Annotated in this window: 90 protein-coding genes and 1 pseudogene (2 of these 91 only partly in view); 41 read left to right on the top strand and 50 right to left on the bottom strand. The window is 48.0% G+C overall.

Going from position 1 to position 115,343, the window contains the following annotated elements; translation table 11 throughout:
* From QGP82_RS30570 to rpsU, 4 genes are all read left to right on the top strand, one after another.
* Positions 1 to 1,530, top strand: partial view of a DUF4231 domain-containing protein gene (locus QGP82_RS30570; RefSeq protein WP_163660855.1) — the 3' portion only. 6 nt of this gene lie to the left of the window's left edge; the window shows 1,530 of its 1,536 coding nt (coding positions 7-1,536); its start codon lies beyond the left edge, outside the window; the stop codon is at positions 1,528 to 1,530.
* A 278-nt stretch (positions 1,531 to 1,808) separates the two neighbouring features.
* Entirely contained in the window at positions 1,809 to 2,600 is a 792-nt protein-coding gene (locus QGP82_RS30565) for a hypothetical protein (protein WP_499061894.1), read from the top strand.
* 281 nt (positions 2,601 to 2,881) lie between these two features.
* Entirely contained in the window at positions 2,882 to 3,157 is a 276-nt protein-coding gene (gene rbp, locus QGP82_RS30560) for an RNA-binding regulator (RefSeq protein ID WP_163660851.1), read from the top strand.
* Positions 3,158 to 3,259: 102 nt separating this feature from the next.
* Complete coding sequence (gene rpsU, locus QGP82_RS30555) at positions 3,260 to 3,472, top strand: 30S ribosomal protein S21 (RefSeq protein ID WP_006515070.1); 213 nt, start codon at positions 3,260 to 3,262, stop codon at positions 3,470 to 3,472.
* A gap of 202 nt (positions 3,473 to 3,674) precedes the next feature.
* Here the strand turns inward: rpsU and carB are convergent, their stop codons facing one another.
* Together carB and QGP82_RS30545 are read right to left on the bottom strand one after the other, a co-directional pair.
* Positions 3,675 to 6,926, bottom strand: a complete 3,252-nt coding sequence (gene carB / locus QGP82_RS30550) for a carbamoyl-phosphate synthase large subunit (RefSeq protein WP_163660849.1) — start codon at positions 6,924 to 6,926, stop codon at positions 3,675 to 3,677.
* A 607-nt stretch (positions 6,927 to 7,533) separates the two neighbouring features.
* Positions 7,534 to 7,878 carry a hypothetical protein gene (locus QGP82_RS30545; protein WP_499061892.1) on the bottom strand — a complete coding sequence of 115 codons (345 nt, stop codon included), beginning with the start codon at positions 7,876 to 7,878 and terminating at the stop codon, positions 7,534 to 7,536.
* A 381-nt stretch (positions 7,879 to 8,259) separates the two neighbouring features.
* On the opposite strand from QGP82_RS30545, the gene QGP82_RS30540 reads away from it, so the two are divergent.
* Entirely contained in the window at positions 8,260 to 9,366 is a 1,107-nt protein-coding gene (locus QGP82_RS30540) for an ABC transporter ATP-binding protein (protein WP_163702498.1), read from the top strand.
* Positions 9,367 to 9,400: 34 nt separating this feature from the next.
* Here QGP82_RS30540 and QGP82_RS30535 read toward each other — a convergent pair whose 3' ends face one another.
* A complete protein-coding gene (locus QGP82_RS30535) occupies positions 9,401 to 10,276 on the bottom strand; it encodes a shikimate dehydrogenase (protein WP_163702497.1) in 876 nt (291 codons plus the stop codon).
* 147 nt (positions 10,277 to 10,423) lie between these two features.
* Between QGP82_RS30535 and trpB the strand changes: the two genes are divergently transcribed.
* From trpB to QGP82_RS30505, 6 genes are all read left to right on the top strand, one after another.
* Positions 10,424 to 11,680: a tryptophan synthase subunit beta gene (gene trpB / locus QGP82_RS30530; protein WP_499061890.1), complete on the top strand. Its 1,257-nt coding sequence runs from the start codon at positions 10,424 to 10,426 to the stop codon at positions 11,678 to 11,680.
* Positions 11,681 to 11,820: 140 nt separating this feature from the next.
* The gene (locus tag QGP82_RS30525; RefSeq protein WP_163660839.1) at positions 11,821 to 12,444 is read left to right on the top strand and encodes a ribonuclease H-like domain-containing protein; all 624 of its coding nucleotides are present in this window, start codon (positions 11,821 to 11,823) and stop codon (positions 12,442 to 12,444) included.
* A gap of 509 nt (positions 12,445 to 12,953) precedes the next feature.
* The gene (gene rfbF / locus QGP82_RS30520; RefSeq protein ID WP_036018417.1) at positions 12,954 to 13,727 is read left to right on the top strand and encodes a glucose-1-phosphate cytidylyltransferase; all 774 of its coding nucleotides are present in this window, start codon (positions 12,954 to 12,956) and stop codon (positions 13,725 to 13,727) included.
* 150 nt (positions 13,728 to 13,877) lie between these two features.
* Positions 13,878 to 14,954, top strand: a complete 1,077-nt coding sequence (gene rfbG, locus QGP82_RS30515; RefSeq protein WP_163660837.1) for a CDP-glucose 4,6-dehydratase — start codon at positions 13,878 to 13,880, stop codon at positions 14,952 to 14,954.
* 87 nt (positions 14,955 to 15,041) lie between these two features.
* Positions 15,042 to 15,611, top strand: coding sequence for a dTDP-4-dehydrorhamnose 3,5-epimerase (rfbC, locus tag QGP82_RS30510; RefSeq protein ID WP_163660835.1), 570 nt, complete (start codon positions 15,042 to 15,044; stop codon positions 15,609 to 15,611).
* Positions 15,608 to 16,906 carry an NAD(P)H-dependent oxidoreductase gene (locus tag QGP82_RS30505; protein WP_163660833.1) on the top strand — a complete coding sequence of 433 codons (1,299 nt, stop codon included), beginning with the start codon at positions 15,608 to 15,610 and terminating at the stop codon, positions 16,904 to 16,906. The genes rfbC and QGP82_RS30505 overlap by 4 nt, the downstream gene beginning before the upstream one ends.
* Positions 16,907 to 17,013: 107 nt before the next feature.
* Here the strand turns inward: QGP82_RS30505 and QGP82_RS30500 are convergent, their stop codons facing one another.
* From QGP82_RS30500 to QGP82_RS30470, 7 genes are all read right to left on the bottom strand, one after another.
* Positions 17,014 to 17,979, bottom strand: coding sequence for a DUF1822 family protein (locus QGP82_RS30500; RefSeq protein WP_163660831.1), 966 nt, complete (start codon positions 17,977 to 17,979; stop codon positions 17,014 to 17,016).
* 53 nt (positions 17,980 to 18,032) lie between these two features.
* Entirely contained in the window at positions 18,033 to 18,668 is a 636-nt protein-coding gene (locus tag QGP82_RS30495) for a sigma-70 family RNA polymerase sigma factor (protein ID WP_163660829.1), read from the bottom strand.
* 262 nt (positions 18,669 to 18,930) lie between these two features.
* The gene (locus tag QGP82_RS30490) at positions 18,931 to 21,099 is read right to left on the bottom strand and encodes a response regulator (protein WP_499061888.1); all 2,169 of its coding nucleotides are present in this window, start codon (positions 21,097 to 21,099) and stop codon (positions 18,931 to 18,933) included.
* A gap of 39 nt (positions 21,100 to 21,138) precedes the next feature.
* Complete coding sequence (locus tag QGP82_RS30485) at positions 21,139 to 24,012, bottom strand: response regulator (protein ID WP_499061887.1); 2,874 nt, start codon at positions 24,010 to 24,012, stop codon at positions 21,139 to 21,141.
* 568 nt (positions 24,013 to 24,580) lie between these two features.
* Positions 24,581 to 27,403 (bottom strand): response regulator, encoded by a 2,823-nt coding sequence (locus QGP82_RS30480; protein WP_499061886.1) that lies wholly within the window; start codon positions 27,401 to 27,403, stop codon positions 24,581 to 24,583.
* Positions 27,404 to 27,868: 465 nt separating this feature from the next.
* Positions 27,869 to 28,735, bottom strand: coding sequence for a 3-deoxy-7-phosphoheptulonate synthase (aroF, locus tag QGP82_RS30475; RefSeq protein WP_499061885.1), 867 nt, complete (start codon positions 28,733 to 28,735; stop codon positions 27,869 to 27,871).
* A gap of 411 nt (positions 28,736 to 29,146) precedes the next feature.
* Positions 29,147 to 29,536: a RidA family protein gene (locus QGP82_RS30470; RefSeq protein WP_163660819.1), complete on the bottom strand. Its 390-nt coding sequence runs from the start codon at positions 29,534 to 29,536 to the stop codon at positions 29,147 to 29,149.
* 120 nt (positions 29,537 to 29,656) lie between these two features.
* On the opposite strand from QGP82_RS30470, the gene QGP82_RS30465 reads away from it, so the two are divergent.
* Positions 29,657 to 30,148, top strand: coding sequence for a HugZ family pyridoxamine 5'-phosphate oxidase (locus QGP82_RS30465; RefSeq protein WP_499061884.1), 492 nt, complete (start codon positions 29,657 to 29,659; stop codon positions 30,146 to 30,148).
* Here the strand turns inward: QGP82_RS30465 and QGP82_RS30460 are convergent.
* Together QGP82_RS30460 and QGP82_RS30455 are read right to left on the bottom strand one after the other, a co-directional pair.
* A complete protein-coding gene (locus QGP82_RS30460; RefSeq protein WP_006515089.1) occupies positions 30,145 to 30,768 on the bottom strand; it encodes a TetR/AcrR family transcriptional regulator in 624 nt (207 codons plus the stop codon). The two genes, QGP82_RS30465 and QGP82_RS30460, sit on opposite strands and share 4 nt — an antisense overlap.
* A 212-nt stretch (positions 30,769 to 30,980) precedes the next feature.
* Entirely contained in the window at positions 30,981 to 32,114 is a 1,134-nt protein-coding gene (locus tag QGP82_RS30455) for an ATP-dependent 6-phosphofructokinase (protein ID WP_163660814.1), read from the bottom strand.
* A gap of 528 nt (positions 32,115 to 32,642) precedes the next feature.
* Between QGP82_RS30455 and QGP82_RS30450 the strand changes: the two genes are divergently transcribed.
* The gene (locus tag QGP82_RS30450) at positions 32,643 to 33,398 is read left to right on the top strand and encodes a hypothetical protein (protein WP_163660812.1); all 756 of its coding nucleotides are present in this window, start codon (positions 32,643 to 32,645) and stop codon (positions 33,396 to 33,398) included.
* A 45-nt stretch (positions 33,399 to 33,443) separates the two neighbouring features.
* Here QGP82_RS30450 and QGP82_RS30445 read toward each other — a convergent pair whose 3' ends face one another.
* Positions 33,444 to 34,676 (bottom strand): ABC transporter ATP-binding protein, encoded by a 1,233-nt coding sequence (locus QGP82_RS30445; RefSeq protein WP_490795491.1) that lies wholly within the window; start codon positions 34,674 to 34,676, stop codon positions 33,444 to 33,446.
* Between the two features lie 40 nt (positions 34,677 to 34,716).
* Positions 34,717 to 37,221 (bottom strand): DNA gyrase subunit A, encoded by a 2,505-nt coding sequence (gene gyrA, locus QGP82_RS30440; protein WP_499061883.1) that lies wholly within the window; start codon positions 37,219 to 37,221, stop codon positions 34,717 to 34,719.
* A gap of 241 nt (positions 37,222 to 37,462) precedes the next feature.
* Here gyrA and QGP82_RS30435 point away from each other — a divergent pair, with 241 nt between their 5' ends.
* Complete coding sequence (locus tag QGP82_RS30435) at positions 37,463 to 37,858, top strand: response regulator (protein WP_036020131.1); 396 nt, start codon at positions 37,463 to 37,465, stop codon at positions 37,856 to 37,858.
* A gap of 132 nt (positions 37,859 to 37,990) precedes the next feature.
* Here QGP82_RS30435 and QGP82_RS30430 read toward each other — a convergent pair whose 3' ends face one another.
* The 5 genes and pseudogenes from QGP82_RS30430 to malQ form a co-directional block, all read right to left on the bottom strand.
* Positions 37,991 to 38,860, bottom strand: a complete 870-nt coding sequence (locus tag QGP82_RS30430; protein WP_163660806.1) for a tetratricopeptide repeat protein — start codon at positions 38,858 to 38,860, stop codon at positions 37,991 to 37,993.
* A 211-nt stretch (positions 38,861 to 39,071) separates the two neighbouring features.
* Complete coding sequence (locus QGP82_RS30425; protein ID WP_499061881.1) at positions 39,072 to 44,456, bottom strand: translocation/assembly module TamB domain-containing protein; 5,385 nt, start codon at positions 44,454 to 44,456, stop codon at positions 39,072 to 39,074.
* Positions 44,457 to 44,696: 240 nt separating this feature from the next.
* A complete protein-coding gene (gene ggt, locus QGP82_RS30420) occupies positions 44,697 to 46,277 on the bottom strand; it encodes a gamma-glutamyltransferase (RefSeq protein WP_499061880.1) in 1,581 nt (526 codons plus the stop codon).
* 163 nt (positions 46,278 to 46,440) lie between these two features.
* The gene (locus QGP82_RS30415) at positions 46,441 to 47,205 is read right to left on the bottom strand and encodes a response regulator transcription factor (protein WP_163660800.1); all 765 of its coding nucleotides are present in this window, start codon (positions 47,203 to 47,205) and stop codon (positions 46,441 to 46,443) included.
* A gap of 329 nt (positions 47,206 to 47,534) precedes the next feature.
* Positions 47,535 to 49,052 (bottom strand): annotated as a pseudogene (malQ, locus tag QGP82_RS30410) (4-alpha-glucanotransferase); the annotation flags it as partial.
* Positions 49,053 to 49,258: 206 nt separating this feature from the next.
* Here malQ and QGP82_RS30405 point away from each other — a divergent pair.
* The 4 genes from QGP82_RS30405 to QGP82_RS30390 all read left to right on the top strand — a co-directional run bounded on the left by QGP82_RS30405 (position 49,259) and on the right by QGP82_RS30390 (position 52,986).
* A complete protein-coding gene (locus QGP82_RS30405) occupies positions 49,259 to 49,684 on the top strand; it encodes an NUDIX domain-containing protein (protein ID WP_163660796.1) in 426 nt (141 codons plus the stop codon).
* Positions 49,685 to 49,916: 232 nt separating this feature from the next.
* Positions 49,917 to 51,122: a sigma-70 family RNA polymerase sigma factor gene (locus tag QGP82_RS30400; RefSeq protein ID WP_499061878.1), complete on the top strand. Its 1,206-nt coding sequence runs from the start codon at positions 49,917 to 49,919 to the stop codon at positions 51,120 to 51,122.
* Complete coding sequence (locus tag QGP82_RS30395) at positions 51,119 to 52,252, top strand: DUF1822 family protein (protein WP_499061876.1); 1,134 nt, start codon at positions 51,119 to 51,121, stop codon at positions 52,250 to 52,252. Before QGP82_RS30400 ends, QGP82_RS30395 begins: the two co-directional genes overlap by 4 nt.
* Positions 52,253 to 52,443: 191 nt before the next feature.
* Complete coding sequence (locus QGP82_RS30390; protein WP_499061875.1) at positions 52,444 to 52,986, top strand: cold shock domain-containing protein; 543 nt, start codon at positions 52,444 to 52,446, stop codon at positions 52,984 to 52,986.
* Positions 52,987 to 53,009: 23 nt separating this feature from the next.
* On the opposite strand, the gene QGP82_RS30385 is transcribed toward QGP82_RS30390, so the two are convergent.
* On the bottom strand, positions 53,010 to 53,993 hold the full coding sequence (locus tag QGP82_RS30385) for a GlxA family transcriptional regulator (RefSeq protein ID WP_499061873.1): 984 nt from the start codon (positions 53,991 to 53,993) through the stop codon (positions 53,010 to 53,012).
* 101 nt (positions 53,994 to 54,094) lie between these two features.
* Here QGP82_RS30385 and QGP82_RS30380 point away from each other — a divergent pair, with 101 nt between their 5' ends.
* From QGP82_RS30380 to QGP82_RS30365, 4 genes are all read left to right on the top strand, one after another.
* Positions 54,095 to 54,475, top strand: a complete 381-nt coding sequence (locus QGP82_RS30380; RefSeq protein ID WP_163696896.1) for a Cif family virulence factor — start codon at positions 54,095 to 54,097, stop codon at positions 54,473 to 54,475.
* 72 nt (positions 54,476 to 54,547) lie between these two features.
* A complete protein-coding gene (locus QGP82_RS30375) occupies positions 54,548 to 54,688 on the top strand; it encodes a hypothetical protein (RefSeq protein ID WP_163696898.1) in 141 nt (46 codons plus the stop codon).
* Between the two features lie 73 nt (positions 54,689 to 54,761).
* A complete protein-coding gene (locus QGP82_RS30370) occupies positions 54,762 to 55,685 on the top strand; it encodes a formylglycine-generating enzyme family protein (protein WP_499061872.1) in 924 nt (307 codons plus the stop codon).
* A gap of 387 nt (positions 55,686 to 56,072) precedes the next feature.
* Positions 56,073 to 56,399, top strand: coding sequence for a hypothetical protein (locus QGP82_RS30365; protein ID WP_163660779.1), 327 nt, complete (start codon positions 56,073 to 56,075; stop codon positions 56,397 to 56,399).
* Between the two features lie 126 nt (positions 56,400 to 56,525).
* Here the strand turns inward: QGP82_RS30365 and QGP82_RS30360 are convergent, their stop codons facing one another.
* Entirely contained in the window at positions 56,526 to 57,560 is a 1,035-nt protein-coding gene (locus QGP82_RS30360; protein WP_499061871.1) for a hypothetical protein, read from the bottom strand.
* 124 nt (positions 57,561 to 57,684) lie between these two features.
* Positions 57,685 to 60,051, bottom strand: a complete 2,367-nt coding sequence (recJ, locus tag QGP82_RS30355) for a single-stranded-DNA-specific exonuclease RecJ (RefSeq protein WP_163660775.1) — start codon at positions 60,049 to 60,051, stop codon at positions 57,685 to 57,687.
* A gap of 163 nt (positions 60,052 to 60,214) precedes the next feature.
* Here recJ and QGP82_RS30350 point away from each other — a divergent pair, with 163 nt between their 5' ends.
* The 3 genes from QGP82_RS30350 (at position 60,215) to QGP82_RS30340 (ending at position 63,909) form a co-directional block, all read left to right on the top strand.
* The gene (locus QGP82_RS30350) at positions 60,215 to 61,408 is read left to right on the top strand and encodes an AI-2E family transporter (protein ID WP_163660773.1); all 1,194 of its coding nucleotides are present in this window, start codon (positions 60,215 to 60,217) and stop codon (positions 61,406 to 61,408) included.
* Between the two features lie 67 nt (positions 61,409 to 61,475).
* Positions 61,476 to 63,011, top strand: coding sequence for an AAA family ATPase (locus QGP82_RS30345; protein WP_499061870.1), 1,536 nt, complete (start codon positions 61,476 to 61,478; stop codon positions 63,009 to 63,011).
* A gap of 463 nt (positions 63,012 to 63,474) precedes the next feature.
* Positions 63,475 to 63,909 carry an FxLYD domain-containing protein gene (locus QGP82_RS30340; protein WP_163660769.1) on the top strand — a complete coding sequence of 145 codons (435 nt, stop codon included), beginning with the start codon at positions 63,475 to 63,477 and terminating at the stop codon, positions 63,907 to 63,909.
* Between the two features lie 101 nt (positions 63,910 to 64,010).
* Here the strand turns inward: QGP82_RS30340 and QGP82_RS30335 are convergent, their stop codons facing one another.
* From QGP82_RS30335 to QGP82_RS30315, 5 genes are all read right to left on the bottom strand, one after another.
* Positions 64,011 to 64,310: a YggT family protein gene (locus QGP82_RS30335; RefSeq protein WP_006515111.1), complete on the bottom strand. Its 300-nt coding sequence runs from the start codon at positions 64,308 to 64,310 to the stop codon at positions 64,011 to 64,013.
* A gap of 266 nt (positions 64,311 to 64,576) precedes the next feature.
* A complete protein-coding gene (locus tag QGP82_RS30330) occupies positions 64,577 to 64,894 on the bottom strand; it encodes a ssl2009 family thylakoid membrane protein (protein ID WP_163660767.1) in 318 nt (105 codons plus the stop codon).
* A 12-nt stretch (positions 64,895 to 64,906) separates the two neighbouring features.
* The gene (upp, locus tag QGP82_RS30325) at positions 64,907 to 65,563 is read right to left on the bottom strand and encodes a uracil phosphoribosyltransferase (RefSeq protein WP_006515113.1); all 657 of its coding nucleotides are present in this window, start codon (positions 65,561 to 65,563) and stop codon (positions 64,907 to 64,909) included.
* Positions 65,564 to 65,690: 127 nt separating this feature from the next.
* A complete protein-coding gene (locus QGP82_RS30320) occupies positions 65,691 to 66,059 on the bottom strand; it encodes a response regulator transcription factor (RefSeq protein ID WP_006515114.1) in 369 nt (122 codons plus the stop codon).
* Between the two features lie 242 nt (positions 66,060 to 66,301).
* Positions 66,302 to 67,534 carry a DUF790 family protein gene (locus QGP82_RS30315; RefSeq protein ID WP_499061869.1) on the bottom strand — a complete coding sequence of 411 codons (1,233 nt, stop codon included), beginning with the start codon at positions 67,532 to 67,534 and terminating at the stop codon, positions 66,302 to 66,304.
* A 181-nt stretch (positions 67,535 to 67,715) separates the two neighbouring features.
* On the opposite strand from QGP82_RS30315, the gene QGP82_RS30310 reads away from it, so the two are divergent.
* Positions 67,716 to 70,172 carry an endonuclease MutS2 gene (locus tag QGP82_RS30310; protein WP_499061868.1) on the top strand — a complete coding sequence of 819 codons (2,457 nt, stop codon included), beginning with the start codon at positions 67,716 to 67,718 and terminating at the stop codon, positions 70,170 to 70,172.
* 43 nt (positions 70,173 to 70,215) lie between these two features.
* Here the strand turns inward: QGP82_RS30310 and QGP82_RS30305 are convergent, their stop codons facing one another.
* Entirely contained in the window at positions 70,216 to 72,108 is a 1,893-nt protein-coding gene (locus tag QGP82_RS30305; protein ID WP_499061867.1) for a hypothetical protein, read from the bottom strand.
* Positions 72,109 to 72,181: 73 nt separating this feature from the next.
* Here QGP82_RS30305 and menA point away from each other — a divergent pair, with 73 nt between their 5' ends.
* Genes menA through QGP82_RS30290 form a run of 3 tightly spaced genes read left to right on the top strand, consistent with a single transcriptional unit; the run spans position 72,182 to position 75,610 of the window.
* A complete protein-coding gene (gene menA / locus QGP82_RS30300) occupies positions 72,182 to 73,141 on the top strand; it encodes a 2-carboxy-1,4-naphthoquinone phytyltransferase (protein WP_284681681.1) in 960 nt (319 codons plus the stop codon).
* 40 nt (positions 73,142 to 73,181) lie between these two features.
* Positions 73,182 to 74,165: an o-succinylbenzoate synthase gene (locus QGP82_RS30295; RefSeq protein ID WP_499061865.1), complete on the top strand. Its 984-nt coding sequence runs from the start codon at positions 73,182 to 73,184 to the stop codon at positions 74,163 to 74,165.
* A 41-nt stretch (positions 74,166 to 74,206) separates the two neighbouring features.
* Positions 74,207 to 75,610, top strand: coding sequence for an AMP-binding protein (locus QGP82_RS30290; RefSeq protein ID WP_163660753.1), 1,404 nt, complete (start codon positions 74,207 to 74,209; stop codon positions 75,608 to 75,610).
* Here the strand turns inward: QGP82_RS30290 and QGP82_RS30285 are convergent.
* The 3 genes from QGP82_RS30285 to QGP82_RS30275 all read right to left on the bottom strand — a co-directional run bounded on the left by QGP82_RS30285 (position 75,504) and on the right by QGP82_RS30275 (position 78,632).
* A complete protein-coding gene (locus QGP82_RS30285) occupies positions 75,504 to 75,959 on the bottom strand; it encodes an acyl-CoA thioesterase (RefSeq protein WP_163660751.1) in 456 nt (151 codons plus the stop codon). The genes QGP82_RS30290 and QGP82_RS30285 overlap by 107 nt on opposite strands.
* Positions 75,949 to 77,592 carry a M23 family metallopeptidase gene (locus QGP82_RS30280; protein ID WP_499061864.1) on the bottom strand — a complete coding sequence of 548 codons (1,644 nt, stop codon included), beginning with the start codon at positions 77,590 to 77,592 and terminating at the stop codon, positions 75,949 to 75,951. The genes QGP82_RS30285 and QGP82_RS30280 overlap by 11 nt, the downstream gene beginning before the upstream one ends.
* A 128-nt stretch (positions 77,593 to 77,720) precedes the next feature.
* On the bottom strand, positions 77,721 to 78,632 hold the full coding sequence (locus QGP82_RS30275; RefSeq protein ID WP_499061863.1) for a biotin--[acetyl-CoA-carboxylase] ligase: 912 nt from the start codon (positions 78,630 to 78,632) through the stop codon (positions 77,721 to 77,723).
* A 40-nt stretch (positions 78,633 to 78,672) separates the two neighbouring features.
* Here QGP82_RS30275 and QGP82_RS30270 point away from each other — a divergent pair, with 40 nt between their 5' ends.
* Together QGP82_RS30270 and QGP82_RS30265 are read left to right on the top strand one after the other, a co-directional pair.
* Positions 78,673 to 79,068: a DUF1823 family protein gene (locus QGP82_RS30270; RefSeq protein WP_163660747.1), complete on the top strand. Its 396-nt coding sequence runs from the start codon at positions 78,673 to 78,675 to the stop codon at positions 79,066 to 79,068.
* Between the two features lie 161 nt (positions 79,069 to 79,229).
* Positions 79,230 to 79,580: a cupin domain-containing protein gene (locus QGP82_RS30265; RefSeq protein ID WP_163660745.1), complete on the top strand. Its 351-nt coding sequence runs from the start codon at positions 79,230 to 79,232 to the stop codon at positions 79,578 to 79,580.
* Between the two features lie 78 nt (positions 79,581 to 79,658).
* Here QGP82_RS30265 and QGP82_RS30260 read toward each other — a convergent pair whose 3' ends face one another.
* Positions 79,659 to 80,099: a secondary thiamine-phosphate synthase enzyme YjbQ gene (locus QGP82_RS30260; protein WP_163660743.1), complete on the bottom strand. Its 441-nt coding sequence runs from the start codon at positions 80,097 to 80,099 to the stop codon at positions 79,659 to 79,661.
* 32 nt (positions 80,100 to 80,131) lie between these two features.
* Between QGP82_RS30260 and QGP82_RS30255 the strand changes: the two genes are divergently transcribed.
* Positions 80,132 to 80,581: a CoA-binding protein gene (locus QGP82_RS30255; protein WP_163699346.1), complete on the top strand. Its 450-nt coding sequence runs from the start codon at positions 80,132 to 80,134 to the stop codon at positions 80,579 to 80,581.
* On the opposite strand, the gene QGP82_RS30250 is transcribed toward QGP82_RS30255, so the two are convergent.
* Together QGP82_RS30250 and QGP82_RS30245 are read right to left on the bottom strand one after the other, a co-directional pair.
* On the bottom strand, positions 80,529 to 81,353 hold the full coding sequence (locus QGP82_RS30250) for a hypothetical protein (protein ID WP_499061862.1): 825 nt from the start codon (positions 81,351 to 81,353) through the stop codon (positions 80,529 to 80,531). The two genes, QGP82_RS30255 and QGP82_RS30250, sit on opposite strands and share 53 nt — an antisense overlap.
* A gap of 184 nt (positions 81,354 to 81,537) precedes the next feature.
* On the bottom strand, positions 81,538 to 83,307 hold the full coding sequence (locus tag QGP82_RS30245; RefSeq protein WP_163699343.1) for an ABC transporter ATP-binding protein: 1,770 nt from the start codon (positions 83,305 to 83,307) through the stop codon (positions 81,538 to 81,540).
* A 544-nt stretch (positions 83,308 to 83,851) separates the two neighbouring features.
* Between QGP82_RS30245 and QGP82_RS30240 the strand changes: the two genes are divergently transcribed.
* A complete protein-coding gene (locus QGP82_RS30240) occupies positions 83,852 to 84,625 on the top strand; it encodes a P-loop NTPase family protein (protein ID WP_499061861.1) in 774 nt (257 codons plus the stop codon).
* Here the strand turns inward: QGP82_RS30240 and mltA are convergent.
* Both mltA and QGP82_RS30230 read right to left on the bottom strand, forming a co-directional pair.
* Positions 84,582 to 85,733, bottom strand: coding sequence for a murein transglycosylase A (gene mltA / locus QGP82_RS30235; protein ID WP_499061860.1), 1,152 nt, complete (start codon positions 85,731 to 85,733; stop codon positions 84,582 to 84,584). The genes QGP82_RS30240 and mltA overlap by 44 nt on opposite strands.
* 13 nt (positions 85,734 to 85,746) lie before the next feature.
* Positions 85,747 to 86,001, bottom strand: a complete 255-nt coding sequence (locus QGP82_RS30230) for a hypothetical protein (RefSeq protein WP_006515131.1) — start codon at positions 85,999 to 86,001, stop codon at positions 85,747 to 85,749.
* 184 nt (positions 86,002 to 86,185) lie between these two features.
* Here QGP82_RS30230 and QGP82_RS30225 point away from each other — a divergent pair, with 184 nt between their 5' ends.
* Genes QGP82_RS30225 through QGP82_RS30215 form a run of 3 tightly spaced genes read left to right on the top strand, consistent with a single transcriptional unit; the run spans position 86,186 to position 88,006 of the window.
* On the top strand, positions 86,186 to 86,710 hold the full coding sequence (locus QGP82_RS30225; RefSeq protein ID WP_499061859.1) for a hypothetical protein: 525 nt from the start codon (positions 86,186 to 86,188) through the stop codon (positions 86,708 to 86,710).
* Positions 86,711 to 86,742: 32 nt separating this feature from the next.
* Positions 86,743 to 87,630: a hypothetical protein gene (locus QGP82_RS30220; protein ID WP_499061858.1), complete on the top strand. Its 888-nt coding sequence runs from the start codon at positions 86,743 to 86,745 to the stop codon at positions 87,628 to 87,630.
* A 10-nt stretch (positions 87,631 to 87,640) separates the two neighbouring features.
* Positions 87,641 to 88,006: a DUF2237 family protein gene (locus tag QGP82_RS30215; protein ID WP_163660728.1), complete on the top strand. Its 366-nt coding sequence runs from the start codon at positions 87,641 to 87,643 to the stop codon at positions 88,004 to 88,006.
* A 51-nt stretch (positions 88,007 to 88,057) separates the two neighbouring features.
* Here QGP82_RS30215 and QGP82_RS30210 read toward each other — a convergent pair whose 3' ends face one another.
* The 8 genes from QGP82_RS30210 to QGP82_RS30175 form a co-directional block, all read right to left on the bottom strand.
* Positions 88,058 to 88,306 (bottom strand): MoaD/ThiS family protein, encoded by a 249-nt coding sequence (locus QGP82_RS30210; RefSeq protein ID WP_163699339.1) that lies wholly within the window; start codon positions 88,304 to 88,306, stop codon positions 88,058 to 88,060.
* A gap of 105 nt (positions 88,307 to 88,411) precedes the next feature.
* A complete protein-coding gene (locus tag QGP82_RS30205; protein WP_163699337.1) occupies positions 88,412 to 91,591 on the bottom strand; it encodes a hybrid sensor histidine kinase/response regulator in 3,180 nt (1,059 codons plus the stop codon).
* A gap of 83 nt (positions 91,592 to 91,674) precedes the next feature.
* On the bottom strand, positions 91,675 to 94,887 hold the full coding sequence (locus QGP82_RS30200) for a methyl-accepting chemotaxis protein (RefSeq protein ID WP_499061857.1): 3,213 nt from the start codon (positions 94,885 to 94,887) through the stop codon (positions 91,675 to 91,677).
* 108 nt (positions 94,888 to 94,995) lie between these two features.
* On the bottom strand, positions 94,996 to 95,481 hold the full coding sequence (locus QGP82_RS30195) for a chemotaxis protein CheW (RefSeq protein ID WP_499061856.1): 486 nt from the start codon (positions 95,479 to 95,481) through the stop codon (positions 94,996 to 94,998).
* 43 nt (positions 95,482 to 95,524) lie between these two features.
* Positions 95,525 to 95,899 carry a response regulator transcription factor gene (locus QGP82_RS30190; protein WP_006515139.1) on the bottom strand — a complete coding sequence of 125 codons (375 nt, stop codon included), beginning with the start codon at positions 95,897 to 95,899 and terminating at the stop codon, positions 95,525 to 95,527.
* A gap of 104 nt (positions 95,900 to 96,003) precedes the next feature.
* Entirely contained in the window at positions 96,004 to 97,116 is a 1,113-nt protein-coding gene (locus QGP82_RS30185) for a response regulator (RefSeq protein ID WP_163660718.1), read from the bottom strand.
* A gap of 564 nt (positions 97,117 to 97,680) precedes the next feature.
* The gene (gene bcsA / locus QGP82_RS30180) at positions 97,681 to 100,347 is read right to left on the bottom strand and encodes a UDP-forming cellulose synthase catalytic subunit (RefSeq protein ID WP_163699332.1); all 2,667 of its coding nucleotides are present in this window, start codon (positions 100,345 to 100,347) and stop codon (positions 97,681 to 97,683) included.
* A 2-nt stretch (positions 100,348 to 100,349) separates the two neighbouring features.
* Positions 100,350 to 102,656 (bottom strand): cellulose biosynthesis cyclic di-GMP-binding regulatory protein BcsB, encoded by a 2,307-nt coding sequence (locus QGP82_RS30175; protein ID WP_250564717.1) that lies wholly within the window; start codon positions 102,654 to 102,656, stop codon positions 100,350 to 100,352.
* An 842-nt stretch (positions 102,657 to 103,498) separates the two neighbouring features.
* On the opposite strand from QGP82_RS30175, the gene QGP82_RS30170 reads away from it, so the two are divergent.
* Positions 103,499 to 104,254 carry a hypothetical protein gene (locus QGP82_RS30170; RefSeq protein WP_163667952.1) on the top strand — a complete coding sequence of 252 codons (756 nt, stop codon included), beginning with the start codon at positions 103,499 to 103,501 and terminating at the stop codon, positions 104,252 to 104,254.
* Positions 104,255 to 104,278: 24 nt separating this feature from the next.
* On the opposite strand, the gene QGP82_RS30165 is transcribed toward QGP82_RS30170, so the two are convergent.
* Entirely contained in the window at positions 104,279 to 105,262 is a 984-nt protein-coding gene (locus tag QGP82_RS30165) for a pentapeptide repeat-containing protein (RefSeq protein ID WP_163667950.1), read from the bottom strand.
* Positions 105,263 to 105,343: 81 nt separating this feature from the next.
* On the bottom strand, positions 105,344 to 106,048 hold the full coding sequence (locus QGP82_RS30160; RefSeq protein ID WP_163667948.1) for a hypothetical protein: 705 nt from the start codon (positions 106,046 to 106,048) through the stop codon (positions 105,344 to 105,346).
* 538 nt (positions 106,049 to 106,586) lie between these two features.
* Between QGP82_RS30160 and QGP82_RS30155 the strand changes: the two genes are divergently transcribed.
* Positions 106,587 to 107,294, top strand: coding sequence for a pentapeptide repeat-containing protein (locus QGP82_RS30155; RefSeq protein ID WP_163667946.1), 708 nt, complete (start codon positions 106,587 to 106,589; stop codon positions 107,292 to 107,294).
* A gap of 69 nt (positions 107,295 to 107,363) precedes the next feature.
* Here QGP82_RS30155 and QGP82_RS30150 read toward each other — a convergent pair whose 3' ends face one another.
* Entirely contained in the window at positions 107,364 to 108,548 is a 1,185-nt protein-coding gene (locus QGP82_RS30150; RefSeq protein WP_163667944.1) for an NAD(P)H-quinone oxidoreductase subunit H, read from the bottom strand.
* A 200-nt stretch (positions 108,549 to 108,748) separates the two neighbouring features.
* On the opposite strand from QGP82_RS30150, the gene rsmH reads away from it, so the two are divergent.
* Positions 108,749 to 109,642: a 16S rRNA (cytosine(1402)-N(4))-methyltransferase RsmH gene (gene rsmH / locus QGP82_RS30145; protein ID WP_499061855.1), complete on the top strand. Its 894-nt coding sequence runs from the start codon at positions 108,749 to 108,751 to the stop codon at positions 109,640 to 109,642.
* 56 nt (positions 109,643 to 109,698) lie between these two features.
* Here the strand turns inward: rsmH and QGP82_RS30140 are convergent, their stop codons facing one another.
* A complete protein-coding gene (locus QGP82_RS30140; RefSeq protein ID WP_499061854.1) occupies positions 109,699 to 110,535 on the bottom strand; it encodes a hypothetical protein in 837 nt (278 codons plus the stop codon).
* A 277-nt stretch (positions 110,536 to 110,812) separates the two neighbouring features.
* Here QGP82_RS30140 and QGP82_RS30135 point away from each other — a divergent pair, with 277 nt between their 5' ends.
* A complete protein-coding gene (locus tag QGP82_RS30135) occupies positions 110,813 to 112,447 on the top strand; it encodes a SpoIIE family protein phosphatase (protein ID WP_163667937.1) in 1,635 nt (544 codons plus the stop codon).
* Between the two features lie 2 nt (positions 112,448 to 112,449).
* Positions 112,450 to 112,893: an ATP-binding protein gene (locus QGP82_RS30130; RefSeq protein WP_163667934.1), complete on the top strand. Its 444-nt coding sequence runs from the start codon at positions 112,450 to 112,452 to the stop codon at positions 112,891 to 112,893.
* A gap of 13 nt (positions 112,894 to 112,906) precedes the next feature.
* Here QGP82_RS30130 and QGP82_RS30125 read toward each other — a convergent pair whose 3' ends face one another.
* Together QGP82_RS30125 and QGP82_RS30120 are read right to left on the bottom strand one after the other, a co-directional pair.
* Complete coding sequence (locus QGP82_RS30125; RefSeq protein ID WP_163667932.1) at positions 112,907 to 115,276, bottom strand: DNA methyltransferase family protein; 2,370 nt, start codon at positions 115,274 to 115,276, stop codon at positions 112,907 to 112,909.
* A 64-nt stretch (positions 115,277 to 115,340) separates the two neighbouring features.
* Positions 115,341 to 115,343 carry the final stretch of an SRPBCC family protein gene (locus tag QGP82_RS30120; RefSeq protein WP_006515154.1) on the bottom strand. 447 nt of this gene lie beyond the right edge of the window, so the window shows 3 of its 450 coding nt (coding positions 448-450); its start codon lies off the right edge, out of view — the gene reads right to left on this strand; its stop codon occupies positions 115,341 to 115,343.

Here is a 115,343-nt window from a genome sequence, read left to right as displayed (position 1 = left end):
AAGAAAAATGCTTACAATGATTATCTCAAGCAAACCCTGGGTGGATTGATAGATAAGCTTGAGATTTCAGACCTACGTAAGGAGTTTCTCAAAAATCGCTGGTTAGATCAGGTTATGTGGCTAGAAGGACGTGCCACTAAAGAGCGTAACCAACACTTCAGGCTCCGCATGATCACCATTATTGGGGGTGTACTTGTCCCAGCCATGGTGGGTTTTAGAAGTAATAATGATGATCTTCAGGTGGGAGTTGCTACAACTGCCTTTTTTGTTAGTCAAGCAGTAGCCATTTCTGCTGCTGTGGAAGAGTTTTTTGGGCACGGTGACAAGTATCGTAATTATCGTAGTACAGCAGAAAGCATGAAGATCGAGGGCTGGCAGTTTATGCAGCTAGCTGGCCCTTATCGCAAATATAAAGTACATTCAGACGCCTATAAAATATTTGCCCAACGGGTTGAGTCCTATATCCAGAAAGATGTAGAGGGATTCGTTGCTCGTTTAGAGGAGAAGCAAGATGAGGAGAAGCAAGACGCTGACGAGGCTGTTAACAATGCCGAGAAAGCACTAATGCGTCTCAATCAGGAGTTAGAAGAGCGAGCTCAGAAACTGGAATTAGAAAAAGTTCGCTTAGCTGAGCAACAGGTCAGCAGTCAGCCACAGGGTCTAGAAGATGGCGGTTATTCAGGATCATTGTTGGATATCCAAATGCCATCATCTTCCGAAGGAGAAACTTTTGAAGAAAGCAGTCCTGCTGAACCAATGACTGGCGTCCAGTCCCTGCTGTCCTCCTCAAACAAAACGTCTGGTCGACGTCCCGCCCGACAATCATCCAGCAAGACCATTACCTCCACCAGTAATCTACCGCCTTTAGGTCAAAATGCACTGGAATGGGAAGAGACTGTTGACTTTCAGGCTCTAAAAACAATTTTAACTGAACAAAACAGCGTTGTGGAAAGTCAGACCAATGGCGGTTCTGGTGGAACTGCGGTGGTCAGTGGACCTCAACTCACCACACCGGATGAAGTTTCCCAGATTTTGGAATGCCCGTTGGAAGACTGTAAAGTTTATCTGCCCGGGATCTTGGCTGCCATGAAAAAGTACGATATTTACGACAACTCCGTACTCATTGGTTTGCTAGCGACTATCCGCATTGAAACCGGCGGATTCAAACCAGTCCACGAGTGGGGAGGCGAGAGCTACTGGAAACGCTATGAAGAACGTGCAGACCTCGGTAACGTTAATCCTGGTGATGGCATTAAATATCATGGCCGTGGCTATATCCAACTAACCGGGCGCGCCAACTACAGCACCTACGGCAAAAAACTAGGTGTAGACCTAGAGGGCAATCCCGATTTAGCCATGGATCCCGAAATATCCGCCCAGGTACTCGCTTGCTACTTTAAAGAGCGTGGCGTGGCTACAGCTGCTCGCGAAGGCGACTGGCGTCGTGTTCGTAAGCTAGTGAATGGCGGTTACCATGGCTGGGATGTATTTTCGAAATATGTTGAGCGGGCCCGTGCTCAATTAGCATAGATGGCGTAGCAGGTCGATCTTGAGTTTTTTGCTGCTAAAAAATACAGTTCCAACTGTAACCAGAACTCACCCCAATTAAATAGAAGCATCGGGTCTACTCAGAGCTCATTGCAGTTTCAAGATCCGCGATTTTACGCATATACTTTGCTCGTATACCTAAAAATCAGGTCATTCTATAAGATCAAATTGCACAATTTTTACAGGATGGGGGTATTTTGGGGATGTAATTGGGTTAGAAGCACAGGCCATCTGGCCACCTTTGATAAGAGATATACAAAATGCCCAGAACTTCAGCTGACGAACTCGTTGAACATACGTTTTCCAATGGGCAGCTTGCGAAAATACTCAAGGTGGCAGACGACACTGATTACGAAAAAGCTTTATCGCTTGTAGGATTAGCAGGCCCAAGACCGACATTGCTAGTCATCGGCGGTGCCAGTAACATGACGGCTGAGAGTCAGGCAAAGCTGCTTCAATTTTTCAATGACACCTTAGCAACTCTGTCAGAACGAATCGGGATTACTGTATTGGACGGCGGCACCGATGCTGGCGTTATCCATATGATGGGCCAGGCACGCCACTATGTTAGTGGCCAATTTAATCTAATTGGCGTTGCGCCCTTAAACAGAGTCATTTTTCCAGTCGGCACAACTCCACCTCCGCCCTCAGATGATTCCAACTATCCTCCAGTCGAACTGGAACCCCATCACACCCATTTCTTCCTAGTACCCGGTGAAAATTGGGGGAGTGAATCCCGCTGGTTAGCCAGGTTCTCGTCGGTTTTAGCGGGACATTTTCCATCTATGACCTTATTGATTAATGGCGGTCAAGTATCGCTTCAAGATTTGAGGCTGAACCTTGAGTTGGGCAGACACGTAACGATTATTGCCGGCAGTGGCCGATTGGCAGATGCCGTAGCTAACACCATTAGCGGAGTCATGCCTTCTGAAGATGAAACAATTCAAAATCTCGTTGATAATTACTACCCTAAACAGCTATCAGTCTTTAACTTGTTATCCAGTTCATTAGATGACCTGAAGACTCAATTAGACACATATTTTGATTCCTAATAGACAAAGCTATCCTGCGGGCATGTAGTCAGCGCTAACCCTCATTTATTAGTAAGGTGTACCCCTTTGAAGCCAGGCCCAAAATCAATTCTTAAGAATTGAAATCAGCAATTGGCAAGGTATGCTAGAGTTCTATGGCAATGCGTTGCTATATTGGGTAACAATCAGTTTTCGGTACGATACGCTCACAGTTCAACTCGACCAGTTCAATCTCGACTTCGATTTGATTACTAGAGGGATCTCCGTATAACTCGTTGCATACTTAACCTAGGAGATTCTCTATGTCCATTTATGTTGGAAATCTGTCCTATGATGCTACTCAGGAGGACATTAATGCCGTCTTCGCCGAGTATGGAACAGTCCAGCGTGTCCATCTACCCACAGATCGTGAAACTGGTCGCCCTCGTGGTTTTGCCTTCGTAGAAATGTCTTCGGAAGACGAAGAAGCCTCTGCAATTGAGGCTTTAGATGGTGCAGAGTGGATGGGCAGAGACCTGCGGGTTAATAAGGCTCGTCCCCGTGAACAGCGTGGCGGCGGTGGTGGCGGTCGCTTCTAAATTAAAAAGTCTGCCTAACTTTGGGTTACGTGTTTTGCACACAACCCTGGTCTATCATGGGGCAGTTGGTCTGCCCCATTTTTGTCGTTAAAGGAGAATACTATGGCCCAGGTTATCCTTGGGGATGATGAAGGTATTGAATCAGCACTGCGAAGATTTAAACGGAAGGTTGTGCAAGCCGGTATTTTTTCGGATATGAAAAAGCACCGTTACTTTGAGACACCTGCTGAAAAACTTAAGCGTAAGGCGATCGCAAAACATCGTCAAAAGCGTTGGAGCCGCAATCGCAGTAATCGCAATAATAATAGAGACTAGGGCAAGCAATTGAAGCTCAAAGCCTGACTCTTAGTCACTGGCATAGTAACAAAGCGGCGTGGTTGAGTTCAACCACGCCGCTTTGCTGACCGACGCATTACAAGGCCTCACCCATAAAATGTTTCGCCCTGGGGATCAGCCCATGGCAAGTTTTTATTCGGGGTTAAGCGCTGTCTAAACAGGACTGCCTAAACAAGACTGCCTAAACAAGGTAGTCTTGCAAGGCTTTAACCGCTAGCGTTTGTTGCTGCAAGGAACGAATAGCTTCAATGGTTGCTCGCGCACCTGACAGGGTTGTAATCGTTGGGATCTTGTAATCAAGGGCTGTGCGACGAATCATTCGATCATCTTCCTGGGCAGTAGCCCCGGTGGGCGTGTTGATAATCAGCTGAATTTCCTGGTTTTTGATGGCATCAATCACATGGGGCCGACCCTCATGCACTTTGTAGACCAATCTCACATCTAATCCATGGGACTGTAGTACCCGCCGAGTGCCAGCTGTCGCCATCAGTTGAAAACCTAGTTCTGCAAGTTCCTTAGCAATGGGAACCACAGCTTCCTTCTCGCGATCGTTCATAGAAATGAAGGTTGTCCCTTGCAAAGGCAGCGCCTGACTAGCAGCTAGTTCGGCTTTGGCAAAAGAACGCCCGAAGTCTACGTCAATCCCCATGACTTCGCCGGTAGACCGCATTTCTGGCCCTAGCAACGTGTCAGTACCCGGAAATTTACTAAAGGGTAGTACGGCCTCTTTTACTGAAATATGGGTGGGGATAACTTCTGTCATCACCCCCACCTCAGTCAGGGTTCGTCCAGACATAATGAGAACCGCTGTCTTAGCTAAGGGCACCCCCGTTGCTTTAGAAACAAATGGCACTGTACGAGAAGCTCTGGGGTTGGCTTCTAAGATATAAACGTCATCATCTTTAACCGCAAATTGAATATTCATGAGGCCAATCACTTTTAGGGCCTTAGCTAATTTGACGGTCCAATCACGAATGATACCCAGGGCTTTATCACTAAGGGTGATGGTCGGTAATGAACAAGCCGAGTCACCCGAGTGGATACCCGCTTGCTCAATGTGCTCCATAATGCCACCAATGACAACTTGACCAGTGCGATCGCAAATGGCATCCACATCCACCTCAATGGCATTTTCCAAAAAGCGATCGATCAAAATTGGATGGTCCGGTTCTACCTGTACCGCTGTCGTCATGTAGCGCTCTAGATCCTGGTCGGAATAGACCACCTCCATAGCCCGACCACCTAACACGTAGCTGGGGCGCACAACCACTGGATAGTTAATTTTTTGAGCAATCTCCAGGGCTTCCTGATAACTACGGGCAATGCCATTGGGCGGCTGCGTGATCTCCAAATCCCAAAGGATTTTCTCAAACCGTTCACGGTCTTCAGCCGTATCGATAGAATCAGGTGACGTGCCCCAAATCTTTGTCTGGATCGGCTGACCATCAACCTCCGGTGCACTGCCCAAATAAGCTTGCAAAGGGACAGCCAACTTGAGGGGCGTCTGACCACCAAACTGAATAATGACCCCTTCTGGGTTCTCCGCCTCAATAATATTGAGCACGTCTTCCTTAGTGAGGGGCTCAAAATAAAGCCGGTCACTGGTGTCGTAGTCAGTGGAGACCGTCTCCGGGTTAGAGTTCACCATGATTGTCTCAAAATCATGGGCCTGTAACGCATAGGAGGCATGACAACAACAGTAGTCAAACTCAATACCCTGGCCAATGCGGTTGGGACCACCCCCCAAAATCATTACCTTTCGCCGATCAGAAGGTTTGACCTCGTTTTCAGCCTCATAGGTGGAGTAATAATAGGGAGTGTATGCCTCAAATTCTGCGGCACAGGTATCTACCGTTTTATAGACCGGTGTCACGCCCAAGGCCTTACGGTTTGCCCGCACCTGATCTTCATCGGTTTTGGTGGCATAGGCAATTTGGCGATCGCTAAAGCCCTGCTGCTTCACCGCCATCATTTGCTCGGCAGTAATAGCCCCTAAGGCTGTACGCTTCAACCATTTTTCAGTGATCAGCAAGTCCTGTAATTTATCAATAAACCAGGGATCGATGCCGGTGAGTTCATAGATATCCTGAGCGCTGAGCCCGAGTTGCAACGCATGGCGCAGCGCAAAGATGCGGTCTGGATTAGGGGATCGCAAACTGGAGCGCACCTTGGAAATGGTGGGAAGATTTTCGCTGCGATCGCAGCCCCAACCAGCACGCCCCGTTTCCAAGGAGCGCAAAGCCTTCTGGAACGATTCTTGAAAGGTACGGCCAATGGCCATCGCCTCTCCCACCGACTTCATCTGGGTAGTCAATAAGGGGGCACTTCCAGGAAACTTTTCAAAGGCAAACCGGGGAATCTTAGTTACCACATAGTCAATGGTGGGCTCAAAACTAGCAGGTGTTTTCTTCGTGATGTCATTGGAAATTTCATTCAGGGTGTAGCCCACCGCTAGTTTGGCCGCAAACTTTGCAATGGGAAACCCCGTGGCTTTAGAAGCAAGGGCAGAACTACGAGACACCCTGGGGTTCATCTCAATAACAATCACAGCCCCCGTATCTGGATTCACAGCAAACTGAATATTGGAACCGCCCGTTTCCACACCAATTTCACGAATAATTTTGATAGATGCATCCCGTAACCGCTGATATTCCTTATCAGTCAGAGTTTGAGCAGGCGCTACCGTGATCGAGTCTCCGGTATGAATTCCCATGGGATCCAAGTTCTCAATCGAGCAGATGATCACGACATTGTCAGCCAGGTCACGCATGACCTCCAGCTCATACTCTTTCCAGCCCAACAGCGACTTCTCAATCAAAATTTGTGATACCGGGCTGGCATCTAAACCGGACTTGGCAATGGTTTCAAACTCTTCCTGGTTGTAGGCGATCCCCCCACCGGTCCCACCCAAGGTAAATGCAGGTCGAATGATTAATGGGTAAGTACCAATCTCTTGAGCAATTGCCTGAGCTTCGTCCATGGTCTCAGCCAACCCAGACGGACAGATGCCCACACCAATCCGTTCCATGGCCTCCTTAAATAGGCGGCGGTCTTCAGCCATTTCAATGGCATCTAACTTGGCTCCAATCAGCTCCACATTGTGGGCCGCTAGAACACCCTCCTTGGCAAGACTAACAGCAATATTTAGAGCAGTCTGGCCGCCCATGGTCGGCAAGAGTGCATCTGGCTTTTCACGCTCAATCACCCGAGCCACCAACTCAGGGGTGAGGGGTTCAATGTAGGTGCGATCCGCCGTTTCTGGATCAGTCATGATGGTGGCCGGATTGGAATTAATCAGCACCACTTCATAGCCTTCTTCTCGCAGAGCCTTGCACGCTTGGGTGCCCGAATAGTCAAACTCACAAGCCTGACCAATCACAATCGGGCCAGAACCAATTAACAAAATCTTGCTGAGGTCGTTGCGGCGAGGCATAAGCGAGCGTTGGAAAAATCGAGGGTAACAAATTAGAGAGTCCTATCATTCAGGACTCGGATCAACAAATCCAAATCATTGTAGGGCTTTCTTTCACACCCAAGGCGGAGATTTTGCAGGAGTTTTCAACCATCTTTAGAGCAAACCACCCGCCATAATGGCCAATGTGCATCAATCATAGGCTGATATTTCCTAAAGTTAGGAGGCATCTAATCGCCACTGCTGTAAGGATCCATGCCAGGCATGCACTACAAAACGGACATGCAATATCCATCATTCTTTGCCCATGAAAAATGAAAGGGTGCCAACGCTAACGTCAGAACCCTTTCATTTTTATCAGAGTTAATTGGAGGCAACTGAGTAGGAATGTCCAGAGTTTTGTGTCAATCGCTAATTTTTAATAAAAAATCAAGGGCTTCAGCCCTCTCCAACACCGTTTGGTAGACACTCCCTAACAGCTATAGCAAACGGCTGAATGCATCTCTCCAAAGGAGAAGCCGCACCAACAGCCGTTTGCGGCACCCATAGCTGATGCTACTTATAGCGTTCAGTAATCATCACTAATATTGTGAACCATGGGCACCCAGCGATAAACTGGCGTCAACGCTTAACCTTCGCCGCCTTCGCCACCTTCGCCGCCTTCGCCGCCTTCGCCAGTAACAGCATCCTTGGCGTCTTCTACAGCACCCTCGACGGTTTCTTTAACTTCACCAGCGGCATCACCAGCAGCATCGACCGCATCGCCAGCGGCATCACCAGCAGCATCGACCGCATCACCGGCAGCATCTACGGCATCGCCAGCGGCATCGCCAGCAGCATCTACTGTTTCACCAGCAGCATCGACCGCATCGCCAGCGGCATCGCCAGCATCTTGCACAGTGCCACCACCACAGGCAGCAACTGTTGCAGCCACACCCAGGCTCAAAAATAACTGAATTGCACGAATCTTCATTTTGCTATCTCCGTTTTAATTGGGGTGAATAAACTCACCAAATGTAATTTTGCCTACAAACCAACATTTTCGATTCTTTGATAAAAAAAACTGTGGTTATTGCCCAGTTTGAATAAGCCAGTCATGCAATAAATAAATTTCAGGTATAGCGATTGCTAATTTAGGGAATGCACTGGTCTAAAGCGATTGCTATTTGACAGTGTTTCACAACTAATAGTCATACCGAGGCCCAGCAATGTCGGCATTCATTAATGGGGAATAAATAATAGGAAATAAGGCAGAAGTTATGCATAGCTATATGATGATTACCGGGGGTGTTATTGCGCTCTAATCTCAATAGTGCCTTCCGCCAATATCGCTAATTCTTTTGCTCTAGTCCTTATGCCCACGGCTTCACAGGTTTCTGATTTGACATCAACGGCTTTGTCCACCGTATTGCAACTGCATGAGGTCACAAAACAGTATCCACAGCAGACAATACCGGCTATCAATCAGGTCAGTTTAGAACTGTGCCAGGGAGAATTATTGGCCCTGTTAGGACCGTCAGGCTGTGGTAAAACCACCTTGTTGAGAACCATTGCAGGGTTTGAAGCATCTGATCAGGGGTGGATTAAGCTGGCAGAGCAACCGGTGTGTGGTCAAGGTGTAGTGGTGCCACCCGAACGTCGTGATGTGGGGATTGTCTTTCAGGACTATGCTCTATTTCCCCATCTATGCGTCCTGGACAATGTTGCCTTTGGACTTAAGCATCTCAGGCGTCATCGACGCATGCCTAAAAAACAAATGCAAACCTTGGCCCAAGAGGCCATCAGCCTCGTAGGCTTGAATGGGTTTGAGCGCCGTTATCCCCATGAACTATCTGGGGGACAGCAGCAGCGGGTGGCTTTGGCTCGCGCCTTGGCCCCTCGCCCCTCCTTGGTTTTACTAGATGAGCCCTTCAGCAACCTGGATGTACAGGTGCGGCTTTATTTGCGTCAGGAGGTCCGCAACATCCTTAAGGGGGTGGGCGCTTCGGGCATCTTTGTCACCCACGACCAACAAGAGGCCTTAGCCATTGCTGATCGGGTGGCTGTCATGCGATCTGGGCATATCGAGCAACTGGGAAGTCCTGAAGAAATTTACAGACAGCCTGCCTCTAGATTTGTTGCAGATTTTGTGACCCAGGCTAACTTTATCGAGGCCCATCGCTCAGCAGGCGGCTGGCAAACGGCCTTGGGGCTGGTGGACGAGTCCATGGTGCAACCGACTGAGGCTGACACAGGTACACTCATGTTGCGTCAAGAAGAGCTGCATCTCAGCTCGGTAGCGACGAATGAAACTGCTCTGATTATTTGCGATCGCGAGTTTCTGGGTCGTGAATACAAATACACCCTCACCCACCCTACCCAGGGCAATTTGCAAGCTCGCACCCCGTCCCGTTTTGCCGTCGGTAATTCAGTCCAAATCACAATCAAACCCAACCCTAGTGGGCTGCGTATCTTTATCTAGTGCCGAGGGCTAGTGCCGAGGGCTAGTGCCGAATTTAGAACACGTGCTCTAACAACGCCTGCCGCATCACATCCACAGGGGGGGATTGCTGAGTCCATATTTCTAGAGCTGCAGCCCCCTGCTGCACGAGCATTTCTAACCCATCGAAGGTGACCAGACCAGCCGCACTAGCCTGTTGTAAAAACCGTGTAGGCCGTGGCACATAGATTAAATCGTACGCAATGGTCTGACTGGGGAGTAAGGCCATCTGCCCGTCCGTTAGGGGAGAAGCTTCAATCTTAGGAGCCATACCGATGGGTGTGGCATTAACCACCAGACCGGCCATTGGCAAAAGCTCGTCTAATCGATCCCAAGTATGAACAGATAGATTGGGCTGTAGCGGAGACATCTCCCAACTTTGGGCAAATGCGGCCAGTTTATCGGCACTGCGCCCCACCACTAACACGTTGGAGCAACCGAGCTGATGACAAGCGGCCACAACGGCACGGGCAGCCCCACCATTACCCAGAATGAGGGCTGGTGCATGGCTCCAATCCCGACTCAGGGCTTTCAGCGGTGCAATAAAGCCAGCGGCGTCCGTATTGGTACCGCACCAACCTTGATCACTCCACCACACGGTATTGACCGCCCCAATGGCCTGGGCAACCTCTGAGACGTCGGTCAGCAAGGGCATGATGGTTTGCTTGTGAGGGATGGTGATGTTAAAGCCCTTTAAGCCAACGGCAGCAAAGCCATCGATTGCTGTTTTTAGCTGGTCGGGAGCAATGGGAAATGGCAGATAGACATAGTCTAAACCCAGGGTTGCGATCGCAGCATTATGCATAATTGGCGACATCGAATGTTTGACTGGATAGCCAATGACACCAAGTAGCTGAGTTGTCCCCTTAACAGTCAACGGTTTAATCACCACAGGTTTACGTTGTGAATCGTCTAAGATGCGTAGCGCTCCCAATTACTTATAATGAAACCTGCTGCCTGGCAAGAAATCTGACGTTTCCCAACGTTTTCACCAGGTTCAAGCCTGCTTACCAATCACCCGATTTAACTCGCAACCACCGTGACAGCCACTCCGCTTTCTTCTTCCGTTTCTGCCGAACTGACCGCACCTGAGGTGCGCCCCGATAAATTAGGCCGCTTTGGCCGCTTTGGCGGTAAGTATGTTCCTGAAACTCTGATGCCTGCCCTAGTGGAGCTGGAGGAAGCGTTTTATGCCTACCGCGATGAAGCTGGCTTTCAGGCAGAGCTCAACGGACTTCTAAAGGATTACGTCGGTCGAGCCAATCCCCTATATTTTGCAGAGCGCCTCACCGAATACTATGCCCGCCCCGACGGCAGCGGCCCGCAGATCTATCTCAAGCGCGAAGACCTGAACCACACTGGAGCTCACAAAATCAACAACGCCCTTGGCCAGGTTTTGCTAGCCAAGCGTATGGGCAAAAAGCGCATTATTGCTGAAACCGGTGCCGGTCAGCATGGTGTGGCCACAGCCACCGTCTGCGCCCGGTTTGGCATCGAATGTGTGATTTATATGGGCGTTCATGACATGGAACGCCAAGCCCTAAACGTATTCCGTATGCGCCTGATGGGAGCCACGGTACAGCCCGTTAGCTCCGGCACCGGCACCCTCAAAGATGCCACCTCTGAAGCGATTCGCGACTGGGTTACCAACGTGGAGAGCACCCACTACATTTTGGGCTCGGTGGCTGGCCCCCACCCTTACCCCATGATTGTGCGCGAATTCCACGCCATCATCGGCCAAGAAACCCGGACCCAGTGCCAGGAAAAATGGGGGGGGCTACCCGATATTTTGGTTGCCTGTGTCGGTGGTGGCTCCAATGCCATGGGGCTATTCCATGATTTCATCAATGAGCCCTCTGTACGCATGATTGGCATAGAAGCCTCCGGTGAAGGGTTGAGCACAGGTAAACATGCAGCCACCCTCACCGCAGGGCGGGTGGGTGTGCTCCATGGAGCCATGAGCTTCCTACTGCAAGATAGCGATGGCCAGGTGATCGAACCCCACTCCATCAGCGCCGGTCTTGACTACCCCGGTGTTGGTCCTGAGCACAGCTATCTGAAGGAAATTGGCCGTGCAGAATACTACGGAGTCACCGATCAAGAAGCCCTGGATGCTTTTCAGCTGCTGTCGCAACGGGAAGGCATTATTCCAGCCCTGGAAACAGCCCACGCCTTTGCCTATCTTGAAAAGCTCTGCCCTCAGTTAGACGGCAGTCCAAAAATTGTGCTTAATTGCTCTGGACGAGGCGATAAGGATGTGCAGACTGTCGCTAAAGTGCTGAAGTTTGATAGTTAGAGAACGTTTGAGTGTTGAGTGGTGGATTTTGAATGTTAGGGGTTTAGCTGGCTAACACCTTAGCGGCGCACCGTAACGCAAATCTATCACTCAACACTCCAGTACTCTAAATGCTGATGTAATCACAGGAAATTCTTAACTTGGAAAACTTTGAGGTTTGCGATCGCGACATTCCCAAGTCGCTACTGGAACGTTATTTATCATCCGATGCCATCGCTATCGATACTGAAACCATGGGGCTTAACCCCCTACGCGATCGGCTATGTCTAGTGCAACTCTGTGATACTACCGGGTACACATCAGCGGTGCGCATCGAACGGGGACAAACCAGCGCCCCCAACCTAAAATTACTGCTCGAAACCTCCAGTATTCTCAAGATTTTTCATTTCGCTCGGTTTGACATGGCCACACTCAAACACCATCTATGCATTGATGTGAGCCCAGTATTCTGCACCAAAATTGCCAGCAAACTAGCTCGCACCTACAGTCCTCGACACGGCTTGAAGGAACTCGTCAAAGAAATCGCTGGTGTAGAACTTGATAAGAGTGCCCAAAGCTCTGACTGGGGAAATGTGCAGGATCTAAGCGATGAGCAGTTAGCCTATGCCGCTAACGACGTTCGTTATCTCCATGAACTGTCAAAGCAACTCACGCTAATGCTCCAGCGGGAAGGACGGTGGCACCTGGCCGAGGCCTGTTTCCAGTGTTTGCCCACCTTTATCCAGTTGGATCTACACCAGTATCCAAATATTTTTGAGCACTAGTAAAAAACAAGTGCACGAGGCGTGGGCGGTGACTGAGTCACCGCCCACGCCTCGTGGGTGTTTAAACAACTATTCTTTATACGTTCTTGCTTTATTAAAGAATCAAGAATTCTTTGATTTTCGGGGAACCCTTGAATTAGGCGTATCAGTGTAGTGAACAATACATCGGAGATACATTGATTTTTTCTTGACCAAGTCTTCAGGGATAGTTGGTCAGACAATCAGAACCCAAGTCTTGATAAAAGTACATATCGAGCAGCTCATCAGTCAATACATTTACCCACCTAGGGAAAGTGAGGGACTGGTAAAGCTACATAAGGTTCCGGACGAGACAGGACTTCAGGAGTTAAACATAAAGTGCTGAACAGGCATTTTTCTATCACTCCTTTATGGATGATCTGTTGTATGTGGAGTTTCGTTAAAGAAGCCCACTTGCCAATGGTGTTTGTTATGTCAGTACGCCATTAATGTCATCAAAGGTGTTCGTTAATTTATTAACTATTAACTATATGAAAGCTGTCATTCTAGCTGGTGGTTTGGGGACTCGTCTCAGCGAAGAAACCGCTATTAAACCGAAACCTATGGTCGAGATTGGTGGTAAGCCCATTCTTTGGCACATCATGAAGATCTATTCCCAACACGGGATTAATGACTTTATTGTCTGCTGTGGTTATAAGGGCTATGTCATCAAGGAATATTTTGCTAATTATTTCCTCCACATGTCAGATGTCACCTTTGACATGCGGTTTAACCAAATGAATGTTCATGCAGGTAAAGCAGAGCCCTGGCGTGTAACTCTAGTGGACACGGGTGATTCCACCATGACCGGTGGTCGTCTCAAGCGGGTAAGAGAGCATCTTGGCAGTGAAGATTTCTGCTTTACCTACGGGGACGGCGTTTCCAGTGTGAACGTGACTGAGCTCATCGAATTCCACAAGCAACAGGGAACATTGGCGACATTGACAGCTGTTCAGCCTCCTGGCAGATTTGGTGCTATTTCCCTAGGTCAAGAGCAAACTAAAATCACCAAGTTCCATGAGAAGCCTGAAGGCGACGGTGCCTGGATCAACGGTGGCTTTTTTGTCCTTAATCCTCAAGTCATTGACTACATTGACGATGACTCAATCTCTTGGGAGAAGGAGCCCCTGCAAAAGCTAGCCCACATGGAAGAGCTTTCGGCCTATAAGCATGATGGTTTCTGGCAGCCCATGGATACCCTGCGGGACAAGCGCTACCTAGAAAAGCTTTGGCAGGCTAATGAAGCACCTTGGAAGAGCTGGTAACCCATAAATATCTAAGACTGATATCTACACCAGATATCAGTCTTTCTTACCTAGGAGCCTAAGTCTACTAACGACTTAGCGCTCCTGCACGAGTTTTTCATTGTCGTATGTCGGCAACATTAGATTTTTTACTGTATTGAAGGAACAGTTATGAATGCTGATTTTTGGCGCGGTAAGCGAGTTTTTGTAACTGGTCACACAGGATTTAAGGGTAGTTGGTTATCTCTCTGGTTGCAACAACTCGGTGCTGAAGTTGTTGGCTATGCGTTGAATCCTCCTACCTCACCGAGTCTGTTTGAGGTGGCGAAGGTGGGCAATGGCATGATGTCCATTGAAGGCGATGTGAGAGATCTGGTGAGTTTGCAAGATGCGATCGCATCCCACAAACCCGAGATTATTTTCCATATGGCGGCTCAGCCACTGGTGCGCTACTCCTACAAAAATCCTGTAGAGACCTATGCCACCAATGTCATGGGCACCGTTCACCTGCTAGAAGCTGTACGGCAAACCGATAGTACCCGTGTAGTCGTAAACATTACCAGCGACAAATGCTACGAAAACCGAGAATGGGTTTGGGGTTATCGCGAAAATGAAGCCATGGGAGGGCACGATCCTTATTCCAACAGTAAGGGATGTGCTGAGTTAGTTGCCTCTGCTTATCGCAATTCCTACTTCAACAAAGACAACTACGCTGAGCACGGCGTCGGTTTGTCCAGCGTCAGAGCGGGTAATGTCATTGGTGGTGGAGACTGGGCCGGTGACCGCCTAATTCCTGATATTATTCGCGCCATTATTGCCGGTGAGCCTGTCCTGATCCGTAGCCCAAATGCAATTCGTCCCTGGCAGCATGTGCTAGAGCCCCTCAACGGCTACATGACTTTAGCGGAGCAGATGTGGGACAGTGGCACTGACTTAGCAGAAGGCTGGAACTTTGGCCCTAACGACAGCGATGCCCGCCCCGTATCCTGGATTACAGAACAGTTAACTCAACTGTGGGGAGATGGTGCTAGTTGGCAACTAGACACCAAAGTTAATCCCCACGAAGCAACGTATCTTAAGTTAGACTGCTCCAAAGCGAAAAGTCGTCTCAAGTGGGCACCAAAACTAGATCTAGCAACAACTCTAGATTGGATCGTTGAATGGTATCACGGATACATCAGGGAAGATGACATGCATCAGATGACCATAGCGCAGATTCAACGCTATGAAGCACTGAAAGCAGGTTAAATAAATCTGGAGGGTGGGCCACAGCCATCCTCCCATGCATTGCTCTAACCTTTTTTATAAGTATCTGTTCACAGATAGTCGACACCTATGATTTTTAACGAAACCTCCATTCAGGGGGTCTATATTATTGACCTTGAGCTCCTCAAAGATGATCGAGGATTTTTTGCCCGCACCTTCTGTGCACAAGAGTTTGAAGAGCGGGGTCTCAAACCAGTCGTAGCCCAGTGCAATATGTCTTTTAACTACAAAAAAGGCACCTTGCGGGGCATGCACTTCCAGATTCCCCCTGCTACGGAAACCAAACTGGTACGCTGCACTCAAGGCGCAATCTATGACGTTATCGTTGATCTGCGCAAAGATTCACCCACATACCTATGCCATGTCGGTGTGGAGCTAACTGCCGACAACAGACGTGCGCTATACGTCCCCGAAATGTTCGCCCACGGCTACCAAACCCTGACCGACAATGCGGAAGTGACCTACCAGGTTACCGAATTTTATACCCCCGGCTACGAGCGAGGCTTACGTTACAGCGATCCCAAACTAGCCATTGACTGGCCCTTACCAGTAACAACTATTTCTAACAAAGATGCCAACTGGCCGCTGTTAACCGACCAGCAAAGTGATCAACCCGTTTCAGTAGGAGCCCCATCATGATTATTGTCGATACAGCCCTAAAAGCCCGTGCAGAAGCAGGCAATCCTGTCCGCGTGGGCATGATCGGTGCAGGCTTTATGGGACGCGGCATTGCCAACCAAATTATCCACTCCGTTCCTGGCATGGAACTAGTAGCTGTTTATAACCGCAGTCTAGACGGTGCTAAGCGCGCTTACGAAGAAGCTGGCCTTGATCATTTTCAGACCGTTAAAACGGTAGCCGAGCTAGAAGACGCCATCAACAAAGGCAAGCCCGCCGTCACCGAAGATGCATCTCTGCTGTGCAAAGCAGAAAACATCGATGCATTGGTAGAAGTCACCGGCACAATTGAGTTTGGTGCTCAGATTGTGATGGAAGCCATCAACAACAAAAAGCATGTTGTTCTAATGAACGCAGAGCTTGATGGTACTGTGGGCCCAATGCTTAAGGTTTACGCTGACCGAGCTGGTGTTGTGCTATCTAACTGTGATGGAGACCAGCCAGGTGTAGAGATGAACCTCTATCGCTATGTCAAGAGCATTGGCTTTACGCCTCTCCTCTGTGGCAATATTAAAGGCCTCCAAGACCGCTATCGGAACCCTACGACTCAGGCGAGTTTTGCCGCCAAGTGGAAGCAGGCAGCCTACATGGTAACCAGCTTTGCAGACGGTACTAAAATCTCTTTTGAGCAGGCAATTGTAGCCAACGCTACCGGCATGAAAGTCGCCCAGCGTGGAATGTTAGGCTATGACTTCCGTGGCCATGTGGATGACATGACCCACCTATACGATGTAGACCAGCTGAAGTCTCTAGGGGGAATAGTTGATTATGTTGTTGGCGCTCAGCCTGCAGCTGGTGTATTTATTTATGCCACCAACGAAGATCCCAAACATCAGCACTATCTAAACTACTACAAACGTGGTGAGGGTCCCCTATATAGCTTCTATACCCCTTATCACATCTGCCATTTTGAGGTGCCCCTCTCTTTGGCCCGTGCTGCCCTATTTAACGATGCCGTCATGGCTCCCCTAGGAAAACCCATGGTGGATGTCGTGGCGACAGCCAAAATCGACCTCAAAGAAGGGGAAACTCTGGATGGCATCGGCTACTACATGACCTACGGTCAGTGCGAAAATTCTGATGTAGCTCTATCAGAAAATTTATTGCCCATGGGTCTTGCAGAAGGCTGTAAACTCAAGCGTCCTGTTGCCAAGGATACCGTTTTAACCTACGACGATATTATCTTGCCAGAAGGACGTTTCTGCGACAAATTGCGATCTGAACAAGACTCCTACTTTGCCACTGCAGCTGTCTAATAAGCTGTTTGACAACAAAGTATCGGTGAGCCAGCATTCTGTATTAGAATGCTGGCTCATATCTTATTCAAAAACCAGAGTTGACTATGGTGTAATTTGAGTAGCAATCAAATCAAAAAGTTCTCCACTACCGATGCATCGTCCAAGTCAATGCGGATTGTGAAAGGCTCTCCTGGACAGCCTCGAAAATAAAGTTGAAGGTAATTATCTACGCTACGAGCCTGAGCCGTTAAACATACAGTACCTGCCTCATCTAGCACCGTTACAATAAGTCCCTGAGGCAAATACACGTTTTCCCCCATGGGATAGAGACGCATAGCAATATTCACAACTGTTGCACTTTCTTGTTGCACATCAAGCACCAGCGCAACCTGTTCCGTACCCAAGGTTAAATTTAAGTCTAATGGTTTAGCCCGTTTTACCTGGACAGGTGTCTCTCTCTGAGCTGTCTGCCCGCCTTGCCTAAATGCTGGTACCCATAGATATTGAGCTAATAAATCTTCTGCTAATTGCCAGCCATCTTCAACCTGCCCCTCCAACCACTGGCCAAGGCAAGTTAGCTGAGATGACAGTTGACCAGATTGGCTTTGACCAATTTGGTCAAGATGTACTGGCAAGTCATCCATGGATCGAAGCTGGGCTAATCTCAAATACGGATACGTTGACGAAACCTCAGTACCAAAGCCTAACAGTGAAGCTTCACCTGCTACTTCATCCAGTGCAACAGCCACATAACCAATGCGTTCTGTGAGAACTTCCAGAGGCAGGGTAATATCCCCTGACAAAACGGGACGACATTCCAGGCGGCCTACCCTGGGAATCACTAAATCAGCAACATCTTCTGTTAACTGAAGTACTGGATTCCAACTATCACTGTGGTTCAAATCAGTGGGGACACCTAGAGCACTTAAAAAATCATGCATTACCCAAACTGCCAGGGTATTCCGTCTCACCCTCTCAGAAATCCTTGCTTGAGTATGTTCTTGAGCAAACTGTTGAGCAATTCTTTTACCCTGTTGTGTAATCGGCCAAATCAGACTAGCTGCGTTACCACTCTGTTGCATATAGCTCATAGGTAAAGTCTCCGATATATGTTGGCAGTCATTGTTTTAAATAAAAAATGTTACTAAGAATTCAAGTGCCCCTCAGCACGACCAAACTCGCGTAAGCGAGGTTTACATTGACGGCGGTAAAAGCTTTCAAGGGTTTTATAAGAAACATCAAACTCTTTTTCTAAAGCATGCCAAGGTGTTTCTGGCGGTAGTCGTCTGCGGATCATCTCATAGCAGTTAATGGTCGGATGATTAGCAATGTGAATCCGACATAGTTCATCCATATTTTGTTCTAACCAGTCCTGCACCCTCTCTAAAATTGGTGGGATCTCGGGTTTAGCAGTTAACTTTTCAACAATAGCGGTAGTGCCGCCTTCTTCGTTATAAGCAGAAATGTATCGCTTGCGGTCTGCTTGAACAAGTTGCTCAAAATCTAGTAAACGAAACTTGAGATAGGCATTTAACCAGGTCACTACACTGGCAATTTCTGGATCATACGGCTTAGCTGTTTTACCCTCACATAGATTCTGACAAAGATAGATCCATGTTTGTTGGAGGGCATCTTGATAGTATGCGCTATGGTCATACCACAGACGAGGTTTGACCAAACGAATTAGCTGAGTTAAATATCGCTGGCGTTCTGCACTACCACAGTGGTGACAACAGGCTTCACATGCCAACCGACGTAATTCATCTGGGGAGTCATTCATGGATAGATCTGGTTTACTCCATCTGAGAATTGCCCGCATCAGCATTTTCCCATCTATCAAATTTACATAGCTGTAAATTCATCAGATAAAATTTCAAAGATTCTGCAGCCGTCTGCAATATTTTACAAAAAGCAACAACAGCGACTGAACGTTCACTAACTTTTGCTGCGCACATACAGCAAAAACTGAGGAGGCCGAAAAGCCACCTCAGTTATAGAAAGAAGCGCTATACCTAATTTTTTAAGTCTGAAAGAATCAGGATCTAACCAGGTTCAGCCAAGTAGGGCTGCAAATGGGGACGCAATGCTGTACGTGCAACCATAGCATTTTCAAATCGCTTGCCCTGGTTCTGTTGAATGAGTTTATCAAACCAATCGCCTACAGCCTCTGGGATAGAAGCAAACTGACGCCACTGCAAATCACCACTAACTGTTGGTAGCGTGAGCTGATCTATAGATTGGCCAGTCAGCGCCTGCAAACCAATCAAACCAAGGGCATAGACATCACTACTCATGGCTGGACGACCAATACGTTGCTCTAATGGTTGATAGTCTCGCTGCATTAACAACTGCTTACGATATTCTGCAGACTGCTGACTAACACCAATCATGACGCGTTTGCCAAGGCCACTATCAACAAGCACCATAGATTGGTCTAGGTTTTCTCGACTACTGCTTTGAATAAAAGAGTCATCCCTTAAGCCAGCGTGGACTTGCTTATGCCGATGAAATATTCCAACCTGTTCTAATAAACGATCCATTAACAGTAGAACTGACTCAATGGGCCAGGGGGTTTGCAACTTTGCCTGGAGCAGTTGGTCCTGATTGAAGGTATCTCCCAGGCCATGGATAATGTAGAACGTATTATCTACTTGACCGTAGGTATAGCCTGGAAACAGGGAACGCAGGGGCTCAAACTTTTCCGTTTCTTTTTCCATTACCCGCTTTAAAAGGTCGGCGGTGTCTGGGGAGTACGCCCGTAGCGTCTGCAATAGGACTAAAGAATTAGTGTGTTTATCTAAGGCAATAGAAATCGGCCCTAAAGGTTCTTGGCGCAGAAAATATTGAACTTGATAGCGTTGTGCCGCAAATCTTGAGAAGGCCGTTTTAGGCACCAGTGAAATATTGGCGGCGGCTGGTTGCATGCCAAACGGGGGTGAGTCGACCGCTTTAAGGGGCTGAACATCACGGTTTAATTCAGCTGCCTGAGGTTTAGGTTCAGATGGCTGGGGTACTGGTTGTGTGGCTTTGATAATGGCTAGCTGTGTCTCAACACGCGCTAAGGTGACAGCAAAATCGATGGGCTTAGTAATGTAATCGTTGGCACCTAGTTCAAAGGCCCTCACCATGTCATCGCTTTGGGCCTTTGCTGTCACCATCAACACAGGTAGCTGATTACGAGAATAGGTTTGTCGGATCTGACGTAGGGTCTCAATGCCATCGATACCCGGCATCATGATATCCAACAAGACTAGAGCTACATTTTGATGACTTTGAATGTAGTCTAAAGCTGCCTCACCACTATCCACGACTACTGATTGATAACCACGACGGTTAAGGCGACGACTCAGCATATCGCGGTTGTCTTCGTTATCGTCAACCACCAGAATAGGCAGACCACTAAAGGCATTATGGGGTTTGTCAGCCGCTGGTGTCACTGGTTGCTCAACGTCATCTGTCGATTGAATAACAGGTGTAACCGGCTCTCCAGAGACGACATCAGACGTGATTGGAGTAACCGGCACGATCGGTGTTACGGCAACATCAGACGTGATTGGAGTAACCGGCGCGATCGGCGTAGCATCAGACTGATCTGAGTCATTATCAGTAACTGGAGTCGTTGTTGTTGGTGCAATCGGCGTCACCGAAGCTGTAGGTGAGGCAATCGGCGTCACCGGAGCAATGGGTGTAATGGGCGCAGCTGGAGTCGTTGGCGTTGGTGTAATCGGCGTTACCGAGGCCGCAGGCGCAGTAATGGGGGTAACGGGCGCAATGGGAATAACGGGTGCAGCAGTGTTTTCGGTAACGACTTTAGCCTTGGGAGTATCTGAAGCGGTTGATAATTGTTCAGCAGATAAAAATGCCTTGATCTTTCCCAACAACCTTTTTAGATCAATAGGTTTGGTGTCATAGTCGTCACAGCCTGCGGCTAGAGCCTGATCTCGATCACCCCGCATAGCATGGGCCGTCAAAGCAATGATGGGAACATCCTGTGTATGGGATTGGGCCTTTAAACGCCTGGTCGCCTCCCAACCATCAATGACGGGCAAACTCATGTCCATAAGAATCAGATCAAATGGCTGAGCAGATGCGATCGCAATCGCTTCAGCACCATCTACCGCAACCGCCAACTCATATCCACGACGACGAAGGCGTCGACTTAACATATCTCGATTTAGTTCGTTATCTTCAACCAATAAGATTCTTGCCATAATCCCCTCAATTAACCTCAGCCTACAATCACTACCGGGTTAATCAGATGCACTAGACACCCTATCGGTGCTAGAGACTGAATCTGTTGTATTAGGCATCGAGACTGCCTTAGTCGAAACCATCGCCTGTAGCTCAGTCAAAAGCTCTTGACGATTGAGATCGGCCTTTTGATACACCCGAGCCACACCATCTAGCTGTTGCTGATCGCTAGCGGTCAACGCTTTCGCTGTTACAACAATGACAGGTATATTTTGCCATTCAGAATTTTGTCGCAGCACCTGGATAAACTCGAAGCCATCCATTTCAGGCATCATCAAATCCAACACAATTAGATTGGGTAGATTGTCATCTAGATACTGCAACGCTTCACGTCCATTAGACGCTAATTCAACAGTCCAATCTTGTCGTTGTAAAAAGCGCCCCATAATCTCCCGAGCGTTGACATCATCTTCCACTACTAAAATAGTAGGAGAGGTTTGGTCCGAAAGATGCGTTTCTAAAACACTGAGTAACCGCTTGCGATCGATAGGCTTAGTAAGATAGTCAGCTGCCCCCAAGCTATGTCCCATAGGACGGTCATCTACAATTGACAATAAGATCACCGGAATTTCCGCAACACCTGGCATTTCTTTGAGCTGTCTTAGCACTGACCATCCATCCATTTGTGGCATCATTACATCCAGCGTAATGGCATCAGGCAACAATTCGCCCGCTAGAGCCAGACCTTGTTCACCAGTAGCCGCACAGACAACTTCGTAACCCGCCTCATTGAGGGAGCGACGCAAGATCTCACGGGCATCTTCGTCATCATCAATCACTAGAACTGTTTGGCGCGATGTTTGATGAGTCAGAGCATTACTGACTGTAGCCAACTCACCTTCAGACGACGATCTTGTGGGCGCAAAAAAGGGCTTACCCTTTGGATTAGGCGACGTTACCGTTTGAGGAATGACCAAAGAAAATGTTGTTCCCTGACCATGGGCACTCTCCACAAAGATATCCCCCCCCATCATGGTAATAAACTGCTTAGTAATCGCCAGGCCAAGACCTGTACCACCATATTTACGGGTAGTGGAGGCATCTGCCTGGGTAAAGGCATCAAAGATCTTCTCGATTTGATCATCCTTCATACCAATGCCCGTATCACTAACGATAAAACGGAACCAAGGGCCATCGTATACAGAACTATCGACCGTAGAAATTTGCTCAACTGTTAAAGTAATATCTCCATTCTCAGTAAACTTGCATGCATTACTCAGCAGATTAAACAAGCTCTGACGCAGTTTTGTTTGATCTACATGTAATTTACCAATATCATCCGGGCAGAAAATTGACAGATGATTGTTATTTTTATGGGCAACAGGAACAATCGTGCCAGAGATGTCTTCCACCATATCTTTAATGGAAACATCTTCTAAAAATAGCTCCATACGACCTGCTTCAATCTTAGAGAGGTCTAGCACTGAGTTAATGAGCCCCAACAGATGTTTGCCAGCCCCTTGAATTTTTTGTAGGTCAGGGACAAAATCATCCTCACCGACATCAGCGGCTTCTTCCTCAAGCATTTCGCTATAGCCAATGATGGCGTTGAGAGGCGTCCGCAGCTCGTGGCTCATATTGGCCAAAAATTCACTCTTAGAGCGATTGGCATCCTCTGCTTTTACCCGAGCTTCTTCAGCCTCTTCCATGGCCTTCATCAGCTTGGTTGTCCGGTCCTGCACACGGCTATCCAGGTCTCGATTCAGCTCCATCAGCTGCTCTTCGGCTTGCTTACGCTCCGTTATATCCTGCAAAAACAAGGACAGCCCATCGCGACCAGGGTACCCCCTGACCTGCAACCAACGCTGAGTAGGAGAATAGTAGGTTTCGAAGCTGACAACTGTCTGCTCAGCCATGGCACGGCGATATTGCTGCTCATAACGAGCTCCCAAGGATTCAGGGAAAATCTTCCAGAAGTCCTGCTCTAAAAGACCTTGAATATTACGTTTAAGTACCTCAGCAGCTTGAGCATTCACATAGGTAACTTTCCAGGCGCGATCAACAGCCACAAATGCATCCGTAATATTTTCTAGGACACTAGTGGTGCGCTGAGTAGACTGCCGCAGTCGCGCAACCAATCCATAGGCAATTACACCAATGAGCGCTAGCGTAACCAGATAGGCTGCATTTCTGTATATAGCGACCTGTCTAAAGGCAGCGAGACTGGCATCATCAAAAGTACTCTCTAGCTCGCGAATGTTGCTCGTCAAGGGTAAATTAACAGCCTGATCCAACAGAGCATCGGCAGAAGGCTTACTGTCTAAAACTGTCTGAGTCAGCTCTACGACCTGAGCCACATCTTCCGCACTCGAAAATTCACCGGCATTGAGCTTTGCTTTGACCGTATTGAGTTCTGCCTCAATGGTGGCAACCAACTGCTCATCAGTTGCCATGATGTAGATCAAAACATCATCGATGAGTTTTTCAAGATCCGCATCACCAGTATTTTTTAATTCATTAACCAGGCTAGGCAACTGCTCAAGAGCATTCTGTAGCTTGTTATTAGTGGTCTGAAACTGATTAACGAGCTCAGTTTTTTTCTCTAGATCCTGAGCATTGCCATCAATAAGGCTTTTCAGCTTACCCTGCTCATCTTTCCCTATAAAACTGGGTATGTTTTCACCTAGCTCTTTCTGAATAGACAGCTCTTCGGCCAAGGCTTCGGCTAGTGGCTCATCATTTCTCAACAGCTTGTAGCGTTCTTTTAGTAATGCTAGTTCAACCTCTGTATCACTTTCGACCTGACTAGAGATTAAATCAGCATATTCTTGATATTGGCTGACATTAACAGATTTTCCTTTAATACCCAAAAATATGAGGAGGAAAAAAGCTGTAGCTACACCTGCCCCTTTGGTTAGAGACTCTTGATTCACTAGAATAACCTCCTAAAATTTTTATCTATATAAGGAGAACGGTTGTTGATTTGAATCACAAGCTAGTTGCAAAAATTAGATATAAATGAGAAAAATGAGAATGGGTGAAGGGCCGAATTAACGGAATAGAGAAATCAACTAGTTACTTATAAGAATACGGACACCCTCATCAGGAAGCCCTCATAAATCTATTCAACATAACAATAGTGGAGTCGAGCAATTTTTATCAATGAAAACTGATGTCCTATTTTGTTTTAACAAATAAAGAGTTAATCTACGGGATACTTACTTATAAGGTATCAAGGCTTCATTAATTAGTTTATGATGCCCTTTAAACATCTGATGAAGATAGGTACCAGGGATAATTTGCACTGCCGTCACATTTTTTTAGCAACGACAAAACATCTTTATAGAGATGCTCCAGAATTACAATGGGTTCCGGAAAATACACGTAGTTAGTTACGGACACTATATCTATTTTTACCAGCCTTCATGGCAACATCACGCAAACTAGGCAGCAGATTTACTGATCTCTGAACCCCCAGCTGTCTAGAAGAGAAAACAGCTATTATCCTGCTATCGGTGTACTGTCGACCTCAGCAAATACTAGGGAGCGCACTTCGCTCAACAGATCCTGACGGTTGAAATCAGCCTTTTGATACACTCTAACAACACCTTCTAAACGCTTTTGATCTTTAGCTGTCAGTGTTTTTGCAGTGACAATAATGACAGGGATATTTCGCCAGCTAGGTGTTTGACGCAAAATTTGAACAAACTCAAAACCATCCAGACCAGGCATCATCAGATCTAGCACAATTAAGTCAGGGACAGCCCTATTGAGATAGTCCAACGCCTGCTGACCATTGGCCGCAAGCACCACAGTCCAATCATACTGCTGTAAAAAACGCGCCATAATCTCTCTAGCATTGATATCATCATCGACCACTAAAATCCTGGGGGATGTTTGTTCAGGAATTTGGTTATTCAAAAGGTCGATTAAACGAATGTGATCAATGGGCTTGAGCATGTAATCCGTGACACCTAACTGGTGAGCACGGTCAGCTTCTTCAGTCATTGACAGCAAAATAACCGGGACCTGGGAGACCGCTGGCATTGTTTTTAAGTCTTGCAAAATTAACCATGCATCTTGATCGGGCAACATCATGTCTAAAATGATGGCATCGGGAAGTAGCTCGTCAGCTAGCGCCAGACCTTGCTGACCATCTGCCGCAGACACAACATTGTAACCGGCATCTGTCAGCCAACTATGCAAACTCTCACAAGCCTCGATATCACTATCGATTACCAAGATGGTCTTTTCTAATGCGCGACCTGATAACTCATGGAGCGCTGAAATAGACTCCCTATCTATTAAGTGAACCGGGGGGGCAAAGAAGGTTTCATGGGATGATTCTTCCAGCTGGACGTTTCTGGGCACAGCAATGGTAAAGGTTGTGCCTTCTCCGTAGGTGCTATCAACCGATACATTGCCTCCCATCATGGAGATAAACTGTTTGGTAATTGTCAAACCCAAACCAGTACCTCCATATTTTCGAGTGGTTGAGGTATCTGCCTGGGTAAAGGCCTGGAAGACCTTATCCATCTGTTCAGGGGTCATACCAATTCCAGTGTCTGTAACGGTAAACTGTAGCCAATTGTCTTCATTTGCCTGAGAGCCAACTGACACCGTTGGTTCAACCGCCAGGGTAATCTCACCATTTTCGGTAAATTTACAGGCATTACTGAGTAAATTAATTAAACTCTGTTGGAGTTTAACCTGGTCTGCATGCAACATGCCGATATCATCCGGACAGGACATATGCAGCTGATTCCCATTCTTTTGAGCAAGGGGTTGAATGGTGCCTATAATCTCATCCAGAATGGTCTTCACACAGATATCTTCCAAGAAGAGTTCCATTCGACCGGCTTCGATTTTGGATAGATCAAGGACTGAGTTGATCAGCCCTAAAAGATGTTTACCTGCACCTTGAATTTTTTGTAAATCAGGAACAAAGTCTTCTTCACCGATGCTAGTGACATCTTCTTCCAACATTTCGCTGTAGCCAATGATGGCGTTGAGCGGCGTACGTAGCTCATGACTCATGTTGGCCAAGAATTCACTCTTTGAGCGATTGGCATCTTCTGCTTTTACCCGCGCTGTTTCAGCTTCTTCCATGGCATTGGCTAGCTGTGCTGTGCGGTCTTTGACTCGGTTATCCAGATCGCGATTAAGGTCAATCAGCTGCTCTTCAGCCTGTTTGCGCTCTGTAAAATCCTGTAAAAAGATGGATAAGCCATCTAGACCAGGATAACCACGCACCATCAGCCAGCGTTCAGTGGGCTCGTAATAGGTTTCAAAGCTAACGACCTCAAGGTTGGTGGCAACAGCCCGGCGATAATATTCGGTAAATCGTTTGCCGAGAGACTCTGGTAAAACTTTCCAAAAGTCTTGGCCCAGCAGCCCTGGAATATCACAATTGAGAATATCGGCGGCTTGGGCATTGACGTAGGTAATTGACCAAGTGCGATCCACAGCAATAAAGGCATCCGTAATGCTTTCTAGCACTCGCACTGTTTTTTGACTTGATTGCTGAAGGCGATTGATCACCCAGAACGCCATCATGCCTGAACTGACAAATGACAGGATGTAGACCAGGTTGCGATAAAGGGCCAGTCGCGATCGCGTTGCTTGATGAATGTCATCAAACTGCTCCTCTAGAGCTCGAATATTATTGGTTAATGGTAAATTAAATACCTGCGCCACTAACGCATCTGCAGCCGGTTTGTTATCTAACACCATTTGCACCAGCTGAGTCATTTGCTGTTGAGTCTCAGCGCTCGTGCCTGCTCGAGTACCTAGACGCCTAAGTTTTGCTTTTATACCAGCAACAAGTTTCTCATCACTGGTCACGACATAGAGAGACAAATCATCTAGTAAAGCCCCCACCTCAAGCCTGAGACTGCCATTCAACCCATTTAGCAAATTAGCTTCTTGAGCTAACGCTGTCCTCAATTCAGCGTGGTGGACTTCCAGTTGCCCTATAAGCTGTCGTTTTTCTGCCAACAGTTCAGCATTAAACGCCAGTTGTTTTTGCAAACTGCTTTCATCCTTGGGCGATATGGACGGCGGAATGCTTTCCGTCAGTTGAGCCTGTACTTTTTCGGCTTCTAATAAAGCCGTATTCAGGGATTGACCATTTTGTGAAATGGTAAAGCGAATATTTTGTAAGGCTAGTTGAGTCGCCGCCTCGTTAACTAGCTGATCCGAAATTAACGCGCTGTAGCTCCGATATTGATCAAAATCTACAGCAACACTTTTAAGGCCTAGAATTGCCAGAACTGAGAGTGTAGCGACAGCAGGTATCCCCTTTAAAAAGTGCTTTCGTCTCACCTCAGATTTCTCCTAGAAATTCAAATAAAATGTTTTGACTATTTAATTGAGATCTGAATGCGCAACATGAACCGTAATAACCAATGTTTGAATTTCATCTACACGACGAGATTAAATCCTAGGAGTCAAGAGGCTAGTATCCGATGACCACATCTTGACTAATATTTATGTATTAATAACCAAAAGCTAACTAAGTAGCTCTGAATAGTTGTACTACTAAAAACTTAGACGTCAGAACATCCTATAAAAAGAGCACATCCCTCCGGAACTTGTGATAGAACCTTACAGGCCTGCCAACCCCTGACTCCAATGGAGTTCAGTGTCTCAGCCATACTTAGATCTGTAGATATGGACAGCCTAAAGTTTGGTGATAGCATCCTGATATGTTTTTAACTTTTACTGACATCACGCTTTCAGGCGTTGTTCCAGGGATGTGCATTAATTTTGGAAGAACCACTCCCTCAATTACGCCACTAGCTTTAGTGACGCTGAGGGTTTCACAGCTCGTCCCACAGCCTGAGCGATGGGGCCTAAACTGTCTACAAGGTTAGCCATGGCCTCTAAGCTAATGGTCTGTCTGGCATCACTGACGGATTGATCGGGGTCTGGATGGCATTCAATGATCAAACCATCGGCACCAGCTGCGATCGCAGCCCGAGCTAAGGGCGCAACCAACTCTCGCTTGCCAGTGGCATGGCTAGGATCAACAAGCACAGGCAAGTGGGTAAGTTGCTTGAGGGCAACCACAGCTCCCAGATCAAGCACGTTGCGAGTGTGGCTATCAAAGCTGCGAATACCTCGCTCACAGAGAATAATGTTGGGATTACCGTGGCTAGCGATATACTCTGCGGCCATGACAAACTCGCTCACCGTTGCTGCCAAACCTCGCTTCAGCAAGACGGGCTTATTGACCTCTCCAAGGGCCTTGAGCAAATCAAAATTTTGCATGTTGCGGCTACCGATCTGCAAAACATCTGCATGGGGAGCCAGCTTTTCAATTTGATGGATCGCCATTACTTCAGTAATCACAGGCAAACCATAGCGTTTGCGGATGGCCGAGAGAATATCCAGGCCGACATCCCCCAACCCCTGGAATGAATAGGGAGATGTGCGCGGTTTGTAAATCCCCCCTCGCAATCCCTGGATCGGCAGTTGAGCCTGGGCGATGGCCTCCATTTGAGCCATGCTTTCGATCGCGCAGGGGCCGCCAACAATAAATAGGTCTTTGCCACCGACGGTGATCGATGAGGCCTGCCCCGCTAAGGCAGGTGCAATCTCAATTTCACTAATGTGATTAGCACGACTTTTAGCAACAAGTTTGGCGTCTTTCATGGGTCTAGGGAATCAATAACAGCAAAAAAACAAAAAGCCCGCAGCCTTTTGGGCTCCGGGCAAGTCAGTACAGCAAACGCTAACGCTACCTACCCGGTGGTGGCGTAAAAAAGTAAAAAGTAAATTGCCAGCTGTAGCTAACGGTCATGGTGTCAAAAATAAAACGGGTACTGATGAATAAAGCAAAACCGCAGAGCGTTTGCCCTGCGGTTCACCGACATCCCATGCTAGCGCTCGGGTTCATGGTCGGTGAACCTGGCTAAACCAAAAATAGAAGAATTGGTGACGCATGGGATTAAGACTTTTACAAATGATAGCGGCCTAAGCAATTTGCGCCTAGATATTTGTACATTAACGCGCGAAACCCAAACCGTCAACCGGTGGGGCATTGCATGCAACGCCCCTTTAGACCTATGTCACCGCGATACACTCGATTTCCACTAAAACATCCTTAGGCAAACGAGCCACCTCCACACAGGCTCGGGCAGGAGCTGTCGCTTCGTCAAAGTACTTGGCATAAACACCATTTACCGTGGCAAAGTCATTCATATCCTTGAGAAAAACCGATGTCTTAACTACATCGGCCATGGTTGCTCCTGCCGCCGCTAAAACAGCAGTGAGATTATCTAAACACTGCTTAGTTTGGGCCGCCACATCGCCTTCACCTACCAAAGCTCCAGTGGCCGGGTCTAAAGCTACCTGCCCTGAGGCAAACACCATTTCCCCTGAAGCCACAATGGCCTGATTGTAGGGACCAACAGGAGCGGGAGCCTGATCAGTTTGAATAATTCGACGAGCCATAGTGGGACATTAGATAACTAGCTTGAGTATTTTACCGGAAGGATAGAAACTCCATGGGGCCATCGCTACGGGTGTTACTTTTTAAAGCGCACCAGAAAAACAGGCCCCTTTCATGAAACTATGGCTGACTTAACCCGTGTGACTAAGATTTATCAAGAATTTCCTGAAAAGTTTCGCAGTATCATCCTGAGCACCGTCAGCGCCGAGGGTGTTCCCCAGGCTAGTTATGCACCGTTTTTGATGGATGGGGATAAGACCCTTTACCTATATGTCAGTGGGTTATCAACCCACACCACCAACCTCAAACAAACCTGTCGGGCCAGCGTTCTTTTTATCGAAGATGAAGCAGCAACACAGGAGATTTTTGCACGACGTCGGCTCACCTATGAGTGCACTGCCACCCCCTTGCCCCGCGATACCCCCCAATGGCAAACGCTCATTGATCGCTTTGAACAACGGTTTGGTGACGTGATCGGCCTGATGAAAGGACTACCGGATTTTCAAGTCTTTCAACTACAGCCCCAAGCCGGACAGTTCGTGATGGGGTTTGGGGCAGCCTATCGAGTGAATGCGGATGATCTCAATAGCCTATTGCCTAGACGGCAGAACTAGGCCTCAGAGTTTGCTGCCAATACTCCATTGAGAAAAATATCCGCCAGGGTTTCCGCCAGCTCTTTCATATCCTGGGGGGAGTTTGCTTCATCAGCCAGCGTAACCTGGCTAAACCCTGCGATCGTAAACATACCCAGGAAAATCCGAGCAACAACCCGAGGGTTCATGGGGCGATAGGTGCCTCGATCCATGGCCGTTTGGAAAAATGCTTCGGCAACATCGGTCATTTTGGCAATGACTTCAGCCTGCACCCGCTCCCGTAACTCTGGGTGAAACTGAGCTTCCATAAAACAGACGCGCAACATGTCAGTATTGGCAGACAGGTTCAACATGCGTTTACGCATCACCTTAGCAATGGCCTTATAGTTAGCCATTTCACTGAGCTCAGTCAGTAAATCAGTCAGTAAATCTACCCAACCTCGGGTGGCAACTTCAATTAGAATCGCCTTTTTATTTTCAAAGTGTCTAAATAGCGTGCCTTCAGCTACACCAGCAGCTTGGGCTAAATCTCGAGTAGTCGTACCACCATACCCGTTGCGAGCAAACAGTCGTTGGGCCGCCCCGAGAATTTTTTCTTGGGTGTCATCTTGGGTCGACGTCAACGATTTAGCAAATTGCATAGAGTGGTGTGCTAATAGGTACGAACAATGACTGAAGACATGGGGTTATTGTCTATCGTCACCCGCGCAATCATGTCATTGGTTAACAGAAGCTTACATTCACCCAGCTGTCTACGTAGGCAACAGGATAGCTGGCTGTTCTAAAGATTCAAGCTAAAACTTCAGAGCAACCAGCCCTGGAAAGCCCAGAATCTCGCTGACAAGCGTAGGGCCTAGGCAAACACCGTAGCGTCACGGCGAATATGGGTGTTGACCGCGTGACAGTTAGTATCTCCCAAGCAGATACCCATGCCTCGGGCCGTTTTAACCAGCGTATCCTGGGGGTTCACAGCCCGATATTCAGCAATCGCCTCGGTAATGGGCACATGCACCACCTGACGATTTTGCCAGCTCACCATGTGGTCGTACTTTTCAGCAGCAATCAAATCCACGGCCTCTACGCCGAAGGCCGTCGCTAGAACTCGATCTAACGGTGACGGTGTCCCCCCCCGCTGCACATGACCAAGTACAGTCACACGAGTTTCAGCACCAATGTTCTCAGTAATTTGCTCTGCTAAATATTCACCAATACCGCCCAGGCGACACTGCCCCAAACGATTGGTTTGAACAACTTTTTCACCAGCTTCGGTACACACCGCCTCCGCCACAATGATGGTGGCAAAATTGCGCTTTAGGCCTTTAATGGTTTGGCAAATGTTATCGATTGTGTAGGGAATTTCAGGCAACAGGACAATGTCAGCTCCCCCGGCAATGCCGGCATTGAGGGCAATATGACCGGCATCTCGCCCCATCACTTCTAAAATCATCACCCGAGAATGGCTAGCCGCAGTGAAATGCAGCCGATCCAGGGCCTCGGTTGCAATATTTACCGCCGTGTCAAACCCAATGGAACGCTCGGTACAGCCAAGGTCATTGTCGATGGTTTTGGGAATACCGACTAAGTTTAGACCTCCTTGCTGGGCGAGGCGACGTAGGATGGCCATGCTGCCGTCCCCCCCGATACCAATCAGGGCATCTAACCCGAGCAGATGGTAACCGTCGATAATGTCTTGGGAGCGATCGCAAGTAGATCCATCGGACAAAGGAAAATCAAACGGATTTCCCTTATTTGTAGTCCCCAGAACGGTGCCACCCGCTAGTAATAAGTTATGGGTACTCGATACATCAAATTCCACATACTCAGGTGGGCGGGCCATTAAGCCTTGGGTAGCTCGGGAAATACCGACTACCTCCCATCCATAGCCATTGGCTCGGTGCACCACCGCTCGTAAGGCGGCATTGAGACCTGCACAGTCTCCACCACTTGTCAGTAAGCCAATTTTTTTTCTGTCCCAATGCTGTCCCATAATGTTCACGCTGGCTATCAAGTCGCGCCTTTAAAGCTACAGCGTTTGAGTAATAAGTGTATGGGCCAGGGCCGTATTCTGAAAAATTATTGATAGGAAGATATAATCCGCAACTTTTTTGTATCGCATAGTTACGGTATTTGATGCTATATCAAGGATTATCAGACGTTTCACGCTAAACCCGCTACATGTCCGTACTCTAGAAAAGGCAAGTTGACCCACAAAAAACAGCGTAATTACTGATGCCAATCTCAGAATTTATTGCCAATTAATTGGTCTTTACTGAAACTTGTGAGTTTGCCATCAACCAACCTTAACAAAGCCAAAGCAACAATATTGTTTATGTAAATGCCCGTCGCCAATCTCGGCATTTCAATTTTAGGAAGATTATATTCGGCGTAATGGCAAATCAATCGGAAATACGTCTTTAGGCACGTATTGATTTGTACGGATATCAGGTCATCTTCCGGTTAGGTCTACTAACCCTTGTTAAAGCAATAAGGTTAAGGTTTTTTACTGCGGAATACGATGGCAAAAGCCATTATAAATACTGTTTTAGGCGCATTGGTTACATCTGCTGTTGTCATTGGCACAACAGCCCAGACAGTGAGTGCCCAGGGTTTTGTGGACAACTTTGCCCCCGAAAACTGGGAGTTGTTCAACAGTAGTCCAGCATTTCCAGGTATCGACAATTCAAAAATCACGATCGAGGGTGTTCCGCTAGCTCCCTTTAATGGCTCGGTAGATTTTACAAATGCACCGGATTCATTAACTTTACTGGGTAGCGATCAGGCTTCAATTTTGGATGAGTTTGGGTTGGCATGCGACACCGTTCAGCCAAACCTATTGTTTTTATGCGACACCAGCTTCACAACTGTATTTGTGACTGTGCCAGAAACCAGCATAATTTCGTTTGACTGGGACTACACCACAGCTGATACATTTGGTCCTGCCTTTGACCCCTTTGGGTTTGCTCTGGGCAATTTCCCCCCCACGTCTCTCAAGACGGATGGGGTCTTTACCGAGCTTATCGATCGCAATGGGTCTGCAACGCAATCGGGCAGCAGTTTGGTCAAGGTTGCCGCCAATCAAATCTTTGGGTTTGAAATTGGCACAGCTGATAATCGCGGGGGGCGGGCCCAGGTGACCATTAGCAATTTCCAGGTGATGGTTAAAGAACCAGACATTGTTGATCCACCCTCAGTACCGGAACCCACATCAGGTGTTGCGATCGCAATCCTGACAGGGTTGGGGTTACGCTTACGCCACAAATCTGATAACTAAAATCTGGCAACTAACGGTTGCGATTGATGTTGTGAACTATGGGCGTCAAGCTACATTAATGGCTGCCCCAGTCTCTGGATCAAACAGATGAACATGCTCCACTCGAATCCCAATGGTCAGCTGATCGCCGGGGCGAGGCACCGACTCTTCAACACCATCAAGACGCATTCGCAGTGTTTTTTCCTCCGATACATCCCCGGCAGCACCCACTCCCATGCCATCCGCCAAAGCTACCGTGAGGTATGTTTCACTCCCCAGGGCCTCAGCACGGACCACAGTAACGGCCAGATGTTTAGGGGCAGGCACTGTGAGGCGGAGGTGTTCGGGACGAATGCCCAGGGTCAACGGTTGATTGCCATAGGCCGTCAAAATCGGCTCCCAATGGCTCGGTAATGTCACTCGAAAAGCAGGATGAGTCAAGGTTAGGGGAGCCTGTACCTGTACCGTGAGAAAGTTCATCGGTGGTGAACCAATAAACGCGGCCACAAACCGATTAACCGGCGAACGATATAGCTCTAGAGGGGCAGCGATCTGCTGAATCACCCCCTGGTTCATCACAGCAATCCGGTCACCCATGGTCATGGCTTCCACCTGATCGTGGGTGACATAAATCGTGGTGGTCCCGAGCCGACGCTGCAGAGTGACAATTTGGGCACGGGTCTCGGTGCGCAGCTTCGCGTCCAAGTTAGATAGGGGTTCATCCATTAAAAACACCTGGGGATTACGGGCCATGGCCCGCCCCAAGGCTACACGCTGTTTTTGCCCACCGGAGAGTTGGCGGGGCAACCGTTTTAACAATGGCGTAATTTGCAAAATCTCTGCAATGGCTTTTACCCGTTTAGCAATGGCCTGTTCCCGCTCTGGCCAATAGTGAAACCCTGGGGGCAGTAGCCGACTCACCCCGAATAATGCTTGTTGCCAACGGGCGATTGTCGGTAAATCACCAGCGGTGCGCCGCAGACCAAAGGCCAGGTTGTCATACACGCTGAGATGGGGATAGAGGGCATAACTTTGAAACACCATGGCCACATCCCTTTGTTTGGGAGGCAAAGCGTTCACCCGCTGCTCACCGATGGTAATGGTGCCGCCAGTAATACTTTCTAACCCAGCAATCAGACGCAGTAGCGTACTTTTGCCACAGCCAGACGGTCCTACAAGCACCATAAACTCACCGTCTTCGACCTCTAGATGGATCCGCTTGAGCACCGTTGCTGACTTAGCCTCGGAGGATTGACGCGGAAATGTCTTATAAACGTTGTCTATAACAACTTCGGCCACGTTGGATTCCTAGTTAGGTATCAGGACAATTAGGCGCAGCTTAGTTAGCAACGCAATCTACAGATACCAGAATATCGGTAATAAGCTCACCGCGAGCAGGGGTAAACATGCGATCGCACGGTTGACTTCGTCCCTGCAACGGCACACGCTCGGCGGCCAAACCAGCCACTCGCTCTTCACTGGTCATGACAATAAAGTCAGCAGAGTCAGGAGCCTCTAACGATATCATCAGGCGATCGCCAGTTTGACTAAACTTAAACGACTGAGAACCAATCCCCCCTCGGCTACTGCGCTTAATCGCAGCCACCTGCATCCGTTTGGCATAGCCCTTCGTCGACATCAGCAACAGCCTGCTCTTATTGTGAATCGGCACACAGCCGACAACAGATTCGCCCTTGAGTACCCGAATAGCTTGGGTGCCCTGGGAATTTCGACTAGTATCCGGCAACTGCTCACGATCAATGGTAAATCGCAAAAGACGTCCTCCAGAAGAAGCCAGCATCAGATCCTGCTCTAAATCAGCAATCACCGCATGGGCTAAGTGGTCCCCGGGCTTGAGCTTAATTGCCACTAACCCACGTCCAGTAATCGATTCAAACTCGGTCAACGGCAACCGTTTGATTTTTCCTTGGGCGGTCACCAAAATAATCTGCTGTGTCATCACCTCATCCGTCATCAAAATAGGAGGAAGCACAGCATCCGGATCATTCCCAATGGCATCGGGCAACAAATTAACCAAAGGTTGCCCCTTAGACTGCTGTCGCTGAGCCAGGGGGATATCCCCCACCGCTAGACTAAAGGCTTTACCATCTCGAGAAAATACCAACAAATTATGGGTGGTCCATGCAAACTCCGTCTGGGTTGTCACATCATCAAGCTCAGTCAGCTTAATGGGCAGATCTTCTTGTTTGCCCTGCCGTCGCTGATAAGTTCGCGGCGACAAACGTCTGACATAGCCTTTACGAGTCAGCTCCACCACAGTTTCCTCTTCCTGGGCCTCAGCCACAAGATTAGCCAACCGTTCTTCCTCAGCCGCCCGTTCGCTAGCGGTTTGCAAACGAGTTCTACGCTTATCACCAAAGGTCTTCTTGAGCTTTCTAAGATCTTTCTTGAGGGCCTTGAGTCGTTCTTTGCGATCCGAGAGTAAACGCTCTAAGTTTTCTTTTGTCGTCGATAGCTCATCAAACTCGTTAAGCAGATTGTCTTGTTCTAAGCCGACCAAGCGCCTTAGGGGCATGGCCAAAATTGCATCGGCCTGGCGATCGCTCAACTCAAATTGTTCACTAATCTCCAGCTTTGCCGAGGAACCATCTGGCGCAGCCCGCAGAATTTCGATCACTTCATCAATGCTATCGAGGGCCGTCAACAGACCTTCGACTATATGCAGGCGTCGATCAGTTTTTTCGAGTTCGTTAGTGTACTGTCGGACTAGTGTCTCTTCACGAAAATCCAGAAAAGACTGGAGCATGTGACGCAGGGGCATCTGAATCGGCTGCCCCCCATCAAGTGCCAACATAATGGCCCCAAAATTACTTTGCAGGGGCGTCATCTTGTAGAGGGCGGCCAAAATACTGTGGGGATGAGCTTCTCGCTTCAACTCGATCACTACCCGCATGCCATCGCGATCGCTTTCATCACGAATATCCGCAATGCCATCAAGCTTGCCTTGATTGACCAGATTAGCCACCTTTTCAATCCAGCCCGCTTTGTTTACCTGATAGGGCAGTTCTGTCACCACAATGGCATTGCGACGCTGTCGTCCCTTACCTGGTTGAATTTCCTCAAAGCCAGCAATCCCTCGCACCGGAATACTGCCGCGACCAGTACGATAAGCATCGTGAATGCCTTTGGTACCCGTAATCTCCCCTCCCGTCGGGAAATCTGGACCAGGAATCAGCTTAAACAGTGCTTCATCTGAAATCGTGGGCCGATCAATAATCGCGATCAAACCATCAATGATCTCTCCCAAATTATGGGGAGGAATGTTCGTTGCCATCCCCACCGCAATACCAGAACTGCCATTGAGCAATAAATTAGGCAGTTGGGCTGGCAATACCGTTGGTTCTTGCTGAGAGCTATCAAAGTTATCAATAAAATCGACAGTGGCTTCGCTGATTTCACCCAGTAAAGACTCATGGCTTACAGAGGCCAACCGCGTTTCTGTATAACGCATGGCCGCTGGGGGATCATTATCCACTGACCCAAAGTTTCCATGGCCATCTAGCAGCGGATAGCGAGTCGAAAAATCCTGAACCATACGCACTAGCGCATCATAAACCGCCTGATCGCCATGGGGATGATATTTACCCAGCACATCCCCAACTACACGGGCACATTTGCGGAAGGGCCGGTCGGGTGTCAAACCCAATTCGTGCATTGCATAAAGGATGCGCCGATGCACTGGTTTCAGGCCATCACGCACGTCTGGCAAGGCCCGCCCCACAATTACGCTCATGGCATATTCCAGATATGATCGTTGCACCTCTGTATGAAGAGAAGTGACAACAATTTGCTCATCCGAAAACGCATTTAGCTGGTTTGCCATGATTTCGTATCCTTGAAAGCCGTCCTAAAGACAGTAATTAGCCTTACCAATGCTGTACCTTATACACAAGCGTTATGGATCCGCAATAGTTCAAATCCAAATCGATCAAGAATTCAATAGACTTGATAACGCCTGCGTCACTGGGTCAGTGTTTTTTCAACAAGCCCTGAATTGACCTATTGAACCCAGGTCAATGACCAACAACGGCTATAGTAACTTTGCTGTGTTAACAAAACCGCCTATGAAAACAGTTTTAATTGTGGAAGACGACATGATCAACGCACGCGTTTTCTCCAAGATTTTGACGAAGCGCGGCGGCTTAGCGGTCAAACATACAGAAAACGTGGATGAAGTCATACAGATTGCAGAAAGCGGTGAAATAGACGTTATTTTAATGGATGTTTCCCTATCCCATAGTGTTTATCAAGGGAAACCGGTAGATGGCATCCGTATCACCCAAATGCTGAAAGCAAATAGTAGCACTGCAGCCTTACCAATTATCTTGGTGACAGCCCATGCTATGGATGGCGATCGCGAAAACTTTTTACAGCAAAGCGGAGCCGATGGCTATATCTCTAAACCCATTGTTGACCACCAAAAATTTGTGGACGATGTTAAGGCTATGATCAGCGATTAGCCATAGCAGATGCAATCAGTCAAAAAAATTAAACCTCTATAGAACAATTAAGTTAGATCAAATATACTACCTAAATGCCTAGGTAGTATATTTATTGGAGGATCTAAATTGTTGGTTTAAGTCAGGCTTCGTCTACAGTCCAGCCAGAACCTCTTGGATTCCGGGTGTACCGAACATAGCTTCTGTTGCGCTCAGTAAACGATCACCCCAAAGATTCTCTTCAAGGAACGCCAAGTCAGCATAGCGACTGTCACGCTCCAGTGCTGCAGTGGCCGATTCAATAGCAGCAGGGCGATTGATATTGGCAGCATAACGAGCAACGGCAATGGCCAATGTCGGCTCGGGCTCTTCATCAGAAAGAGTCAGAGAGCGCTCCCATTGCTCAATAGCAGGTTCTAATTGCCCCATTTCATACAGAACCAGACCAATATTGTTAACCGCTGGCCAGAAAGACTCGTTAAAGCTAATGGCAGATTCATACTGCTCAATAGCTTTATCATAACGGTTAAGTTTGTAATAGGCATTGCCTAAATCAAAGTGAGCTCCGGGATTGCCGGGTTCTAAACTCAGCCCCTTCTCTAGGGAGTTAGACGCCTGGAGATACTTTCCTTCACTAAAGTAGGCGGACCCTAGGGTAAACCAAATAACGGGATCGTCGTTGCTGATGGATTTGGCAGTTTCTAAGGCAGTCACCGCTGCAGCACTGTCGCCAACCTGGAGGTGCAAGCTTCCCATCAACGCCAGAATTTGCGGGTCCTGGGGCGCAAGCTGAGCGGCCAGTTGAATCCGCGCCAAGGCTTCCTCGTATTGCTGGAACTGAGCCAGCTGAGCCGCCTCCTGAGCCAAGGTGAGCCCCGTTGCTGTCAGCCGTTCTTCATCTAGGGGGAGCGTATAGGGCAGCAGGGCTTGGGCCTCTACAGCCTGTGCCGTCCAGCCACAACCAAACAAAGCCAGAAGTGCCGCTAGGGCAGGGCGAGTAAGCCGAGATATGAGCTGATTCATAGGAAGTGGACGGATGGTTAAATATTAGGAAATGATCCGGGAGGTGCGCTCAGTACGATTGCATAGCAATCAAGCCAAGTGTGTGGTGGGAGCTGCCTTTGGTTGACTTCGTCTACTGAGACTAGTTATCAGTATAGATACACCACCCACAGCGTTTATCAGCAATTTGATAAATTTATGAGAAGCCATGTCCAGGTAGAAAGTATCTAGACTAAAACCGTGTTTCAAACTCTAGCAAAACTCGATTGCGATCGTCGAAATTAGTGGTGCCACGGATGGAAAATTCGTCACTCAGGCGATATTGCACGTTAAATTCTGCAGGGGTGCTATCGGTCAAAATTTTCAACAGTGATAGGGTGATGTTATCAGTCACATCAAATCCCACTTCAGTGGCAACATCTAGGGCAGAACCACTATTTTCCTCGTTGGAGAATCGAGAAGCACCAGTTACAGGAAACAGACGGAATTCACTCAGGTTGAGTCTGCTGATCACAAAATCCTGCACAGTATTTAGCAACGCTCCTCCAAAGAAGTTAATCACCCCTTGCCCCGACTGTAATGCAGCAATATAGCTACCGCTAAGTAAATTAACAATTTCCTGTCTAGAGCGAGGGGGGGAACTAGAAAATTCAATCACTGAATCACTGATGTCTGAGAGGAATAAACTTTCGAGGAGGTTACTGGCACTGCCTTGATAGGTAGCTCGTATACGAATCGTTTCGATGCCCGCAGTGCCCTGGAAGGGATCGACAGACGTATCGGCCACTTCTGAGGAGGCAAATGCTGTTGCTTCTACCCCAGGACTCAGCTGTTGGGTTTCGGTCACCGAGGTACGCAATCGTATATCCAGGAGTGGATCAGCGATCCCTCGCTCCGGCACAAATCGCGCCACGTTATCACGACCGGCTAATCGGAATGTGGTGGTTAAGAGATTAATGCGGCCAGACCGTAACCGAATAGTTCCTTCGGGTTCAATGGCTCGAAATGGTCTGAGGGGACCGGTAACGCGCAAATCTCCTTGGGCAACTACATTCAGTAAATTACTTTGTTGGATCTGGATGTTTCTCGCCAACGTAAGTTTGAGATTTTCAAACCGAGGAATAAAGTTGGAGATTTGTTCTGGTTCTGATGTGGGCGCGGCGTCACCCCCTTCAGGTAAAAACAAACGACCGTTAGCAAGCTCTACCACACCACCTAACTGAGGCCCACCTAATAAGAGGCTGCCACCGACGACCACTTGGCCGTTAACGCCTCCTTCATAAATACCCCGCAGGTCTAGATCGATGTCGTCCAGGGTAAACGTCAGGGCACCAGAGGGATGCATTGGAATAGCAGCATCGGCAATGGGAGGATTTGTAACAGCAGGTGTGGCATCGTTGTCCTCGGCGACATCGCTTGGGTCGTCAGCTCCTAAAAGGGCCAGCTCGGCGCTATCGATAATAAAAGGAAATGATAGGGGGAAGCTCCCTGCGGCCTGTAGCCGACCGTTACCGTACTGTCCTTGCAACTCCAGCACATTGATCTGATTGTTTTCAAAAACAACGCTTCCGTTAAAGTCTGTGAGGGGATCGGGTAGCAATGGCGATCGCAACACCGCCTCTCGCACATTCATCGAACCGCTGATGGTGGGTCGACTCAATCGCCCCCCCACCTCAAGGGAGACTTGCCCCTTGCCAGACTCCCATATCACCTGATTGTTGAGAACATTGAGCAGAGCTAATCCCTCATCAGCCACATCCAGGGTCAATGCAATCCGATCATCAGCGGGTTGCACGGTCATAAAGTCAAAGGCATAGGGAATATCTCCCACCAGGGTCAGGGGCTGGGGATTATCGACTTGTAGCAACTCACCTTGCAACAGCAGGCGAGCATTTTCATATAGGAATAGGCTTTCCGCCTGCTCAATGGGTTGCTCGTTAATGCTGCCATCGGTCAGGACAACATCCCCTCGCAACGTTGGATTGCCCAAACCGCCACTAAAGTTTGCGATCGAATCCAATCGCCCCTCTAGCCCCACTGGCAAATTGAAAATATCACGCACCGCTGCCACCGGCAGGTCCTCAGCCACCAACTGCAGACTGGATGCATCTTCTTCCACCAGCGATAGGTTACCGGCCAAGTTAACAAATGCCTGACGTGGATTCCCTTCTCCGTCCGGTGGCAAAGCGGTCTCTAAACGCACAGGCTGTAGCGTTAGGTTGCCATTGGCCAGCTGCCCCCGCGCCACCACCCGATCGGCCACAAAGTCCCTGGTCCAAGTCCAGGAACGACCGTCAACGTCAAACATAATTTCGGGAATTTCCTGGGGGCGACCGCTGAGGCGAACAGTCGCATCAAATCGTCCTTCCAGCTCATCTAGGGGCGGAATCGGGTTCTGCGCCTCAGCCAGAGCCTCCTGCTCCTGAATATCTTGAATTTCCGCCAACCGACGGATTTGGTCTAATAATGCTGCTTCGGTATTACCCGTCGCCTGGGTAGCTAATACCTGTGGAATCTCTTCAGGAGACGGCTGATTTTCTACCCACGTTGGAGCCTGAAATGTTTGGATTAAATCATCCAGGTCTGTAATCGCAAGGGCCGTGAATACGTCCTTGATATCACCATTTTCGACAGAAACATTTGCATTGTAAGCCAGGGTATCCAGCTGCACATTGCCATTGAAGCGATAGATACTGTCAGCCACATCCGGAGCGCCACAGTAGGAGGGCAATGCCTGACCATTGAGCCGATTGGAGCATGGGTTGAAAATGAGCTCACCCCGTTCCACAAAGACCCGCCGATCCCGATAGGCCAATTGCCCCGTAAGCTGTTGAGCATTGAGATACCCCACCCCTGGCTGAGCAATAAAGACATCGCCCACCAGGGTTTGACGATTCAAGTCGACGACCCATTCACCCCGGGAAGACAGGGTGCCCTTAAGGCCTCCCCCCAGACGCTCTACCGCTGGTAAGCCTAAGGCCTGCAGCGGCAGATCCTGTAGTGTGGCCCGTAAAATATCTCCCTCGGTGCGGCCAGAGGCTTGGGCCCCTTGCCAGCTGACATCAAAGTTTATATTTCGGGGAGCTTGAAAATTAACCGCAATGCCATCGGCTAGACCATCGGGGCTGGCTGGCCCCGTTTGGCTATCTAAATCCACCATCAGTCCTGATGGACCCTGGTAGCTGACCGGCCCCAATAGCACTGGATCAAAGGCGACCTGATTGACGGCAAAATCTTCCAGTAGAAGGGTACCGCTAAACTGGGGGTTATCGAGGGTGCCCACTAACCGTCCGTCTGATAATGAAGCAAAACCGGATAAGGGGACAGGGACAGGCAGTAGTGCCAACGGATAGCGCTGGGCGTCTAAATCTAACTCAAACCCACGAATCCCCTGATACTGATTGCCTTCAAACTGGGGAGAAATTACCCCCCGTGCCTGGAGCTGATCACTATTAGCGTCTTCAATGAGCAGGTCTTGGCCGGTCCAGGCAAAGCGACTGGTGAGGGGCGCGTCTAACCCGGCTAGCTGCGGCGAGAATCCGGCCAGGCCCGCGGAGAAACTTAAATCGCCACGCCCGCGCAGATCTGCCAGGGTACGCGCGTTGACATCCCCCGATAAGGTTACAGTGCCGCTGGTGGTGCCCCCTAGCTGTGCTGCAAACTGACTGAGGCCAATGGTGTTGAGGTTGGCATCGGTTTGCCAGCGACCGTTTACCAGCTCTGCATTGCCCTGTACTGACCCATCGGCCAACTGCAGATTGTAGTCTCCCATGGCCAGCAGGTTTTCCAGGGAAGCCCCTTGAACCGGACCTGCCAGGGCAACATCGGCATTGAGATTACCCGCGAGAGCCTGGGCAATGCCCAATGCCTGTAAATCGATATTATTAGCGGCGATATTGGCCTGCCAGCTATCTGTCCCGACGTCACCGCTACCGGTTAGAGTACCTGCACCCACCTGCACCAATGCCTGGGGAATGGAGAAACCGCCATCGGCAAACACTGCCGTGGCATTGGCTGGATAAACCTGACCGCCATAGGCAAGGGTGGGGGCCTGGACATTAACTCGGGCTTCTAAGGCAGCAATGGGACCGGTAACTGTTGCTGTCGCAACAATCGCGCCCAGGGTGACTGGCAGTTGCTCAACATCATAGAGCGCAACAATCGCATCCCCTGGCACATTCGTCGCCGTAGCCTCAAAGTCCAACTCTGGTGGGCCATCGGGTAAATTTGCCAGATTCAAAACACCACTACCCGTGACTTGCCCCCCAAGCTCGGGGGTGGCACTAATTTGAGCCACCGTCACCGTGTTTAATAAATTTTCAATGCGATCGCTTTCTAGCACCACATCAGCATTGACATCATTCAGCACCAGTCGATCAACGGTGACTGGGCCATCAGCCACAACCCTGGCAGAGAGTTGGGGCTGCAAAATTGGCCCCGTAATCGCGATGTTGCTGTCAAAAACACCGCTTAGAGCAATGGGCGACTCCACCTCAGAACGCTCTAACAGCTGTTCAAGGTCCACATCTGCAACCTGGGCAGTCAGGTCATAGTCGCCATTCCAGTCAACGGTACCCGTGGCCGTAGCCACCAAGTCTTCATAGTTTCCCCTGGCGCTGTCAACCGTAATCGTAGTGCCCTTAAATCGAGCTTCAGCATCGATATCCTCGATAGTATTACCCCAGGGGCCCGTATTTGGCAGGGATGTCAGCTGTAGCTGACCATTATCAAGGCTACCGGCTCCATCCACGGTTACCGGTTGGTCTGGCAAGAATGAAACGGTCCAGTTACCGCTAACCCGGCCAGCCGTCGCTGCCAGGGGCAAATTCTGTTGTCCTAACGTGGGCAACAGAAAGGCCAAACCCGTCTCAGCAGCGACTCCTTGAGCATTGACATTCAGCCTAATTTCTTGCTGTATAGGCTGTTCATCATTCCCAGAAGGTGTCGGCACTACAGCACCAGTGATTTCTAAATCACCCTCGTTGGGCGGTGTGATGGTGGCTACAAACTCTATTCGTTGTGCCTCCTGGCCATTAACGTCCACTGGCTCAATCGCCACAGTGCCATTAAGATCGACCAACGTTAACGGTGTCGGCTCTGCCCCATCCGCTGGTAAGGGGACCACAGTGATTTGGCTATCTACCAAATCAATATCATCCATCCGCACCTTGATTAGCGGATCTTCCACCGGTTCAAATGTGGGTACATCAATGCCTAGCCAGCCATCATCCGGGTGCTGCTCCACATAGCCCTCGGCCCCGACTAACCTGAGGTCAATCTCTAGCTCCCGTTGGAATAGCACCTGCAGTGGATTAAATCCCACATCTACAGTCTGCGCCGTCGCATAGGTGGGATCGGTTTCCGTAGCATTTAATTTAGAAGGCCCTACCCGTAAACCATTCCAAGAGAGGCCCTGTAGGTCACCGAGTTCTAATTCACGTTCTAAAAGAGTGGAGAGTCGCCGTTCCAATAGCGGCGTTAATCCTCTATTGATAAAAACCCAAGCCCCTATGGCGGCAGCGGTGCCAAGTATGAGGGTACCTGCCCCTAGGGTAATGGCTACTTTTTTCCAAAATAGCCGCCCTTTAGGAGGTCTATCTGTATTAGGCGAAGTCATGGGGGCATGGAACTACGTGCGCGACTACTCTAACAAACTTCCATCAAGGATTTTTGTAAGATTTGAAGTGAAACCAGGGATGAAGCTGCGGCAACCTTTAGTCGTTGCCGCAGCCGGTTAGAGATGTTGCCAAGGTTTTAGCTATTTCCTGGCCAGCCAAATAACCTTTTTCTAAAAAATTTTTATTTTGCCTTTATTTATCTTTTGTGAACCGATCTGAAGGGTCTGCTCGATTTCACTCTAACCAACGCCAATGGCTAAACCGTCACTTCGGGGGTCACAGGCCCCAAAAAGACGGGTCTTCTGCACCTGAATCATGTGGGCATGGCCCATGGCTTCGGACCAATTCGCCTCGATTTGAAGCTGATGTTTGCGCTGGCGTAGCCCATGGCAAATGTCATCACTAATACGTCCTTCTAACGCCAGTCGAGCAGACGTTTCACCCCAGGTACGGCCCCAACGCCAGCGGGGCATATTGATGGCAGTTTGAATATCGACGCCCAGATCTAAGACACGGGTAAGCAGGGCAACTTGGGTTTGAGGCTGACCTTCCCCACCCATGGTCCCAAAAACCAGGTGAGGTCGTTCATGTTGCAAAGCCATCCCAGGAATCAATGTCTGGAGGGGGCGTTTACCAGGAGCTACTCCATTGGCATGGTTTGGATCAGGGGAAAAGATAGCACCTCGATTGTTAAGCACAAAGCCTAGCTCTGGGGGCGCAACGCCACAGCCATAGTCAAAATATAAACTTTGCAGCCAGGAAACAGCGTTACCGTAGCGATCTACAACCGCTGCATAGATAGTATCGCCCCCCTTTGGCAAGGGGTTTTCAACTCGGGCCTGGGATAAATTAATTTGAGTTCTTAGCCGATCGGCATAGGCCTTTGAGGCTAACTGCTCTAGTGGGACATGGGTAAATGAGGGATCGCCAATCCAACGGTCACGATCGCAAAACGCCAGCTTAGTCGCTTCCACCATCAGATGGTAATAGCTGACCTCATCCAAATTAGCGATGTCGTAGGGCTCAATTAAATTCAGAATCTGCAACACTGACAGCCCCTGAGTATTGGGGGGCAGCTGATAGATGGTATGGTCTCGATAGGTGGTCGTCATCGGCTCCACCCAGTCGCTCTGGTGATTGGCAAAATCTCCCAAGCTCAGGGGACTCCCCAGGGGCGCAACATAATCAACAATGGCGCGGGCAATAGGCCCACGATAAAAAGCATCCACACCATCCCTAGCCAGGGTTTCCAGTACCTGTGCTAATGCTGGATTTTTAACCGTGCAACCAGGACGTTGTTCAGGGGCCAAAAATGTGGCTGCTGCCCCAGCGTCCCTAATCAATAGGTCTCGATCTTTCCGAGTCCAGCGAAACTGGGATGACGACAGCGGGTAGCCCGTTTGGGCCAGCTCTATAGCAGGCTTCAGCAGAGATGCCCAGGGCCACTGCCCAAACCGTTGATGGGCCTCCCACCAAGCATCAACAGCTCCAGGTACCGTTATGGCAGCGGCGGCCCCTCGCTGCGAGAGCACCATGGGCTTATTCAAGCAGGCAGCCGAACGACCTGATCCATTCAAGCCGTTTACCTGCCGAGTGGACGCATCATAAATCAACCACAGACCGTCCCCACCCAGACCATTCATGTGGGGATAGGTAACTGACAGGGCAGCACTGACAGCAATGGCTGCATCGACAGCATTGCCACCCTGCTGCAAAATTGTCTCACCAGCTTTGGCGGCAACCGTGTGGGGTGAAACCACCATGCCGTGGAGAAACTGTTTACGATTTACCGCAACCGGTTCATGGGGGATTTTGACCATAGCGAAGAGGGTTGGCAGTATCCATCCTACGCCCCATAACAATTCACTATCCTGTAGCCCTTAGGCATAGATATGCTTAAGGGCATAGATATCTTAACAATCAGTCAGCTATGGATTCGGACCAATTGCAGTATTAAGTACTGCAACTTTGCATTCTAATCATTTAACCCAATCGATAACCAAACCCACGCACAGTCTTCAAGTACTTAGGCTTACTTGGATCTTCTTCCAATTTTTCGCGCAACCAACGGATGTGCACATCCACTGTCTTGTTATCCCCCATAAAGTCATACCCCCAGACACGATCAATAATCTGATCTCGGGACCACACCCGACGAGGTCGTCCCATAAACAGCTCTAGGATTTTGAATTCTTTTGGCGACAAGTTAAGTTCAACATCGTTGAGAAATGCCCTGCACTCATTGGGATGTAGCGTAATACCCTCAAAGCGCAGTGCGGAACTATCTTCTGACTTAGCCGTAGATTGATAGCGGCGCAGCAAAGCCCGACATCTAGCAATCAGCTCACGCATGCCAAATGGCTTAGACAGGTAGTCATCGGCACCCACTTCTAAACCGACAACGCGATCCATTTCTGTCCCCTTGGCACTGAGGATCAAAATGGGCACATTCAGACCTCGATGCCGTACCAATCGACAAAGATCTAATCCATTCATTCCTGGCAACATCAGATCCAAAATCACCAGACTGATGTCTGGAATTGCATCTTTGCTACCATCAGCCGAACCCAGTAATTTCTCTAACGCTGTTGGGCCGTCTGCGGCAACGACAATTTCAAATCCTTCTTCAGCTAAGGCCAGCGCTACTGTCTCTCTGATCAGCTCTTCGTCTTCAACGACTAACACTCTACCTAAACCTACCCGCAGCGAGGACTGGATAGGAGCTAGCCCGCTAGAAACCATGGCCATACATGTCGCCTTAATTACCTCTAGGTTGGATTCTATCAGGGATATTGCAAGGAAGACCCCTGTTTGAACTGATCATTTTCAGTAAATTTGACTACACGTCGAGTTGTGTAGGGGAAACTCCACAAGCTATAAACCAGTCTTCCACCTCTGTTAACTTGACCCATAAATCATTCTGGAGCGTTAACTAAATTTTTATCTTCTCGAAATTTTTCTATTAACTTCGTTTACAAACACAGACAAAGTTAATAGAGATTTTCATGACAAAACTTAAGCAATGGCTACGTCATTGCCCGATCAATATCAAGTAAATCCATCAAGATTGACGATGTTTAGGGCCATTGATGGGTAGCGCGCCCGTACAACTCTGTGAGGGTTCTAAATTGATGGCATACAGTGGGATTCAACATGGCAGCATCAAACCGCCACTCCCAGTTACCTTCGGCGAGTCCTGGGGTATTCATGCGGGCTTCGGAGCCTAGACCGAGTAAATCTTGCAGGGGAACGATAGATAGAGTAGCCACAGAAGACAGGGCCAAACGAATCATCGCCCAATGCACTGATTCCGGGGCCACACCACCCACAAAGTCGATCAGGCGTTGTTTTTCATAATCATTGGCCTTGCTATACCAACCAACGGTGGTGTCATTGTCGTGGGTGCCTGTGTAAATAACAAAATTGCGATCGCAATTAAATGGCAAATACGGATTACGATGGTCCGAGCCAAAGGCAAACTGGAGAATCTTCATGCCTGGGAAACCAAACTTATCCCGCAGAGCTTCTACTTCAGGGGTGATGATGCCAAGATCTTCTGCTAAAAACGGTAGCTTACCCAATACTTCTTCCACCCGTTCAAACAGCGGCACACCGGGTGCTTCAACCCACTGACCATTCATCGCGGTTTCTTCACCTTCAGGCACCGCCCAATAGGACTCAAACCCACGAAAATGATCAATGCGAATCTGATCCACATAGGATAGGGACGTTTTAATTCGTTTAAGCCACCAATCAAACTGGGTTTCTTCTAGCTCTTCCCAGTTATAGGTGGGGTTCCCCCACAGCTGACCGGTTTCACTAAAATAATCCGGCGGCACCCCTGCCATCTGAGACGGCAGCAGTGTCTCAGGGTCCACCATAAAGTTCTCGGGGAATGCCCATACATCCGCACTATCGTGGGCCACATATATCGGCATATCGCCAATAATCTGAATCTGTCGCTCATTAGCATAGGCTTTGAGGGCAAACCACTGGCGACAGAACTCAAACTGGAAAAACTTCTGCAAAAAGATGGCATCCGCCAACTTAGTTCGCCACAGGTCTAACGCTTCTGGTTCCCGCTTAGCAATTGCCCGGTCCCAATCAGTCCAGCTGGCCCCCTGATTGGCATCCTTCAGCGCCATAAACAGACTGTAATCCTCTAGCCAAAAGGCCTGGGCCTGACAAAACTCCTGAAACTCTTGAGGCTCCTTCATCTGGAATTTTTGAGCCGCTTTCTTTAGTAATTCCAGCTTATGGGGAATCACTTTGTGATATTCCACCCGCTCAGCGGAAAACTCAGGCACCTCTCCCAGATCAGCTTTCTCCAATAGCCCCTGCTCTGCTAATTCATCTAAGCTAATCAACAAAGGATTACCGGCCATGGCCGAATAGCACATGTAGGGAGAGTTACCGTGGCCCGTTGGTCCTAGGGGCAAAATTTGCCAAAGCTGCTGTTTAGTTTCCACTAAAAAATCCACAAAACCATAGGCCGCTTGTCCCAAATCTCCAATGCCATAACGACTGGGTAGCGACGTGGGGTGCAACAAAATACCACTAGCTCGGGTGAATGCCATGACGAAGGGTGAAGAATAAAGGGTACTGGGTTAGTTGAAGGGCAATGCCCACTGTTTTATAAAGGCATGGATGTAAAGACAGGGAGTCGCACAGCCGTTCTTCACCAAAGCAAAGTCTAAGAGCTTAAGCTTTGACAATGTCTTGGCCTTAATCCAAGCCAATTGACTTTAGCATGGTTATTTGATGCAAGACCGTCCTGTTAAGAACACCTGTTAGCGACCCTATGGCCTATCGCAATCCCGCTCCCACTGTCGACATCATTATTGAATTAATCGATCGACCAAATCGTCCGATTATTTTGATTGAGCGGTTGAACCCACCATTGGGTTGGGCAATTCCCGGTGGTTTTGTGGACTACGGCGAGTCGGTGGAAACAGCAGCAATTCGCGAGGCGAAAGAGGAAATTGGGTTAGATATCAAGCTACTAGAGCAATTTCATGTGTATTCTGACCCCAGCCGGGACCAACGTAAACACACCATTAGTATTGTTTTCTTAGCGACAGCTACTGGAGAACCCACTGCGGGGGACGATGCCAAAAACTTTAAGGTGTTCGATCTATGGGAGCTGCCTGATAGTCTCTGCTTTGATCATGACAAGATTCTGCAGGACTATTGGCATTATCGCCATTATGGAAAACGACCGTGCTAAGGCTATTGGCATTATCGCCATTATGGAAAACGACCATACTAGGACTAAAGCTATGGCAGAGTCGTCTTTTGAAGCATTGCGGCTAAATCAAGTACGTCAATTTATAAGTTAACCGTGATCTTACGTAGAATCGAACGCATTATAGTATCGTAACCCTTAACCCTGAATGGAGCCAGAACTAATGACCCACAGGATTTGTCAACGTACTGCTGTGCAATTTTGTAATTAGACAATGCGTCCCCGGACTGACATTTTGGCAATTTTCTCCACATTTATCCAGTTCGAGGGAGATCGGTTTGATGCATGGGTATCTGAGCCACGCCTGGCCAGAAACATGCAACAGCAACTGCTTCAAAATAGACCATTGGAGCATTCAGAAAAGGATTGGGTCCTATATTGGTATCGACTCAGAGAGGAGACTCCTGACGCCACCAAACATCTATGGGCCTATTTGCAAGAACCCTGCTATTGGGCAGCCGATCATGTGACCCGTCGGTTTCCCATGGTTCAGTGCTCCCTTGCAGATGGCTTTCAGATTGCGATCGCACACGTTGATCGAATTCTCAATGGCTACAATCCTGACTACAGCAGCAATCTCAGAGCCTATGCCCGCACTGCATTTGGCAACTGCCTTAGAGACCAACTGCGCCAGCAACAAGCCATTAACATCAGTAGCGACTGGGGATTATTACGCAGACTGAGTCAAACGCAGTTAAAAAACTCCCTACAGTCAGCCGGATACATCCACTTAGACCCCTTAATCTTGATCTGGAAATGTTTTAAAGATGTTTGCATCCCTGAGCCAGGGCGGTTGGTTCGCGGATTACAGCCTCCAAACAAAGAACAATTACAGGCCATCTCTGCACGCTATAACCAACTTCGTTACAATCTGATCCCTAACTCTAACGGTGTAGATATAAGTATAGATGTTGGTACTAAAGAACTCTTGAGAGAGCTCACCCAGTTAGCTGCGATCGCGAGATCTTATTTGACACCTTCTATAACATCCCTCAATCAACCTCAATATGATGACTCCGGTGAAGAACAGCTAGATGCTTTACAGACCCATGACACTCCAATGACAGAGCTACTCGCTACTGAAGACTATAAAGAACAGCAACTACGTGCACAGCAAATTGGAGCCATCTTGAAAAATGAAGTGGCAAATTTAGATGCACCTAGTCAAACATTGTTAACCTTGTATTATCAGCAAGCACTTACCCAGAATGATATTGCCAATCAGCTAGATATCAAGCAATATCAAGTATCTCGTAAGCTTAGTCGAATCCGTCAACGCTTACTTCTCAGTGTTACAACCTGGAGTCAAGAAACCTTGCATATCCCCAATGAAGCTACCGTACTAGCTAGTGTTAGTGAGGTAATACATGAGTGGTTGCAGCGTCACTATTCCCCAGAGTTACCAAAGGTATTGGAATGAGCGTGTTATTTGACAATCCCGTACAGCCTGTTCTGGAAGTACCAACCGACCCGATCAAGTGGCAGCATAGTACGTCCATTTCCGATCCAGCTGCTCGCTGGCGTATCTATTTACACTCTTTGGGGCTAGAGGCACTCATGTCATGGTTCCAGGAAGAATTTGACCAAGCTGTGGGTTCATGGCCCCATGCAGCCCCCTTTGACATCTGGCATGTTGTCGAGGGCTTACCTCTATCACTGGGCAACAACCGAATTGTGGTAATTCTTGCCGAAACAATCGATGCAGCGGAATTAAGAGTACCTCAAGAATGGGTTGATCTACCTGGCTGGTCTGCAGATTATTACATTGCTGCCTACGTTGATGTTGATGAGCAACACCTGGTGTTGTGGGGCTACACGACCTACGGACAGCTTCAATTTAAGAGTGACTACGACCCTGCTGAACGTGTCTACCGCCTTAAGGAGATAGATTTAGTACAGGATTTTTCTACCTTTTGGGTCGCCCAGCAAATGGAACAAGTCCAATCTAGTCCAATAGATATGCTGCCTGAGTTATCCGCCACTCAAGCGGAAAGCCTAGTGCAACAATTAGCGCATGTACCTGACCCTAGGCTAGCAATCAGTTTTAGCCAGTGGGGGGCATTGTTTAGCAACGACCAGTGGCGACAGGCTCTATATATCAAGAGACAAAATGCCACTACCGTCAGCATCGAAGACTGGCTAGAAAATATCTTTGAGCAAGGCTGGAAAAGTTTAGATGTGTTACTTCCTCAGTCTCAAATATCGAGGTTACGCTCAGATGCTGACGGAACAGCTGTTCTCACCTGTGGCAAAAAGATCTTTCTGAATACTGCTCCCGATGATCTGTTGCTGATGTTTAGTGTGGATATTGAGGCCAACAAACGTCGTAATATTCGGATTCAGCTTTATCCATCTAGCGACACCATCTTGCCTAACAATGTCATGCTCGCCTTAGAGCTATCAGAAACTGGGGAACTGCTAAAAAGTGTAAAAGCTGGGGCGCATGATGATTACATCCAGATTCCTCCGTTTCGTTGTTCAGCCGGTCAACGACTGAGGGTTCATATCCAGCTTGCCGAAAGTACCTGTCAAGAAGACTTCATTAGCTAAACGGTTATCAAAGATAGACAGTCTCTTAATGCCATCAAGTTAGTTGGGGATAACAAATCACTTAGCTCCCCCCCCTGACCGCAATAACTTTATTTTACATGGCCTCACAAAAGCGTTAACTATACTGTCCTGTCATCCCATAATCAGACTAGTAAGCCTACAAAATAGGCATCAAGTTTAGGGAACAGTCCATGAAACCTATTTTGACGAAAGGGCAGTTAATCACCTGGAAAGAAGGCAGAGGCTTTGGCTTTATCAAAGCCCATCATGGAGGTAAAAACGTATTCCTCCATATCAGTGCGCTTCCAGAAAATAGTCCTCACCCTAAGGTGGGCGATACTATTTTGTATCAGCGAGTTATCACTCCAAAAGGAAAAGTCCGGGCGGCGAAAGCATCCATCGCAGGCATCAAACCTAAATCACCAAAACCCAGTTTCCCTAAGCAAAAAAAACGTGGGCGAATTCAAACTATGGTCGGCGTGATTATGCTATCTGCCATGGCTCTGATCATTCTGGAGTTTAGGTCCAGCCGTTCTCCTGGCCTGATTACTGCCATTACCAAACCAGGTTGCACCATTAAAGGTAACATCTCCATCAATACGGGCAAAAAGATTTATCACCTACCAAATATGGCAGATTATCAAACAACCGTAATCAGTCCAGAACAGGGTGAAAAGTGGTTTTGTACAGAGGCAGAAGCTATGGAAAAGGGCTGGAGTAAAGCCTCTAAATAATTTTAACCAACTGCGCCTCAAAGTTAGCTAGTCACATCAGTAATCACTCCTACAGAAAATCGACGTCTATATTCACTGGGTTGCAGCCCGATCAACCGATAAAAGACTTTACGAAACGCACCCTGATCTTCATACCCAACTTTCCAGGCGATTTCACTAAACGAGGCTTGAGAAAACTCTAGCAGTTCTCTCGCTTTACCTACCCGCAAAGCCTGGAGATATTCAATGGGTTTCATGCCAGTCGCTTTTTTGAAACGACGTAAAAATGTGCGTTCCCCCAATACGGCCACAGTCGTCATATCAGCAATAGATATGGATTCACTGTAATGGGCTTGAAGCCAATGCTGTACTCGCAATATCGCCTCATCACCATGGTAGAACTGAGGCGCAAACTTGCTATAAAACCGTTGTTCTCGACCGTTAGGATCAATAAGAAAAAACTGGGCCACCTCTAGCATTACTGAAGGGCCTAAAAATCGGTCAATCAGACGCAAGCCCAAATCAATCCAAGCCGTCACACCTCCTGCGGTGATGATATCGCCATCCTCAATTACCATCTGCTCGGTCCGCACTCGCACCTTAGGAAATTGAGTTGCCAGCACCTCTTTCAAAGCCCAATGGGTGGTAGCAGGTCGGCCATCTAGCAAGCCAGTACGAGCCAGTACAAAGGCCGCTGTACAAATAGAACAAATGACAGCTCCTCCGTCATGTTGTGTTTTTAACCAGTCCAATAGCACAACGTCTGGCTCATCTGTTCCTTGGCTTTCAAGATTAGGGGGAATAATGACTACCGTTAGTTGATTTGGGCAGTCAGTATTATCCAGAACCTCTACGGATCCTGACTTCGGGGCTAGCTGCCAACGGCTGACTGACAATGGTTCCACAGTTCGTGGGGTATGCTCCATCGCTATCCGATTAGCTGTAAAAAACAGGTCCGTCAGACCATAAACCGCTGACAGCTGTGCACCAGGATACATCAGGAGACCAATCGTTATCTGCTGAACCATAGGTTGTCAGAAATGACATCAAATAAGTCGATTTTGACACTGTTTTTCCAGTTTGAGTATCACTAACCTGGGTAATGTATACCGGCAAAGGAATCCAAACAATGAACCAGGTCCCTCAAAATTCAACCTTGTTAACAGCTGTCAATGAAGCTAGTTCAAGATGGAAAATGGCATTTAACACAGGTGATGCCGCAGGCTGCACAGCTCAATATGAGGCATCTGCCATCATGCAGGCTATTCCCTTCGGTACTTTTACAGGGCACGCTGAGATCCAAGCATTTTGGCAACAACTGATTGATGATGGTTTTTCTGATGTGGAGTACATCGAACCTAAGATCGAAGTCCTGGATGCAACAACAGCTGTTTTATCTTCGAAATGGAAGATGAACAAGGCCCATGGAGTGATTCATAAAGAGCTATGGGTTTTGCAGGCTGATGGTACTGCTAAGCTGAAAGAAGATAGGTTCGAGGCGCAAGGTTAACTGCATGTAAGAGATAAAATATACCGCCCTGAGAAGCTTGGTAATACGTGATTCGCATTGTAATTTGCAGGGATGGCAAAAGGCACAGCCACTTTTAGATCGTCTATTTTTATTGGGGATATTGTTGTCGAGACCGCTAGGGTTGAGGGCATTCAACAGTTTGGTCTGGGTTTGGGACCGCCGGGCGTAGTACAGGCATCCGTTTCGACATAATGCCGATAATATTCACAGCCCATTCTCAGGCTAACGCTTTAAGATGTCATACGTCTTGGTGAGAGGAACAGCTATGACAAGGTCAATCCATAGAAACTTGAGTCTGTTGTCGCTGTTGATGCTGATCGGCTGTCAGGATGTCACGTCTGGATCTACGCCTGAGATGACACAGGTGGACTGTGAGGCAATGCCAGGATTTGCATATGTGGAGGGTGGTGACTTTATTGCAGGTAGCGATCGCACCGAACGCGACTACGCCTATCGCATCAGTGCAGAAGGGTTTGCAGATTCGCCCGAGGATGTGGCTGCAGCCGAAGCGGGCTACCGTCAGCGGGGTTGGTTTGAGCGGGAACCAGACAGGCGCACAGAGACCTTGCCTTCATTCTGCATGGGCCAAAACCTGATCACCAATGCGGACTACCAGGCATTCGTGCTAACAACAGAGCATCGATCACCAGGGATTTCGGCAGCGGATTATCAGGAACAGGGCTTTTTAGTCCATGACTACAATGAGGTGGAACCTTATCTGTGGCATGAAGACCAATATCCAGCAGGGCAGGAAAATCATCCGGTGGTGCTGATTTCCTATGGAGATGCGGTGGCCTATGCAGAGTGGCGCTCTGGTCAAGATGGCGTCAGCTATCGGCTACCGACGGCATTGGAGTGGGAAAAGGCAGCGCGGGGGACAGATGGACGCTACTTTCCTTGGGGTCGTGAGTGGCGAGATGATGGGACAAATTGGGCCAAAAATGGTCCCTATGGGACAAGTGATGTAGGGACTTATCCATTGAGCCAGAGTCCTTACGGCATTGAGGATATGGCAGGAAACGTATTTGAGTACACCAGAACTCTGACTAGAGGTGGAGCTGAGGTTTTCCTCAAGGGCTGCAGTTGGGACGATTTCCCCGGTTTTTGTCGCGCCGCCTACCAGCATGATCGGCCTGTAGAGTCTCGACATATCCTATTTGGGTTCCGTCTGGTGATGGAGGACAACTAAGCCCTAAGCCACAAAAGTGCGGACATCCCCAACCCTGTTAAAGAAAAGATTCTCACCAATCTCTTCCTACAGACTCAATTGACTGAAATATTAGCCGAATATCCGAAATATTTAGCAGAGGCTATCCTGGTCCATCATAGCCAGTATGCTGGGCGGTTTTCTAGAATTAAGGCCCAAACTTTAGCTAGAGTTTTGCAGCATTGCCCCTATTTCCGTAGCCTGTATAAGCACAAACGGAAATCACAATCCCCATGTTCTACTTCACATCCTGGTAGGTCAACTTTAAAATTAGGGCGTTGCTGTAGATAAAGGATTATGGGTCGTTTACATTGGTTATGTCTGCTTAGCCTAGTTTTACTCTTACAAGCCTGTAGCAGTTTTGGCACCATGCCACCTCAATCAGTCATAGAACAAGGCCTAGCCATCAAAATGGCCCAAACCCAGCAGGCACTAATCATTCACCTAGCGCCCAAAGTACCTCAACTGCCCAACGTTAAACTCCGTCAGGTTGAAGTAACCCTACGCGAACCTCAAGATGACGATATATTTCACATTCAAGGCACCTACCAAGCTACCATCCAGCTAACCAGTCGAGAAAAAAAAGAATCTGGTCCATTTGATCTCTACCTTGCCAGAGAGAAAACAGAAGATACCGTCAGCTGGTTTTTGGTATCCGATGATCATAGAGAATTATTAATAACAAACCCTACGTAACACAAAGATAGCAGAGTACATTGAGCTTAATTCTAAAGGCTCCCTAATCATAAAAATAGAATGAGAAAACGTTCTCTTTGCCCTCAACATCGTATATGTCATACGTAAATGTGTGAGAAGAGAGGCCTATCTTTGGTCTATACGCTGATCGGCAAACTGACGAATAAATCCGAACTTGTTCAACATGGTATTAAAAGGATCGTCAGTTTTTTTCTGTAACCGGTGTAGATCGTCTGCCACGCCATAGACTCCATCGGGCGTCAGAAAGAGAAACTGAATCAGGTCAGGTTCAGGTAGAGCATGGTCCTCGATGGGAGATGCTTTTGGCAGTAGCGTTTGAGCCATTTGAACAATTTCTTGAGCGACTTGGGCCACCTTGAGGTCAGCCCCCAACCCAACCATGCCACTCCCTGATGTGGGTCGAAAAGAAGCCTCGCCAGATAGAAACGCAGTCAACGATATCGCCCATCTTTCCGATGTGCGCCCATCCATCATACCAACGTCCATCAGCACACCATACACTTGATCAATATCACTGTCAAAACCCCCTGCCTGGCCAGCATCAATGTTAAAAATAGCCTCGCGCCAGGTTTGATAATCCGGTGTTATTCTCATGCGGTGATTGGAGGCATTGAACTGCCGTTCATGCGGATTATCACCTTGAAATGGTGTTTCACCCAAAAACTCTTTGATGGCTTGCAACGCTGCATCTACACCCTCACCATCATTGTAGTAGAGCATCTCTTTTTTCTGATCATCGCTGGTTGCAAACGTTAGGTTGTAGAACCAATGTGTTCCATAGTTACCATTGCGCTTTTTATATCGACGTTTGTGGGTACCTACACTGACATTCTGTAGTGTGGAAAATTGCAGCTGCCAACGTTTAGTGCCAAGTAGGGTTTTGCGATCGCATCTAACTGCATCAACCGTCTTATCCAAGGTTAACGTTTCCGACTGTAGCGCCAGGTAGAGCATATACAGGCCATAGGCTCCCAAAGCCGCCAGTAACCAGAAACCATAGGCAGGCACTTCTCCACTAGAAACGATAAGGATACATCCCAATACTGTTAGGCTCAAAATAATCAGTGGCAAAATCAACCCGTTGCGATCGCTGGCACTGACAATAACAAGTTCTAAATCAGTCTGTTTATTAATTCTCATCAGAATAGAAGCACGGCGCTGTTAGCTCAGGCTCAGCTTACAGCGCCACGGTGTTGCCTCAGCAGACATTCATGAAACGTTAAGACATCAACTCAGGCTTGGGATTGTTCTAGCACTCATACGCTTATCGCTCCATAACCGTTTGAGCAACATTTACAGGCACATCAGAAAAGTACTTTCGCTGAAACTGTTCTTCTCGTAAACTTGCTAAGAACAACCGTAGCTTAGTCTGTTGTTGTTCTGTTGTTGCAGCCAGACTCGCATCATATAGGAGAGTGATGGCCATAGAGGAAAATAGTAAAGGAGATGGGGAAAGCCCCCCGATTTCCATAGGCGCATCCAAATCAGTCTCTCTGATCTGAAACCCTAAACTACCCAATGCAGCTAACCCAGCTCCTAACGCCACCTCTCCCAGCTCCAGCTTTGTCATTAGTTCTGCCACCGTCACACATGTCTCCGTGCGCGCCAGATACTTGGCAATACCGACTAGCCGCTTCCACACCTCAATCGGGGGCACCGGCTCAGGCTTGTCATAGGCCAACACCAAAGGCGCATGCTGCTGGTTAGCCTGATGAAACCAGGGGCGCAGGTCTTGCCATGCCGTCGGACACTGGGTAACCACCAGCGCATCGGATACATCTGTTGCAGCAGATTGGGCACGACAATCAATCACCTGCTGCTTGGGTATGGCCATCGACACAGCAGTCTCAGACTCCACAGAGCGCACATCGATCAACCGCACCTCATAGCCGCCATACTGGGGCTGTTTCCGTCGAGAATAGGCATTAAAATCTAGCTCTACCACCACATCACAACGACCCACGGGCAGGTCATCTTTGTAGTGGCCCCACCACAGTCCCGGAAATCCAGCTGTCGACGTATCGTCCTTGATCAAAAAATGGGTTTTGATAAATCTCAGCTTACGATGCGAGATTGGGTCTTTAATTTTCTGATGCCAAGTATTATCAAACCAAGCATGGCGAATCAACAATCGGGGCACCGGATTGCCCATGCCATAGGGCTCTAGCAAATTTAGCTGCTGAAATAACTCCTTACCCAGCTCACATACGCTCACGTCCAAGTCCACCTGAATCATCGGACCAGAGGTGACTCCCACCTGCCGCAGCTGCCGGTTCAGGGCATCGGCAAACACACCGACATTCTCCACCGGCAACGTCATGCCTGCCGCAAAGGGATGCCCGCCAAAGCTAGTTAATAGATGCGCCTGGTCTGTCACTAGCTGATACAGATCAATCTGATTCACTGACCGAGCTGAGCCCCGCGCTACCTCACCATCAATGGTGAGCAAAATTGTTGGCTTGCCGTACTCCTGAGCCACTTGACCAGCAACAATTCCCAATACACCCGTTGGCCATTGAGCATCGGCTAGCACAATTACCTGGGCAGTGGCCATATCTACCCCACTCAGCTGCTGGCTCACCTGAGTGTAAACATCCTTTTGCAAGGCCTTACGACGGGTATTGGCGATTTCCGTCTGTTCTGCTAGCTCCTGACAACGGTCTGGGTCTTGGCTGGTCAGCAGCTCAACGCAAAATCGGGCATCGCCATGGATACGGCTAACGGCGTTGATGCGGGGACCAATGCCAAAGGAAATGTCCGTAGGGCGATCGCCGGTTCGACGACACAGCTTCAGTAGCTGAGCCACCCCAGGACGAATTGGATCGTCTGTTGTTAGATGGGTCTGCAGTTGACGAATACCAATTTGTGCTAAGTAGCGACAGTCGTCGCTCAGCTGCACCAAGTCTGCAATTAGACCAATGGCCACTAAATCCGTCAGCTCTGCCAGAGGTCGTGTGGGTGTCAGACAGCTATAGAGTGCTTCGATTAACTTGTAGGCAACCGCAACACCAGACAGGTTAGCCAGGGGATGCTCGGGTTCAAAATAACGTGGATTAATGATGGCGACCACGTTCGGTCGCTCATCCGGCAAGGTGTGGTGATCGGTAATGATCGCATCGATCCCCAGCGTCCGGGCATGATCGATTTCTTGGAGGTTAGTACTCCCATTGTCACAGGTGATCACTAAGGTTGTCCCTGCATCTGCCAGGGCCTCAAGGCCATGGATAGACAGACCATGGGCATCAGTCAGCCGGTTAGGGATAAAGTAGTTGAGCTGCCCATCTGGAAAAAACTGGCGCAGACCATCCCATAAAACAGCTGTAGAGGTAATACCATCCGCATCAAAATCTCCCCAAATCGTGACGGTTTCTTGATGCTCCACGGCCTGAAGAATGCGTTCTACAGCTTGCTTCATTTCTGAGCCAAAAGCAGCTGGTGGAGTAGGCTGATAGGTATCAGGGGCAATAAACGCTGTTAGTTGCTCGACGGTGCGAATGCCACGTTGCCACAGTAGTTCCGCCGCTCGCTTTGGCGGATTGGGTGAATTCGCAATCGTCTGGACAGTCTCGACCCAATCGGTGGAAATCGTCTCGTCGTTGGGGAGCTGCCACTGAGGAGTGGGTGTGGTCAAAATAACGGTGAATAGGCTAGTTTTTCTTTTGAAAGATTTTTATTTGTAGTAGGTTAGCTAAAATGGGCGGAATTCCGTCTGGTTATGGTGAGGTAGTTCTGTATTGGAGCAAATCCGATAACCAGTAAGCATAGTATGCCGTGGTGATAGTCAGGAGTATTTCGTGAAGCTTGGTGAATGGATTGGCCTGATCAGCATCTTAGCGACTTTCTATATTCTTTGGGCGCTACGGGCAATTTTACTGTTGGTGTTTATGGCAGTGGTGCTTGCGATCGCACTTAACAGCTTCGCACGTCGTGTACAGAAAACAGGCGTTCCCCGACGATTTGCCGTCCCCCTAGTACTGACGAGTAGTTTTTTAGTCGTTACCCTCTTTTTAGTTTTAGTAGTCCCCCCCTTTGTCGCACAATTTGAACTGTTAATCGCTCTCATCATTGATGCTATTCGCGAGCTCCCTGAAACGCTGGCTCAACTTGAAACGTACTTACCCGATCAGTTTCGTTTGCCCGAATTAGAGGAATTTATCAACTGGGCGACATCTCCAGACTCAGCATTACTCAATGCTTTTAACAATTTAGATATTTTCAACAACTTTTTTACATTTTTCAACTCCTCACTGAGAGTTCTACTCCAATTTCTTCTGGTATTAATCCTATCCCTAATGTTCTTAGGGAATCCAACCATTTACCGCAACACTTTACTACGTCTCATACCATCCTTTTATCGCCGACGAGCAGATGGCATTTTACAAGATTGCGAAATCGCCCTATGCAACTGGATGGGAGGTATTGTTCTCAATTCAGTTTTTATCTTCTCTTTAAGTTTTGTCGGTCTGTGGGTATTACAAATCAAGTTTGTGCTAACTCATGCCCTACTAGCAGGCGTTCTCAACTTTATACCTAACGTCGGACCCAGCATAAGCGTTATTTTTCCAGCCATGGTGGCCCTTCAAGACCCCACCAACCCTTTAAAGATTGTTCCAGTTATTATTTGGTATGTCATCATCCAACAGATTGAAAGCTACTGGTTGACGCCAACGGTAATGGCCCGTCAAATCTCTTTGCCACCAGCATTCACCCTAATTTCCCAAATTTGTTTTGCCTTCATATTTGGTTTTCTCGGTCTTGTGTTAGCCCTACCGCTTGCCGTTGTCGCTAAAATCTGGCTACAGGAACTCGTAATCAAAGATATTCTTGACCAGTGGGAGGTTCCTAATTTTGCTCCTTGGAAAGTAGCTGTAGCCAATGGACCTGACAGTCCAGAATCTCTTCTTGATCAACCGGAACCATTCTCTGGAATCACACCGGACTCCAATGAAGAAGTTAAGGAGACAGGTAGTCCCATAAATAACGGCTAATCTGTTACTTTTCCTTTCTATTACTATCTGGGCATCCTGAGCCCAGCTACACCTGGATCGTTACCTTATGCCCTTTGCTGCCAGCGTTCGTCACCTGCAAACCTTAATCATGTCGTTTCATCCCATCATTGTGGTGGAAACAGTTGAAGAGGAACGCATACAGCAACTAATCAACAAAGCCACCCTGGATTTGCAACTCCCTATCTATGAATGGAGTATTGCTCAAGGGCTAGTCCGACTTGAGGGTAACCAGTATAACCGCTGGCAAAACGAATATGCACCACCTGGAGCCAGTCGTGCTGCTGTGGATCATGATACGGCTGAGCCCGTTGATGCACTGCGGCACATGCAAGCCGTTGCCCACCGCGCCATCTATTGGCTCAAAGATTTTTCTACCCACTTTAACGACCCGGTGGTCACCCGACTTTTCCGCGAAGTTGCCCAGCAGTTTGCCCACAACCAGTCCACTCTCCTGATCTCAGGTGAGCAAGTATCTCTATCACGGGAGATCGGACATGAGGCGGTCTATTTTGATATGCCTTTGCCTGATCGGGATGAATTGCATAAAGCCATTGTGGAAGCCGTACAGGCATTACGGGGACGCATCAAGGTCAAACTAAGCCCAGAGGAAATGCGTACCCTGGTTAGCACAACCCAGGGAATGACGCTAAACCAAACCAAAAAAGTGATTGCCTACGCCGCCCTAGAAGACGGTCACCTGACAGCCAAGGACATTAGTCGAGTCCTAGAGCGCAAGATGCAAATTATCCGTGAAAGCGGTTTACTTGACTATATACCGGTTGAAAAAAACACGGCTGAGCTGGGCGGTTTCGACAACTTAAAACATTGGTTAAATCGTGCTCGCACAGGCTTTAGCCCCCAGGCTCAGGCACTAAATCTCACACCACCGAAGGGCATCTTAATCGTAGGCATCCAGGGCTGTGGAAAATCCTTAGCGGCTAAAACCATTGCCCGTGAATGGCAAATACCCTTGCTCAAGCTGGATGCTGGGCGGCTCTACGATAAGTATGTGGGCGGCTCAGAAAAGAACTTTCGCCAAGCTGTTTCTCTAGCTGAGAAAATGGCCCCCGCTGTTCTGTGGATTGATGAAATCGAAAAAACCATGGGGGGTACCCAGAGCATGGATACGGATGGTGGTTTAAGCCGTCGCCTCTTTGGTTCGTTCTTAACCTGGCTCCAGGAAAAATCCCAAGAAGTTTTTGTTGTTGCCACAGCCAATGATATCTCACAGCTGCCGCCTGAACTGCTACGCAAGGGGCGCTTTGATGAGATTTTCTTTGTGGACTTACCCGATGCACAAGATCGCGCCAAAATTCTTACCATTCATCTCAATCGCCACCACCAAACTCCCGAAAATTTCAACATGGCCGAACTGGTTCAGGCTACCGAGGGCTTTAGCGGTGCCGAAATTCAGCAAATTATTGTATCAAGCTTATATCAATCCATACACGAGCAGTGCTCACTCGATACACCGTTACTGGTTCAAGCCATTAAAACAACCGTTCCTTTATCGATCTCTCGTCGAGAAGATATCCAAAGACTGCGTTGTATGGCGACCGATCGATTTGTACGAGTTAAGTAAATCTTTCAAGATGTAACTCTATCGGGGGCAACAACACTGAGAGCGGCCTTTTCCAAGAGTTTATGTAAACGCTTACTAAGCGGATCTTACAGTTTCTAACAGACAGACGGTGTTTTCGGGTATTCTCTGCAAAAGCTCTGTAACGTTGAGTACTTGCTCTTTTGCTCACAACTTTTTGACGCGTCAGGTGTTTGGACACAGGAGTCCATTGATCTGACATCCCCGTTAGCTGACCTAACACACTATCTTACCGTTTTGGAGAAACCTCCCATGAACCCTGCTCAAATTCAAGGACTTTGGATTTGCCTTAGCTTTTCATTGGCAATGATCTTGCTAACACCAGTGCTCGTGTGGGTATTGCCCAATCGTCAGCAAACCGTTTAGAGAAGCACTTGTGCCATCAGGGTATGTTTTTGGCACCATAGACCCGGTACCATAATTAAAACCTACCCTGATTCTTTCCATGGCTTTTCGTGCAACCATTGTCGCCTTTTTAATCATGTGCTTTGGGCTCATGGCATCACCAGCCCAGGCGATGACACCGTTAGATGTGTCTAACCTCGCTTACGCTGAGTGCCCAGCCGAATATGCAGAAGGCATCGTTGACTCAGGCAGCCTTGGCAAAGCTACCTGCTACTTGGTCACAGGCACATTGACCAACAACTCTGGTAAGCCCATTCTCAATGCTGATATTTTTGGTCGTATTTACGACAAAAACAACAATCCAGTCATGCAAAATCGTGGTCGACTCGGTGGCGTAGACTATGTTCCCCCTGGCAGCAGCGACTTTGAAATCCGTGTGTCCATCGCTGCCAATCAACCCCCACCGCTCAAGTTAAAGAACTTTAAGGCCTCTGGATTTGTAGGCAAAGTCAGACGCCAGGGTCGAATAGATTAAATTGAAATCTTTGAGAACAAAAAAGGGCGATGCTAACAGCATCGCCCTTTTTTGTTCAAACAAACTTTGCCCATTCTGGAAACATTGTTGCATGCAACCCGCTAGAAGCTCGAATAAGCCATGTAACCACTTGCAGCCAACGCATAGGTTGCTTGCACCAGAGCACTGCGAACAAACTGAAGCACAATAAAGGCCAAAATCGCAGAAAAATCAATTCCACCCAAAGGAGGAATCACCGATCGGAACAGATTCAAGTATGGATCGGTAATCTGACTAAGCGCAGACAGGAGAGGGTTTCCCCAATCTAAGTTTGGTAGCCAGCTAAGCAGCACCCGTACCAACAGCAGAGCTAAATAGATACTGATAAACTGGGCTAACGCTGCAGGAATGACTTGAAGCATAGGTATCCTACCTTACGAAAATAGAGAATAACTCTAGGGCCTGGTGTTTAGTGTAACCGATGAGTTCTACAACCTAAAAGGGGTTTGATTCAAAGCATTACAACTTGAGTTTACGATACCTCTCACCCCTTAGTAGAGTGTTGAAAGCCGATATAAACCGACAGTGTTGCTAATCTTCAGAACAGTTCTATCTAAAAGATACGGATATAGCGCAATTTTGCTAAATCCATGCGTCCCCTAAAGTCAATAGCAGCAAACCGACCGCATTAATCGGTGGTCGATGTTTCATAGTCAGCAGCTCGACCATTAGTACTTCCCAATTGCTCACGGACATCCTCAATGGCCGCATTTAGCTCAGAAATTTTATCCTCAAGACCGCGACGAGCAATTTCCATGCGTTCATCGTCACTTATATCAGCCAAATTTTGGCGAATATCTTCTGACAATTGACTAAAACTTGTACTTTTGTCATCCTCTACACGATTAATCCGATTGGCGGCAAGTACTCCAGCCACACCACCAACTAGCCCACCCAACAGAGCTCCTAGAAAAAATCCACCAGTGAAGTTACTCGATTGACTCATGATGTGACGTGATTAATTAGTACCAAATGTGCGATCCCCGGCATCGCCTAGACCTGGAACGATAAAGCCGTTTTCATCCAAACCTTCATCGATAATGCCTGCATAAATAACTAGTTGGGGGTACGCTTCAGCAAGTTTCTGTAGCGCTGGGGGAGCCGTTACTACTGAGACAATCCTAACCAGAGACGGGTCCACACCACGCTTCACTAACTCTGCCATAGTGGCCATCATTGTACCGCCCGTCGCCAACATTGGCTCACTGATCAAGATGCGAGTATTGGGACCAATCTGATCCGGCAGCTTGTTCAGATAACAGCTGGCCTCCAGGGTTTCTTCATTGCGAACAAAGCCAAGGTGATACACCGAAGCCGTAGGCAGTGCCGATTGGACGCCTTCCATCAACGCCAACCCCGCCCTCAAAATGGGGATCACCATCAGCGGCATTTCAGGATTGATAAATGTCGCAGGGCTAGGAGCCAGCGGCGTTTCTACGGTGGCATCCACAGTGGGTAACCAATCATTACGAATTGCTTCATAGGTTAACCATCGCCCCATTTCAGTCATGGCACTGCGAAATACAGCAGACGGTGTGTTAACGTCCCGTAACACACCGAGCCAATGTTTGATTAATGGGTGAGGAGGAACGTGAATCCGCAGCTGAATTGCCATGGGAAATGCTAATAGAGACAGTAAGATGGGCTCAAATCTGCCCAATCATACGCCTTTGATAGCGAGGCGGTCTAGGGTTTAAGTGCTGGACTTTTTACCCACTCCCTAGGCCCTAAGCCCCCTATACTTATCGCCCCCGCAGCAAGTGTTTAACCGTTTCCACCATCTCGGCCGGGCGAAACGGCTTGGCAATGTAGGCGTCTGCCCCCTGCTTCATCCCCCAATAACGGTCAAATTCTTCATTTTTAGATGAACAAATAACCACTGGCACGTCCTTTGTGGGGCCGTTGTTCTTGACCCAGCGGCACAGCTCATAGCCATTCATATTAGGCATAACGATATCAAGCACCACAAGATCCGGTGGCCTTGACGAAATCATGTCTTTTGCTTTCTCGCCATCTTCAGCTTCTAAAACAGTCATACCCGCTTTGATCAGGAGACCAGAGATCATCTCCCGTAGGGTTGAACTGTCATCCACAATCAAAACCGTGGTCATAATGCAGGGGATAGGTAGAGTTCCTCAAGTGTTAGTTAGCCCATATCAGAGGGCTAGATTAAACGTAACCAGCTAATAATACGAATTCAGTCGACTTCAAGCAATGACTTTTACTACGAGCGATAGTTAAACAGTTAGACGGCTCTAATTTAGAAATGTGGCCTTACTAGCTATCCCTATCGTATTAATTATTAATTATACGAAAAAGATAAGAAGCATTCGTCACGTCAGTTGCCTATTATTCATAGCTCTTCCAGCAGGCTCAGTAGAGATTTAGGCTGTAGCTTATCTTTAAACCAAACAATCTTGGCTGGTACATTGTCTATATCGATACCGGCTTTTGCTAAGTTTAGCCGTTCTGAAATAGCCAGAATCAAATTCTGACAGTCGGACTTTTGCACCTGGGCAAACTTTTTGCGCAGATACTCTGGTCGCCAGTACCCTACTATTTCCAATAAATAGACACGACCGTCGGGATGCACTAACCGAAAGTCAGGAATCATGACGCTGCCAGGGATTGGGATTAAATCAACTTCTCGTTCCAACTGCCACGGAGTTTTCCCCTTCTCCACAAGGGTCATCCAGCGGTCGGCAAAGGCGGCTTCAACCATACTGTCGTAGGGTTTACCCGGCGGGTAATGACTTACCAGGTCACATTCAGAGTCGAGGGTATAGCTTTTTGCAGACAGCGCCTTGGTATAAGTGTCTTTCCATTGCAGTGTGGCGCTGAGGTGCCAACGTGTCACATGCAAAATAGCAGGTACTAACTTGGCAATATCGAGGCCATAGCGAGTACTGGCTTTGAAAAGACTGGCTGGACCGTCGATGGTAACGGTAAACCCCTGGTCTGCTTCCCCTTCAATGTAGGCCATCAACCGAAATAGCTTTAGATACCGGAACATCAGCTTGTACTCACCGGGATCATTACGGTGCAGATTTAAGACCACATGACTGGCTCGATAAAAGATGCCCTGTACTTGGGATAGGTTATAGCGATGAAGCAATGCCTCTGATGTAGGGGCATCAAACTGGGTAAGAATACGATTCTCCTTAAGGTCAGCGTATAATCCCTGCTGAATGTGAATGGGCTCAACATCTTTGTCGAGTTCCTGGGTCAGCTGGCCAGCCAAGTTTTCTAGATGCTGCTGTGCTGCTGTAGGGGATGGCACATTCGCAGCGGCAAGCGCAAAGACACGCTGTCTTAATGCCTGAGGCTCTAGAGGGCTGACAATCTCAAATGTGCTGAAACTGCTGCGAAGGATATGGGCTAAGCCTCGTTTGATCCGGTAGTCGGTGTCTTCACCTTCAAGTTCTTGCAGTTTTTGGTTCAGGCTCCCTTGGGTATCGCCCACTGTCGCCTGGAATAGAGAAATGAGATTAGTTGCGATCGCAAGCCAATCTTTACTCAGCGGCAGCTGTTTTGCATCAATGGAGTCACCCCGAGGGCGATGGATTAGCAAGTCAGAAGGAAGCATGTTCCTAAGATAGAGGCTATATAGTTAGTTAAGAGCACAATTAATTTTGAGTTTTGAATTTTGAGTTTTGAATTTTGAGTTGTGTCCCCCTCAAGCCCTTTTTGGTCAGAGACATCTCAAACCAAGAACTAAGAACTCAAAAATTTCCCCACCCAGAGCATTACATATTCCCTTCTAACCCTTGATCCAGTCCGAAACCTTAGACCTCTTAGAATGGCCCCGTTTATGTCAGCAGTGGGCCACGTTTGCCGCTACTAAGCTGGGTGCCCTCGCCGCTCGCCACGGGCGCATTCCCAAGCACCAAAGCGAAAGTGAACAGCTTTTGGCTCAGACCCGTGAAGCCTACCGACTAGAAGAGAAATCCCCCCTTAATTTTCGGGGTGTTCAGGACATGGGTGATGCCCTTGAACGGGCGAAGCGTCAAGCCATTTTGTCTGGGGACGAGTTGTTGCACATTGCCACCACCCTAGCGGGTGCCCGTCAGTTACGCCGCACCATTGATGCCCAAGAGGAAGAGGCTTTCCCAGTGCTACAGGCCTTGGTGGGTCAGCTGCGTACCTATCCAGAATTAGAAAAAGAAATCCACCACTGCATCGACGATCGGGGTAAAGTTACCGACCGGGCCAATCCAAAACTGGCCGGCATTCGTAAAAACCTTAAAAGTACCCACGATCAGCTCCATGCCAAGCTACAGCGCATCATGCAACGGCATTCAGGGGCCTTGCAGGAAACCCTGATTACTCAGCGAGCCGGACGCTTTGTAATACCAGTGAAAGCCCCTCAGAAAGAGTCTATTCCCGGCATTGTCCATGATGTGTCTACAAGCGGTGCCACCCTATATATAGAACCCCAGGGTGTGGTGGAATTTGGCAACCGTCTACGTCAGCTAGAGCGTCAAGAGACCCGCGAAGAAGAATTGGTACGGCAGCGCCTGACTGGACAAGTGGCCGCAGTCAGCGAGGACCTGGAGCAGCTCATGGCCATCGTCACAACGTTGGATTTGGCCACTGCCCGGGCTCGCTACTCCCTCTGGTTAGAGGCTAATCCCCCTCGGTTTAGTGAAACCAATGAGCGCACGGTTCTGCGGCAGCTACGTCACCCCATATTAGTGTGGCAACAGCGCCATGAAGAAGGCCCCACGGTGGTTCCCACAGATATCACCATGCACCCCGATATTCGGGTAGTAGCCATTACAGGCCCCAATACCGGGGGTAAGACAGTCACGCTGAAAACCCTGGGGTTAGCAGCCCTGATGGCCAAGGTGGGACTATTTGTGCCTGCTCGTGAACCTGTAGAACTACCCTGGTTTGATCAGGTTTTAGCAGACATTGGTGACGAGCAATCGATTGAGCAAAGTCTGTCGACGTTTTCAGGACATATTCGCCGTATTGGTCGGATTTTGGATGCGATTGGGGCGGATGGGATAGACGATGCGGACAATACGGCAGCGGTGGGTAGTGCCCACCACACAAATTCGTTGGTGCTTTTGGATGAGGTGGGGGCGGGGACTGACCCGACAGAAGGTAGTGCGCTTGCGATCGCACTCCTGCAACACCTAGCCAACCACACTCGTCTAACCGTAGCTACGACTCACTTTGGTGAACTCAAGGCCCTCAAATATCAGGATGAGCGCTTTGAAAATGCCTCAGTGGAGTTTGATGACGTCAGCTTGTCTCCCACCTATCGGCTGCTGTGGGGTATTCCCGGTCGCTCCAATGCCCTCACCATTGCTCGACGGTTAGGGCTCAATCCCAACGTCATTGATACAGCCCAAACCTATGTGGGCGTGAGTAAACAAGATGATGTCAACCAGGTCATCGCTGGCCTTGAAGCCCAGCGTAAGCGGCAGGAGGACCAAGCTAAACAGGCTGCCGGAATCGTTGCCCAGGCCGAAGCCCTCAAAGCAGATATCGAACGCAAGGCTGCCGCTATTAAAGAGTGGGAACGCAGTCAAAAGCTAGAACAGGAAAAAGCGATTCAAGCAGCCGTGGCCGAAGCTAAAGCTGAAATTGCCACGGTTATTCGCCAGTTGCAAAAGGGAAATCCCACCGCCCAGGCCGCCCAAAGGGCAACCGAGTTAGTCGAAGACATTGCTCAGCAGCAACAGGTACCCAAGGGCAACCATCCTGCCAAAAAAGTAATCACCGACTACAAGCCTAAACTGGGTGAAAAAGTCCGTCTGATTGGTCTGGGGGGCCAAACTGCCGAAGTCGTCGGTGAACCCGATAGTGACGGTAAAGTGGCCGTGCGCTTTGGCTTGATGAAAACCATTGTCGATCTCAGTGACATTGAATCCCTCACGGGTCAAAAAACAGCGACGTCTAAACCCGCTGCCGAAAAAGCACCCGAGAAACGCCGCACAACGGTCAAAGTTGCCAAAAAGGAACCAGAGGCTCCAGCCGTACGCACCTCCAAAAACACCATTGACCTCAGGGGCATGCGTGTGGCTGAAGCCGAAGCCGACCTGGAAAACTTTATTGCCAAATCCACTGGCCCCATCTGGATCATCCATGGCCACGGCACTGGCAAACTAAAACGCGGTGTCCGCGAGTTTCTCAAGCGGCATCCCCAGGTGCAGAGCTTTGACAACGCTGAACAGGCAGATGGTGGTACAGGGGTGACCGTAGCCCAGGTTTAAGATCAGTGCTTAGTTTTGCGTCCGTAGTAATACGCCCTTTTTGTTAAAGGCCTAACAGGAAAAAATAGGCAATGGCCGCAAAGAGTACAAAGGACAAAACCAACCGTGTACAAATAATCACCGCCGCTCCCATCGCTAGAGCGCCAAATCCATCTCGCCAGTCAACATTAAACTCTTTAACCACAAGGCTGGTCAGGCCAACCGCAATGATTTCCGCAATGATGCCGTATAGATACCCACCTAAAAACGGAATATAAAAGATAACGGTTTCTATCAGACCTAACACAAATGCTGTTTTATAGATTCCTTCCAAGGTGTAGCAGGTATAGCAGGAACAGAAAAGAACAGCGAGGAAAACCCCCACTACAGAAAAGAGCATGTAAGCCCCCAAGCGAATAAAAACAGCGTAAACACTGGCTGTTTTATTCAACGCGCTCACCCTGGCCTCAGCTTCACTGTAGGGTTCTTCAGGCCAGTTGAGGGCAATGGGTCTAGCTGCAAGTTCGCCAACAATATGTTTGTGGATATAAGCCTCAGAATCTGGTTCATGTTTAGTCCGGTCATAGGTGGATTGGACACACACCACCCGGAAACTTTTTTGGTCTTGCCCATCTGGGTCATTGACTATTTTTTGTATAGAAATGTCACTTAGCAGCACCCCTTCGAAAATTTCATGGGTCTCTTTAGAAATGGGAATGATCTTGTTCTTCTTGCCATCCCCTTGCAACAGATCGGGTGCCGTTACCAGGAGTTCTGCTGTTTGCACACAGTCTTTAATCGCCCACTCTTGCAATAGAGGCGTGACAGGGACAGATTCGTCAATTGCCCTGGCGATGGTATCTTCTCCTGCTAATTGTACGGCCAGCTCACAGGCTTCGGGTGTTCCCATACTATTGGCACAAATGGGAAAACTGCTCCTGGTTGCGGAGTTAATGCCCAGCAGAATAAAAAGACTCATACAAACCAACCATCCCACTGGCACTGTCCAGGCGGGTAATGAGCCTCGAGAAAACGCTGGGCGTTTTTTGGGGCGGAAGTAAGACGCCTCCTCCTCAGCAGCAGCCCTACGGGGGATATTGGCTGAGTGCTCCATGGGGGTGTTGGCAGGTACTGAGGATAGCTCTTTTGGTTCCTGTAGTAACCCTGGGGATGAATCTGCTGAAGCAGTTTCCCCAGGGGGTTCAACCGGTATAGCAACGGGGCGTAATTGCTCAAGGGTGGCCCCGTGGTCCCTACAGTATCGACTCATCCAGATGGATAGCTTACGCTGCTTTGTTTTTTCCAGGGTCGAGAGTTGCTGCAACCATTGTTGAGAGGCTTCCTCAAGCGCCTGAACAGTGACTCGCTGGCTATCTCGAAAGGCCTCATTCAGCAGCGGCAATATCTCTAATTTCTGTGGGTTGGTGAGCGTCTCAAAATCAAGGACTAGTTGGGCAACTGACTGGGGTGGCGCCGCTAATATACCCGTGAGTAAAGCTTGATTGCGAGTAAAACAATAGCTGCTGAGGTCAAGGGCTGGTTCCTCAGCAGGCGTTTGAACGGTGGTGGAATTGTCAGATGCAGACAAGGCAAAGTCAACACGTTCTTGCCAAGCTGGTTTAGGAGCGTTAATGGCTTTACCCCAAATCACCACCTGCTTCAGGTTGGGAATCTCTAATTTTGTTAATCCCCTGGTTAACCACTGCACTGTTTTCGCTTGATTCGGGGCCTCAGGAGCCTGTACAAGGATTTGATATAACTCTCCTTTCTGACGCACCTGGATAGTAACGTTTTGAGTTTTAAGAGATTGATTGATCCAGGTTGCGATCGCAGTTGGGTCACCTTGTCGAGCTTGTGCCAGTAAAACAGCGCGTGAAGTCATATCCTGGTGCCAGTCACCGTCCTCAGGTGTATTCTTCCCAGTTTCCTGATGTTCAGGAAACTCGCTTGCGCTCATGGTCGAAATAAGACTGACATGCCAACCGCTATGCTAACTATGGGTTTTATAGTTGCAAAGAAATTACGTCCAAATGGTCATCCCTACAGTTGGTCAAGCCTCTGATCAAGCGTCTGTCACTCAAGATTCTGACAACCCTGCCGCTCCCAAATCTCTTTGGGTTGCCGCCATTAAGCCCCCGATGTACAGCGTTGCCATCATTCCCATTTTGGTGGGTAGCTTACTGGCGCGTCTAGAAACAGAACAGTTAAACGGGCGCATCCTGGCCATTTTTCTGCTGTCAGCAATACTGCTTTTAGTCTGGGAAAACCTCAGCAATGACGTTTACGACGCCGACACTGGCATTGATAAAAATAAACATCATTCCCTGGTAAACCTGACCCAAAACCAAGCTTTAATCTTTTGGCTTGGCAATCTCAGTTTGGCCCTAGGGATTACTGGCGTAAGCGCCATTGCTCTCATGCAGCAAGATATGACCATTCTGGGGCTGATTTTAATTTGTTGTGCCCTGGGCTATCTCTACCAGGGACCTCCTTTCCGGTTAGGGTATCAAGGATTAGGCGAACCTTTATGTTTTATTAGCTTTGGTCTCGGCGTAGGCGCGGCTTACTATTCCCAAGCCCAGACATTTTCCCTGGCTTGTTGGGGATTAGGGGCTGTTATTGGCATGACGACTACATTAGTGCTATTTTGCTCCCACTTCCATCAAGTCAATGATGATATAGCTGCCGGTAAACGCTCTCCCATTGTCCGCCTGGGCACCCTGGGGGGGGCAACACTTTTACCATGGCTATGTGGCAGCATCTTTGTGATTTTGCTTGGAGGCATGCTTCTGCAAGTGTTTCCCAGCAGCCTGATCTTGACCTTAGTCAGTGCCCCATTTGCCATTCAACTTTGTCGCCATGTGAAGCGCTATCACAATCAGCCCGAGTTGGTACAAAATGCTAAGTTCGTGGCCATACGTTTCCAGTTTTGTTGTGGAATACTCGTATGCCTGGGACTGTTGCTGCCGATCACCCTTAAATTACGCTAGTCAAGCGGCTCCCGATTGAATTGACTCAGTACCTATCACCATGTCCTACCGGTTTGAGTTTCGTCCCTATAATCGTCGGTTTCGACAGCCGGTACGCACCCACCATGGAGAATGGCAAGTACGACAGGGACTCATTCTTAAACTGACCGACGAAGATGGGCGCAGTGGGTTTGGTGAGGTGGCACCGCTCCCCTGGTTTGGCTCTGAAACCTTTGAGCAGGCTTTAGATTTCTGCCAGCAACTGCCAAATCAATTAGCGGACCATAGGGTGCCTTCTTTATTGCCCACACTACCTGCCTGTCAGTTTGGTCTGGAGTCAGTCTTTGCTAGCTTAGAGCGCAAACTACGGCCAATCGACTTACCCAATGCTCAATGTGGGGTTCTATTGGCTAGGGGTCAAGCTTCGCTAGCACAGTGGCAAACGCTATGGCGACAGGGCTACCGCGTCTTTAAGTACAAGATTGGTGTGGGCTCAGTGGCTGAAGAAATAGATTGGCTCGATCAGCTGCTGGGTCAGCTGCCATTAGGGGCCAAACTGCGTTTAGACGCTAATGGGGGTCTAAATGAATTGGCAGCACGACAGTGGTTAGATTGGTGCGATCGCAATAATCAACGCATCGAATTTTTAGAACAACCCCTGCCCCCTAAAGACTTTGATACTCTGATGCGACTCAGCTATCGCTATCAAACCCCCATTGCCTTAGATGAATCCATTGCCAGCTTAGAGCAACTTAAGGCTCACTTTCACCAAGGCTGGGATGGCATCTATGTGATCAAAGCAGCCATCATGGGTTCACCCCAACGATTACAGCATTTCTATCACAAGTATCCGATCGATCTGGTGATTTCATCGGTATTTGAAACCGCCGTTGGTCGTCAGGCCTTGATTCGACTAGCCATCGACTTGGCCATGGCTTACCCTGATATTCCCCACCGAGCCTTGGGGTTGGGTACCGAACAGTGGTTTACCAATGATGGTCTCAGCCAGACCAATTGGCAGCAGCTATGGCAAAGATTGGGATAGTCCCGGCAAATAGACAACACTTACCAGACATAGGGACAACAATGAACAATGGAAACCTAGGAGCACCCCGTTATGAGTGCCCTAGCCCCTGGGATATTTGGAATACCCTAAACGAACCCTGGTGCGATCGCATTCGGCAAATTCCAACGGATGCTGTGGTGCTGATTAACGAGGCTGAACCGGCACAGTTTTTGGCATATCTTTGGAGCGGGCTGCTGGCTAAAGCCGCTCTAGTGCTGGCAAATCCTAACTGGCAGCAACAGGAATGGCAGCAGGTGGCAGCACAGCTAAAACCCGATGTAATTCTTGGCCAATCTCCTCCTGTATCTTTTAATTTATCGAACCAGCAACCAGAGCCAGGACAGATCCTCATTGCCACCGGAGGAACGTCTGGAAAAATCAAATTTGTTATCCATACCTGGACAACTCTCAGTACAGCAGCCCAGGGATTTTTAACCCATTTTGACCAAACACCGGTCAATAGTTATTGCGTTTTACCGCTGTACCATGTCAGCGGTCTCATGCAGGCAATGCGCGTATGGTTGTCCGGCGGTCAACTCATCATCCAGCCATTCAAAGACTTAGACGCAGATCAGCGATTAGTTCAACCCAATCAGACCTGGTTTATCTCCCTTGTGCCCACCCAACTACAGAGGTTGATAAAGAACGGCAACACCCTGCTCTGGCTTTCCCAGTTCCGAGCCATTTTGCTAGGCGGGGCTCCCGCTTGGCCTACTTTACTTGCACAAACAGCTCAGTTACCCATCGCCCTTACCTATGGCATGAGTGAAACAGCGGCCCAGGTAGCCACCTTATTGCCTACAGACTTTCAACAGGGGGTACGCAGTAACGGCTCACCCCTGCCCCATGTCACCCTAGCCGTCCACGAACTGAAATCATTTCAACCTCAGCCCGTAGGCACCATGGGTCGAATAGCTTTAAGGACAGCCTCTTTGGGCTTGGGTTATTGGCCCGCAATACCGTTGTCGCCACACCAAAGTTGGTTTTATCCAGACGATCTTGGCTATATCGATCAGCAAGGCCACCTACACATCGTCGGACGCCACAGTCAGAAAATTATTACTGGTGGTGAAAATGTCTTTCCTGTAGAGGTGGAAGCCGCCATATTGGCAACGGGGTTAGTACAGGATATATGCGTCGTGGGTTTGCCCGACCCGGTATGGGGCCAGGCAGTGGCAGCATTATGCGTCCCAGCACCCCATAGTCAAACCACTCCACAAAAGCTCAAGGCAGCTCTAAAACCTGTGCTCAGCGCCTACAAACATCCCAAGCATTGGCACTGGGTTGCACAGCTGCCCCGCAATGCCCAAGGCAAAGTTAATCGTTCGGTAGTGATGGAGTGGCTGACTGCATCCATTGCTCCAGTTCGGGGCTCAGGGGATGACGCTGGCGACTCGTGCTGTCAATACAGACATGGCGAGTAAGGGCGGTAGCTACGGTTTTCTCAGCGGCACCCTTGAGGCAGTAGCGAATTTCAAAGGTGGTTTCGTTTAAGCGGTGAGGTGTGAGCGCGATCGCAACTTCATCACCACAGTGCAGCGGTCGCCGAAAGTCTACAGAAGCATGGACCACCGGTACTGCCAAGGCCATCCCCCCGAAAAACTCTCGAATATTGATGCCCGCATCATCTAGAGCCGCTTCATAGGCCTCGTGGCAGAGGGTCAAAATATTGGCAAAGTACACCACACCAGCTGCATCCGTTTCATGGAAACGAATAGTGCGGTGATAGGTAAATAAAGCATCCCTGTTGTTATCGAGCTCTTTACTGGGCATGGGGTTGAGCTGGACGGAAGTGGGGCACATCCTTGACCATGGTTTCGGTTTTGACTCCCTTGGGCAAAGCCGCCTGAGCTACAGCTGCCTGAGCTGAAGGAATAATGTTGAGCGCCTGTAGTGGCCGACCATCCATGCGGTTGTTGAGGTTAGCCAACGCATATCTCAATACATCGTCAGGGTTAATCGCCGACCACCCCTCACGGGTCAACTGACGTAGCTCAAAGTGCAAGTGTGGTCCGGTGGAATCCCCTGTGGAACCGACCAGTCCAATAACTTCTCCCTGCTCTACCCACTCACCTGGCTGCACGAGCATATGAGACATGTGTGCATAGCGGCTTTCTAAGGTGTTGTCATTGTGCCGCAAAATCACCGTCAGACCGTACCCTCCTAAATAATCAGCCACAGAAACCTGACCCGATTGAGTGGCTAGAATGGGCGTGCCTTGAGGAGCTCCGAGGTCTGTTCCACTGTGGAAGCGATAGGTATGGTGGATAGGGTGCCAACGCCAGCCAAACAACGATGTAATGGGAGATGGAGCCGCCAGGGGAAAGATAAAGGATTCACCCGCCTGTAGTTCAACCAGTGGCTTTGCAACCGTGTTGTAAAACTCACGCCCTGCAACAGTGGTAGCACCACCAGAGAAGCGGACGCCCGAGCGGCTAATACTCACCGGGCCGATATTGATGGCAGCTTCGGAAATAGTGGTTCCAGGCCCACTAGCAACCGTTGCAGTATCTTCGCCAGCGCCACAGCCACTGAGAGTTTCAGCATCAACCGTATACTCACATCCCGTCGATCGTTCTGAAACAACGACATCAGGCGCATTTGAATCCAGAGTCTCCCCTTCGCTGTACTCAGTTGGATCAACGAAGACACCCCCAAATTCAGATGCTAAGTCTTCTACCGTAGGTATGGCTCCAGGGACAACGTCACTGGGGGTAACGATTTCCACGGCAGGGATCACATTTTCCCCATCAGATATTGTCTCGCCTACCGTCACCGTAGCGTCAGCGTCAGTCGCATCCTCTGCTTCTTCTGCCACCGTAGCGTTAGCGTCAGTCGTCTCTTCTGCCGTTGTTACATCTTCTGCCTCTGCCACCGTAGCATCAGTGTCAGTCGCCTCTTCTGCTCCTGCCACCGTAGCGTCAGCATCAGCAGTTTTTCCGTCTTCTAATTCGACTGCAGGCTCCGATTCAAGCAATTCTGGCTCCAAGGCCAGTTCAGGGACGGGGGCAGTAATCTCAATGTCTACCTGGGATGTAATCGCGTCTATCGCAATAGATGGCACGGGCTGAGGAGCGGGGGAAAATTCAGGAGGAGCCGCCTCTGGAGACACTACAAGCGGTGGCGCTACTAAAGTAGACACTTCCGGTGCATCTGGCGTAGCAGCCATAAAAGGAGTTGCTTCAGCGGTAACAGATGGCGCATCCATCTCACCCGCAGGCATATCAATTTGAGCCAGTACCGGCTGACTACCCATCACAGCCACGGAACCGACAATGCCGATTTTTTTCCACAACTGTCCAGGCTGTTTGTTAGCAACAATTATCTTAGGCGTAACGTTACTGGAGCCAGTATTGGACGCATCAGAATTAGACGATGCCGAAGGAGATGGGCAAAAATCAGCCATAGGAAGATAAATAAATAGTTCGAGTGACGATTTAGATTAGTGATTAAGGAATTTAGTGTAAGAAGAACAAAATAAATGAAGTTATTAGGAAACTGAATCGAAGTCACGCCACCCAATACGGGTGCTTGCTATTCAATATCAGTGTGGGAGTATCCGAGGGACAGCTCACCGGGTTTGATGTAGACCAGTTGATCAACTGTCTGATTAACGTCCCTTGAGACCTGTGACGAAGACTTTAAAGTTAAGTGTCCCGCTTCCGTAACACCAACTACCCTTAACGCCTTTCCTTCCAGAACTACAGGCATATTTAGATTGGTCAGTAGACTTTGATAAGCATCCGTGAAACTTTTGCCATCTATATGATTCCTATAAAAAACACCTCGCCATATACCTAGCAGCACAGCCGCAGCCACCTCACTCAAGCTGGCAACAGCCTCTTCATCCTTGACTGTAGTGAGTTTGCGCCAAGTGACACCGGTAGCCGGGACTGGATTGTAGACATTAATTCCTACTCCAATGACGGCACGAGCTATAGTTCCCCGTTCCAGCTTGCTTTCACTCAAAATCCCCCCCAGCTTTTGACCAGTCACCACAATGTCGTTGGGCCACTTGATTTGCGCCGGAATGCCTAACCATCTAAATTGGCTGACAATGCCCCATGCACTACAGAGGGTAAGTTGGGCCGCTCGGTCAGCAGGCCAGTCGGGCTCTAACATCACCGATAGATAGACGCCGCCTAATGAAGACTCCCATTGTTTGCCCCGCTGACCTTTGCCAGCGGTTTGGGTGTGTGAGATCGCAACCGTTCCTGCCTTAGCATCAGCCATCGCCCACAGGGTTGCATTCGTCGATGCCACCTGCCCAAATACATGGACATCAAACCTGGGACGCACAGCCTTTAAAAATGAAGGCGTTTCAGGCATCGGCAATATCGCCAATGCTTGATTAACCGCATCCCGATCAAAACCAGCTAAAATCAATCGTTCTTCCAAAGTACTGGAACCACCCGCTAGCACAAACCAGCTAATTTTACCGGTCAACAGATTGTTATCCTAAGGCTCTATTGCATTGCTACCTGTCATGACCGAGTTACCCCCCTTAACCGAAACCACCCTCTGGGCCATTCTTAACGAAGAACTTGAGGACGATGTTGTTAATCGCTTAGTTTGGCACTATCTGGGCTATCGCTATGACGAGGCCACCACAGAGTGGGACGCCAGTAACGTTATCGACCCCCTACGAGAAAAGTTTCCTGAACCGCCCAACTTTATCGAGAGTCGCCCTGCAACGGTGCAACTCACACGCTCAATTCCTAAACCCAATAAGCAATTACTTAAAACCTATCTAGGCTTCAAAGGCTATAGCATTGATCAGCTAGTCCCCCGCCTAACCCGGCGAGCCACCATGACTAGCTGGCTACTCAGCCATATGCAACTCAAAGGCTTGCTCAAAGACTCACCCAAAAATGAGACTTAAACCATAGCCGGAGAAACTCCCACAATCTGACCACCCCAAATAGTACACATAAACTATTTTGATGTGTTATCACTGATTTGTCACGCTCCAATCTTGGGGTAAAAGCAGCCATCAGCCAAATGCTTTCCCCTTAAACATCCGCTCCCTATTCCCCACCCAATATGGAAATCAAAAACGTCTACGCAGAACTCACTGCCCACTCTGAGGGATCTTTTGTCGACGTTGTACCCTTTAACGGCAACCATGTAGGCGCATGTAGCATCACCGGCGTTTCACCGGTCTGGGAAATGCATCCAGACACGGATGAATGGTTCTACATCCTCGAAGGAGAATTTGAAATGACGCTGCTGAATGGAGAAACACCGCAACACGTTGTTGCCTCAGCTGGTTCAACATTTGTGGTGCCTAAGGGAATCTGGCATAAGCCTGGCGCACCTAATGGGTCAAAGTTTATGTATCTCACCCCGGGTCAAACCCTGCATTCGGACAAGGAAGATCCTCGTATACCCTAACCCCTCATGAACCCCGTCCGTTTTGTAGAGACGTTCCATGGAACGTCTCTACAAAACGGGAATTTTTCAAAGAGATCCCTAGAAACCACAAATTTGGATTAAGACCTTGCGCTCCTGTCTAGGGCCATCCAAATCCACCAACATCACAGATTGATAGGTTCCCAACGCCAGTTGACCATTCACAATTGGTACCGTTTCACTATTGCCCAGGGTCATCGCCATCAGGTGGGAGTGAGCATTAATGGGCTCATCAGGGGGCACATCTCGTAAATGCAGATCGTTATGTAAATAGCGATCCTGTGGCGGAGCAAGGTTACGCAAATAGGTTTTGATATCCACTAATAGCCGTTCTTCATATTCATTGACAGTTAAGGCTGTCGTAGTATGACAAGAAAAAATAACCACATGGCCCTGACTCACCTTAGCTGCGGTCACTTGCTGTTGAATCGCTGAAGTAATGTTTAGGATATCAATAGTGTCAGCCGTGTCAAATAGTAGATAGTGAGAAACAATTTGCATGAGCTCGCGATATCCATTAACAGTCACAAGCCATGAACACCCTGTATAAAGATCCAACTGTCATTAAGCATGTTCTGGCCAAAACGAAGTATATCGCTGTTGTGGGTCACTCTCCTAAACCCCAACGCCCCAGCTATCAAGTGGCTCAATACATGCGCCAGCGAGGCTACGTTGTCTATCCCATTCACCCTGCCGTTAAAGAGATTGACGGCCATCGTTGCTATGCTCACCTAGCCGATGTTCCTGGCCCCATTGACATCGTGAATGTCTTTCGCCGTAGTGAGTTTCTCCCTGACCTTATGGAACAACTCCTGACACTCAAGACAATGTCTGAGGTGAAATGTTTGTGGACCCAGCTAGATATCTATGATGTAGGTGTTGCCCAACAAGCCATTGATCATGGCTGGCAAGTGGTCATGGATGCCTGTCTTAAGATTGAATTTCAAAAGATTCAGCACTCATTTGCGTCCGTTGAACCATAGTGGCAGTAAAGGTTTGCTGACGCGCTTGGAGCTGATGACGCTCATGGGTATGTTCCATCAACCATCGCAGTGATTGAACATACATCGGCTCTTGCCATAACCCCAGGGTTGAATTGGTCTGAGCTTGTTCAATATGGCGTTGTAACTGCATCTGAGCGATCCGTCGTAGCTCTCGATCAGTGTTATACAAACGCACATAAATTTGGTTGAATGTGGCTGTATCTGCTTGGGCAATAGCGGCTTGGAGTAGTTCCGCCTCTAAACTCTGCAGTTGACGCATTTTAGTTTGATAGGCGTCATCTTCGACCAAAAGTCGATCAGCAAAACTTGTGCCATAGGCCTGGATGGATAACAGTTGCTGCAAACCTAATAACTGAGATTCGACGGCATTCGAACGACGATGCAAATCTCGACGGTAGTCTTCCAAATTTGTAATAGGTTTTGGGAAAGAAGGTGGGGCCTCAGCCTGACGGACTTGCTGAGCCTGTGGACTCGCTTGAGAAAACCTTGGCCTGAGCAGAGCAGGTTCTACAGAGGAGGTCCCATTTGTATCGACAGCTGTAGCGGTATTGTCTGTCTCTCCCAACTCGTTGATCGGTGTGTTGGACTGCCCTAAAAACCCTGGCCATTCTCCCAGGGCATTGGCAGTGCCTTGGACCCCAACGGTTAGCGCTAACATACCTGATGCTGTAGGTAACCAATAAAGGGGTCGTTGCTGAGGTTGCATTGGACGACGAGTGACCGCTTTAGATTGAGTCCTATTTCGTTCCATGGATAGTTTGGGGAAAACACTGATGACGCAAGCGTACAGAACGATTAGCGTTAATCCACTATCCAAAGTGGCATAGCCAAGCCCGGAATTTCTAGGTGGCTTATGGAAGTCTATAAATTAAAGATTTAGATGCACATTGAGCCTACACATACTGAAATCAGGTAAATTAGGGCGGTGCTATTCGTTACATCGGTACGCGCTCACCCATTTGAACGCGCCATAGATTGGCATAGATGCCAGAACGAGCTAGGAGTTCCTCATGGGTTCCCCATTCTGCTAACTGTCCTCGATCCATGACATAGATACAGTGGGCATTTCGTACCGTTGATAACCGATGGGCAATGGCAATGGTGGTGCGATCGCACGTGATCTTTTCTAGCGAACGCTGAATGGCCGCCTCAGTTTCGTTATCCACCGCCGATGTGGCCTCATCCAAAATTAAAATCGGTGGGTCTTTTAGCAACGCACGGGCAATGGCCAACCGCTGACGCTGACCGCCTGAGAGTTTCTGGCCGCGCTCACCGACGATGGTGTCATACCCTTGGGGCAACTGCTCAATGAAATCATTGGCTTCAGCTAGTTTGGCCGCTTTCTCAATCTCAGCGGACGTTGCGCTAAAGCTGCCATAGGCAATATTCTCAGCCACCGTTCCATGGAATAAAAACACATCTTGACTGACTAAACCAATGGCTCGACGTAAATCATCTAGATGTAGCTGCCGCAAATCGTGACCATCAAGGATGATCTGCCCATTGCTGATTTCATAAAAGCGCAGCAAAAGTTTGACTAGGGTACTCTTTCCGGAACCCGTCGCACCGACAATCGCCGTTGTTTTACCGGCAGGCACTTTCAGAGTTAGGTGTTCTACCACCGGCAGGCGATCATGATAAGCAAAGGTCACATCCTTAAATGCAATATCGCCACGCACATTACTAACGGGCAACCGATAATCCCCAGGGCGAATAGCCACAGGCGTATCCAGCAAATCCATCACCCGCTCGATGGAGGCCATGGCACGCCGATACTGATCCAGGGTTTCGCCTAAACGAGTCAAAGGCCACAGCAACCGCTGCGTCAGAAATACCAACACACTATAGGTACCCACAGCCAGGTTGCCAGCCACTGCTTCTAAACCTCCATATAGCAGGGTGGCCGTAAATCCGATCAAAATCAGAATACGGATCAGGGGAATAAATGCAGAACTGAGTGCGATCGCTCCACGATTACTCTGACGATAGGCTTCGCTATCTGCTGCTACCCGCTGATTTTCATAGGCCTCAGCTGTGTAGCTTTTAATAGTGGCAATGCCTGTTAGGTTATTGGCCAGACGACCATTCAATAAACCCACACGCTCTCGTACCTCAGCGTAGCGGGGGGCCAGATATTTTTGGAATGCGATCGCACCCCACACAATAAACGGCATGGGCAACATCGCCAGCCACGCTACCTTAGGAGCCATAACAAAAAAGGCTCCACCAATCAGTAGCACAGTGGTCACCACCTGCAGGACTTCGTTTGCCCCGCGATCCAGAAATCGCTCCAGCTGATTGATGTCGTCATTGAGAATAGACATCAAGCCACCCGAGCTGCGCTCCTCAAAAAAGGCCAGTTCCAAGGACTGAAGGTGGGTATAGGCATCTAACCGCAGATCATGCTGAATCGATTGGGCCAAGTTGCGCCACAGCCAGTTATAGGCATATTCAAACGCTGATTCTAAAGCCCAAACAATCACCGTTAGTACTGACAGCCATACAAACTGCCCGCGAATGCTCGCCACACCCCAGTTGGCAATGAGTGAATCCTGCTGTTTAACCACCACATCCACCGCTAGACCAATGAGTACTGGCGGGGCCAAATCAAATAGTTTATTGAGAACTGAGGCTGAACTGGCCAGCCAAATTCGTCGGCGATAGCGACGACCGTAGGTCAACAAACGTTGGAGTGGGTAGGTCATAATCCCTGACATCTAAGGATAGAAGGAAACATCAATATTTCCAGTTCCTCCATTGTGAACTATCACCGCTGCAGCTTAATCACATGGGTTGACCTAAATCGATGGCCCAATCCATCAAAACAACGACAGAAGTCCTAAAACAACGACAGAAGTCCGGATACCTTATTTGAAGGCTTTAAGAAGATCGCCATAGCTTGACCCTGAAATCCAAACTTTTTAGGTATTCTACTTAGACAGGTGCTACACATTAACTACCAGTAGAGGTCTATCTGCATCGAGATTATTGGCAGCTTTCTTGGATAGACCGCTAATAGAGTTCTAGGTTTACGACCTAGCTCACAAGTTTTTTCATAGTCAAACGTTATCCCCATTTAAAATCAGCGTCTCAATTTTGCTTTTGCCAAATTTAGCTTTGGCACAGGCTTGTCAGCTAACGCCAAAGTCAAACTTGGTTGAGACAAAGCTCTCGCCCAGTATTTACTAGGGCGATATTTAACAATTTAAACAATTTCAAAACTCCCACCCCTCAAAACACCCAAGCCCTATGGAAACTCCTTTTGAGATTCGCTATAACAATATCAAGCTACAGGTAGAAAGACTTTACAAAAGCGCCGATCAAACCATTAAACAACACTTTCCAGGCCTAGAGGATATCTCATTCACCCTCAGAGGCGGAGAATGTGTTCACTTACATAGTTACGTACCGTCCGCCAACAGATTATTACTCGATACGCTGAGTGGTCATTTTCGCATTGATGCTGGGGCCATTTGGGTTGATCACCAGAGACAATGGTTAAACCTATCCCAACTATCTCAGCGGCAAACGGGCGAAATTCAAGCCCGCACTATCGGCCATCTAGGGTGCAGCGAAACACTACGGACACAATCCATCGTGATGGATTGTGTCTCCAAGCCATTCCTTAACCTCGGACTTTCCCGCGTTCAAGCCGAAGGACAAAGTCGACATGTTTTAGATTGGGTGGGTTTACCTCGACGGCTGTGGCACCAAGCACCTAAGCACCTGACCTTAGCTGAACTACATCAAGTTAATCTGGCTCGTACCTTTGCCATCGATTACAGCGTGATTGTGATTGATGTGCCCATCAATCATCTAGATCGAGACAATCAAAGGCGTCTGATTCAGCTGATTGAGTATCGCAAGGCTCAGAATACTTGTTTTATTGGCAGTTTCAACGACGATGATTTGCGTCAACAAATTTGCGATCGCAACCTCTCCATTCACGTTCCCACACCTATTTTCAGTGGCCCAGCACCTACTCACGCAGCAGCAAGTAATATAGCTGCCCACTCGTATTAATCAATCCAGCTTGTTCTCCAGCATTAGTGCCCGTACCCACAAAAATATCCACACGACCAGGACCACGAATCGCACCGCCTGTATCCTGATCCAGCACATAGCGATTCACCGCAATGGACTGCCATCTATCAGCAGTGGTGGACATCGGCAGGTCTAAACTAATCAAAGCCAAAGCCCCCGGCGGCATTAGCGTCTTATCTGTAGCAATAGAACGACCTGCCGTCACAGGTACATTCAGATTACCCATGGGAGGGGATCCCCCAGTCGCCTTGAAAAATACAAACCGATCATTCTGGGGCAAGTAGCGATCAAGCGCCTCTGGATGTTGCTCAAAATAGTCAAGCAACACCGGCAGAGTTAACTCTGACTCCGCCACAATGCCATCATCAATCAAAGCCCTGCCAATGCTCACGTAGGGGTACTCCGTACGGCCAGCGTAGCCCACTGACATGACTGAGCCATCGGTTAACTGTAGTCGGGCTGACCCCTGCACCTGCACCAAAAACGCTTCCAGACGATCTTGCAGCCAGACTAACTCTAGACCTGCTAAAGGACCCTTTTTTCCTTGCAAGCCGTCCATTCCTTCCAGATCAGAGCGGGTGGGATGGGGCAATGGCCAGGTGTCTAGATCCGCAGGTCGGCCATACAAGGGATAGCGGTACTCCGCTGCGGGCACTGCACTGGCCCTGTATGTGGGCTCAAAGTAACCGGTAAAGTCCACCTGACCATTACCATCGCTACCAATCGACCGATAAAAGTCAAATTCTTGCTTTACAACCTGCTGAAGCTGCTGCGCCGAATGACTAGTGGCTACCAACTCACGGAAACGCACTAAACTACGCTGTACCCGTTCCCGAGTAATACTTGACACTGGATACTCTTCGTAGGCTGACACTGCAGCCTCTGTCCCTAAATAATCCAGGCTATAGTCAACAGCTTGAAGTAATCGGCTACGATCCTGTCCAAACTGAGCGTCGTATCCCAAACATAGTTCCGGGACAAACTCGACATGGCAGTTAACCAAATCTAACGGCACTGCCGCTGCCGACATCGGGGCACACACCACAGTCGTGACCAGAACCGTACGGAGCCACCGCCCACTTAGCATCACCGTCCGCTACCTAAAACCGCTCGACACTAGAACTAAACTGTGGTTCTACACGAATTGCCACTAGTCGAGAGGGACGAATCACCATATATTCACCAGGATTAATCTCTGGCAATGGCACTTTAATAAAGTCGTCCGAAGAGGACTTGGGCATTAGCTCATTGCTATACCACTTTTGAAAATCTTGAATCGATGAAAACCTTACTTCCTCATGATGGCCGCCATCAAATAGCAGATGGACAATAAATTCGCTTGGTTTCCTGGGCATAACGGCTCGTCGATTTAAATCATCGCCCTATTATGGACCTCCAGCTGTCAAAAATTGCATCTAAAACGATACGAATACTTACAAAATATTGGCCGACTCTCTGGTGTTCTATAAATGGCGGTAGAGTTTATCTGTATTTTTGGTCCTGGTTCTGTCCCATAAATAGCCATACTCTTTAAACTTCATGTTGCGTAAAGTTTCCATAGCCATCGGTGCTCTTTTGCTCATCGGGCTGCTTGTTGTGGGTGGCTGTCAGCTCACCCAATCTAAGGCATCCTTACCAAGCGACACTGCTAAATGGGAGCAAATTGAAGAGCAAACCCCCGCAGTCGCTGTTGACAAGAAAGCTGTTATTAACGGCGGTGAGTTCAATAAGTTCTTTCCCACAGCTAATGGATTTGAGCGGGTCTACACTCAAGAAAAAGACGGCTTTGCTGAAGCCAAGCTTAAGCAAGATGGCAATACGTTAGCGATGCTATCGGTATCAGATACGGCCTCTAATCCAAGCGCCACCCTTAAATATCAAAATAGCGATCGCACCCTTGCAGGCTATCCCCTAGTCGAAGTTGGCAGTACCGCCAGCAGTCTACTAGTAGCTGATCGATTACAAGTAAAAGTCCTCTCTCGAGACACAGAATTCACCCCCTCTGATCGGGAAGCTTGGCTAGAAAAGTTTGATCTTAATGGTCTTGCTGAACTCGTCAACTAATATCGCCTGCGCCATCATACAAGGACATCAACATGAGCAAGTCGATTTATGAGCTAGTCAACGAGTTACCTCAGAAAAATCTCACGGTTTTTGCCCTCCGCTCCCTTGACAAGGTACTGCCTGGAGAATGGGAGAACATTGTCGGCTTCGAAAATACTATCCGACAGGTCACGGGGGAGAGTGACACGGCTCTAATTGAACAAATTGGGGCACGGGCTATTCAGCTCTATAACGATAAGTCTGAAGGATACCAAAGAGCCATGTGGCTCTATCAAACCATTGACTCCACAGGGCGGGCTTTAGGCCAAGCGGCTTTGGCCAATAAAATGACAGAAAATGTCCGCTTTCTGTCCATTGTCAATCGCCTCACACCCAAGGCTGACAAAGCTCAGACCATCGATCTGTGCATGAAGCTAGTGACTGAAATCGTTGCTTTTTGCAAAATAAACGGCATCCCTGGCGATAGCGTGGGTGATTTTGTTAAAGCACTGGGAGATTATGGCGGTGAATCGTTGGTCCGGATGGCCGCACTGGTATGTTTTGACGGTCTTGTTCCCCTGGGTCCTAACTTTATTAAGCAAACCGAAACTGTTTTAGGAAATCTCACCCCTAAAGACTTGGATAACAATCCAGCGTTCAAAGCCATTAAGGAAGCGGTGCCTGGCGCTAAAACAGCTGACCAGCTCACATTTATTGGTGCGAGCTTTGAGTCAGTCAAAGGCTGGATGGGTAATTTTGTTGAATCTAAAGGCATCACACCTCAAAGTGTAGTCGCTAATCTCAAAACATTTGTGGATATAGCTGACGACAAAATGGACTACTTTGGTGCCTTTCTAGATATTTCCATCAACTATTATGAGCACACGGGTGTTCAGACCCTAACTCGTCGGCTCGTTGAGCGAGCTGTTGCTGAAATTTAAATCTAAGGCTATGGCGATTATAAAAAACGTTCTGGGTGACAATCTACAGATATGTTGCACCAGTCCGATGACAGGATTTTACCGTGACGGTACTTGTAATACGGGACCGAATGATTTAGGCGCTCATGTCGTTTGCGCTGAAGTCACAGAAGAGTTTTTGACTTACACCAAGGCTCAGGGTAATGATCTGAGTACACCCATGCCCATGTACAAATTTCCTGGCCTCAAACCCGGCGATCGCTGGTGCCTGTGTGCTAGCCGCTGGAAAGAAGCCCATGATGCCGGTGTGGCCCCCAAAGTGGTGTTAGCCGCAACCCATGAAGCTGCCTTACAAATAGTTTCCCTTGAAATCCTGCAAAAACACGCTACCGAGTAACTATTAGCTTTGGAATATACAGACGTTGCATGCAACGTCTGTTTCACATTACTACCCCCCACTAACAGGTGGAATTAAAACAACTTCATCACCATTGCTGAGGGGAGTATCGGCTTCAACAAACTTGAGGTTAATGGCAAAACGCGTGAGGCCTTGCCATTTTTTTAGATCCGGGTATTGATTGCAGATGCGATCGCACAATTCCCTAACCGTTATCCCCTCAGGCAACTCCATTGTCATTTCAGGACACCCCAAAACATCCTGATATACCGCAAACAGCTTTAAGGTAATGGAAATCATTCCCGTTGCCCACCCTATCGTTCATTTCCATAGATCCTAAAATATACGGGAATAAACTGCCTTTTGGCTAATGTACAGACGTTACATGCAACGTCTCACCAAAACCTAATTCAAAGGCGCATTAAACACAGCATTTGCCAAAGTATCCAGCAACAGCTGTTCACGATAGGGCTTCGAGAAATAAGCATTGGCCCCCAGCTTCATCGCCAACTGACGGTGTTTATCACCGGTACGCGACGTCAGCATCGTAATTGGAATATGGGAACAACGCTTATGGGACCTCAGTTTAGCCAAGAAGCCATATCCATCTAAACGCGGCATTTCAATATCACACACAATCGCATTGATATCTAAGCCAGCATTGAGTTTTTCCAACGCATCTAGGCCATCCTTAGCCTGAGTCACTCGATACCCTTGCTTTTCCAACGTAAGGGCCAGCAACCGTCGCACATTGACCGAATCATCCACCACCATGATTGTCGGTTGTTTAGACACACTGGCGGCTACATCAGGTTGCAGGTCACTCAGCTTGCCACTGAGTAGAGGATTACCATATAGAACTGACGCTTCTTTGATATTGGACCCTTCACAACTCAACACCCAACGGAGAAATTCTGGAGCATTGAGCAAAGGCACAACTTGTCCATCACCCAAAATAGTGCAGTTGTTAAATCCTGTAGGCATAGGAACATTCCCTTCCACCCGACGCAGCGCCGCCTCTTGATCGCCCCATGAGCGGTCAATTTGTAAGCCAAATAGTTGATCGTTATATCGGAAGACCAAAACTGTCGGCACCGTCACGTTAGCGCTCATTTCCAAACTTTCAATATGCCGAGCACAGTTAAATGCTAACCACTTAGCCATGCGGATCAGTCGGATTGGCTCACCATTACGGGTGAACATTTCACGCCCAGCATCGTCGTAAATTTCGTCGTCTGCAACCTCTGTGATTTCCTGAAGATTATCGGTCGGAATAGCCATGGGGAGACGATTACTCTCGGCCAGCAGCACCCGAGTAACAGAAAGCGTATAAGGCACCGAAATGGTAAACGTCGATCCTTGCCCTGCTTTGGTCGCTACGCTAATATCACCACGAATCTCTTCAAGATTGTTGCGAACCACATCCATACCGACACCACGACCGGATAGCGTAGTCACTTGACTAGCCGTACTAAATCCAGGCTCAAAAATGAGTGACAACAGGTCAGTTTCGCTTGCGGTAGCCAATAGGGATTCATCTAATCCCATATCTTTCGCACGAGCACGAATTTTCTCTAAGGGAATACCGCGACCATCATCCTGAATTGTGATCACCGTCCGGCTACTACGTTGTAGGGCACTAATGGTAATGGTGCCCTGCTCTGGTTTACCTACCGCTAGGCGTTCTGCCGGAGCCTCAATACCATGGTCAAAGGCATTACGCAGAATGTGCATTAAGGGATCATTTAAGGACTCTAAAATATTGCGATCAACTAAAGTTTTATCGCCTTCAACCTTGAGTTCCACAGGCTTACTAAACTCTAGCGACAGCTCACGTAAGGCCCGTGGAAAGCGATTGGTAATGTCTGATAAAGGCCGCATGCGCAGCTGATTGAGATTACGCTGTAGCTGACGAGTAGTACGCTGTAAATTGCGTGATGATTGCTCGGCTGTATCAACACTAATTTCAATATCGTCAGCAACTTCTCGCAACCTGACAGCGGTTTCCATCATGTCGCGGAAGGGCAGATGTCGCTCATCATAGCGATCCATCTCTAGGGCATCAAACCCAGGGGTTGTAACGCCATTGCCCCCCCCTTGGTTCAAGACCAGGGCAACAGAACCATTATTACCAGCAGCTGGTAGCATCGGTGGATTATTGCTGGCTGTTTTATCGTAGACATCGCGCAGATCCTCTTCCGATTCTTCTAAGGAACGCAACCGCTCGTGCAACAGTTTCACCAACGTCCTCAGACGTTTTACTTCACTGTCAAGTCGATGACGCTCAATTGTTAAATCACCGAAGTAATCATTGAGTTCATTCAGCTGTCGCACCGAAACCCTTACAGTCGTATCTTGCTGTGCATCCGGAGCGACCTTAGACTCATTACCGGACTTGCTAGAAAACCGAAATTCTGCAGCCTGCGATGCAGTCTGCGATGCAGCCTGCGATGCAGCAGACTCTTTCTCGACAGACGGTGAACCAGATTCCACAAACGGTCTGACTGGTTGAACAGCGTCTCCTGATAATTCGGACTCTACCGCTGGATCTGCTGCTTCAGGTTGAATAGGTACTGTTGGCTGAATCTCTTCAGTAAATAGAAATTCCGTAGGTTGCGAGTTATCTGTTGCGGCTTGCGCAAAAATATCCTGGTCAACGGGTGCATTTTCCGCCTGAGCCAATATAGTGGCCCAATCATCCTCTACTCCCTGACCATCATTGAGCATGGGATCGTCCATCGCCAACGGATCGCTGACGTTTAGATCGACATCACTAAAGATATCTGAGGTAGCTGTCACTACAGGCACTTCAAAACTCAACCCCGACAGAGCAACGGGCAACTGTTCCACTTGACCATCTAAGATGCAAGTCTGAGACTGTCGCCAGGCCGTGAGAGCGGCTTGAGCCACTTCCATAACTTGGTCATCACTCGCCATCTTAATAGCCTGTCCAACTGACATACACAGCTCACAAAAAGCAGAGAGCTGTAGCATTTCCCCTAAACCGCCCAGTTCCTGAGCCAGGATGTCTACCTCTTCACGCAGCCGAGGCGTTTGACTAGAAATAGCCGCTTCCAATCGATTAAGACAGCCTTCAACCTCAGTGCTAAACAGAACAGGAATAATATCCTGATTTTCATCTGAAGACAATAAAATATTCTCGTCTTCAGGATCAGCTTCTCCTAGAATCTCATAAAGCTGCTCAAAAATAGGCATGGCTGTACCGTTCAGCCATGTTTCGTCAGGTGGTTTCTGGTTGCGATCGCACTCAATGATTCGACGTAAAATGTCCACCGCCGACAGTAGCAATCGTTCTAAATCATCATCAATCACTAAACCATCGCGCTGCAGTTTGAGGACCTTCAATGAGTCCTCAAGGCGATGGGCAAAGTCACTTAGCAGCACATACCCCATCATGGCAGCCCCACCTTTAATCGAGTGGGATGAGCGCAATGCTGCGTCAATATCGTTACGCAGTACACCTTTCTGCGCTAAATCCAGCAGGGCTCCATCTAAAGTCTGTAGATACTCATCAGCTTCATCCAGGAACTGAAGCTTAATTTCAAGTTCTTTATCAACCGCCATGACGCTGCACCTATTGGATACCTGCCTTATGTGACTGCCTATCGATCAAACTATTCGCTCTGCCTCCATTCAATAACGACCGGTTATTGCTCCTGAGATATTTTTGAAGCCTCCTGATCATCCACCTTAAAGGCAGCCATAGAAAGTTCTAGCTCCTTAGCCACTGCAACCGTCTGTTGTAGCGCTTCCGATACAGTTTTGGAAGAAATCGATGTACGTTCAGACACCTGGGAAATTTCTTGCATTAGTGTGGACACATTGGCTGCTGTTTCTACCTGGGAAACGGTAGCCGCAGAAATTGTCTGCACTAGAGCATCAATTTGCTGAGATACTTCCATCATACGCGCCAGGCTCTGCTTCGCCTCATCCACTCGGCGAGTTCCTTCAACCACCTGAGAAGTACTGCTTTCAATGGCATCCACCACATCAGCAGTCTCCCTCTGGATACTGTCTACAATGCGCTCAATATCCTGAGTCGCAGCTGCAGAACGGGCTGCTAGTTCACCCACTTCTTCAGCAACAGCAGCAAAACCTTGACCTTCTTCACCAGCGCGGGCCGCCTCAATACCCGCATTAATAGCCAGCAAGTTGGTCTGGGTAGCAATCTGGTTAATCAAGGAAACGACCTTAGAAATCTGCTGCGATGACTCACCCAATCGCTTCACCTTTTTAGCCGTTTCACCGACGGTTGTCCTCAGATCCAAAATATTCTGTACCGTCAGATCCATAGCTAATCCGCCGTCTTCAGCAGTCTGGGAGGCTTCACGAGCCACAACGGCCGCTTGCTGGGCCCGATCAGCTGCTTGGGTAATGGCCATGGTCATATTTTCTACAGAATCAAGCGTCTGCGTTGTGCGATCTGCCTGCTGTAGGGCATCATCAGCCAACACTTGCATAGCAACCTCGTTAGCTCCCAAAGATGTATTCACCTGCACCGCTGAAGTTTTAACCTGAGTCACAATTTGTCGCAGACTCTCAATAATGGCATTAAAGAAGTCAGCAACAGTACCAATCTCTCCAGCTGAAACATCAGCACGAACCGTCAAATCACCACGAGCAGCGCCTTCAACATCGTCTAAGAGACCTAGTAATTCCATTTGAAGAGTCTCTTGGCGCTGTCGCCGCTCCTCAGATAGTGCCTCTGCCTCTAACTGTGCTTGCTGTTTCTGATTGAACAGACTAACTTGTTCAATAGATAAACCGATCTGCAAAGCAGCCTGCTTAAAGAAGCTAATATCCAACTCACTCCACTCTCTGGGCCCCGAACATTGGTGGGCGACCAACAAACCAATCAATTCTCCATTGTCCAAAATGGGGGCAACCAAATTGGCCTTAACTTTAAATGGCGTCAATTGACCTAAATGACACTCAGTCAACCCGGCTTCAAAAATATTACTGGTTGCCTGTATACGACCGCGACGGTATTGATCAACATAGCCAGAAGCAAAACAGGGATCTTTAATAGTAGCCCCCAACGCCGCAGGCCATCCCATGCCAACGGACTCAGAAATAATCTCACCACTCCAATCTTCATTAAAACGATAAAAGATCACTCGATCTGTCTCTATCGCCTTACGAACACCATTGACAGCAATGCTGTACAAACGCTCCTCATCGATATTATTTTTGCGTAAGTCACTCGTCAAACTAGCTAGTTGATTAGCCCGTTGAGCCGCTCTTGCCTGGACACTCGCTTGATCCAGTAGAGTGCCTTCCGAACGCAGCACCGTATTCGTTAAGTCGTTAAAAGCAGTTGCTAGCTGACCGACTTCGTCCCTGGCAAAAACATCGGCTTTTGCCTGACGATCTCCCTCAGCAAACGCCTCGGTTGCACGCTGTAGACGCTTAATCGGACTAGCGATTGAACGCCCCAACAACTGAGCTAAAAAGATATCAGCTAAAATAGCCAATAATGCAATCAAAAATTGAATCTGCAGACTTCTATTAATTAACTGCTGTAAACGTGCCTCTGAAGTCCCACGGATTAAAATCCCAATCGGCTCACCGTTGATATCACTCAAGGTTTTTGCAGCCATAGCGTAGGCATCACCCTCGGACTCCACCAGACGTTGGGAAATCGTTTCACCTTGGCTGTCTAATGCAGCTACTAACAGGTTCTGATCATAAACTTCAACTTCTTCACCAATTTCAATTTCAGTGGCCCCTTCATCTAAATTAGCCAAGGAAGCCAATTGAAAATCATCGGAGCCTTCACTCAAATAGATAGCGCCATAGCCAGTTCCAAATGCTTGAACAATGCCTTCAACAATCGATGTTTTACCGTTAACGAGATCACCCGCAATCAATACCCCAACTAATTGGTCAGTCTGGTTTTGAGAAAACACAGGAGTTGCTACATATCGAATGAGCGCCTTATCTCCATCTGTTGTTAGCTCAACTCCCTGGCGTTGCAACTCACTTTGCTCAACCAAACCATTGGCCTTAATCTGCTGGCGCTCAGAAACAACACGGGAAACTAACCCATAAGGATCAAACTCTTCTCCAGTGCGATCAGTTTGGGCATTGACAATGATTTTCCCATCTATGCCAATGAGCGTAGAATACTCAATATCGCGAGCCTCAACTTCTCCCTGCAAAATCTCCCGAACAACTGCGCGCTGATTAGCACTAATATCAGAACCATTAGCTACTCCCTCAGCCAGCGTCACAATGGCTGTGTTTTCGGATTGACCCCGGAAACCAAACCCCATTTGGTTGACTTTAATGTTGTATTGAATATCCGTGACCGCTAGTTCCGCTTCAGCTTGCTTTAATAACTGCTGACGGGCACCGCTAATAATTAGGAGTGAGCCTGCCCCAACCAATCCAATAACGGAGATAACCTCTGAGGAGATTAAACCAATTAGCTGCTTGCTGCTAACAGGTAAGTCATAAAACCATTGTAGTAGAGCGCTACCACGAGAAATTTTAAGATTCTCAGGGGCATACCGCTCCTCTGCCGAAGGATATTTTACGCCTCGATAAGATAAAGTTTGTTGATCTTGCACATTGGCCATTGGTTCTGACACACCCTTAGACGAGTTTGAAGGAGACGTATTACGACGACTAACCGCCGCAATCTCTTCCAATTGGGCAGCTAGTTCTTGATTTGGATTGTGCTCACGAGCATTCTCCAGGCCATTATTATTTCCTTGAATATCGTCTACAGATTTCACTACAACACCATCCAATAACCGATCACGCTGAGAACTATCTTCTTGGTTAGGGGTATTATCCACTGCATCTACCTCAGAGTTAGACTCAGCATTTGAGTTCGTACCAACATCCATACCCATAAGAAGTTTCCTTTAGATAGCGTTTCGATAACAATTCGTCGAATGACTCAGAGTAGATAACTATAGAAATCAGCAAAAGATAATAACAACCTTAATCAAGGGAAGAGCCTAGGGTGCCTGTAGCACTGGAGACTGTAGCAGGGCTTCAACGTCTAATATAAAAATAGTTTCATCGTTGTGAGTAACACAGCCTATGAGGTACGGCAAAATAATACTGCTCACATTATTTGGAGGGGGATGAATAGCTTCCGGTGGAAAGCTGACCATACCATCAATAGCTTCAACCTGTAACGCTAGGGGTGTTGACTGTCCTTGAACTACGATTAAGCTATATTGTTGACTGTGGTGATCGGGCACTGGCAGCCCCAACAGGCGCACTAAATTAGCAACCCAAAATACACGGCCACGGCGATTAGTTAACCCTAAGAGGGCTGCTGGCATATTGGGCATCGCCATCACTCGTCGTGTGGGTAACACGACCGCTTCCTGAACAGCCCGGGCAGGAAACATGGCTACAACATTAGGAGCCAACTGGAACTTTAAGAATGACTTTGCCAGTACAGGCCTGTCTTTTTTCAGAGATAAAGCAGACAAAATAGTGACCTCACAAACGATATGCGATCGCACACTAAAAAAATTACAATACTGATTTAATTACCTTCAGTAGTTCCTCTCGCTCAAAGGGTTTAGTGATGTAGGCATCTGCCCCCTGTCGCATACCCCACAGGCGATCAATTGCCTGATCCTTAGATGAACAAATGATCACCGGAACCTTCTCTGTTTCAGGCGCACGCTTTAAGCTTCGACACAGCTCAAAGCCACTCATTCCAGGCATCACTACATCCGTAACAATGACGCTCGGCTGACTAGAAATAGCCTTATCTAACCCCTCTTGCGCTGTCACAGCATGGATGACACTGTAGCCTTCTTCCTGTAAATAATGGCTAATTAATTCTCGTTCAGAGGGTGTATCCTCAACGATTAGCACTGTAGCCGTTTTAATTACCGTCATAGTCTGTCTGTCATCCCCCAAATGTGTGGCCAACCGCCCTCAGTGTTCATAATAGTAACTATCACAAAATCTGAAACATTGAAGTAGATGAGCAATTTAGCTCACTACTGTCTCGGCCCCACGGCCGGTAAATGCATAAATACCATTTTCAAGAGCTCTGACTGACTAAATGGCTTAGTCAAATAACCAGAAGACCTTACCAACTTGGCTTTCGCGCGATCAATAAAGCCCGTATTACCCGTCACCATGACAATGGGCGTATTTCTAAAGCTTGGATGCCTGCGTAACAAAGAGCATAGTTCATAGCCATCCAAATTAGGCATGGTTACATCCAACAGAATCAGATCTGGACGACAGCGCATAACCTGCATCAACGCCTTGACCGGGTCACTAATAGGGACAACGTTCAGACTTCTATCATTCAAGAATTCTTGAATTGCGTTCAAAACAGTTGGACTATCATCAATACAGGCAATTGTGTAAACAGCCCTGCGAGCATCAGAAGATGCTGACATGTTAGCGCCTCCATCTCGAGCCTGAGGATTAACAACAGCAGCCCCAGCTTGTGCAGTGGATTCAGAATCCACCAGCTTATTAGCAGCAGGTGAAACAGACGGCACAGAGGCAGCTACAGACTGTACAGAAACCACTGGCGCTCCAGCTGCCACCGCTGAGGGGGATGATAGTAAGCTCTGCCGCCGATTTCGTTGACAGATTTCAACAATAGGACGTAAATCTAACTGACAGAGAACCGGATACTCACCAATATCCTCTAAACCAAGTAAATCATAACTACCTTCCTGCACACCCAAAAAGGACTCAATTACCTCAATCGCCATGGCGCGTATCAACCCACTCGCTTGTTCCGGCGTTAGATGAGATTGCTCTACCAACCAACTAATCGCCTGATAATCTGGCGTTAGGGGAGCCTGCTTAGGTGACTGCTCAAACATCAACCGTAGTTGAACTCGCACAGCACCTACTAGAGTAGAAATTTCACTACTCAAGTCCTGAAGATGACGATCTAAGCGATCAAAGGGCGCATCAGTATCTGTAGCAAAATTAAGCTTGCCTTGGTTAAGAAAAAGCGACCATGAGTTAGTCCCCGAGTACAACTTGAAGTGACCACTCACCTGCCGACTGATCAACTGAGCCAAAAAGCTTAGAGGATGTAACTTCTGGGTTGCACCATAACCCACAATCGAACGACTGTTCATAACTGAATGTTTAACGATACAGCAAAAAGCCAAAACCCTTTAGGGCTAAATTAGACCAAAGCAATGGGTAGTACACCTATTACACACGGCCACGAATAGATATATACATTTTCGACTCAATAACCATACAAATGGTTTCTTTCCTATGGAAATAGATATATGCGGCAATAGAAATAAATTTATGCGACAACTTCACTATGAAGAAATTCCACTATTTGCTCCCTAGTCCGGACCATCTATTTGGAAGAACCCTGTTTCAAGGTCACATTTATCAAAATTTTAATCACCCTGCAATAAGCCACTATATCCCCCTTAGTTTAGGAACATATAGCACTGTAAGTTTGTACATTTAGTTTGAGAATACCAGTAAAATTACGTACGCCCAAACAAAGTCTTCATAAAAGAGGTAACAGAAAAAGGAACTACGGTAATAATTCCCTATACCCAGGATCACAGGACATTACCAGGCTACGTACACCATTAGAATGACGAAATAATAATGAAAATCGCAGTTGCGAACTAGAACAAATGAGCTTTAGAAACCCATCACACGAGCAGTGATCTTTAGGCAACCTGTCTGAGTAACGTTTTAATTTGGTTCTGCTGTTGCTGATCCAAGGATGCAGGGAACGTAAGTTCCAAAGCCACACGATAATCCGAGAGTTGACTAGGATTATTTAAATCTGCGTTTGTAACCGAGCCACTATAGGTACTTGAAAGCTTAGGTACGAGTTCAAGACGCTCAACCTGAGCCATCAAATCATAGGAATGAACGCTATCCACTTGTGGATAGACCTGCAAATGTAACAGGGGGTGATTATCCTGCAGGGCAATAGCCGCCGTACTAGCATCACCCAACAACTCTAGCCGCATGTCCCTTGACCCCAGCTCAGTGATCATAGCAGCTTGAACATTGCTACCCCACCCTTTCCATCTAAGGTCACTCATTACCTCAACTTGTTTACGCATCTTAACGCTATTAGCTGGGCGTAACTCTTGGAAAGCTCGCCTCAAACTCATCAAAATAAAGCTGAGGGACTGCCATGGGTTATCAGTATTTTCACGAATTTGGGAATACCATCTGCGCACATCAGAAAAAATCACAATGGCGAGATCATCTTGCTGTGCTTGAGTCATATTGACAAAGTTAATGGCTAGCTTTGTCTGCAAGGCATCTGTTGCAGTAGCTCTGACAATTTCTGCATCTAGTAAGGCGATCGCTCCATAATCACCCAAAATCTCTAGCTGTACCCGGTCAGAAACATTGGGCCAAACATCAAGCAGCACCTGAGCGCCCGTTTCACTAACATCAATCGTTGTACCTTCCCAAACTTGACCATCATCACTGTAAAGGCGAGCAATTAGCTCACGCGGTAACCGGTGAGATTGTCGCAGCTGTGGTTGTTCAAATGCCACCAGACACGCTGTTAAAACCAGAGAAAGGTTAAACACACACCATAGGGTGTTGATCAGTACAGCCTGAGTATCCAAAGGGCTGAGAATTAGCCAGATAGGTACAGTCAGTAGAGACGCAGCTGTAATCGCTCCTAGAACCACAAGATAGCGCACACTATCGATATCAAAGCTACGAGATTCTACTGAGACTCCCTTATCAGTCACGTTAAAGGAACCCAAATGTGGATTGATCAACGCCAGCAATGTCACAATACCTGCCTGGAATGACATTGCAAATTCATAAATCTCATTCCAGAAAGAAAACCGAACATGTTTGTAGGAGATATGATTCGCATGCATTGAGAGCACAATGTGCGGCAATGCATAGAACAATGTCTCAATACCTAAACCCTTTACAGGGTTGATCCCAAACAGCAAAAACAGGTTGGGAGCAATTGCATACATCAACCGGGGAAAGCCAAAAAAGAAATGGGAAGTGGCACTGAAATAGCAAAATCGCTGAGATAGACGCAAATTAAGTTTGCGGTTAAACAGGGGATTTTCAATCCGTAAAATCTGAGCCATCCCCCTGGCCCAACGAACCTGCTGACCTACATATGAGGAAAATTTCTCAGGGGCTAAGCCAGCCACCATAATTTTGTCGTAGTAAACAGTGCGATAACCCAGAGAGTGCAATCGTAAAGATGTGTGGCAGTCTTCGGTTACTGTCTCGGTTGCAATCCCTCCAACGTCAACCAGATACTTACGACGAATCAAGGCTGCAGAGCCACAGAAAAAGGCTGCATTCCAAAAGTCATTACCTTTTTGCAACACCTTGTAAAATAGCTCGTTACCAACGGGTATCTGCCCTTGAGTAAGTAAATTACGCTCAAATGGATCGGGATTATAGAACCAGTGAGGAGTTTGTACCAGAGCTAATTTTTTATCAAAGAAGAAGCCAACAGTTTCCTGCAAAAACCCTCGTACCGGTATATGGTCACAATCTAGAATAAGCACTAGCTGACCGTCTGTTCTGTCCAGTGCTGTATTGATGTTACCAGCCTTAGCGTGATCGTTGTTGTCACGGGTCAGCATCATACATCCTAACTCTTCACACATGGCCTTTAGGGCAAGGCGACGTTCCCGATATTTTTCAGCACGACCATCATCTAACACATAAACAACCTTTTTATCTGCCGGATAATCAATCTTGAGGGCTCCCAATACGGTTTTACGGACGATGGCAACATCTTCGTTATAGGTAGGAATATAAATATCTACCTTAGGCCATTTCTCCTGTGGCCAACGATCGAGGGAAATAGATTTACGCTCGCGAATCCTTAAGGTCTGGAAATAGGACAATAACAGAGTAGCAATTGCATAAAGCTCTGCCGTAAACAGCAAAATTGAAAAGAAACCATCCAGCCAAGAACCTAAGTTAAGCGTGTAGTTAGAGCGATAGTACAGATACCGCAGGGTTGTGATGGTACTAACAGCTATCAATAGCAAATGCAAGTATTCACTGACTCGTTGGCTAGTCTGGCGATCTTCTAACCGCAACAATACCTGACCTACACCCAATAGGGCTAACGCCACCAGTCCCTGCTGCAGAATTGTTGGCCGCGCTGTCATGATAGGCCAGGCAAATGTGGTTAAACACAATGCCAACACCAATAGCTGTTGTTTATTGAGCCACTGCAAACTCTGATCAAACCAATCGGGGAGCGTAATGATCAGCAGTTCAATCAGTAAAGGCCGAACTCTTTTAGACAGATAGGTTTTGAAGACAGACTGAAAGTCTCTCAATCGATGGGTAATGAATATTCGTTCAGCCATAATTAAAGTTCTCCTGGCGCAGATGGATCGGTCATAACACCTTGGGCAGCCGTCAGAGCATCATTTCGTTTTAAGTATGCTTGGAGAACACCATAGAGCAACAATGAGAGCACAATGATACCGGGAATCAGGAGGAACCAATTACCCTGAATGACGGTGATGGCTCTTTGAAACGCACTCTTTTCTTGAATATCTTGCTGGGCAGAACGCTGTAAGAACTCTAGATTATAGGCGTTTTCGTCATAAGGAGATGGCGTTTCGTCATTGGCACTAATTAACACCGTGTCCCCTTGCAACTGGAAAAATAGGGAATCCAGTTCTAAGAGATCGCGGAGCTGCTTCAAACCATCTTCACTTTGAGCTGTCATAGTCAACAATACTCGTGATTCATTCCACGGAGATAGTTGCTGCTGTAAAACACCCTCTGCATCAGGCAACGTTTGAACCTGACTGTCACCCCATTGGCGGGCTCCATCTTTCAGGTTAAACTCCGCAGCTTCTAAAGCTTCAACCAAGGGAAATTGCGATCGCAATCCAATGGCCACCAGATTCTGTGATTCCCGTATTTCCGGGGTCAGTTTGCCAACCGGATAAACCTGGACCCGTACTGCTTCTGAACGACTTAAACGACCGAGACGCTCACTTAATTCAAGCATCAACGATAACTCAGTCATACTGGGTTTGTTGGGCAACACAATGGTAGTACGAGACAAATCTTGAGGTGCTGCAAACGGATAACCAGCCTTTAATAGATTTAGATCCGGTAGTTTTGCCACCTGTTGACGGTTGAGATTAAAGGCACTGTCGCTGTGGATGGTGCCCCATAGTTGGTGGTCTGTAACACGGCTACAGGAACGACGTTCCCGTGGATCAAATCTCAAATAAACTTTTAAACGTGACTGAGGTGTAATGTGCTGTTCTGGCAATTCCACTTTCAAGGTGGATCGCCGCTTACCGTCAATCGAATCGAGACGGCGACCAGCAACGGTAATACCGTCTAACTGCACTTCCACTAGAGATGTGAGCGGGTTTACCTGGGGACCATAGGTGTACCGCAGAGTCATCACATTTCCTGGCAAAAAGCGATCGTCCGGTAACGCCTTAAAATCAAATTCAAACGGTGGCGCATGAGCACCTCGAATCACCACATCATCAATCGGCTCATTATTAAATCCTGTTAGATCGCTGAGCTCAAAATTATCAGATAGGGGCAGATAACGAGGCCAATCACGAATGTCAGGTGCCTCAATTTCTTCCACCTCATCTACCAAAACAATTTGACCGGCACCAATTTTGCGATCTTGAGACTGTGTTAAGAACCGCACTGCCTTATCTACAGCAGTAGATCCATTACCTGTTGCTACTAATACAGGGGACTGTTTATCCTTAAGCACAGTCCACATCAAAATACCAGTATCAGAAGAAATTAGTGTCTGTTTGTTATCCAACCAACGCTTATTTTTGAGAGTCAGTGGTAAATTAAGGTTCTCCAACATGGGTTGCTGACTAGGTGTCCCAACTATTACGACTCGGTTGCCATCAGCTACATCATCAAACTTTTCAACTAGATCTGTTTCTAAAGGGCGATAGTCAGCAATACGTCCTAAAGATGTCTGTAGCCGTGAAATAGCTGTTAACCAAGCTTGATCCTGCTCAGTAGGAACAACATAATCAATGTGGTTTGTTTCCAAACTGAGCACGTCAATCAGGGGATAGGGATAGCTATTGAAATCCAGTTGGAACGGTTCAGCGTCATAGTTAAATACCAGCTTTGAATCCGGTAAAATTTCTGTCCAAAGTGATGGGTCAAATGGATCCTGGGTACAGGTGGGTGAGTTATTCTGCAAACCCGCAATAATGAGCTCGTTGTAATCTTTTAGAATACGTGTAGGAATGTCAAAAACAATGGTGCCCGTATCACCCTGTTTCAGATTTAGCGGTACACTACCAACATTATTGTCATTAACAATCACGTTCAGATTGGAGCGAGTTGCGTAAAGAGCCCCAGAATGACGATAACGCAACAGAATCTTGACAGACTTAACCGACCAGTTACGTGGCCGTGTAAACCTTAACCGAGACTCATTATAAATACCCTCTAGACGCAGGCGTGTACCTACGACCGGACTACGATTGAATTCAAGAATATATTGACTGCCATCTTCCTGTTCTAATTCAGCCGCTTGAGCATCTTGCAGAAGATCTCGTCCTAATGTTGCACCATCTTCGTTACGATTACGACGATCAACAGCAGTACCTGCCTCCGCTGGATCATCAGAAGCTCCTGGAGATGACGTCACCTGAGCCATACTAGGCCCTAAGGTGGTCACAATTAATAGAACAGATAAAAATAGCGAGATAAATAAGCGTTTTCTGATTATCCTTAAAAACACTGCTGTAAGCACTCCCCCCAGATACATACCTAGGTCAAAATAATCAAATTATTGGCTCTTTTGCCCTTTCAAAACATATACAAACCCTGATGAACCCTAGGCGGGTCTCAATCAAGTCTTACCCAGTCAGAAAATTCTTTGCAAGGGTTTGCTCTGTAGCTTATTGATTTACACATAGATCAGTCTTCACCCTGAGAACTCTATAAAGGTTAGTGTTATTTTGTTTAAGGAATAATGCATTAAGAAGCTTTTTTACAGTCTTCCAAGATCAAATATCAAGCTTAATCGCCACAATCCGGCAAAAATAGATCAAGATACGATTAAGGTGACTACTATATTTTGTTATTCATAATTAAGTTTTTTACGAACTAACGAATACCTATACTGACCTATGATGGGCAAATTCACGCATGAAGGAATCATTAAAAACACTAGAATTTGTATATTTTTTCGGTGAAAAGGCCTAATTCTATTCATTAGGAACAACCCCATCCCAAAATTGATCTATGGATTCAATAGTGATTTTATAAGTCATATAAAGTGATTTTTATGACTTATTTCACCTAGTTCTGACGGAGATAACGGAAGTTTCTTTCCGGTTAGACAACAGAAATTGTTGTAACCGTTGTTTATGGCAGTAGCCAATTACTAAAGCTTCAAGCAAAGACTCCCTACGAGAAGGCTCTTATCTGTTCTCTGACAAAAATTCTGACAAAAGTACAGCCAAGTAATTTATCCGGACTTACTATTTACTGACTATGTCTTTCCATATAATGACGCCATCTAGTCTTCGTAGACTAAAGTTATTCTGCCTGCTTGGCGGCTTAGGTAGTGTGTTAAGCGGCTGCGGTTTTTCAATCGAGACACCTAATAATCCTGTTTTAATCAATCGGTTACCTGTGGCTGAAATGGACTTCACCATAGAACCAGGCAGGAATAACTATACCTATGAATTACAAGGAACAGCTAACTTTCCTAACCAAACGGAACTTAATGTGTTGGCAATGCGACAGCTTTCGCCGACTGATGACAATGTAGAACCTAAACCCACCTATTCAATCTTGGACTATCAGGTCGTCAACGTACAAAATGGTCGCTGGCAAGGAGAACTGACCTTCAAACAGCTGGCTGATGATGGCAGCAGAAAAGAAACTTGGCAGCTTGATCAGTCAGAATTGAATATGGATGTGGAACCCCTTGACACAGTTGTTGTTATGGCTACCTACACTCCATTAGATCAGCTCACCACTCTAGAGCGCATTCTTGCGCAACAAGGTCTCAAGGTATCCCCTGAACTGCTCCAGACAACCTTTGAAGGTCGGCGTTATTTAGAAATGAAAAAAGTGCTAGATATACCTGTAGATAATCTGGTGGGCGCACGCCCTGAGCTCTATAACGATGGTTGGGGCACCCGGCATATTCTCATTGAAGAACCACCCTTGCCTTATCAAGTCGACTTTCCTAAGGAACGGCAAACAAATCGTCCTGCGGAACCTACAGAATTCTTATATTAGAGACAATTTGGGTGCTCAAACCACCTAGGAAAGCATGGTGGCTTCAAGGTTAGCGGTGTCGATTTCGGCTCCTGTCAGGTCTGCATCAACCAAGTTCGCACCCCATAAATTTGCACCAGCTAAACAGGCATCTCGCAGATCGCACCCTTGCAAATTAGCTCCCCATAAATCGGCCCCTGTAAAATTAACGCCGACCAGGTTAGCTCCGCTAAGATCAACCCCAACGAGCGCCAGATTACTTAGATCAGCTGCCCACAAAGATTGATTGGGTCCTAGACAATAAACCCCAGCCCACTCCCAATCAAAGTCTTCGGGCCACTGGGTAGATGGATCACACACAGCTCCGGATAAACAACTCTCTTTTAGCTCTGCATGAATTAAGTCGACACCAAATAAGATGGCTTTTGATAAGTTCGCCCTAGTCAGATCAGTACCTTTGAATTTGGCCCGTTGCAAGTTGGCGTTGGAGAGATTGCTGGAATTCAGATTTGCATAGCTTAAGTTCGCTTCGGTAAGCTGTGCACCGACTAACCAGGCTCCCAACAAATTTGTCTTTTTTAGTTGAGCACCAGCCAAATTACTATGGCTAAGGTCAATACCACCTAGATCACGCTCACTCAAGTTGCAATCAATTAATGCAGCTTTAGACCCCAAATAATGAACTCCAGCCTGGGCAGGGTCAAAGGTTTCCGGAAATTGGGTTTGATAGTTTGCGATCGCATCCTGAAAATTGGCATCCTCTAACTGAGCACCCAGGAGACATGCCCCCCGTAAATCAGCTTCTTGAAAATTCGTTCGTCGTAAATTTGCCCGTTGTAAATCAGCACCCCGCAGATTGCTTTGGCTAAAATCAACATCCGCCAAATGAGCATCCGCTAAATTACAGCCCCATAAATCAATCCCAGTTAGCTCATACTGAGACATCCGAATAGCCGGCATCTTACAGTAGCTAAAATCTCGTCGTCCCTGAGAATACGCGGCAATTACCTGGGAAGATAAGTCAGCCATACTTCATTACGTATAAAAAACAGAAATAAATATAAGAATCTAACGTATGCCCCTCATGTGGGCACTTGATATCCATCTAATTTATCTAAGATGTTTGGGGGGTACATACCATAGCGAATATTGCGCCTCACTATTCTGAGTCACAATCACATCTCTATGTTGCCGGATGAGACGTCTCGCCCATCCCAACACTTTTTCCTGGTCTGATGTACTGCGCCATAAACAGTAGTACTTATTTTGATAACGTACACCAAACACCATGGCATCACCAGTATCTAAATGCGCCGGATCCACCTGCTCTAGAAACGTAAGTATAGGAATATCGACTGGAGTGACATCGGCATCCAACTGCATCAACTCATCCAGAGAAATCGGTTTTAACTCAAGACCGTCAATAGTACCATTCTGGGTATATCCTCTAAAATGAACAACTGTTTGACCTGGGGCCAGTTTTGTCGCCAATAAGCTCTGCCCATTTAATGTCATTGAGCTACCCACCGCCATAGAAGGCGACACCGAATCGTCGAAACTAGTAAACGTTTTCTCCTCTGAAGAAGTAGTTGGCTCAATTAAAGGGGCTTCAAATGGAGCAGGCACTGCAGCGAGAGCACGTTGGCGTCGGTAAAGACGTCGCAAGACGTCTGCCGTTATCATGCCAGTCCCCACACTACCCAGAATGGCCAACCCAATGTAACGAATAATTGGCTTAGCCGAATTATCTAGAGGGCTAACTAAATCACCCCGAGCCTGACTAGGAGACACCCAAGTGGGTACTGAATTTGCCATTGACAACGGTAACGTAATAACGACAAATGCCAACCCGGATGACACTAGTGATGGTAAGAAAATACTACGAAAGGGAGATGAGCCCATGGAATTCAATCTGTAATCGGTGAATAATAACGTAAGGTTGAGCTACCGTCTGTAGGGTCCCCTTAAACAATCCATCCAAAACCGTTGACGTCAGGAGGCCGTTTAAGAAAGCCATAAGAACAGACTCATCTGTTGCCGACATCCCATAAAGAATAATGGAAACAGATGGTACAAGAACTCAACTTCAGGGTATCAATACACACACTAGAGTCAAGCATAATTAAAACCAATTTTTATTGATTATTAGATAGGTAAAACCTATAACCATGGTCTGAATGTTCTGGTGTGCGTCCTTTGGATTAGGACAGGTATAAATGGTAGAGGTTTTTATTCTGACTCTGGGTTCTAAAACGAGCCCATAATTTTGATTTTTTAGATAACTTTTATTATCGGCAGTGCATGGCCTATGAAACTTAACTTTCTGCTAACCCTGTTGATTTTATCTGCAGCCATGACCCCACTACTTATGCGATTACCACAGGTCAATAAGGCGCTATCAAAATCAAGCGACCCTGCTGCAGCGGTTACTCAACGGGATAATTCGTTAGATGCTATGACCGATCCACAGCATCCAAACTATACCTGTGTTAGCTGTGATCTGCGCGGTAAGGATTTTAGCAATCAAGATTTGAGTCGAGCCAATTTTTTTGGCTCCGATTTACGGGGAGCTGACTTTAGTAATAGCTTATTGATTAATACTGTTTTCCGAGAAGCCAAGTTGGATGAAGCGGATTTGAGCTACACCAACATGCGAGGAGCTGATTTAGAGGAGGCCAGCTTAGTACGAGCTAACCTACGCAATGCCAAAATCCTCCAGGGCACCTTGGAATATAGCAATTTAGAGCGGGCAGACCTGACTAATGCAGAACTGCGTGATGCTAACCTCTGTGCCGCTCGGTTAGTCAACAGCAACTTCGAAAGCGCCAGTCTCTATGGCACTATCTTACGGGCAGCTGATATGAGCGGAGCTAATTTTACAAAGGCCTATATGCGCTACGCCGACATGTACAACGCCATTACTCGCAACACTCGATTTGATCAGGCTGACATGGCCTTTGTCACCTACCCCGATGGATCAACTGCTCACGAAGGCTATATCAACTCAGTAAATCAGGCTACTGACTGCAATATTGATGATGAGTCAAGTAGTTCAGAATAAAAACAGGGATGCTGCTTACACACCATCCCTAACAGCGGCTTAATCTCAGGGCCGCATAAAAAAAACGATTTAGCGATCTACTGAGCCCATAATCACGTCAATACTTCCTAAAATTGCCATAATGTCGGCCAGCTTCACACCCCGCAATAGATGAGGCAAGATCTGAAGGTTATTAAAATCAGGTGCACGAATCTTCCAACGCCACGGGTAGATGCTGTCATCGCCAACAATAAAGACTCCGAGTTCTCCCTTCCCACTTTCCAAGCGAACATAGTGTTCACCTGCTGGAATCTTAAATGTGGGAGCAATCTTCTTACCAATAAATTGATAATCAAAGCTGTTCCATTCAGACTTAGGCCCCTCTGCCATACGTTTGGCCTCAAGGTTCTCGTAGGGACCACCAGGCAACGCTTTCAAGGCCTGACGGATAATTTTGATGGATTCCCGCATCTCACGTACGCGGATAATATAACGGGCAAAACAGTCTCCAGCAGTTTCCCACTGTACTTCCCAGTCAAAGTCGTCGTAGCATTCATAATGATCAACTTTGCGCAGGTCCCACTTAACGCCAGAGCCTCTCAGCATAGGCCCTGAAAGTCCCCAATTCAAAGCATCCTCACGGGTAATGGTTCCAATACCCTCAACGCGACGACGGAAAATTGGGTTGTTGGTAATCAACTTTTCGTACTCATCAACCTTGGGTAAAAAGTAATCACAGAAGTCTTCACACTTATCGACCCAACCGTAGGGTAAATCTGCTGCTACACCACCGATGCGAAAATAGTTGTTATTAATTAACCTTGCCCCTGTAGCCGCTTCCCACAGGTCATAAATCATTTCCCGTTCACGGAAAATATAGAAAAAGGGGGTTTGAGCACCAACGTCAGCCAAAAATGGTCCCAACCAGAGCAAGTGATTCGCAATGCGATTTAACTCCAGCATAATCACCCGTATATAGCTGGCCCGCTTAGGCACTTCAATGTCAGCCAGCTGCTCAGGAGCGTTGACAGTAATTGCCTCATTAAACATGCCAGCCGCGTAGTCCCAACGGCTAACATAGGGCACAAACATAACGTTTGTACGGCTCTCGGCAATTTTCTCCATGCCGCGATGCAGGTAGCCAATCACGGGCTCACAATCAATCACATCCTCACCATCGAGGGTAACGATGAGTCGCAACACACCGTGCATTGAGGGATGATGAGGACCCAGGTTGATTACCATGGGCTCTGTTCTGGTTTCGAGCCGTGTCATAGAAACTACGCCGTATTATTCTCTGATTTACTTTAGCAAGATTCTTCGCTGAAAGTTTGAATAAAAGCGCAATAGCTCAATTAAGTAGATCTGATTGTTGCCTAATTTTTCTGCGCTAGCAAGATATAGCGATTAATTCACCTCATTTGCCAAGCTCATCACTGCGGTATGATGCAGTCCCAATTGCAACGAGACGATCCGTGAATACTGTCAGTAATGATGACCCGTTAAATTCAGCTACGCCCTTTGACCATCAACCTGTCCTTGCAGAGGAAGTTTTGACAGGGTTAGCCCCTCAACCCCATGGTTATTATTTGGACGCCACAGTAGGCGGTGGGGGCCATAGTCGTTTGATTTTAGAAACTGATCCTACGGTTCATTTGATGGCTCTAGATCAAGATCCTATGGCCTTAGAGGCCGCTCAACGGAACCTGGCGGAATTTGGGGACAGGGTGACGTTTTGGCATGGTAACTTTGCGGATTTTGAGCCTTCTGACGAAGTTTTTGACGGCGTGCTGGCAGATTTGGGCGTAAGCTCCCCTCAACTAGACCAACCTGAACGAGGCTTCAGTTTTCGCCACGAGGGGACATTGGATATGCGTATGAACCCCAACCAACCCCTGACAGCGGCTGACTTGGTTAATCACAGTTCAGAACGTGAACTGGCAGACATTTTTTATCACTATGGTGAGGAACGCCTCTCCCGCCGGATTGCCCGTCGGATCGTGGAGCGTCGACCGTTTCAAACCACAACCATGCTGGCTGCTGAGATCGCAGCTAGCGTCCCAGGGAAATATCGTCATGGTCGCATTCACCCTGCCACTCGGGTTTTTCAATCCCTCCGTATTGCCGTTAACCAAGAGTTAGACGTGCTTGAACAGCTGATCGAAACAGCCCCTAACTGGCTCAAAATAGGAGGCAAGCTAGCCATCATTAGCTTTCATAGCCTTGAAGATCGACGGGTCAAACATGGCTTACGGAACCATGAACAGCTCAAGGTTTTAACTAAAAAACCGATTACTGCTAGCGAGGCAGAATTGCGGCACAATCCCAGGGCTCGCTCTGCAAAATTACGGCTAGCAGAACGTATTTAGGCATGGGCTCTACATCTTCAAAGAGCCTATGCCTAAAACACAACCCGTTAACAAATCTAGGGCAACAACGCTTGATATGGTGTCACGCCTGTCAGGGTCACTGTATAGTCAAAGCTATTATTTTGACTAGTTTGCCAGCCCACAATCAGACCATCAGCATCCAGAATAGGGCTGGTACCTTGGGGACTCACCACAGCAAAATAGACATCCGTGCTAGGAATCATAAAATCTTGAATTGACGCCTGCAAAGCATCAATCTCGCTTTGCACAAGCAAACGCCCTCTGTGATCGAATAGGAGTAGATGGGGATCCCCCCCCATATAGGCCCGGGTAACATCTATCTCCAGGGATATGCGATCGCCTAAACGAGCTAGCAGGTTATATACCTGCGGCCTGCTATTAATGCTGCCACCCACCACACTAAAACCATCAGTCGTATCGACGGGAATCGCAAAATCCACTAGGGCGTCAGGGCTGTTCACCGTTAGTTCAGGCGGAATTAAGGTGTCAGTTGGCTCAAAGTCGCTATCAAACTGAACAATGGGGCGAGGATTGCGAAACGTAGCTAAAGCGCTATTCCAATCTAAGGGCTGAGGTTGAGCAGGCTCGGGAGCCGTAAGGGTGAGGTACATGGGGAGGGTGCGATCGCAATTGACTTGCACGATAGGAGTCGTTTCACTGATGCGCCATGCCTGTAACTGATGTCTAAAACTCAGCAATTCCTGACGATAACTAGATGACACAGAGGCAGAAGCTATCAACCTACTGGTGATATTAATCGCTTGGTCCCACTGCTGAAGACAAATTGCTCGATCTAGCTGCGCTAACTCCTCAACCAAATCACGATGGGATGACTGACCATAAGCCCACCCACCCGATAAAGCAATCGCCATGGAAAAAACTGCAGAAAGCCCTAAACAAATTGAGGAATGTTTAGCCATAGTTATCAACGACCAGCAGAAATCTCTAGGTAGACCATAGTTTAAAGCTAACCGAACGTCCATCACCTATATATACGCGAAATGCATTAATTTTGATGGGAATGGGCACAGTCTCCCTAGGATTTCCCTGGGCACACTAAGATTGACTGGTAAATATTGGTGAATTGGTGATTATCTTCCCAAGGTTGGCCCTAATATGCCCCGAGAATCAGATATCCCACAGGATAGTATGAGTTCCACCACTCATGAACAGCTCAAGTTACTTGTTGTCGACGATGAACTCGATAACTTAGAGCTGCTGCACCGCACCTTTAGGCGTAGCTATCGTGTCTATCGGGCCAGTAGTGGTCAAGACGCCCTGGAGTGCCTTAAACAGTACGGTGAAATGGCGATCATTATTTCCGACCAGCGCATGCCCAAAATGAATGGTACGGAGTTTTTAAGCCTCACCACCGATCAATATCCCGACACCATTCGTATTGTCCTCACAGGCTACACCGATGTTGAAGACTTAGTGGATGCAATTAACTCGGGTAAAGTTTTCAAATACATTACCAAACCGTGGAAACCTAACGAGTTACGTCAAGTTATTGACCAAGCCGCCAACACATATCGCATTGTCAAGCAACGCACTCGCGCCCTATCTCAGTCCCTCAAAAAAGAATCGCTATATAACTCAATTACCACAACGATTCGGAGTTCTCTGGACTATGCCAGTACCCTCCAAACAGTGGCAGAGGCCCTAGGGAAAGCCTTTGAGGCCGATTATGCCGTTTTATATCCCGTGGATTCAGTCGAAGTCGGAGAAGCACCCAAACCGGTCACCTATGCTAAATCAGAAAAATCCATGGCTGACTTGGCAGAAGTAGGTGCCCCCTGCCAGGAACTCGTGTTAGACAAGTTCCCCCATGGAGATACCTCCCTAACTCGTTTAGCGGCAAGGTTTACCTATCGAGATCAGCCCTTAGCGTCGATTGCCCTGTACCAAATCGCAGGCACATGGGACAGTACGACCGTCAGCCTATTTACCAGCATCACTGAGCAAGTAGTGATGGCTATATCCCAGGCGAAACTTCACCATCATATCCAGCGACAAACTGAACAGATGCGTACGGAGCTGGAGGTGGCACGGCAGATTCAGCATAAACTGCTCCACCAAGTTTGGCCCGATATCCCTGGTCTTAAAATTCAAGCAAAATGTCAGGCGGCACGAGCCGTTGGGGGTGATTTCTACGAAGTTTTTATCCATCCCCAAGGCGATATCTGGCTAGCCGTCGGAGATGTCTCTGGCAAGGGAGTTCCTGCTGCTCTGTTTATGGCTAGTGCTATCTCCTTGCTGCGTCGAGAACTATCGGCCAGCCAACCACCGGGGCCTGAAACCGTCATGGCAAACCTGAATCAGGCCCTCAACGCTGATCTGGTCAATAACGAACACATGATTACCATGGTGTTGGTGCGATACACCCCCACCAGTAGGGAGCTAGTCTATGCCAACGCAGGCCACGTTTATCCAGTGGTGTGGTCCCAAAAACTCTTAATGCAAGGCACTGCGCCACCACCAGAACCTACTTATTTAAGGAAAGGTAACGGCGTTCCCCTCGGAATTTTACCGAAATGGCAGACTCAAGCAGGCCAACTAGCATTAAAGGATGGGGATGCTCTGCTATTGGCCAGCGATGGCATTACTGAGGCCTTAGTGACCATTGATGGCCAGCACAAGATGCTAGGTCAACAGGGCCTGTGGCAGCTACTGCAAAAACAGACCACTGGGTTGAATCTTGAGCAATTGCTGGCTCAATTGAATACCGCAGCCAACGAACAACATGACGATCAAACCATCTTGTCTTTGGAGGTAGGGTTTTAGCTATGAAAACTGAACTTGCTATCCCCAGTGACTTAAAGTTTTTGGCTGTAGTGGAAGATTGGCTACTCAGTTCACTCAAAGCCGAAATAGGCAGCGATACCGATCTAGATTGGCAAAAAGTTGAAAGCCGACTGCGACTGGTCATTGTTGAAGTTTATTCGAATATTGTGCGCCATGCCCATCAAGACCGTCCTGATATTCCCGTTGTTCTACGCCTCGGTATTGAAGGTTATTTCTTGTCCCTAGAAGTCTGGGATGAAGGCCATGGTTTTGATATGCGTAACTATCGCACGCCTAACCCCAATTCCCCTCAAGAAGGAGGCTATGGCTGGTTGATCCTGCACCAGCTAATGGATCGTGTGGACTATCAACTCAGGGTAGGAGATGGGCGTAATTGCCTCACCCTAGAAAAAGATTTAGGTGTAACCGTCGAATACTCAAAATAGGTTCACCCCAAGGTCACTGCTTACAAAACCAAAGAAAGCATTGGTCAGAAGAAAGTTGTGCACCCGTTAAATTCATTAATAAACCACTATCCGTTTGGTTCTCTAACAAACTGCGAAGAGCAACTCCCCTAGGACTATGTTTGATGTCATTGGATGTGACCAGGCCACAGATGCCTTGAGGAGCCAAAAGCTGATAGCATCGCTCAATGAAAAGCCAGTGTCGACGCAATTGAGTCCGCTGCCGCTGCCCCTTAAGCAAAGGGCTTTGGTGATCATATTGTGGGGAACGATAAAAATAATCGGTTAGTAACGAATATTGGCTTTGGTACAACAACCAGGCATTCGCAATTTCAGCATCCGTATTGAGCAGCGAACGCTTAGCTGTTTTAAACGTATGAACATCAATATTTTTTCGTTTAGCCAAGTCACAAAAGCGTTGAAAAAATTCTTGGGTAGTGGGTCGAAACGAGCCTTGGGGAGGCCTAGATAAAATCACGTTAAACCCATGGGACTGTTCCAGCACATGGCTAAAGTGATATCCCCAATGGAAAGGACGTAGGACTGTCATATCCTCAATACGCAGCAACCGCCGCCGTGGAGCTTCCAGTAATTGAGATTCTCTAAATTGGATACCTAGGGTTTGACTAAATTCAGTGAGCAACAGCTCGTTCAGTTTGGTCTGGGCTCTAACATCAAGGCGACTAATCTGATCTCGAAAAAATTCGAGTCGAGCATAATGGGGGATACCCTGACTTAATTCCTCCAACACATAGGACTGAGACCGATAATGTTCAAGAGCAATATTTTTCTCTGAGAGAATCGTGCGATAGCTTTCAGCCGCTAAAGGCTGCAACAAATTGCCCTGCAGCAGAGTTTCTGAAGCTCTTAATCGATCAAATCCAGCCTCATCTACCCGAATGAATCCTACTAAGCTATCCCCCGTAACAAGATTGAAATCGAGACTGGGTAAGGGTTCAATATCTTGCGGTTGCCGCGCCATGGTCACCAATCCCAGCAGCAACTGAAGACGGGCGATATCAATCACTGCTGGATTGAGGTCCACACCATAAAGACCATACCTAAAGACGCGGCGATAGATGGTCTGTAGCAAGGAAGGGTGTTCTGTGTGTACTCCTTTAACCCAAATATCAAGCTGACTGTCAACTTGATGGGCCAATTGCCCAATTAGTGCACTGTAAACGTCAACGAGCCGATACTGTAATGCCAGCAGCAAAGTACCAGCACCACAGGCTGGATCTAGAACGGAAAACTGCGGCAAAATGTCCTGCACTAGCTGGCGTAGATGCCTAGGATGTCCACGAAATAGAATATCCCAGAAATCGGGCACAGCTTGCCCTTGATCAACCTCAAGATGACAGAGCATGAACTTATTAAGAATTAGCTCACAACAAACACCGAGAGCATCCGTCACATTCTCCGAATGATCAGTCTGCCCCTCTATCAGTACTTGTTCAAACGCCAGACCAATGGTGCTGATTTGAGAGCAATGAGTCAACTGTTGCCATAAGGGGGACTCAAACCACACTAAGATTGACTCGAACAGCGCATCAGCTATGTCCAACTCGCCATATTGCTGCTCAAGAGGATGGGTGTAAAAAACGTCTCCTAAGTAAGGAATTTGACCGGCCCAACTAATCCGTCGAGGACGCTCAAGAGGAGGCAGAGATAACCCTTGAGTAAACAGGGGCTGAAGCACCTGTCGAAAAAAGATATTTCGCTGCTGTTGCTGACTACGCCCCAGTTGATTATGCAGATACCAAATATCTTGATTTAGAAATCCACGCCGCTGAAGTATGTGGATAATAATCAAACGTTGCAATAATATAGCCGCATACCAACGTCGATCATGGCTGTTAGGGATCCCAATAATCCCGTCACTCAGATGATTTAATTGTTGTCGCAACTGCTCAGTAAACTCAGCACAGCTGACAGACTGTGACTGTAAATCGAGGGAACCTGAATCAGGGCTATAATCGGCCAAATAATTTAATCGAGCTTCCCATGCGGCTAAGGGTTGCCGAGGGATAAAGACCATTGAGTGAGAACTTTTAGAGGCGCTTTGCCAGTACCAAAGACTCCGACATCGCTGACGATCAATAAAGACAATTAAAGGATGCGGATATTTTTTATGGATGGACTGATAGAGTTTTGTCTTTAGCTTTGCAGTCAGAACTTCGGGGTTATTGAGCTTGATTTCCCAAACTCGGGCATCACCTCGCTGAGCGATGCAGTGGGCACGATAAGGGTGATTGAACGCTCTGATTGCGATCGCACGTCCATTAGCCGGAGTGACCCACCCTAGCACATCCGTAAACAACATAACCAGGTCTAGAGACTGCAAGCATGTCTCTGCCTGCTGCATGTCGAAGCTCATGAGCACCCGTCGAAGTAATCAACAATCACCACTAGGGTCTAGTAAATGCCCTTCA

It is taken from the genome of Leptothoe sp. LEGE 181152 (genome assembly GCF_032906605.1).
Lineage (GTDB): Bacteria > Cyanobacteriota > Cyanobacteriia > Phormidesmidales > Phormidesmidaceae > Leptothoe > Leptothoe turfae.
This window is presented reverse-complemented; position numbering and strand designations above follow the sequence as displayed.

Excerpts from the sequence above, each read along its gene's own strand:
- QGP82_RS30565 (WP_499061894.1), top strand. The coding sequence starts at position 1,809 with ATGCCCAGAACTTCAGCTGACGAACTCGTTGAACATACGTTTTCCAAT.
- rbp (WP_163660851.1), top strand. The coding sequence starts at position 2,882 with ATGTCCATTTATGTTGGAAATCTGTCCTATGATGCTACTCAGGAGGAC.
- rpsU (WP_006515070.1), top strand. The coding sequence starts at position 3,260 with ATGGCCCAGGTTATCCTTGGGGATGATGAAGGTATTGAATCAGCACTG.
- carB (WP_163660849.1), bottom strand. The coding sequence starts at position 6,926 with ATGCCTCGCCGCAACGACCTCAGCAAGATTTTGTTAATTGGTTCTGGC.
- QGP82_RS30545 (WP_499061892.1), bottom strand. The coding sequence starts at position 7,878 with ATGAAGATTCGTGCAATTCAGTTATTTTTGAGCCTGGGTGTGGCTGCA.
- QGP82_RS30540 (WP_163702498.1), top strand. The coding sequence starts at position 8,260 with ATGCCCACGGCTTCACAGGTTTCTGATTTGACATCAACGGCTTTGTCC.
- rfbF (WP_036018417.1), top strand. The coding sequence starts at position 12,954 with ATGAAAGCTGTCATTCTAGCTGGTGGTTTGGGGACTCGTCTCAGCGAA.
- rfbG (WP_163660837.1), top strand. The coding sequence starts at position 13,878 with ATGAATGCTGATTTTTGGCGCGGTAAGCGAGTTTTTGTAACTGGTCAC.
- rfbC (WP_163660835.1), top strand. The coding sequence starts at position 15,042 with ATGATTTTTAACGAAACCTCCATTCAGGGGGTCTATATTATTGACCTT.
- QGP82_RS30505 (WP_163660833.1), top strand. The coding sequence starts at position 15,608 with ATGATTATTGTCGATACAGCCCTAAAAGCCCGTGCAGAAGCAGGCAAT.
- QGP82_RS30500 (WP_163660831.1), bottom strand. The coding sequence starts at position 17,979 with ATGAGCTATATGCAACAGAGTGGTAACGCAGCTAGTCTGATTTGGCCG.
- QGP82_RS30495 (WP_163660829.1), bottom strand. The coding sequence starts at position 18,668 with ATGAATGACTCCCCAGATGAATTACGTCGGTTGGCATGTGAAGCCTGT.
- QGP82_RS30490 (WP_499061888.1), bottom strand. The coding sequence starts at position 21,099 with ATGGCAAGAATCTTATTGGTTGAAGATAACGAACTAAATCGAGATATG.
- aroF (WP_499061885.1), bottom strand. The coding sequence starts at position 28,735 with ATGAAAGACGCCAAACTTGTTGCTAAAAGTCGTGCTAATCACATTAGT.
- QGP82_RS30470 (WP_163660819.1), bottom strand. The coding sequence starts at position 29,536 with ATGGCTCGTCGAATTATTCAAACTGATCAGGCTCCCGCTCCTGTTGGT.
- QGP82_RS30465 (WP_499061884.1), top strand. The coding sequence starts at position 29,657 with ATGGCTGACTTAACCCGTGTGACTAAGATTTATCAAGAATTTCCTGAA.
- QGP82_RS30460 (WP_006515089.1), bottom strand. The coding sequence starts at position 30,768 with ATGCAATTTGCTAAATCGTTGACGTCGACCCAAGATGACACCCAAGAA.
- QGP82_RS30455 (WP_163660814.1), bottom strand. The coding sequence starts at position 32,114 with ATGGGACAGCATTGGGACAGAAAAAAAATTGGCTTACTGACAAGTGGT.
- QGP82_RS30450 (WP_163660812.1), top strand. The coding sequence starts at position 32,643 with ATGGCAAAAGCCATTATAAATACTGTTTTAGGCGCATTGGTTACATCT.
- gyrA (WP_499061883.1), bottom strand. The coding sequence starts at position 37,221 with ATGGCAAACCAGCTAAATGCGTTTTCGGATGAGCAAATTGTTGTCACT.
- QGP82_RS30435 (WP_036020131.1), top strand. The coding sequence starts at position 37,463 with ATGAAAACAGTTTTAATTGTGGAAGACGACATGATCAACGCACGCGTT.
- QGP82_RS30430 (WP_163660806.1), bottom strand. The coding sequence starts at position 38,860 with ATGAATCAGCTCATATCTCGGCTTACTCGCCCTGCCCTAGCGGCACTT.
- QGP82_RS30425 (WP_499061881.1), bottom strand. The coding sequence starts at position 44,456 with ATGACTTCGCCTAATACAGATAGACCTCCTAAAGGGCGGCTATTTTGG.
- ggt (WP_499061880.1), bottom strand. The coding sequence starts at position 46,277 with ATGGTCAAAATCCCCCATGAACCGGTTGCGGTAAATCGTAAACAGTTT.
- QGP82_RS30415 (WP_163660800.1), bottom strand. The coding sequence starts at position 47,205 with ATGGCCATGGTTTCTAGCGGGCTAGCTCCTATCCAGTCCTCGCTGCGG.
- QGP82_RS30405 (WP_163660796.1), top strand. The coding sequence starts at position 49,259 with ATGGCCTATCGCAATCCCGCTCCCACTGTCGACATCATTATTGAATTA.
- QGP82_RS30400 (WP_499061878.1), top strand. The coding sequence starts at position 49,917 with ATGCGTCCCCGGACTGACATTTTGGCAATTTTCTCCACATTTATCCAG.
- QGP82_RS30395 (WP_499061876.1), top strand. The coding sequence starts at position 51,119 with ATGAGCGTGTTATTTGACAATCCCGTACAGCCTGTTCTGGAAGTACCA.
- QGP82_RS30390 (WP_499061875.1), top strand. The coding sequence starts at position 52,444 with ATGAAACCTATTTTGACGAAAGGGCAGTTAATCACCTGGAAAGAAGGC.
- QGP82_RS30385 (WP_499061873.1), bottom strand. The coding sequence starts at position 53,993 with ATGGTTCAGCAGATAACGATTGGTCTCCTGATGTATCCTGGTGCACAG.
- QGP82_RS30380 (WP_163696896.1), top strand. The coding sequence starts at position 54,095 with ATGAACCAGGTCCCTCAAAATTCAACCTTGTTAACAGCTGTCAATGAA.
- QGP82_RS30375 (WP_163696898.1), top strand. The coding sequence starts at position 54,548 with ATGGCAAAAGGCACAGCCACTTTTAGATCGTCTATTTTTATTGGGGAT.
- QGP82_RS30370 (WP_499061872.1), top strand. The coding sequence starts at position 54,762 with ATGACAAGGTCAATCCATAGAAACTTGAGTCTGTTGTCGCTGTTGATG.
- QGP82_RS30365 (WP_163660779.1), top strand. The coding sequence starts at position 56,073 with ATGCCACCTCAATCAGTCATAGAACAAGGCCTAGCCATCAAAATGGCC.
- QGP82_RS30360 (WP_499061871.1), bottom strand. The coding sequence starts at position 57,560 with ATGAGAATTAATAAACAGACTGATTTAGAACTTGTTATTGTCAGTGCC.
- QGP82_RS30345 (WP_499061870.1), top strand. The coding sequence starts at position 61,476 with ATGCCCTTTGCTGCCAGCGTTCGTCACCTGCAAACCTTAATCATGTCG.
- QGP82_RS30340 (WP_163660769.1), top strand. The coding sequence starts at position 63,475 with ATGGCTTTTCGTGCAACCATTGTCGCCTTTTTAATCATGTGCTTTGGG.
- QGP82_RS30335 (WP_006515111.1), bottom strand. The coding sequence starts at position 64,310 with ATGCTTCAAGTCATTCCTGCAGCGTTAGCCCAGTTTATCAGTATCTAT.
- QGP82_RS30330 (WP_163660767.1), bottom strand. The coding sequence starts at position 64,894 with ATGAGTCAATCGAGTAACTTCACTGGTGGATTTTTTCTAGGAGCTCTG.
- upp (WP_006515113.1), bottom strand. The coding sequence starts at position 65,563 with ATGGCAATTCAGCTGCGGATTCACGTTCCTCCTCACCCATTAATCAAA.
- QGP82_RS30320 (WP_006515114.1), bottom strand. The coding sequence starts at position 66,059 with ATGACCACGGTTTTGATTGTGGATGACAGTTCAACCCTACGGGAGATG.
- QGP82_RS30315 (WP_499061869.1), bottom strand. The coding sequence starts at position 67,534 with ATGCTTCCTTCTGACTTGCTAATCCATCGCCCTCGGGGTGACTCCATT.
- QGP82_RS30305 (WP_499061867.1), bottom strand. The coding sequence starts at position 72,108 with ATGAGCGCAAGCGAGTTTCCTGAACATCAGGAAACTGGGAAGAATACA.
- menA (WP_284681681.1), top strand. The coding sequence starts at position 72,182 with ATGGTCATCCCTACAGTTGGTCAAGCCTCTGATCAAGCGTCTGTCACT.
- QGP82_RS30295 (WP_499061865.1), top strand. The coding sequence starts at position 73,182 with ATGTCCTACCGGTTTGAGTTTCGTCCCTATAATCGTCGGTTTCGACAG.
- QGP82_RS30290 (WP_163660753.1), top strand. The coding sequence starts at position 74,207 with ATGAACAATGGAAACCTAGGAGCACCCCGTTATGAGTGCCCTAGCCCC.
- QGP82_RS30285 (WP_163660751.1), bottom strand. The coding sequence starts at position 75,959 with ATGCCCAGTAAAGAGCTCGATAACAACAGGGATGCTTTATTTACCTAT.
- QGP82_RS30280 (WP_499061864.1), bottom strand. The coding sequence starts at position 77,592 with ATGGCTGATTTTTGCCCATCTCCTTCGGCATCGTCTAATTCTGATGCG.
- QGP82_RS30270 (WP_163660747.1), top strand. The coding sequence starts at position 78,673 with ATGACCGAGTTACCCCCCTTAACCGAAACCACCCTCTGGGCCATTCTT.
- QGP82_RS30265 (WP_163660745.1), top strand. The coding sequence starts at position 79,230 with ATGGAAATCAAAAACGTCTACGCAGAACTCACTGCCCACTCTGAGGGA.
- QGP82_RS30260 (WP_163660743.1), bottom strand. The coding sequence starts at position 80,099 with ATGCAAATTGTTTCTCACTATCTACTATTTGACACGGCTGACACTATT.
- QGP82_RS30255 (WP_163699346.1), top strand. The coding sequence starts at position 80,132 with ATGAACACCCTGTATAAAGATCCAACTGTCATTAAGCATGTTCTGGCC.
- QGP82_RS30250 (WP_499061862.1), bottom strand. The coding sequence starts at position 81,353 with ATGGAACGAAATAGGACTCAATCTAAAGCGGTCACTCGTCGTCCAATG.
- QGP82_RS30245 (WP_163699343.1), bottom strand. The coding sequence starts at position 83,307 with ATGACCTACCCACTCCAACGTTTGTTGACCTACGGTCGTCGCTATCGC.
- QGP82_RS30240 (WP_499061861.1), top strand. The coding sequence starts at position 83,852 with ATGGAAACTCCTTTTGAGATTCGCTATAACAATATCAAGCTACAGGTA.
- mltA (WP_499061860.1), bottom strand. The coding sequence starts at position 85,733 with ATGCTAAGTGGGCGGTGGCTCCGTACGGTTCTGGTCACGACTGTGGTG.
- QGP82_RS30230 (WP_006515131.1), bottom strand. The coding sequence starts at position 86,001 with ATGCCCAGGAAACCAAGCGAATTTATTGTCCATCTGCTATTTGATGGC.
- QGP82_RS30225 (WP_499061859.1), top strand. The coding sequence starts at position 86,186 with ATGTTGCGTAAAGTTTCCATAGCCATCGGTGCTCTTTTGCTCATCGGG.
- QGP82_RS30220 (WP_499061858.1), top strand. The coding sequence starts at position 86,743 with ATGAGCAAGTCGATTTATGAGCTAGTCAACGAGTTACCTCAGAAAAAT.
- QGP82_RS30215 (WP_163660728.1), top strand. The coding sequence starts at position 87,641 with ATGGCGATTATAAAAAACGTTCTGGGTGACAATCTACAGATATGTTGC.
- QGP82_RS30210 (WP_163699339.1), bottom strand. The coding sequence starts at position 88,306 with ATGATTTCCATTACCTTAAAGCTGTTTGCGGTATATCAGGATGTTTTG.
- QGP82_RS30205 (WP_163699337.1), bottom strand. The coding sequence starts at position 91,591 with ATGGCGGTTGATAAAGAACTTGAAATTAAGCTTCAGTTCCTGGATGAA.
- QGP82_RS30200 (WP_499061857.1), bottom strand. The coding sequence starts at position 94,887 with ATGGGTATGGATGTTGGTACGAACTCAAATGCTGAGTCTAACTCTGAG.
- QGP82_RS30190 (WP_006515139.1), bottom strand. The coding sequence starts at position 95,899 with ATGACGGTAATTAAAACGGCTACAGTGCTAATCGTTGAGGATACACCC.
- QGP82_RS30185 (WP_163660718.1), bottom strand. The coding sequence starts at position 97,116 with ATGAACAGTCGTTCGATTGTGGGTTATGGTGCAACCCAGAAGTTACAT.
- bcsA (WP_163699332.1), bottom strand. The coding sequence starts at position 100,347 with ATGGCTGAACGAATATTCATTACCCATCGATTGAGAGACTTTCAGTCT.
- QGP82_RS30175 (WP_250564717.1), bottom strand. The coding sequence starts at position 102,656 with ATGGCTCAGGTGACGTCATCTCCAGGAGCTTCTGATGATCCAGCGGAG.
- QGP82_RS30170 (WP_163667952.1), top strand. The coding sequence starts at position 103,499 with ATGTCTTTCCATATAATGACGCCATCTAGTCTTCGTAGACTAAAGTTA.
- QGP82_RS30165 (WP_163667950.1), bottom strand. The coding sequence starts at position 105,262 with ATGGCTGACTTATCTTCCCAGGTAATTGCCGCGTATTCTCAGGGACGA.
- QGP82_RS30160 (WP_163667948.1), bottom strand. The coding sequence starts at position 106,048 with ATGGCAAATTCAGTACCCACTTGGGTGTCTCCTAGTCAGGCTCGGGGT.
- QGP82_RS30155 (WP_163667946.1), top strand. The coding sequence starts at position 106,587 with ATGACCCCACTACTTATGCGATTACCACAGGTCAATAAGGCGCTATCA.
- QGP82_RS30150 (WP_163667944.1), bottom strand. The coding sequence starts at position 108,548 with ATGACACGGCTCGAAACCAGAACAGAGCCCATGGTAATCAACCTGGGT.
- QGP82_RS30140 (WP_499061854.1), bottom strand. The coding sequence starts at position 110,535 with ATGGCGATTGCTTTATCGGGTGGGTGGGCTTATGGTCAGTCATCCCAT.
- QGP82_RS30135 (WP_163667937.1), top strand. The coding sequence starts at position 110,813 with ATGAGTTCCACCACTCATGAACAGCTCAAGTTACTTGTTGTCGACGAT.
- QGP82_RS30130 (WP_163667934.1), top strand. The coding sequence starts at position 112,450 with ATGAAAACTGAACTTGCTATCCCCAGTGACTTAAAGTTTTTGGCTGTA.
- QGP82_RS30125 (WP_163667932.1), bottom strand. The coding sequence starts at position 115,276 with ATGCAGCAGGCAGAGACATGCTTGCAGTCTCTAGACCTGGTTATGTTG.